A 114,712-nucleotide genomic window follows, 5' to 3' on the forward strand; every position below is an offset into this window, starting at 1 on the left:
CGTGTACGGCGTGAACGGGCGCGTCGTGATGCCCGGCCCCGTGGCCGCGTCGAGGTCGTCGGGGAGGTCCAGGAGGAGACCGGCGCGCAGGAAGCTGGCCTGGGATCAGTGATCGACGGTTGCACGGCCCCGGCAAGGAAGGGGTAGTGGGGACTGCTGCAGGCAGGGCTGATCTGCCAATCGGCGTGAAACTAGCGTTCGGGCTATGCATTTCGACGACAACGAACCGGTGTTCAAGCGCAGTAAGTGGGGCACCAGTCGGTACGAGTACAACCCGCGTAACCCCGTCGGCCTGGTCCTGATCATCATCAGCGCCGTGGTCGCCGGCGTCATGATGCTCCTCATGGCCAACCACGCCGGACCGTTTGCTCACCCGCCCCGGCCCACCCCCTCGTCCCCGGCACCCACCGAGGACTTCTCCCGCTTCTGGCCACAGACCGACACAGCCGAGGAGATGCCCGCGCCGACATCCGCCACGCCGTAGCGGCCTACACACCTGGTGTTCGCGCCGGTGTCGAGACCGCGGGCGTCCGCGGCTGCCAAACGTGCGCACCGCAGGCCAAAGCCCGCAAACGTCGGCCGCGGTGGTTTGTGCGTCGGCCGCGTTGTCGCATCACGCTGCCGCCTCCTTCGGCCGCTCGACCAGGTGGCCGCGTTCGAAGCGGGCCCCGGCCCGGAGGAGGGCGACAAGATGCGGTGCGTTCACCGCTCGCCAGCGGGCCTGGGCGGACTCGACAAGCTTGAAGACCATCGCCAGCGCGGCGGCCCCGGGATCCCGCCCCCTTCGTGACCTTGGTCCGCGGTCGCACGGTCGCGAAGGTCGACTCGAAGGAGTTCGTGGCCCGCAGGTGGATCCAGTGCGCGGCGGGGAAGTCGCAGAACGCCAGCAGCTCGACCTCGTCATCGACGATCTTCTTCACGGCCTTGGGGAACTTCGCTCCATACCGCTTGGCGAACGCCGGCGCTGAGCGTCGGTGGCCGCATCTGCCAGGTGGGCCAAGCAGGCGCGCAGTCGCCTCCTCCCGGCAGGCACCCTAAAAAGTTACAGGTTCCCTCCCGGATCCACCCCCGCCACTATGGACTGCCGCATCCGTTGCAGACAGGAAGGCCTGTGCCATGAAGAAGTCCCTCTCGCCGCGTATCAAGGCGGCTCTGTCCACTGGAGTCCTCCTTTTGGCGGGCCTCGGACTCAACCTCTCGACCGCCTCACCCGCTGCGGCCGGTGGATGTGACTACATCCTGTGGCAGGAACTGTGTGGTCGGGTCAACAACTCCACTGCCTCGGACAAGTGGTTGGTCGTAGCTGACGACTGGAACTGTGGTGGAAGTGGCACAGCCTGCGGTAACAAGGTCCGCTTGTACCCCGGGGATCGGTCCGTGGATGGCGCGAACGGCATGACCGACGCCGACGGCGTCTACGTCCCGAACGGCTGTACCGGCCGATACAGTGGCACTGGCCCGGGCTGGGGATCCGGGTGGCACAAGATCCCCAACAGCATCGGCTACTACACCGTGAGAATCTACTGCTAAAGGCTCGTGGAATCTCGCGCTTCGTGATTGACCGGGCGTTCGGAGGTCAGCCGTCCCGTGCTTCTCTCTCGTACTCGATCTCGATCATGGGATCGCTCGGCACGGCGTGCTCAGGGTCTTGGAAGGTGAGCTCACTGGGCCAACTGGTTCCCGCGTACACGCCAACAACGGGCGTCTCCATACGTGCGTCGGCTCGATAGCCGTTCGACCCGGTTACCGTGACCGTGACATGGTAGAAGGCGCGAGTGGAACCGCAATTGATGATCTCGATTGGCACCACGAGGCCGGAGCGGTTCTCTGATTTCCTCGGCGTGAAGGCACGCACGTGCCCTTTCGTGGCAACCGACTCGCCCCACTCGGGAGTCCCTCCGTACAGGGGTCCTGAGGGTGCATTGGTTCCCCCGGGGTCGAGCGACTCGGCCAGTTCGCGACGTTTCCGGTCCTCCTCGTCCAGGGCCTCCTCATCCACCTCGTAGGTCTTCGAGGGTCGCGTCTCGGGCAGCCGAGTGGGCGACGCGGAGGGGCAGGGGCGATCATCGGTTGCGGTGGACACCGATGGCTCCGGCGAGCTCTCGTGAGCGGTGCGCGGCTGAACTCCTGCCGAAGGGGTCTCCGCCTGTCCGCAGGCGACTGTCGTCAACCCGACGGACAGGGCGACGGCAGCAAGTTGACGCCTTACCGACACGGTCGTACCTCATTCCCAATTCATTCATACGCACAAGGCCGAGTGCAGCCACGGAGTCGACTGCGACCATCCGATCACAGAATCTCCATGGGGGCGGTGGAACTTCCTGGCCCTGCAGGATCCTGAGGGGGATGACATCGGACACAGGTGAACACACGTCATGTAACGAGCCATGACAAGGGTCATGACGAGTGGGTGACGGAGAATTCCCGGGCACGGCCGGCGGCTCCGGATGCCTGCCGGATCGCGGCGAGTTCGTCCTCGTCGAGGGTGAGGTCGAAGGTTTCCTCGAGCAGCATGCTCAGATGTGACGGGTCGATCTCCTTCTCGACGGTCACGCCGTCGGGGGTGGTGGTGCGCCAGGTGGTGCCGTCGAGCTGGTGGTGCTGCGGGCCGGTGAAGCGCTGGGCGAACAGGCGTGTGACGAAGGGTGAGCGCGGGTGGGTGCCGACGTAGTGGCTGCCGACCCGGAAGTCGATCGGGTGCTGCTGGACCAGTACGAAGTTGTTGCGCTCGAACCAGCCGGCGGCTCCGTGCTGCTGCAGCGACCAGGTGTCGACCAGCGGCCCCGGGCGCCGCTCCAGACGGTAGCGCCAGCCGTCGGCCTCGAGCACGGCGCCGTCGGTGAGTTCGATCGGTGCGGTCGGTCCGCTGCCGAAACCCATGTCACACAGCCAGAGCCGCGCATCGCCGGGGAGACGGACGACGAGCATGGCATGCGTGGCCGGAGTCACCTTGCCGGCGACACCGAGTGTGACACGGCCGGTGACCGCGGTGACGTCGAAGCCGAGCCGCTCCAGTGCCGCGGCGAACAGGGCGACGTGCTCGAAGCAGTATCCGCCGCGCCGACGGCGCACCAACCGCTCCTGCACGGAAGCCAGATCGACGGGCAGGGGGCGGCCGAGCACGGCGTGCACGTTCTCGAAGGGGATCGAGGTCGTGTGGGCGCGCTGCAGCCGTCCCAGGGCTTGCCGGGTGACATCTCGCGGGCCGTCGAACGCGATGCGCTCCAGGTATGCGTCGAGGTCCAACTCGTCGCCCTGCCAGGGTGATTGCGTATGGTTCCCGCTCATGTTCTCCCGCCCTTCTGTGCTGTCCTTCATGCCTGTGGCATCGGAACCCTGCGGGTGCCGTGGCCGCGCTGATCGAAAGTATGCGAAGCGCTGCTCCTGGCGCCTCACCGAAAGGTCGCGGGCCGGGCTCGTCCATTGGTCCTCGGTCCACGGACGGAGGTGCCCAAGGAGCGCACGGGCCCGACGAGACGAAGTGACCGTGCCCGGTGTCAGCCGGTGGTGTTCGGTGGTTCCCAGACCGAGCTGTCGTGGGCGAACAGCACACGGCGGGGGTCGAAGTCGGCGAGCCGTTCCATCCAGGGCTGGTAAGGAGGAAGCGGCTGCGCCGCGCCGTCCTGTGCGGCCCGGTGAGCCAGGTGGTCCGATGTGAATCGGGACGCGAAATCGTGTGCCTGACCGGCAAGGATCACCGTGCCATCGTCCCGGCGCAGGACGAGCGACTGGTGTCCTGCAGTGTGTCCCGGGGTCGGGACGACCCGGACGCCTGGCCAGATCTGCGTTTCCCCGGCAAGTTCCTCGTAGACGACGCCGGGGAAATCGAGCAGTTCATCGACGGTGTAGCCGCCCCGGCGGGCCGTGGCCAGCTCCACGGCCTGGACCAGAACAGGCCTGCCGGACAGCAGTTGATTTCCGCCGCAGTGGTCGAAGTGCAGGTGGCAGTTCACCACCAGGGAGACATCGGCGAGGGTGACCGAGGCCGCCGAAAGGGCGGTCTGCAAGGCGCGGCGCCGCGGGCGGTAATGCGCTTCGGTTTCGGGACCCGCGTCGCCGATCCCGGTATCGAAAAGGATCAGACCCTGGTCATGTTTCACCAGATACGCGAACACGGGCTCCACCCGCGGATGCGGGCCCCCCGTCTCCGATACGGGCCGGATGATATACCCGAGGTCGAGCCGGCGCACCATCATGTTCGTCCCCATGCCGCCACTGTGACAGCTCCTGATGGGCTGCCGGGGCGGGTCTGCCCACAGCAGAACCGTCACCGACCCCGAGGAGCCGAGCGTGCGTTCGGGATTCTGTTGTCGAGCTGTCTGTTGTCGGGCTGTGCGTGCACGCGGTCACGCGTGTCGGCGTGTGCCCCGGAGCAGGAGCGAGCCGCGTTGACGGTGCCGAACTCCGCGATGACCCCGGCAGCGAACCGGCCGGAAGAGCTGGTAGAACCAGAGTGCCGAGAGGGCCTGGGTCAGGCACCCCGCGGGTGCCGGTACCGGCACCCGCGGTACCGGCACCGGTGGTGTCGGAATCCTTGCCGGAGGCCGTGGTGGTGGTACCCGCCTCGTCGAGGCCGTGGTCACCGAGGTCCAGGCCGAGATCGCGTCAACCGATGCCGTACAGGACGGAAGCACGCAGGCCGGGAGCGACGACGGTGGCTGGCGGCCGGTGCTGCGCGGCCGGTGCCTGGCCGCACGCCGGGTGATGCTCCGCCGAACTGCCCGTGGAGCGCGGGGCCGCTGCTTGATCCCCCGCTCCTCGTAGAAGTTGCTGCGTGATCCGCGTCCACGCAGAAAGGGAGCCTGCCCGTCCGATCACCGCACCGCTGTTCTGCTACTGCACATGGCGGTACCAGCGCCTGTGCACCAAGGGTTCGACGCACAGCACGGCGGACCCGGCGATCGTGCCGACCAGCAGGGCCGGTCCACCGCCGCCGTTCAGGAGCGAGCCGAGGCAGGCGGCGGCGACGGTGAGTGGGCGCAGCAGGGTCAAGGGGCCGAGGCCGACCACCATGGCGAGAGTGCTGCCGCGGAAGGGGAGCGTGAAGTAGGCGGCGAGCGACAGCAGTACGGCGGCGGCGTAGACGGCGAGCGGGACCAGGTAGCCGAGGGCGCCGGCGTTCAGGGTGTCGTAGGTCCGCGCCGGGTCCCGTGCGGTCAGGAGCAGAAGGACGGCGGTCAGTGTCGGGGCGAGGAGCAGGACGGCTCCGACGGCCAGCCCTCGCAGAGCGGCTCGGACGGCGGCCCGTTGTTTGCGGATGCGGGCGTCGGTGCCGGCGTACGCCCGGAAGCCGCTGAACGCCGCGTCGGTCAGGCCGAGGAGCATCAGCGGGATGGCGAGAGTCATCGGGTCGTCCCGGTGAGGTGTTCCGGGCCGACCATGCGGCGTGCTTCCCTGCCGAGGGCTCGGCGAAGCGGTGCCTCCAGATGAGGGCGGACCCCGATGATCGGACGCAGTGTGGTGCAGAACGGGTTCACCGTTCCGCGTGGCTCGTAGAGCAGCGCGCGGATGCCGGGGGCGGTGGCGGCGTGCAGCAGGGTCTCATCGCTGTGCGCGCGCCGTGCCGAGACGACTCCGTCGTGGCGGCCTAGCCGGCTGCGCATCCGGGCACGGTGGAAGACCCAGGCGCCGATGGGCGCGAGGCGTGTTCCGACGATGTCGAAGTGGCAGAAGGCGGAGGCCGGTGAGGCGGCCTGGGCCTGGAAGAACTCTGCCAGGGCGGGGCCTCGGAAATGGTGCAGTACGCCGGTGGAGACGTAGACGGTCGCGGCCTCCGGCAGTTCGAAGGCGTTCCCGTGGACGAAACGGCAGTCGAGTCCCTCCGCCTGGGCAAGGCGGTCTGCCTCGCCGACCAGTGCGGCGTTGAGGTCGACCCCGACCAGTTCGACGTCTGCGCCGAGTACGCGGGTGGTCGCCAACTGGCGGATCAGATATCCCAGGCCGCATCCGACGTCGACCAGGCGGTAGGGCCCGGACTGCCGGGTGGTCTCACCGATCGCGGTGAAGAGCGGGCCAAGCAGGTGGGCCAGCCGTTCACCGATCCGCAGTTCCTCGCTCAGGCGCTGGAGCTCGGTGTGCACGTCGATGAGCAGGCGGTCCACGGCGTGCGGGTCGAGGACACCGTTCGGGTCGACGGGCAGACCTGCGACGATGCGGGCCGCGCGCTCGTCTTCGCTCTCGCGTAGCTGCCGGATCACCTCGGCGCGCCGGACCGGGAGCCGGTGACCGCTGCGTGGGTCGAAGACCGTGATCAGGTCGGAAATCTCTAGCTGGTGCACGAGGCAGAACCCTACGGTCCAGTCCTGCCCTCCGGTCGGGCGCCGGGTGCCCCCAGTCGTGGACTGTCCGCCCCCGCCCGCACTCCTTCGGCCTTCCCAGCAGGGGGCCATCGGCAGCCCGTCCTCGCCGTGGCCCAGGTCTCGGCGAGGACAGGAGGTCGTGGCGCTTCGGGGCGCGGCCCTGTCGCCACGGCCGTAAACGCCGTGGCGACAGCGCCGGCCGGTGCGCGGCGGAACCGCGCACCGGTGTGATGTGTGTCATGTCAGTCCGGAAAGGGGCGCCGGGTACTCAGTCCCTGCGGTACTGCGCCGGGGAGCTCTTCGTCGCCGCATCCTCGTACGAGCCCACCGTGCCCCGGTCCACGTGGAACGTGGTCAGCGTCGAGACGGGGGACGCCGGGTCGCGGCGGTCCTCGATCACGCGCATATGGGTGGAGAAGCGCTCCGGGGTCACCTCGTACACGTCGTAGCCGTAGCGGTTGCCCTCGAAGTACTTGAGGTGCGGGTTGGCCCGGCCCATCCTTGGGCCGTTGGTCCGGTTCCAGTCCGCGGAGTACGCGCCCGAGGTCACCGAGTGCGCCGTGAATTCCGTACCGACGACGGGCGAGGAGGTGTCGTCGAAGTCGGTGCGGAGGTCGTCGACGAAGGCGGAGTGCCAGTCGCCGGTGATGACGACGAGGTCCTCCAGGCCGCTGCTGTGCACATGCCCCAGGACCTCCTTGCGCTCGGCGAGGAAGCCGTCCCACTGGTCGGTGAACATGTAGGAGCCGCCGGGCGAGCCGCGCAGCTGGCTGAGCATGATCGAGTTGGCCCAGACGTGCCAGGTGTCCGGGGCGTTGTCGATGCCGTGCTTGAGCCAGGACTTCTGCTCGGCACCGAGGATGGTGCCGTCGGAGAGGTTCTGCGCCGAGCGGTACGAGCGCAGGTCGAGGACGGTGAGTTCGAGCAGGTTGCCCCAGCGGCGGACGCGGTGGATCTCGGGGTCGGGCAGCGCGGCCTCGCCGAAGCTGTCGCGGTGCGGCATGTGTTCGAACCAGGCCTGGAACGCGGCCGCCTTGCGCTGCATGAAGGGGGCGCCGCCGCCCGTGCCGCTGAAGTCGTTGGCCACCTCGTGGTCGTCCCAGGTGAGGAACCAGGGGTGGGCGGCGTGCGCCTCGCGCAGCGAGGCGTCGCCCTTGTAGAGAGCGTGCCGCTTGCGGTAGTCGGCGAGGGTGAAGGTCGCGCCGCCCTCGTGGTCGCGTACGTGGCTCTCGGGGACGCCGCCGACCTGGCCGTGCTCGTAGATGTAGTCGCCGAGGTGGACGACGAAGTCGACGTTCTCGCGGGCGATGCCGCGGTGCGCCGCGTAGAAGCCGTCGTGGAAGGCCTGGCAGTTGGCGGCGGCGAAGCGGACCGAGTCGACGCTTCCGGTGGGGGCGGTCTTCGTGCGGCCCACTCGGCTGGTCTTGCCCAGGGCCCTGAACGCGTACCAGTAGTGGCGGCCCGCGCTCAGGCCGCCGACCGGGACGTGCACGCTGTGTCCGAGTGTCACGGAGGCCGGTGCCTTGCCGCGGGCGACGACAGTGCGCAGCTCGGGGTCCTCGGCGACGACCCAGTCGACCTCGACGACGTCGGGCAGGTTCTGTTCGACGGCGAGGGGTTCGGGGGCCAGGCGGGTCCACAGGACGACGGAGGACGGTTGAGGGTCGCCGGAGGCGACGCCGAGGGTGAAGGGGGCCGGGTCGTAGTCGGCGCCCAGCGCCTCCGCGGCCTCGCGGGCCTGCGCGGGCGAGAGTCCGGCGGCCAGCGGCCAGACGACGCCCAGTGCGCCCGACGCGGCGGCGGCCTTCAGCAGATCACGTCGGTTGAGGTTCACGACCGGCCTCCAGCGAGGTTGCGGGCGCCGGCAGCGCCGAGGGTGAGAGAAATCGCGTCCGCGTAGCCGTCGTTGGACGTGCCGCTCCCCGAACGCGTGAAGACGAGCAGGACGCGGGCGCTGCGGGCCCCTGGCGGCACCGTGGACGTCGCCTCACGCTCCAGCAAGGCGGTACGCCTCCTGCGCTCTCCCGCAGTCACCGGCCCGAGCACGTTCAGTGCGACCGGGGTACCCTCGGCGTCCCGGAACTCCACGGACAGCCGTACGCCGTCCTCCTGTCCCGCGTATCCACCGAGCCAGGCGCTGACGGTGTACCGCACGCGCCCCGTGTCAACGGCCTCGTGCCCGGTCGCCCCGCTCGTGGGCAGGTCGATGTCCTGGACCAGGGCCGTACGGGGTGAGTTGCCTCCGGAGAAGAACCGGCTGCCGCGCTGCGCGGGCCCTGGGTCGGACGGGCCCGGATACCCACCGCCGAAGCTGTAGTCGATCAGCGCGGGTGCCCCCTGCGCGATCCTCCAGCCAGTGACCGAGCCGACTGGCTCCGCGCTGCCTCCCGGTCCGCTCTCCGCGTCGCCGTTCACGACGAGATTCATCCACGTCTCCCCTGGTGGTGGTCTGTTGTGTTGTCGCGCCACGCGCCACGCATCACACCAGCCCCAGGTGAACCACGGGAAGCCCTTCACCGAACTTTCTCGACAACCTGTCCGGACAAGTGCCCGTACCAGGCGCCAAAAGCACCAGCGAGAGAACAGTCAAGGGCGATCCCCAGCGCACACCCGGCGGCCTCCCCCTCCCCCGGTCCACTCCCCCTCACTCCGCTCGCATGCGTGCGCGTCTGCCTGAAGGCGTGCGTGCGTTGGGCCGACCCGAGGGCCTTTCCTGTGTTCTCCGCGCATGCGTGGCACCGGTGGGGCCGCGTGGGACTCCCGTGGCGCCACCACCCGTGACGGCAAGTGCCGCGCCAGGTTCCACGGGGGCCGCAGAAGCACAGCCCTCGTCCGCACCGGCACCGAGGTCGGCGCCGGGAGGTCGGCGCCGGTGCGAGATTTCACATCCCCGCGGGTGCGCGCGGCGAGGGCGGCCCGCTCGGGGCGAGGGCGGCGGGCGAGTTTCGGCGCGGACTCTCGTGCACGGCACGCGCGTCCCTCCGCCGGCGAGGGAAGGAGGCCAGATAGCAGCCGATACTGAAGGCCAGGATGGACAGGCTGATACCCAGGAACACGAGCCCGGCGGGCCCCAGTTCGGACAGGGTACGCATCACGCCCATGTCGCCGTCCCGGAGGTGTAGGAGCGCCACAGCGAGGTCCCCATCCAGTAGGTGCGGATGAGCTGGAACACCAGCTCGGGCAGGAGCAGGGCGCAGACGAGCATCGCCTTCCAGCCCAGCGGCGCCACTCTGAGCGCGGAGAACAGCGACCAGACCAGCAGGATGACCAGCCAGAGCGGATCGCCCGCCGGGCTGCCCTGCTCGACCGACTGCCCCGCCCACACCACGATCCAGCCCAGGCTGTAGCTGAAGCCCAGCAGCCCGAGGACGTACTGGACGATGGACAGCCGGGTGTGCCGCGTCCAGCCGCGCTGCCGCATGATGTCCAGGGTGCCGCGGACCCAGCGCTCCCGCTGTCGGATCAGGTCCCGGAGCCGGGGCATCAGGTCGGTGTACGCCACGCAGTACTGGTTGGCGGTCACCCGCCAGCCCGACTCCTTCAGTGCGAGTGTGGTCTCGTAGTCCTCCACGAGGTTGCCGCTGTGCTGCCAGAACACTTCGCCGCGGGCGTCGATCAGCTGCTGGAGCGCCGCGGTGCGGTAGAACGAGCCCGCCCCGGCCATGGTGTGCACAGCGGTGCGGGAGCGGGTATGGGCGTACCGCCCGTACTCGATGATCTGCATCCCGGTCAGGTAGCGCTGCCATGTCGACCGCCACAGTCCGCCCCTGCCGTAGCAGGTCGCGCTGACGCCGCCGAGCCGGGTATCGGACTCCATGACCAGTCGGGCACGGGCGACGAACTCGGGGTGGAGGCTGGTGTCGGCGTCCATCACCAGAACGAATCGGGCGGCTTGCATCAGGGAGCCGGCCGGTTCGGCGAGCCGGGCCAGACCGTGGTTGAGCGCTCCGGCCTTCTTGTGCGGGTTGCGTGGCAGGCACAGCACGCGGGTGGGCGGTACACCAGGGCGGGCGGCGAACTCCCGGGCCACCCGCTCGGTGCCGTCGGTCGAGTTGTTGACGACGACCAGGATCAGGTCGGGGCGGTGGGTCTGCGCGGCGAGCGACTCCAGGGAGTCGAGGACTTCGGCCTCCTCGTCGCGGGCGGGAATCACGACTACGGTGTCGTGCTGGGGTTGACGATGTGCGTTCGGCAACATCCCCGGCTCCGTGGATGCGGCGACGGAGCAGGCGTATCCGGGCGGACTGATCTCGCCGGCGGATCCGGTGGTGGTGACAAGGGGGACGGGGCGAACACTTTCGGGACCGAACGGAGCAATCCCTGTCTCGGCCATGTGGCTCTCCAGTCGAGCGTGGATCGAAATGTCCAGCACACGACGCTGTGTACCTGGTTCACTTGGCGTCACCCATGATCACACAGGTGCGGTGATGGTCTGGACCAGTCCGGGTGTACGGTCCGGTAAGCGCGGAAGAACTTTGGCCCCGCCAAGTCCCCTCGTTGCTAAGGCACATGATCGTCACTCAACTTCCAGTCAACCTGGACGACGCTCCTCATCCCACCCAGGACCCGTGCCGCCACCGATGTGTGCATGGAGGTTGCCGGACCCGGCCCGGGTGACCGAGGCGGCTTCCGCCTGGCCCTCAGGAGACGTTGGCCAGCCGAAGCGAAATGGTCACATTCGGCCACTGGGAGACCAGTTGAGGAAATCTGGCGTCAGAATGGGTGCTGGTGCGCTGTGATGGGCCGGTCTGCCAGAGATCACAGTGTGGGGACCGATATGGATGACGCGGTCGGAGCAGTGCCGGCGGGACGGCCGCGGTCCTGCCACTGCGGCGCCGCTCTCCCGGGGAGCGGGACCGGAACGGAGGAGGAGCGGTTTCGGGGGTTGCTGGAGGCGGCTCCCGACGCGATGGTGATCGTGGACGGCGCGGGCTGTATCCGGCTGGTCAACGCACAGACGGAGAAGCTGTTCGGGTATCAGCGCGTGGAGTTGCTCGGCCAGCCCGTGGAGTTGCTGATTCCCGGCCGGTTTCGTACTCAGCATGCCGGACATCGCGAGGCGTATGCCTCCACGCGGCAGGTGCGGCCGATGGCAGCGGGACTCGAACTGCACGGGTTGCGCAAGGACGGCACCGAGTTCCCCGTGGAGATCAGCCTCAGCCCTCTGGAAACCAGTGACGGACTCCTCGTCTCGGCCGCCGTCCGCGACGTCAGCGACCGCAAGGCCGCCGAGGAGCACACCCACCAGCTCGCCGCGCTCGTCGAGTCCTCCCAGGACGCGATCCTCTCCAAGACCCTCGACGGCCACATCACCTACTGGAACGCCGCCGCCCAGCGCCTGTACGGCTACAGCGCCGAAGAGGCGATCGGTCGCCATGTGGCGATGCTCTCCCCACCCGACCACGCGCACGAGGTCACCGCGTTCCTGGAACAGTTGAACCGTGGCGACAAGGTCGAGCACTTCGAGACCCTCCACGTCACCCGCAGTGGACAGCTGCTGGATGTCGATGTGACCGTTTGGCCCACGCGCGCCGCCGACGCGACGGTCAAGGGCGCGTGCGCCATCGTGCGCGACATCGGCGACCGCAAGCGGGCCGAGGCCGAGCTCCAAGCCCTGTACGAGCAGCAGCGTCACATCGCCCTCACCCTCCAGCGCAGCCTGATGGGTACCCCGCCCGCGATCGAGGGCCTGGCCACCGCCAGCCGCTATCTGCCCGCCACGCAGGGCGCTGGGGTTGGCGGCGACTGGTTCGACCTCATCCCGCTGGGCGCAGGGCGGACCGGCATCCTCATCGGCGACGTGATGGGGCGTGGCCTGGACGCCGCCGCCGCCATGGGCCAGCTGCGGGCCGCCGCCCACGCGCTGGCCAAGACCGGCATGGAGCCCCGTCAGCTGATGCATGCCCTCGACTCGATCGTCACCGACCTCGACCAGCCTGAACAACTCGTCACCTGCTGCTATCTCACGCTCGCCCCGGACACCGGTGAGCTGACCGTCTGCTCGGCCGGCCACCTGCCTCCCCTGCTGGCCGACCGGAGTGGCCGGGTGCGGGCGCTGGACGCCCCGGTCAGCGCTCCGCTCGGGGTCGGGGGCATCCCACACCAGCAGACCCGCACCGCAGTGCAGCCCGGCGCCACGCTCGTCCTCTACACCGACGGCCTGATCGAAACGCCCGGGAGCGACATCGAACACCGCATTGCCGAGCTCACCCGCACACTTGACACGGCCTTCGTCACCGCCGACGGGCTGGAAGCCGTCGCCGACCGTGTCCTCGCCGCACTACGGCCGGACCCCGAAGGCCACGACGACGATGTCACCCTGCTCCTGGCCCGGCTTCCCGCCGCCCCGCTGGGCACCGCCACGCTCGACCTGCCCGCAAGCCCCTGTGCCGTCGGCGACGGGCGCAGCTTCCTCACCAAGACCCTCATGGCCTGGGACTGTGCGCACCTCACCGACGACGCCCGGCTCCTGGTCTCCGAAGTCCTCACCAACGCCGTCCTGCACGCAAAGGGCCCGCTCAGGCTGCATCTGCGGCACAGCGATACCGAACTCACCGTTGAAATCACCGACCGCAGTCCCCACCTGCCCCGGCCCCGGCTGGCTGCCCTCGAAGACCAGTCCGGTCGCGGTCTCCTCCTCGTCGACACCCTCGCCCACAGCTGGGGCGTACGCCCTACCGATGACGGCAAAAGCACCTGGTTCACGCTCCCTACAGCAAACGGAGCCGGGTGACATCCGAGCATGAGAGGCAAGACCTGTCTTGTCTTCCTCCGGGCAGGCGCTGCCCTTGCCGTGCCGCCGCCCGGACGGCTCCCGGCTTGCCCTGCGGGACCTGGTCAGCGTGGTCCCGGTCCTGCGCGAGCAAGGTGCCGGATGCGCCTCATCCCCGAACGCCTCTCCCCCAGTGCCTCCGGCGGGCACCCGGTCTTCACGTCTTCGCCGCTCCGTCGGAGTTCACGAGAGAGCTGATCGTGCAGCGCCCGCACGAGAGCCTGGCCGCGGCCCGGGGCGGTGGATGCCCCACCGTGGTCGGCACCCGCTGATCCGCAAGGCCCGCGGACTCCTCGCCGCCCCGGTCAACGGCGTGGAGTCGATCGCAACCGGCCGGCTGTAGCCGAGCCCCCGGCCCTCAGAAGCCGGTTCATCAGCAGGACGATCGTGGAAGTCGGCGGGGCGGCACGGCAACTGTCAAAGCTCTGTGGGACGCATGGGGACAACGGTGCACACATGGGCTCTTTACAAGCCCTGCGCATGATGACATGGTCATGCCTGCTTGGCGTCCGTGGGGGGTGCGGTCGCCCGTGGCTTCGGGGGTGGAGCGTGAGGAAACCGTCCGGCAAGGGCCCGTCAGTCCCGTTCCGATCGCTGCACAGACGTCTGAGGCCGCGCTGGGAACTGCACGGGCTGATCCTCACCGCGCTGGTCGCGGTGGTGGCCGCGCTGTTGCCGCTGGCCACCGGCGAGTCCTCGCCGGCCCGTGCCGACGCCGGTTCCGCAGCGCGCACGAAGGCGCCGGAGCCGCCCACGGCTCCGCATCACGCAGACGCGCCCGCTTCGGCGATGGTTCCGGCCGCGCCCGAACTGCCGCGTGACGGGTGGACGGCGACCGCGAGCGACGAGGAGACGGCCGCCGAGAACGGACGGGCCGCCAACGTCCTCGACGGGAACAACACCACCATCTGGCACAGCAAGTGGTCGGGCACGGCCGCGCCGCTGCCCCACACGATCACGCTCGACATGCACCGTACGGTCGTGGTGTCCGCCCTCGTCTACCAGCCGCGCAGTGGCAGCCCGAACGGCAGGGTCGGCGCGTACGAGGTGCATCTGAGCACCGACGGCACGACCTGGGGACCGGCGGTCGCGACCGGTACCCTCGCCGACGACGCGACGCTCAAGACCATCAGCTTCGCCCCGAAGGGCACTCGCTACGTCCGGCTCACCGCCCGCACCGAGGCCGGCAACCGCGGCCCGTGGTCGTCGGCCGCGGAGCTGAATCTCCTGGGCGATCCGGGCACGCCCGCGCAGACGGTGGACCTGCCACGTGACGGCTGGACGGCGACCGCGAGCGACGAGGAGACCGCCGCCGAGGACGGTCGCGCCGGCAACGTCCTGGACAACGATGACTCGACGATCTGGCACAGCAAGTGGTCGGGTACGGCCGCACCGCTGCCGCACCACCTCACCATAGACATGCAGACGGCCAGGGCGGTGTCCGCGCTGAGCTACCAGCCGCGCCGCCCGGGCGTGAACGGCAGGATCGGCGGGTACACCGTCACGACCAGCACCGACGGTGTCAGCTTCGGGCCTCCCGTGGCCTCGGGCACCTGGCGTGACGACGACACGGTCAAGGGCGCCACATTCACTCACACCGTCACCGCCCGCTACGTCCGCCTGACGGCGACCGGCGAGGCGGGCGGCCGGGGTCCGTGGTCCTCCGCCGCCGAGATACGGATCGCGGGTCCGGCCGACCCGGCCACGCACGGAAGTTGGGGCAAGGTCACCGGATTCCCGCTGGTGCCGGTGGCTTCCACGGTGCTGCCCGGCAACAAGCTCCTCGCCTGGTCGGCCTACGGCACCGACCGCTTCGGCGGCAGCAACGGCTACACCCAGACCGCCCTGCTGGACCTGGAAACCGGCCAGGTCACCCAGCGCAGGATCGAGAACACCAAGCACGACATGTTCTGTCCCGGCACCGCCGTCCTGGAGGACGGCCGGATCCTGGTCACCGGCGGAAGCAACGCGGAACGCGCGAGTATCTACGACCCGGCGACCGACACGTGGACATCCACCACCGACATGAACATCCCCCGCGGCTATCAGGCCATGACACTCCTGTCGACCGGTGAGGCGTTCGTCCTCGGCGGTTCCTGGAACGGAGGGAACGGCGGGAAGGGCGGCGAGGTCTGGTCCCCGGCCGACGGCACATGGCGCACCCTGCCGGGCGTGCCCGTCACCACCACCATGACCGACGACCCCGCCGACGCCTACCGGGCCGACAACCACCAGTGGCTGTACGCCGCTTCCGGCGGGCGGGTCCTGCACCTGGGGCCCAGCAAGCAGATGAACTGGATCACCACCGGCGGCTCGGGCGGCATCAGCTCCGCGGGCAGCCGGGGCGACAGCGCGGACGCGATGAACGGCAACGCCGTCGCGTACGACATCGGCAAGCTGCTGACGCTGGGCGGTGCCACCGCGTACGAGAACGCGCCGGCCACGCGCCGCGCCTACACCGTCGATGCAAACGGCGCCGGCGCGCCGGCCGTCACGCGGACCGGTGACATGGACTACGCGCGGGCCTTCGCCAACAGCGTGGTGATGCCGGACGGCAAGATCGCCGTGTTCGGCGGCCAGGCGTTCCCCGTACCATTCAGCGACGCCACGTCCGCGATGACACCGGAGATCTGGGATCCGGCCACCGGCAGGTTCACGAGGATGGCGACCATGGCCGTGCCGCGGAACTACCACAGCGTCGCCAATCTGCTGCCCGACGGCCGTATATTCACCGGTGGCGGGGGTCTGTGCGGCGATTGCGCCACCAACCACCCGGACGGCTCGATCTTCACACCGCCATACCTGCTCAACGCGGACGGCACTCACAAGCCACGCCCCGCCATCACCGGAACGGTGCCCGCCGAAATGACGAACGGAGCGAAGGTCACGGTGACCACCCACAAGCCGGTGGCCTCGTTCGTCCTGGTCCGCAACAACGTCGCCACACACTCGACGAACAACGACCAGCGCCGCGTACCGCTCCACAGCAGCCAAACAGCCGCGAACACCTACGAGTTGAGCATTCCGTCCGATCCGGGGGTGGCCCTGCCCGGCAGCTACCTGCTGTTCGCCATGGACAGCGCGGGGGTACCGAGCATCGCACGCAGCGTCCTGATCGGATGATCACGTCCGGGCCCCGCGCAGCGAGCAACTTCTTTGCGGGGCAAGGTCATTGACACCGCGAATTGGTCTGGACCATCTTGTGTGCATGTCGAGAATCCGCACGGCGGCGCTCGCCGCCTTCGCCGCACTGTCGATCCCGCTGGCCGCTTCCGTCCCTGCGCACGCGGAGCCTTCGGACTCCTGGGCGGAGCCGGCGCCTGTGATCAGCCAAGTCGACACGGACGAGCCCGTCGCCTTCATCACCATCGACGACGGCTGGGGCCACGATCCGTCGGTCCAGCGGATGCTCCTGGACCGGCACGTCCCGGCGTCGCTGTTCATCAACCCGGTGAACTACTCCTGGGACCGGGACTACTTCCAGCAGCTACTCAACCACGGACCCTCCCGGATGGAGAACCACGCGGTCGACCACCTCGATCTCACCGAGCTGGATTTCGCGGCGCAGAAGGAGCAGATCTGCGGGGCCAGGGACGCGCAGCTCGCCGCGTTCGGCGACAGTCCGCGGCTGTTCCGGCCCCCCGCCGGCGCCTACAACGAGGACACCAGGATCGCCGCGGCGGAGTGCGGCGCCGCAGCAGTCGTCACCTGGACCCACGACCTCACCGACTGGCCCTGGATACCCGGCGAGCCCGAGATCCCGGAGCTGAACGCCGGGGACATCCTGCTCGTCCACCTCGGCCCCGACACCGCCGCGGCGGACCTGGAGCGGGTGCTGGACGCCGTCGACGCCGCCGGGCTGCGCCCCGCGCCACTGCGCGACCATCTCCCGGGCTGAGATCGGTGCGAGCCTCGGCAGCAGCAGCGGCTGCCGGGGCCGGACCCGGCCACGCCCAGGAAAGCCCGGGAAAGCCCGGGAAAGCCCGGGAAGCAGCCGGGCCGGAGAGCTCTGCCCTCTGGCCCGGCCATGCACAAGGGAGCGGCCGTGACGGCGGTGAGCAAGCACCCGCTAAGCTGCGAGCACCCCGTGGGGGAAGTCCGGTCGAAGTCCGGCGCTGACCCGCAACGGTAGGCGGAGCCCTCCCGAGGCTCCGTAAGCCCGATTACCCGCGGTGGTGAAGCTCCTGTCAATCGCCGTGGACTGCGAGAGGTGCTGCGCGGGGCGCCTTGCGCCCGGGGCCGCTTCTTCGAACAAGCAGGTGCACGGCCCGAGGCGAAAGCGATCCGCCTGTGGCCACGCTCCGTGATCCCCTGCCCGCCGCACCGCACGTGCCCGCCCGCAGCGGGCCCCCACCCCCTCCCCGCGTCTCGCTGCCCCTGCTCGTGACCGTGCTGTGCCTGGCGCTCCCGGTGTCCCTGGTCTGCGCGGCGGGCATCGGGGCGTCGGGGCTGGCCTGGAGCGAGGTACTGCGCTACCTGGGGGCGGGGCTGACCGGTGGGTCCATCGCCGCGGACGAAGTGCCCTCCTACACCATCGTGTGGGAACTGCGCCTCCCGCGTGCGGTGCTGGCCGCGGTGGTCGGCGCCGGTCTGGCGGCGGTGGGCGTGGCCGTGCAGGCCATGGTCCGCAACGCGCTCGCCGACCCGTTCGTCCTCGGCATCTCCTCCGGCGCGGCCGTCGGCGCCAACGCCGTTCTCATCTTCGGCGCGTTCGGTGCCCTCGGGATCTGGGCGCTGTCGGCGGCCGCGTTCCTGTCCGCTCTCGTGGCCATGTTCCTGGTGTACGCGATCGCCATGACCCCGCGCGGGCTGACGCCGCTCCGGCTCGTACTGACCGGCACGGCGATGTACTACGGCTTCTCGGCGGTGACCACGTTCATGGTGTTCGCCGCCGAGCACGGCGAGGCCGCCAGATCGGCGATGATGTGGCTGCTCGGCAGCCTGGGCGGGGCGAGCTGGTCCTCCGTACCGATCGCCGCCGGGGCCGTGCTCGCCGGGCTCGCCCACCTGAGCTGGTCGGCCCGGCGTCTGAACGCCCTGGCGATGGGCGACGAGACCGCAGCCGCCCTCGGGGTGGACCCCGGGCGGCTGCGCAAGGAGCTCTTCGTCACCGCCGCGGCCGTCACCGGGACGGTGGTCGCCGTCAGCGGGGCGATCGGCTTCGTGGGTCTGATGGTTCCGCACGCCGCCCGGATGCTGGTCGGAGCCGATCACCGCCGCCTGCTCGTCGTCGCCCCGCCGGCCGGCGCCCTGCTGCTGATCTGGGTGGACATCCTGTCGCGCGTGGTGCTGGCCCCCGCGGAACTGCCGCTGGGCGTACTGACGGCCGCGATCGGTGTGCCGTGCTTCGTGCTGCTCATGCGCCGCCGCGCCTACAACTTCGGGGGTGCCTGATGCGGGTCGACATCGAGGAACTGACCGTCGAGCTCTCCGGAGCGCGGCTGGTCGAGGACGTCAGCCTGCGAGCGGGGAGCGGCTCGTTCGTGGGGCTGGTCGGCCCCAACGGCAGCGGGAAATCCACCCTGTTGCGCTGCGTGTACCGGGCACTGCGTCCCACGGCCGGTACGGTCCGCCTCGACGGCGACGACCTGTCGGCGCTGGACGTCCGCGCGTCCGCGCGCCGGCTGGCCGCCCTGCCGCAGGAGTCCGCCCCGGAGTTCGACTTCACCGTGGCCGAGGTGGTGGCCATGGGGAGGCTGCCGCACCAGGGCCCGGTGGCCCGGACCACCGGGGAAGACCGCCGCACGTGTGCGGCCGCACTGGAGGGAGTGGGGGCGGGGCACCTGGCCGGCCGTGGTTTCCTCACGCTGTCCGGCGGCGAGAAGCAGCGGGTCCTCATCGCCCGGGCGCTCGCCCAGGAGCCACATGTCCTCGTGCTGGACGAGCCCACCAACCACCTCGACATCGCCCAGCAGCTGGAGACCCTGGCGCTGGTCCGGGCCAGCGGTCTGACCGTGCTCACCGCCTTGCATGACCTCAACCTCGCCGCGCGCCACTGCGACCTCCTGTACGTCATCGAAGCCGGGCGGATCGTCGCCTCCGGCGCACCGGACGACGTCCTCACGCCGGGGCTGCTCGCCGACGTCTTCGGTGTGCGGGCCCATCGCGTCGAACACCCCGACACCGGTGTGGTCCAGCTGCTCTTCGACCGCCTTCCCCTCCAGTGATCCGTCCCCCGGGGCCCAGCGATGCGCCCTCACGTCCGAGTGATACATCCGCACGTCCGTCCGCAAGGAGTCACCGCCGCCATGCCGAATCTCGCACGTCCCGCCGCCCTCGCACTGACCTTGGCCCTCGCGCTCACCGGCTGCGGTGCGCAGGTCATACCGGAGGACAAGAAGGCGGACGGCGCCGGAGCATCCGACAGCCACTACCCCGTCACCGTCGAGAACTGCGGTGAGAAGAAGACGTATGCGAAGGCCCCGCGGCGCGTGGTCACCAACGACGTCGGCATCACCGAGATCATGTTCGCCCTCGGCCTCGAGGACCACATGGCGGGATACGTCATGCCCGACAACAAGGGCGATCTGACGGCCGTGCCGTGGAAGGACGGCTACCGGAAGACGAAGTGGCTTTCCAAGAAGCAGATCAACAAGGAGCTGGTCCTCGACGCCCGCGCCGATCTGGTCTTCGCGGGCTGGAACTACGGTTTCAACGAGGGTGACGGCTTCACGCCCGAGGCGCTGCAACGCGTCGGCATCGACTCGTATCTGCTCACGGAGTCCTGCCGCAACGGGCGCGGCACGGCCCGCGGGGTGATGTCGCCCCTCGACGCGCTGTACACGGACCTGCGGAACCTGGGCAAGGTGTTCGACGTCGAGGACCGGGCCGAAGCCCTCATCACCTCGTTCCGCGAGGAGGTGGCCGCGGCGCGGGCAAAGGCCCCCTCGGGCGGCGACCGGCCGAGGGTGTTCCTCTATGACAGCGGCCAGGACAAGCCGTTCACCTCCGGGCTGCACGCCGGACCCCACGACATCATCACCAAGGCCGGCGGCGACCACATCATGAAGGACCTCAAGGACAGCTGGACCACTGTGGGCTGGGAGACGGTCGTGGAACGCGACCCCGAGGTCATCGTGGTCAACGACTACGGGGACACGACCGCCGAGCAGAAGGTGAAGTTCCTCAAGTCGTACAAGCCGCTGGCCCATGTCTCCGCGATCAGGAACGACCGCATCGTCGTCCTCGACTATGTCGACCTCGTGGAGAGCCCCCGCAACCCCGCGGCAATCACCTCGCTCGCCGCGGACCTTCGGGAGCTGACTTCCTGACCGCGCGGCCTCCAGCCGTCTCATGGGGTGGCTGGAGGCCGGGCCGGGGATCGCCCGGTGCCCTCTCAGCGGCCCGGACTCAGCCAAAGCGTGGCCAGGGGTGGCAGTGTGACGTGGATGGTGCCCGCGTCGGGGCCGGTCCGGTGGGGGGTGCTGATTCCGCTGCCGCCGTAGGCGCGATGGTCGGTGTTCAGCACTTCGTGCCAGGACCCGGTGCCGGCGGGGACATGCAGGCGGTAGTCATGGCGGACCACCGGGGAGAAGTTCGTCACCGCCAGGAGTGGTGCGCCGTCCGCGGGGTGGCGGAGGAAGGCCAGGACGTTGTCGTCGGCCGCGTCGGCGGTGATCCAGGTGAAGCCGTGCGGGGTGGTGTCCTGTTCCCACAGGGCCGGCTGCTCGCGGTAGGCGTGATTGAGGTCGCGGACCAGGGCGCGGATGCCTGCGTGGTCGCGTTCGGCCGGATGGGCGGGATCCAGGAGCCACCAGTGCGGGCCCTCGTCCTCCGACCACTCGGCGCCCTGAGCGAACTCCTGGCCCATGAACAGGAGTTGTTTGCCCGGATGGGCCCACATGTACGCGAGGTAGGCGCGGTGGTTGGCGCGTTGCTGCCACCAGTCACCGGGCATTTTCGCCACCAGGGCGCGTTTGCCGTGGACGACCTCGTCGTGGGAGATGGGCAGGACGTAGTTCTCGCTGTAGGCGTAGACCATCGAGAAGGTCAGCTCGTCGTGGTGGTAGGAGCGATGGACGGGATCGCGGGCCATGTACAGCAGCGAGTCGTGCATCCAGCCCATGTTCCACTTGAGGCTGAAGCCCAGGCCGCCCGCGTGCGTCGGTCTCGTCACGCCTTCCCAGGCCGTCGACTCCTCGGCGATGGTCACGACGCCGGGGCATCGGCGGTGGAGCGTGGCGTTCACCTCCTGAAGGAAGGCGACGGCGTCGAGGTCCTCCCGGCCGCCGAACACGTTCGGTTCCCATCCGCCGCTGTCGCGGGAGTAGTCGAGGTAGAGCATCGAGGCGACCGCGTCCACGCGCAGGCCGTCGATGTGGAACTCCTCGCACCAGTAGACGGCGTTGGCCACCAGGAAGTTGCGTACCTCTGTGCGGCCGTGGTCGAACTCCAGCGTGCCCCAGTCGGGGTGCTCCGCGCGCCGTGCGTCGCCGGGCTCGTACAACGCCTCGCCGTCGAAGCGTGCCAGTGCCCAGTCGTCCTTGGGGAAGTGCGCCGGAACCCAGTCCATGATCACCCCGATTCCGGCCCGGTGCAGCGCGTCCACCAGGAGCCTGAAGTCGTCCGGGGTGCCCAGACGAGGGGTCGGGGCGTAGTAGGACGTCACCTGGTAGCCCCAGGAACCGCCGAACGGATGTCCCGCCACCGGCATCAGCTCCACATGCGTGAAGCCCATCTCATGGACATAGTCCGGGAGTTCCTTCGCAAGGTCGCGGTAGGTCGAACCCGGCTTCCAGGACGGGAGATGGACCTCGTACACGGAGAACGGAGCAGCGTGGGGGTGCCTTCCGCTGTCTTGGTCCGCCGCTCTGCGCGCCATCCACTCCTGGTCGGTCCACTCGTAGTCCGACGTCGTCACCACCGACGCCGTCGCCGGTGGCACCTCCGTGGCGCGGGCCATCGGGTCGGCCTTCTGGAGGCGGGTGCCGTGGCGGGAGGTGATCTCGTACTTGTAGCGGGCGCCCTCGCCCACGTCCGGCAGGAACAATTCCCAGACACCTGACGCGCCGAGCGAGCGCATCGGATACTGCGTGCCGTCCCAGAAGGTGAAGTCGCCCGTGAGGCGCACGCCTTGTGCGTTCGGGGCCCAGACCGCGAAGCGGGTTCCCGTGACGCCCTGATGGGTCAGCGGGTGGGCGCCCAACGCCCGCCACAGCTCCTCGTGACGCCCCTCACCGATCAGGTGCAGGTCCAGTTCTCCCAGGGCGGGCAGGAAGGAGTACGGATCGCGGGTCGTGTGCGCGGGACCGGACTCGTACGTGATCTCCAGGTGGTATTCGGGGATGTCCGGCAGTTGTGGCGGAAGGCTCTGGACGGGCTCGCGGGCCCCCTTGGGCACGCGGGCTCCGGTGTACGGGAGGATTCCGGTGAAGAAGCCGTCGCCCTCGTCGTGCAGTTCGGTACGGTGGCCGTGCTCCGTGGTTGCCGTCACCTTCCGTGCGTTCGGGCGCAGGGTCCGCACGGCGATGCCGTCCGGAACCGCGTGTGCGCCCAGCACGGCGTGCGGGTCGTGGTGCGTGCCGTCCAGGAGGCGGGCACGGTCGGACTGTTCGATCAGTTCAGGCATGGCGGGTGCCTTCGCGTTCCGGTACGGCGGCCAGGCGCCGGATCGCCGCCATCGGTACGTGCAGCCAGTCCGGGCGGTGCCGTGCCTCGTACACGGCCTCGTACACCGCTCGGTCCGTCTCGTACGCGCGCAGCAGCTCCGGTTCGGAGCGGGGATCCCAGCCCGCGTGGTCCGCGTAGCCGGTGCAGTAGGCGTCCCGGCAGGCCTCGGCCCAGCCGGGACGGCCCGGCCGGTGGGCGCCGGACGCGTAGTCGAAGGAGCGCAGCATGCCCGCCACGTCCCGGACCGGTGAACGCGCGCCGCGCCGTTCGGCGAGCGGGGCGGAAGGCTCGCCCTCGAAGTCGATGAGGTACCAGTCGCGCCCGGTCCGCAGCACCTGGCCGAGGTGCAGGTCGCCGTGGATCCGGTGCGGGAGCGGGGCCGTGCCGCGCCCGCCGCGTGCCGCGAGCGCGTCGAAGGTGGTGCGCAGGGCCGGGGCGTACGGGCGGAGCGCCGGCAGGCAGTGCGTCGCCGCGTCCAGGCGAGCGCACATGGCGGCCGCCGTGCGGGAGGCGTCGTCGGTGCTGCCATCGGCGGGTCCGGCGGGCGTGGCCGTCCTCGTGCTCCGCAGGGGCGGGGGCGTGGGGAACGCCTTGGCCAGTGCCCTGTGCACGTCCGCCGTGGCCTGGCCGACATGGCGGGCCTCGGCTGTGAAGTCCCAGCCGCCGTCGAGTGCGTGCAGCGCCAGGGTCCAGCCGTCGGCTGCCTCCGGCAGGTAGGGCTGGAGCACGGCGAGGGTGGCGTGCTGCGGCCGGGTGGTACGGATCCACGCCACTGGCGCCGGAACACGGGGGCAGCCCGCGCGGGCCAGCACCCACGGCACCTCCAGGTCCGGGTTGATGCCGGGCTGGATGCGGCGGAACACCTTCAAAATGAACGCGTCGCCGTAGACGATCGAGGTGTTGGACTGCTCGGCCTCCAGGAGGCGTGCGGGCAAGCCGGCGGGCAGGAGCGTGGCCGCGTCGTTGGTGAAGCGCAACGGACCCGCGTGCCCGGGCTGCCTCAGCCGTTCCAGGAGCAGAGCCGCCGTACGGGGGTCCTGAAGCGCGTCGTACACCGCCAGGCCCGACGGTGTCCTGCCGACCAGGGCTCCCGTGAGGTGGGACGGAAGGTAACGGTCCAGTCCGATGAGCAGCTGGTAGCAGTCGGCGGCCAGTGCGCGGCCGCTCCATCGCTCGTGTCCGTGCCCGTGTCTGTTCGCCGCGCCGTGTTCCACCCTGACCAGTAGGTGCAGGCAGCCGGGATACAGCTCGGTCACCGACAGCAGGCTCACGTCGGCGATGGGCTGTTCTCCGCGCGCGAACCAGCGCTGCCGTGGCAGCCAGCTGCGCAGCAGTTCGGTGAGCAGGCCGGGGCGCAGCACCCCTTCCGCCGCTCGTGCTGTCTCGGTCTTTGCCATGGCGACGCGTCCTTCTCCTCGACTGGCTGTCCGGTTCGTCAGGCTGTCCGGTTCGTCAGGCTCTCTTGTTCCGTTACGCCGGTCTGTCCGGCTCCGGGCGCAGGCGGAACCAGTAGAAGCCGTGGCCCGCGAGCGTGAGCAGGTAGGGCAGTTGGCCGATGGCGGGAAAACGCACCCCGCCGATCAGTTCGACCGGGCTGCGGCCCGCGTACACGCGCAGGTCCAGTTCGGTGGGCTGCGCGAAGCGCGAGAAGTTGTGCACGCACAGCACCAGGTCGTCCCGGTCTCCCTCGCGTTCTTCTCGCAGGAAGGCCAGCACCGCCGGGTTCGAGGAGGACAGTTCCTCGTACGAGCCGGTCCCGAACGCCGGATTCTGCTTGCGGATCTCAATCATCCGGCGCGTCCAGTGCAGCAGCGAGGACGGCGAGGACATCGCCGCCTCCACGTTCGTCACCTGGTACCCGTAGACCGGGTCCATGATCGTGGGCAGCGACAGACGGCCCGGGTCGCACGAGGAGAATCCCGCGTTGCGGTCGGGGGTCCACTGCATCGGGGTGCGCACCGCGTCCCGGTCACCGAGCCAGATGTTGTCGCCCATGCCGATCTCGTCGCCGTAGTAGAGGATCGGCGTCCCGGGCAGGGAGAGCAGCAGGGCCGTGAACAGCTCGATCTGGTTGCGGTCGTTGTCCAGCAGGGGCGCCAGCCTGCGCCGGATGCCGATGTTGGCGCGCATCCTTGGGTCCTTGGCGTACTCCGCGTACATGTAGTCGCGTTCCTCGTCGGTGACCATCTCGAGCGTCAGCTCGTCGTGGTTGCGCAGGAAGATGCCCCACTGGCAGCCCGACGGGATCTCCGGTGTCTTGGCCAGGATCTCCGAGACCGGGTACCGCGACTCCCTGCGCACGGCCATGAAGATGCGCGGCATGACGGGGAAGTGGAACGCCATGTGGCACTCGTCGCCGCCGGTGGCCGGGTCGCCGAAGTAGTCGACCACGTCCTCGGGCCACTGGTTCGCCTCGGCCAGCAGCACCGTTTCGGGGTAGTGGGCGTCCACCTCCCGGCGGACCCGCTTCAGGAACGCGTGACTGGCCGGCAGATTCTCGCAGTTCGTGCCCTCCTCGGCGTACAGGTACGGCACCGCGTCCAGCCGGAAGCCGTCGATCCCCAGGTCCAGCCAGAAACGCAGCGCCGCGAGAATCTCCTCCTGCACGGCATGGTTCTCGTAGTTGAGGTCCGGCTGGTGGGAGAAGAAACGGTGGAAGTAGTACTGCCCCCGCACCGGGTCGAAGGTCCAGTTCGATGCTTCGGTGTCGACGAAGATGATGCGCGCGCCGGCGTGCTGTGTGTCGTCGTCCGCCCAGACGTAGTAGTCGCCGTACGGGCCGTCGGGGTCCGAACGGGACTGCTGGAACCACTCGTGCTGGTCGCTGGTGTGGTTCATGACGAAGTCGATGATCACCCGGATACCCCGCTGGTGCGCCTCGTCCACGAACGCCACGAAGTCGCCGAGGTCCCCGAACTCCGGGAGTACGGCGATGTAGTTGGCCACGTCGTAGCCGCCGTCGCGCAGCGGTGACTTGAAGAACGGCGGCAGCCAGAGGCAGTCCACGCCCAGCCATTGCAGGTAGTCGAGCTTCGAGGTGAGGCCCTTGAGGTCGCCGACCCCGTCCCCGTTGCTGTCGCGGAAGGAGCGGACCAGCACTTCGTAGAAGACTGCTCGCTTGAACCAGCCCGGATCGCGCTTCCTGGCAGGGGCGTCCTCGAAGATGTCCTGCACGGGGTCGTTCGTGAACATCGATGCGTCACCTCCGTCGTACGTCGGTTGACTCCGTCGTCGGTACGCGGCGTGGTCAGTACGCCGCGTGGTCAGTACGCCGCGTGGTCAGTACGCCGCGTCGTCAGTACGCCGCGTCGTCAGTACGCCGCGTCGTCAGTGCCTGGTGTCGTCGTCACGCTCCACGGTCAGCACGTGCGCGGGTGCGGGGACACGTTCCGCTTCCAGGCGTACGTAGTTGTGGCGGCCCCAGTGGTAGGTCTCGCCGGACAGTTCGTCGTGCACCCGCAACGGGCCCTCGCTCCACGCCCCGTCCCGGTCCAGGAACAGCGTCCCCTCCTGGGCGTGGTGCGGGTCGAGGTTCACGACCACGAGGACCGTGTCCGCGCCGGTGGGCGTCCTCGTGTGCTTGCTGTACGCGATCAGGGCGTCGTTGTCGGTGGGGTGGAAGCGCACGTTCCTGAGCTCGTGCAGGGCTGGGTGGCGGCGGCGGATGCGGTTGAGGCGGGTGATCAGAGGAGCGATGCTGCGGCCCTCCCGCTCGGCGGCCGCCCAGTCGCGTGGGCGCAGCTCGTACTTCTCGGAGTGCAGGTACTCCTCGCCGCCCGGCCGCAGCGGCGTGTTCTCGCACACCTCGTAGCCGCTGTACATGCCCCACGACGGGGACAGGGTCGCGGCGAGCACGGCCCGCGTCTCGAACGCCGGGCGCCCGCCGTCCTGGAGGCAGGCGTGCAGGATGTCCGGGGTGTTCACAAAGAAGTTCGGCCGCAGGAAATGACCGGTTTCCGCCGCCAGCTCCTCCACATACTCCGTCAGCTCCGACTTCGTGGTGCGCCAGGTGAAATACGTGTACGACTGCTGGAACCCCACTCTGGCCAGGGTGTGCATCATCGCGGGGCGGGTGAACGCCTCCGCCAGGAAGATCACGTCCGGGTCCTCCCCGTTGATCTCGGCGATGACCTGTTCCCAGAACATCACCGGCTTGGTGTGCGGGTTGTCCACGCGGAAGACCCGCACCCCGCGCACCATCCAGAACCGGAGCACTCGCACCGTCTCGGCGACCAGGCCCGGCATGTCCCGGTCGAAGTCGAGCGGGTAGATGTCCTGGTACTTCTTCGGCGGGTTCTCCGCGTACGCGATCGAGCCGTCCGGGCGGCGGCGGAACCACTCCGGATGCTTGTCCACCCAGGGATGATCCGGCGAACACTGCAACGCGAAGTCCAGCGCCACCTCGAGCCCCAGGCCTCGGGCCCGGCGGACGAACGCCTCGAAGTCCGCCACCGTCCCCAGCTGCGGGTGGACCGCGTCGTGCCCGCCCTCCGCCGAACCGACCGCCCACGGCACCCCCACGTCCTGCGGACCCGCGCGCAGGGCGTTGTCCCGGCCCTTGCGGAACGTGCTCCCGATGGGGTGCACCGGCGGCAGGTACACGACGTCGAACCCCATCGCCGCCACCCGCTCCAACGCCTCCGCAGCCGTACGCAACGTCCCGTGCACCGGACTGCCCCGCGCGTCCCGGCCACCCGTCGACCGCGGGAACAGTTCGTACCACGCCCCGTACAACGCCCGCTCACGTTCCACCGACAGGGGCAGCGGAGCCGAAGCGGTGACCAGGCGGCGGAGCGGGTGGCGTGCCAGCACCGCGTCGAGCTCGGGCGTCAGCGCGGCCGCACAGCGGCCTCGCACCGGACGCGAGTCGTCCCGCAGCGCCGCGACGGCGTCGAGCACCCGCTGCCGGTCACAGCCCTCCGGCACGCCGGCCGCGGCCTGCTCGTAGAGGTCGGCGCCTTCCTCCAGGACCAGGCCCGTGTCGATGCCCGCCGGAATCTTGATGCCCGCGGTGCGGCGCCAAGTGGCGATCGGGTCGGTCCACGCCTCCACGCAGTACGTCCACCGGCCGGGCGCGTGCGGCGTCACCTCGGCGCTCCAGCGGTCTGTGCCGGGGGCCGTCTCCCACATCGAGGCCGAAAGGGGTGATGTGGCGGCCCCGTCGGGCGCCCCTGGCTCCCTCAGCAGGACCCGTGCGGCCAACACCGCGTCCCCCTCGCAGAAGACAGTCGCCGAGACCTCGAAGGTCTCGCCCGTCACGGCCTTCGCGGGGCGTACGCCGCACTCGACGACGGGGCGTACGTCGAGGATCTGGATCCGGCCCGACATCGGCTGTGTTCCGTCCGGCATCCCCGTTCCCTCCGACACGCCCGCGCCCTCCGCCATCCCCGCACCCTCCGAAAGCCTCGTACCGTCCGACACCCCGGCCATCAGTGCGACCGCCCGTCGGCGAGCGGCTGAGGGCGGCGCACATAGCGTTCGGCGGCGTCGGCGGCGTCCCGTGCCGAGCGCTCGCCCATGAGGATGCAGAGCGTGTAGCCGCAGTCCTCGAAATTCCTCCTGGCCACACGGTCCGCCGGGGCCGCGCGTACCGTGCGCTCCCAAATCCGGAACCGCGCCAGTTGGCGGGCGACCTCCGTCTTGTCCGGCAGCAGCATGACGGCCACCCTTCGCGCACAACTTCCACGCGCCTTCGGCCAAGGAGCACTCTTGCCCCTGAATGCGCCGTGCCGTCCCGAGTCCTCACTCATGATGCATGCGCGAACACGCACCGTCCTGTTCGGAGTTCAACCAGCGGATCCGCATGCGGCGGCCACACCTGCGCTCCTGTTGCGCAGATGGCGTAATCCCCGCAGGCTTGAGTCACCCAGAAGCGATCACCACTCACGCTCCGTGATCGCAGCGCGATCCGGCCATACGGCCGCCGCCATGCCGGCGGGCAGGGCACGAGCCTCGCGGATGAGGAGCACCGAGATGGAAACCGCAGTGTCCCGCTATTACCACCTCGACGTGGAGGTCACGCCGGAACGGGCCGGTCAGGTCAGCCGGATCCTCGCCGCACACCTGCGGGTGTGGAACCTCGAGAAGCTCATCCGGCCCGTTTGCCGGGGCTCCGAGCTACTGCTCCGGGCCATCGACGAGCACGCCACGGGCACGAAGGCGGCCGTCGAGATGTGGTGGACGGGCAGGCACCACATCACCGCCATCGGGCACCAGGACCGGAGCCACTTCCTGGATCAGGGGTGGCAGGACTGCCTGGCCGGCATCGCCGCGCTGAGCCACGGCTGGGGGCGCTGCACACAGGACGCCGCAGACGGCGGTGGCAGCCAGGTCATCTGGTTCTCGCGCCGGGTCGGCACCGACGTGGCCGCTCACCTGGCCCCTGTGGTGCCCGGCCTTCCCGCCCGCGAGGCCCTCCGACTCCCGCACACGCCGCCACTCACGACCCTCGCCGCGCCGGTGGGTACGGCCGATCCCGACCGGTTCTCCGGCACGGCGTCCGCCGCGCTCGCCGACGAGCCGCGGTGACCGCGCCGCAGCACCGACGGGCACAGCGGCCGGCCTCGGGTGAGCAGTATGCCCGGGGCGACCGCCCCGTTTTCTGCGGCCGGCCGTATCCGCTCGGCGCGACCTTCGACGGCCGGGGCACCAACTTCGCGCTGTTCAGCGAGGCCGCCGAGCGCGTGGACCTCGTCCTGATCGACGAAGACGGAGACGGAGACGCAGACAGGGCCGAAAAGGGCGGCGGAGGCGGGAACGGCGGTGGAAATCCGGGCGTGGGCCGCGCCCTGACCATCCCCCTGCCCGAAGTGGACGGCTTCGTCCACCACGGCTACCTACCGGGCGTGGGCCCGGGCCACCGCTACGGCTACCGCGTGCACGGCCCCTGGCACCCGGCCACCGGTCACCGCTGCAACGCGGCCAAGCTCCTGCTCGACCCGTACGCCACGGCCGTGGACGGCCAGACCGACAACCACCCCTCCCTGTACGAGCGCGGCTCCGGCGGGCCCGATCCCACCGACAGCGCCGGGCACACCATGCTCGGGGTGATCACCGACCCTGCGTTCGACTGGGGCGACGACGCCCCGCCCCGGCGCCCGTACAAGGACACGGTCATCTACGAGGCGCATGTGCGCGGCCTGACCCGCACCCACCCCGACGTACCGCCGCACCTGCGCGGAACATTCTCGGGTCTGGCCCACCCGGCCGTCATCGAACACCTCACCACCCTCGGGGTGACGGCGATCGAGCTGATGCCGGTCCACCAGTACGCGCAGGACGGCTTCCTGCTCGACCGGGGCCTGTCCAACTACTGGGGCTACAACACCATCGGCTACTTCGCCCCGCACAACGGCTACGCCGCCCACGGCACCCGCGGCGAGCAGGTCGGCGAGTTCAAGGAGATGGTCAAGGCTCTGCACGCGGCCGGACTCGAGGTGATCCTCGACGTCGTCTACAACCACACCGCCGAGGGCAACGAGACGGGCCCCACCCTCTGCTTCCGCGGCATCGACAACGCCTCGTACTACCGTCTCGCCGACGGCGACTTCGCGCACTACTACGACACCACGGGCACCGGGAACAGCCTCCTCATGCGCCACCCGTACGTGCTTCAGCTCATCATGGACTCGCTGCGCCATTGGGTGACCGAGATGCACGTCGACGGCTTCCGCTTCGACCTTGCGGCCACGCTCGCCCGGCAGTTCCACGAGGTCGACCGGCTGTCGGCGTTCTTCGACCTGATCCAGCAGGACCCGGTGATCAGCCGGGTCAAACTGATCGCCGAGCCGTGGGACGTAGGCGAGGGCGGCTACCAGGTCGGCAACTTCCCGCCGCTGTGGTCGGAGTGGAACGGCAAGTACCGGGATTCCGTACGGGACTTCTGGCGGTCCGAGCCGAACACGCTCGCCGAGTTCGCCTCCCGACTGACCGGCTCGTCCGACCTGTACGAGCGCAGCGGGCGGCGGCCCCGTGCCGGCATCAACTTCGTCACCGCACACGACGGGTTCACACTGCGCGACCTCGTCTCGTACAACGGCAAACACAACGAGGCCAACGGCGAGCAGAACCGCGACGGCGAAAACGCCAACCGCTCCTGGAACTGCGGGGCGGAGGGCCCGTCCGACGACCCGGACGTCCGCACCCTGCGCGCCCGCCAGCAGCGCAACTTCCTGGCCACGCTCTTCCTCTCCCAGGGCATCCCGATGCTCAGCCACGGCGACGAGCTGGGCCGCTCACAGGGAGGCAACAACAACGCGTACTGCCAGGACAACGAGGTCTCCTGGCTCGACTGGCGGCATCTGACGGACGAGCAGTGTGACCTGTTCGCCTTCACCCGCCGCCTCATCGCCCTGCGTGCCGCCCACCCGGCCCTGCGCCGCCGCCGCTTCTTCACCGGCAGGCAGGGGGCCGGCCACGGCCGGGTGGGGCTCGCCGACGGACTGGCCCACGGACCGGCCACCGCGGACGCCCTGCCCGACCTGGTGTGGCTGCGACCGGACGGCACCGAAATGCATCCAGGGGACTGGCAGCACCCCGACACCCACACAGTCACGGTCTTCCTCAACGGCGACGCCCTCGCGGAGCACGACGAGCTCGGGCGCCCGGTCGTGGACGACTCCTTCCTGCTCCTGCTCAACGCCCACTGGCAACCGGCCACCCTCCGCCTGCCGGCCGCGGTGTACGGCGAGCGCTGGACGGTCCTCGTGGATACGACGACCGCACACCCGCCGGAGGGCTCCGAGTACGAGTCCGAGTACAAGGCTGACTCGGAGCTCACGGTGGAAGCGCGCAGCCTGCTTCTGCTGTCCAGCCTCCCGTCACGGTCTTCGCAGTAGCAGAGGAGTCCCACCGGACGATCGTCCCCACCCCGCGCGCACACGCCGGACACCCTTCGGTGTCCGCGAGGGCAGGCCGGTGAAATCAGCCACGCCCGCCTCGCCGGGCGTGGCTCAGCGGGCGGCCAGTACCAGTGCCAGGCCGATCAGCGCCGGAACGGTCTGCACGAAGAGGATCTTCCGGCTCGCCGTCGCGGCACCGTAGGCACCGGCCACGGCCACGCACACCAGGAAGAACACCTTCGCCTGGAAGCCCACCGGGTCGGACGCCACCGCGCCCCACACCAGCCCGGCGGCGAGGAAGCCGTTGTACAGCCCTTGATTGGCCGCGAGCGCCTTGGTCTCGGCGGCGAATTCGACGCTGGTACCGAAGGCCGCCCGGGCCCGCGGGCCGGTCCACAGGAACATCTCCAGGACCAGGATGTAGACGTGTAGCGCGGCGATGAGCAGCACCACGACGGTTGCGATGATCGACATGGCCCCAGAATCACATACGACGCCCGATCTCCGGCAAGCCACCAGCACGGCGACGAACGCTCCCTCCACACATGACCCGAAGGCCGTAAGCCGAAGGGGGACGGTCGGCGTCGGCCATGCGGTCGTCGCGAGGGTTCGCGACGGTCGTCAGCGCGACGGCGGCGCCCACGCCGCCGAGCGCGCCCGGCGGGCGAAGCGGCCCTGATGCGGGCTCCGGGTCCACACCCCCAGCACGTCCGATCGTATTCCGTGATCGGGCCCCGGCTGCCAGGATGCCAGCACGCTTTCGTTCTCGGCGTGGTGTCGGGCCTCGGTGCGCGCCCGTGGAGTCGGAGGTCTGTTCGCCGGTTTGGGGAGGATGGGCTGTGTTCGTTGGGCGCGAGAGGGAACTGGCCGAGCTGCAGTACGCGTTGAAGGCTCACCGGCTGGTGACCCTGACGGGCGTTGCGGGCGTCGGCAAGTCGCGGCTGGCCAGGCAGCTGGTGGACCTCGGTCTGGTGGCCGATGCGGAGCAGTGCTGCTGGGCGGACCTGTGGCAGTTACGGGACGAGGGGCTGCTCGCGCCGCTCGTGGCCGATGCGTGTGGTCTGTCCGATCACACGCCGCGGATGCCGGTGGATGTGATCTGTGACTGGATCGGCGAGCGTGATCTGCTGTTGGTGCTCGATTCCTGTGAGCATGTGCCGGCGGCGTGCCGGAGCATGGTGCGGGTGCTGCTGGACAGTTGCCCGCGGCTGAGAATCGTGGCCACGAGCCGTGAACTGTTGCAGCTGGACGAGGAGTTCGTGACCGAGATCCGGCCGTTGCCGAGTGCCACGGATGCCGCGGAGTTGTTTCTGCAGCGTGCCACGGAGTCGGGGCATCTGCCGGAGCCGGGGGATCTGAACCAGGTCACCGAGTTGTGCAGCTACCTCGACGGGCTTCCGCTGGCGTTGGAGCTGGCTGCGGGGGCGCTGCGGCACAGCAGCATCGAGGATCTTCTGCAGCGTCCGCGGCACGAGTTGAGCCGGGCCGAGGACGAGGTGCGTCCCATCGCGCCGCGCCGGCATGACGTATTGCGGACGGCTCTGGGCTGGAGCCATGAACTGTGCACACCTGCGGAGCGGTTGCTGTGGGCCCGGTTGTCCGTGGTGCACGGTCATTTCGATGAGCCGGTGGCGGCGGCGTTGTGTTCCGGCGGGCCGCTGGCGCCGGACGATGTGGGTCGGGCGCTGGCCGCTCTGGTGGACAAGTCCGTTGTGACGCGCCGCCGGGGACGGTATGTGCTGCTCGACACGGTGCGTGAGTACGGGCGGCTGTGGCTCGGTGAGCTCGGTGAGCTGGAGTCGATGGAGGGTGCGCACGCCTCGTACTTCCTCACGCAGGCGCAGCTGGCGGACGCCACCTGGACGAGTGCCGAGCAGACCGGCTGGTATCGCACGATCAAGGAGGCGCACCCCGATCTGTGCGCGGCCCTTGACCATCTGCTCGCCCAGGATGTCGATGCGGCGCTCGAACTTGCCACGTTGACGGGCTTCTACTGGACGTGCTGCGGGCATGCGCACACCGCGCAGCTGTATCTCTCGCGCACTCTGAAGGCCTGTGACAGTCAGGGGCCGGTGCGGCAGCGGGCCGTTTGGGCGCTCGGGCTGACGCATCTGCTGCAGGGCAATCACGCCACGGGTACGCATCTGGCCCGTCAGTGCCTGGAGAACGCCCGTGTCACCGAGGACGCGACCGCGTTGTTGCGGGCCGCCTATCTGCAGGCCATGAGCGATCTGCTGCAGGGCCGTCCGCAACCGAGCCTCGATCTGCTCGAGCACGCGCTGGAGAACGCGGAGGCTCACAGGTCGGATGCGGTCGAGCCCGCGCCTCAGGCCGTGATGATGTGCCGGATGCTGCGTCTGTTCGCCCTCACCGGGCTGGGTCGGCTGGAGCAGAGTCTGGAGGCGGCCACGGATCTGCGCGCGGAGTGCGTCGCGATGGGCGAGCACTGGATCCGCTCGTATGCCGACTATCAGATGTGTGTGATCGCGTTGCGTGAGCGGGAGGGTGAACTGGCCCTGGAGTACGCCCGTTCGATGCTGAACGCGAAGCAGCAGATCGGCGACACCTTCGGTATCGCGTTGGGGCTCGACATGCTCGCCGCGGCCTTCTCTGCCAATGGGGACGGCCATTCCGCGGCGCTGGCGTCCGGCGCGGGCCAGCGGCTGTGGGATGCGGTCGGTCATCCGCAGCGCGGGGCGCCGGACGTGGCGCCGCTGCGTGAGGCGGGCGAGGATGTCGCGCGGCAGCTGGTGGGAGCCGGTGCGTACGAGACGTATCGCAGCGAGGCAGCTCATGCCGACCCCGGCGAGATGCTCGCCTGGGCGACAGGTGGCAAGCCGCCGCTGTAGGGCGCGCGGCGCGACGCGATCGTATGGGATGTCTTTTCCGGGGCGTCACCCGTTTGCCGCTCCGGTATGACCTTCGCCAGAGCAGCTGCGCGATGGCGTGAAGACCCGATTGAACTGCGAAAACTTGCCTCTGCGAGGGCGCGGGAACAGGGGGGCGCGCGACAGGGACTCCCCCGCGCACGAATTCGACCGCGCGCTCCCCGCTGCGCTGAGGGATTCGGCGATCGCGCGCTGGTAGCTTCCCGGCTCGTGATCAATTCGTTTCGCGAAGGTCCGGCTGATCCGGCTGATCCTGCTGCCCCGCAGCGCCTGCTGCCGCTGCCGCCGGGGCATCAGGTCCCCGTACGCCCCACGCTGCTGTGCCCCGCCGAGGAGGACGACCGTGCCGTACTCGACACGCTGCTCGACTCCGGCCGCGTGCGCGAGCGGCATGACCGCATCGACGAGCAGCTGGGCGAGCTGGCGCGCTGTCTTCGCCCGCACGAAGCCCTCGCCGGACGCCGGCTGGAGGCGGCCGTGGAGGAGTCGACCGGTGGGACCGAGCCCGGCCGCTACGGAGTCTGGGCGTGGTATCCGTGGTCGGGGCGCCTCGTGCATGTGCTGCCCCGTGCGGAGTTCCGGCGGGTGCGCACGGACCGCAACCGGGACAAGATCACCGCGGTGGAGCAGCAGCGTCTGCTGACGTGCTGCATCGGCGTGATCGGCCTGTCCGTGGGGAACAGCGCGGCGCTCACCTGCGCCATGGAGGGTGTAGCCGGATCGTTCCGCCTGGCCGATTTCGACCGCCTCGGGCTCAGCAACCTCAACCGGCTGCGGGCCGGCGTACACGACCTGGGGCTGCCCAAGACGGTGCTGTGCGCGCGACAGATGTACGAGATCGACCCCTACCTCGACATCGAACTGTGGCACGAGGGCCTCACCGAGGACACCATCGACGCCTTCTTCACCACCGGGGGCCGTCCGCTCGACCTGGTGATCGAGGAGTGCGACACCCCGTGGGTGAAGACCGCCGCCCGCGAGCAGGCGCGGCGCCATGGCGTCCCGGTGCTGATGGACGCCAACGACCGGGGGCTGCTGGACGTCGAGCGGTTCGACCTCGAGCCGGACCGTCCGCTGTTCCACGGCCGGGGCGGCGATCTGACGGCAGCGGACGTACGGGACCTGGCTCCGGCGGACGCCCTGGCCTATCTGCTGCGCATCTGCGACGAGCAGCGGCTGAGCCCCGCGATGAAGGATGCCCTCGGCCGGATCGGGCACACCCTGTCCAGCTGGCCGCAGCTTGCGAGCGGCGTGATGCTCGGCGGAGCCCTGGTCACCGACACGGCACGCCGCATCCTGCTCGGCGAGGCCGTGGCATCCGGCCGTTACTACGTCGATTTCGAAGAACTCATCGGCACCCTCGATGCCGAGCTCGTCCCCGCGGGAGCAACCCGGTGAACCATCTGCCCGAACTCCACGGAGAGCACCTGTGGCTGCGCGAGCTGCGCGCCACCGATCTGGCGCCCTTCGAGCGCATCCACACCCACCCTGTCCTCACGCGCTACCTCGGTGTCGACCGGATGGACGCGCGGCAGGCCCAGGACGCGTTCGCGCAGCATCTCGCGCAGCCCTACACCCACCCGCGGCGCAAGCACACCCTCGCCGTATGCCCGCCCGGTCAGGACGTCATGGTCGGCACCATGGGCCTGCTCGTCGAGGAGTACGGGCGCAACGCGATGCTCACCGGCCTGGTCCTGCTGCCCGACGCGCCCGTACGCGGCCACGGGCACGAGGCAGGGCGTCTCCTGATGGCATACGGGTTCGGGCGCCTGGGGCTGCACCGTATCTGGGCCGGGCACCGGGCGGATCACACGCGGATGCGCCAGGTGATGCTGGCGGCCGGGCTGCATCCCGAGGCCACGCTGCGGGAGCTGTTCCACACCCAGGGCCACTGGCACGATGTCACCACGTACGCGGCTCTCGCACCCGAGTGGATCCGGCAGGCCTCGCCGACCGAGCAGGCCGTGCTGCGCGGCGCTGTGCTCCCCGCTCCGGCGGGTGCCTCGGCCTGAGTTCCGGCTCGCGCCGGTGCGCGCCGGTGCAGGCGCGCGCCGGTGCGGACCGGTCAGCCGGCCTGTGGGCCGGGCTCCCCCGCCAGGAGCAGCTTCTTCTGCGGCTTGCCCATGGCATTGCGCGGCACGGCGGGGACGAAGCGCACCTCACGCGGCCGTTTGTGCGCGGACAGCTGTGCGGCGACGAAGTCCGTGAGCTCGGTGCCCGTCACTCCTTCGGCGACCACGAAGGCCACGATCCGCTGCCCGAGGTCCGTGTCCGGGACCCCGACCACCGCCGCTTCGCTCACCCGCGGATGATCCAGGAGTGCGTTCTCGATCTCTCCCGCGCCGATCCGGTAGCCGCCGGACTTGATGAGGTCGATCGAGGCGCGGCCCACGATCCGGTGGACCCCGTCCGTCTGGTCGACGGCCGCGATGTCGCCCGTACGGAACCATCCGTCCTCGGTGTACGCGGCCGCCGTGGCCTCGGGACGGCCCACATAGCCGGTGAACAGTGTCGGCCCGGTCACCTGGAGTTCGCCGATCTCGGCGCCGGGCTCGGCCGCGATGCGCGTACGGATGCCGGGCAGCGGGGTTCCGACCGTGCCGGGCCTGACCTCGCCGTCGGCGCGGCCGCTGAGGGTGATCAGGGTCTCGGTCATCCCGTAGCGCTCCACCGGCCGCAGCCCCGTCAGCCGCTCCAGGTCCCGGAAGACGGGCGCGGGCAGGGCGGCGCTGCCCGAGACGAGCAGCCGGGCCCCGGTGAGCTCGGCTGCGGCCAGCGGGGAGCGTGCGATGCGGGACCACACCGTCGGCACCCCGAAGTAGAGGCTGCCGCCCGCGGCCGCGTACGCCTCGGGCGTCGGCCGCCCCGTGTGCACGAGGCGGCTTCCGGTGCGCAGGGCCCCGAGGACGCCGAGGACGAGCCCGTGTACGTGGAACAGCGGCAGTCCGTGCACGAGGGTGTCCTCGGCGGTCCACTGCCAGGCTTCGGCGAGGGCGTCCAGGTCGGCGGCGAGTGCAGCGCCGGTGAGGGCGACGCCCTTGGGGGCGCCCGTGGTGCCGGAGGTGTACAGGATCAGCGCCGGGCGCTCGGGGCCCGGCGCGTCGTCGGCTCGCGCTGCGTCCGGTGACGGAGATCCGGCCGATCGACGGGCGAAGTCGACGTCGACGAGCACGGCCCCCGAGTCCCGGAGAATGTGCTCGCGCTCGGCGGACCCGGCATCGGGGGGCAGCGGCACGAACGGCACCCCGGCGAGCAGTCCGCCGACCGCGGCGGCGACGGTCTCCAGGGAGGACGTCGCGGTCACGGCGAACGCCTTCGCGCCGGCGACGTCGGCGGCCACGGCGCGTGCCGCGCCCAGCAGTTCCTCGTACGAGGCCGTCCGGCCCGCGACCCGGATCGCGTCCTCTCGGTCGCCGTACACCCCGTCCAATGCGGTCAGCACGTCAGTCCCCTTGTACTTGTGTGTGTGCCTGTCCCGGCCCGCTCGGCCGGACTTCTCGGCCACGCTACGTTGCACCGTGGCGGTGAGGCGGTGAGGCGGTGAGGCGGGTGTGGCCTCAGCCGTACTGCGGGGCCGGGGGCTCGGCCGGGCCCAGCCAGGGTTTCAGCCAGCGGTCGTAGCTCTGCTGCCAGGCGGTCTCGCTTGTCTTCTCCAGGGTGGCGTTGACCACCCGCAGCAGGTCGTCCGAGCCCTTCCTGACCGCGACGCCGTAGGAGACCTCTCCGACCTCGGGTCCGACCAGGCGGGTGCCGTCCTCCTGGGCGGCGAGGCCCGCGGCGAGTCCGCTGTCGGTGAGGACCGCGTCGACGCGGGAGAGCTGGAGCAGCATCAGACAGTCCAAGGCATTGGGCCGTCCGCGCATCCAGGCGCCGTACTCCTGTCCCTGACCGCTCAGCAGCCCGTAGCCGCTGGAGCCGTAGGCGGTGCACACCGTCTTGCCCTTCAGGCTGCCGTTGAAGCCGGTGATATCGGAGTTCTCGGGTACCAGGACACGCTGTCCGGTCTCGAAGTAGGGGCTGGAGAAGTCCACCGCCGGATCTTCCGGCGTGCCCTCGAGTGCCCGGCAGGTGATCGGCATGGCCTGGACGAGCACGTCCACCTCGCCGTCCGCAAGGGCCTGCTGGCGGCGGTCGATGGGGACGGTGCGGAACTCCACCGCCTCGCTGTCGCCGAGCAGGGCTTCGGCGAGCTGCTCGGCCAGGTCGATGTCGAAGCCCGCAAGATTGCCGTCGGCGTCCCGGTGGGTCCACAGATAGCGGTTCTGCGCCACTCCGGCGATGAGTTTGCCCCGGCTCCTGATCTTCTTCACGGCCGGTCCGTTGCGGCTGCCGCGGCTCGGGTCCGGGCTCACCGTGGTGTCGCAGTCCTCCTCGGCGAACGTCCGCTGCCGTGGCGCCGATTCGGGCGCCCCCGCGCCCTGTGGTGCCGAGCGGGCTCCCGCCTGCGTCGTGGACCGAGGCTGCGAGGTCGGCGGCTGCTCAGGCGCGGCGCAGCCGGCCGTCAGAACGGCCGCCAGCGACGCGGCGGTCAACCACACCGCGGCCCGTCGGGCGGCCGCGCGGCACGGTGGCGCGGAACACCATGCCGTACGAGCAGACCGCCATGCCGTACGAGCGGATGCTGCGCCTGCGTTCCCCACTGCCGTCCCCTTTCGCATCCCGCCGCGGCCCGGGGCGGTCACCGGTACTCCGCCAGCCGCTTGCCGACTCCCAGGACCGCGCCCGCGGCGCCCAGCAGGCAGAGCAGCGCGCCGCCGACGGGCAGGCCCGTGAGCGCACCGCGTCCGCTCTCGGCCCGGTCCTCGAACTGCTGCTGCTCGTGGTCCACCGCAGCGGCCAGCTTCCGGTCCATGGCTGCGAAGCTGCGCTCGGTCGTGTCCTTGATGTCGACGCCGTCGACCTCCCCGCCGATGGTGCGGGCCAGGGCGGCCTCGTAGTCACCTCGGTCGTCCTGCCTGCGGGCCTGATCGTGGAGCTTCTTCCAGCCCTTCAGCTCCGTCCAGGCATCGGCAACGAGCATTTGCCCCGCCTGGTCCTCGGCCTGTCGCTCGGAGCGCTGCATCAGCCGCTGCCCCTTGTCCTTGCCGTCCATGGCGCCCGCCCAGTAGTCGAACTCCCGGGAGTACGCGGCACCTTCTCCGCGTGCCACCAGCGCCATGTTCTCGTTCCCGCGCGCCTTCAGGCCGGCGATACGGGACTGGGTCAGCAACTGCACCGAGGCCGAGCCGTGGGTGTCGGATTCCTCCAGCGAGGAGCGGGCCACGGTATGACCGGCCGTCAGCCAGATCAGGGAGACGAGGACCGTCCCGGCCGCCGCCACAAGCCCCAGGTTGAAGACGCGGTTGGTGGCCAGGTACAGCCGGTAGGAGAAGAATCCGATCACCGCCAGGACGAGCAGACCGGCACCGTAGGCGGTCCAGGGCGGCTCGGTGGCATCGGCGCGGATCGCGGCCATCCGCCGGATCTCCGCGTGGTACATGTCCTCTGCCGCCGGAAGCATGGTGGAGCGCATCTGCTCCGAGGCGTAGCGCAGATACGAGTTGCCGACCGGCTTGTTCTCCCGGTTGGCGGAGCGTGCCGCCTCCACCAGGCTTGCGTAGCCGGGCAGTTCCCGGTTGAGAATGGTGATCTGGCGCTGGGCGGCGAAGGAGTCACCGGTACGGGCCGCCGCCTTGGCGAGCAGCCGGGAGGCGGTGCGGATGTTCGCCTCGTAGGCGACGCGGTCCGCATGGGTCTCCTCGCTGCCCCGCAGGAAGCCCGCTGCCGCGGTGGCGTCCGCGTCCGCGAGCGAGCGGTAGATCTCCGCCGCGTCGGCGCTGAGCGGCGCGGACTGCTCCGCCAGCTCCCGGGCCGCCGTCTGCCGTTCGTGGACCGAGCTGAACAGGAGTGCTCCGAAGAGCACCGTCACGAGCGCCATGACCAGCCCCGCGAGCCGCAGCCGGGCGGGCGGGGAACCTGTCCCCACCCTCCGCAGCACCGCTGATGCGCCCACCCGCAGCCTTCGCTGCCACCGCTGCGGAGCGGCCTGCGGGACCGTCGGCACGGGTGCGGCACCGTTCGCGGATGCACCTGGTCCGGACGCGCGCCCCGCCCTCGTCGGCGTCACCAAACCGGCCTCCCCCTTTGCTGTCCGACAGACCCCGCCGAACTCCCCTTGCCGCAATCGATGTTGGGAACACTAGTGTGTCCACCCCGAAGGGCACTAGGCTGACGGAATGTCCAGCGGGGGAGACAGTGCACAGGCGTTTGACCGACGTAGGTTCCTGGGAGCCGTGGCTGCGGGGGCGTTGGCATCCGCCGCTCTGACCGCCTGCGGTGCCGGTGCGGAGCCCGGCCGGGTCCAGCCCGCGGCGAAGAAGGACCGGGGCACCATCACCATCGGCTATGTGGCCTGGGACGAGGACATCGCGGTCACCGAGCTGTGGAAGCAGCTGCTCGAATCGCAGGGGCACCGGGTCGAGGCCGTACGCAGGGACGCCGTTCCCGATCTGTTCCACGGGGTGGCCGAGGGGCAGTTCGATGTCTTCATGGATGCCTGGCTGCCGAGCGTCCACACCGAGCAGTGGGCGCGTTACGGGGGCTCCGTGGTGGACCTCGGGCCCTGGTACGAGCCCGGCGATCTGGGCCTTGCCGTGCCCGACTATGTGAGCGAGGTCGCTTCGCTGGTCGATCTGCCGGAACACGCCGCCCTCTTCGGCGGGACGATCGTCGGCATCGAGCCGACCGCGGGCCTGACCCGAACCATCGACAGGTCGGTGATCCCGGAGTACGGCCTGGCCGGCGCGTACCGCCAGAAGGCCGAGGACACCGGCACCATGCTGAAGGCCCTCGACTCCGCCTACGCCGCGAAGCGGCCCGTCCTGGTGAGCATGTGGCGGCCCCACTGGGCGTTCTCCAAGTACGACATCCGCTACCTCGACGACCCCGCCGACGCGTTCGGCGATCCCGACAAGCTGCACACGATCGTCTCGCGGGAGTTCCACGGCCGAAGCGACAACGAGGCGCTGGAGTGGCTGCGGAACTTCCGGATGACGCCCGATCAACTACAGGGCCTTGAGGCCGCGATCCAGGACGCAGGCGGCGCGCAGCACAAGTCCGAAGCGGTGGAGAGCTGGATCGGCGACCACCAGCCTCTCGTCAGACAGTGGCTCCCGATCTGACCCGATTCGACAAAAGAGGGCATGGTGACGGTATCGCCGCGATCCGCCGGACGTCGTGCTGCTCAGCGAGTCCGATCCGCAGCGGGTGAGCGATCTGCTCGCCGCCCTCGCCGAGCGCGGGCCGAGCTTTCACGACAACGCCGATCCGACCGACCCCGCGGTGAGCACCGGCCAGTTGGCCCGGGCCGCGAAGGCCGACGAACGGGTGGCGGAGAGCGGGCGTGATCCGTACCGGGCGCGCTCACCGGTCCGCCCCTGCACAAGCTGACGGGTCTGCCCATACCCATGTGGTGCGGCGCATGCCACCCTTTGACGCGCACACGACAGCCTTGGCGTTCAGAGACTCCGGAGGACTCCATGAAGCGCAGCAGACTGCTCGGCCGCACAGGACTCGTCACAGGCGCCGCCCTCACCGCGGTGATCACCTTCGCGGGCACCGCGCTCGCCGCGCCGCCGCCCCCGCTCCCCCGGAACGCCGACGCACTCGACCAGACGTACCAGCCCGCGTACGACTACGACACCGACGGCTGCTATCCGACCGCGGCCATCGGCCCGGACGGCACCGTCAACGGCGGCCTCAAGCCCTCCGGCGCGCTCAACGGGCAGTGCCGTGACGCGAGCGATCTCGAGCAGGTCAACGGCTACTCGCGCGCCAAGTGCAACAACGGCTGGTGCGTCATCCTGTACGCCCTGTACTTCGAGAAGGACCAGGCGCTGCCCGGCATCGGACTCGGCGGGCACCGGCACGACTGGGAGCACGTCGCCGTCTGGGTCAAGGACGGCCGGGCCGAGTACGTCTCCACGTCCGCGCACGGGCAGTTCGACATCCACACCCGCGAGCAGATCCGCTGGGACGGCACCCACCCCAAGATCGTTTACCACAAGGACGGCATCGGTACCCACTGCTTCCGCCCGGCGAACGGCAACGACGAGCCGCCCGAGAACCACTACGGCACCTGGCAGTTCCCCGACCTCGTCGGCTGGAACGGCTATCCGCCGGGCGTGCGCGAGAAGCTGGCCTCCTACGACTTCGGCAGCGCCCACTTCGGGCTCAAGGACTCCAGCTTCGCCAGTCACCTCGCCGCCGCGCTGCCGCCGGGCGTACCTCTGGATGTGAATGCCTGACGCGGCGCGGCCCGTGGCGGTCTGACGCGTTGTCGGGCGCGTCAGGCCGCCACGGGCCGCAGCGAGACCGGCGGGCTCGGGAAGCTCAGGGGGCTCGGCGGGCCCAGGGGCTCAGCAGGCCCAGCGGGCTCAGCGGGCTCAGCGGGCTCAGCGGGCTCAGCGGGCGAACCAGCGTTGCGGTTCCGGTGCTGTGTTCTCGTAGATGTGCTTGGCCTGGCGGTATTCGGCCAGGCCGTCGTGGCCGAGTTCGCGGCCGATGCCGGAGCGTTTGAAGCCGCCCCATTCGGCCTGCGGCAGGTACGGTCCGAAGTCGTTGATCCAGACCGTGCCGTGCCGCAGCCGCCGCGCGACCCGTTCGGCCCGTGCGGCATCGGTGGTCCAGACGGCGCCGGCGAGACCGTAGTCGGTGTCGTTGCCGAGCTCGACGGCCTGTTCCTCGTCGCTGAAGCGCTCCACGGTGAGGATGGGGCCGAAAGTCTCCTCCTGGACGATGCGCATCTCGCGCGTGCAGTCGTCGAAGACGGTCGGCCGGTAGAAGAAGCCGTCCCGCAGCGCGGGGTCGTCCGGGCGGCTGCCGCCCGCGACGAGCCGTGCGCCCTCCCCCAGCCCGAGCTCCACGTAGGACTCGACTTTGGCGCGGTGTGCGGCCGAGACCAGAGGGCCGCTCTCGGTGTGCTCGTCCAGGCCGTTGCCGAGCCGGATCCGCTCCGCGCGCTCCACCAGATGGGCGACGAACTCCTGGTGCAGTGAGTCCTCCACGATCAGCCGGGTGCCGGCCGAGCAGACCTGTCCGGCGTGGAAGAAGACGGCCATCAGGGCGTAGTCGATCGCCGCGTCGAAGTCGGCATCGGCGAAGACGATATTGGGGTTCTTGCCGCCGAGTTCGAGGGCGATGTCCTTTACGGTGTCCGCCGCCGTCCGCATGATGCGGCGGCCGGTGTCCAGGCCTCCGGTGAAGGACACCAGGTCCACGCCGGGGTGCTCGACCAGGGGCGCGCCGGTGGCCGCACCGTCGCCGAGGATCAGGTTGACGACACCGGGTGGTGCGCCCGCCTCCGCGAGGAGTTCGACCATCTTGATGGTGGTCAGCGGTGTGATCTCACTGGGCTTGAGGACCAGCGTGTTGCCCGCGGCGAGGGCCGGGGCGACCTTCCAGGAAGCCTGGAGGAGCGGATAGTTCCACGGACAGATCAGGGCACAGACGCCGACCGGCTCGTAGACGACGCGGCTGCGGACGCGCGGATCGCCCGCGTCGATCACGCGGCCGTTCTCCGATTCGGCGAGCCCGGCGTAATACGCGAAGACGTTGGAGACGTCGTCCACGTCGATTCCGCTTTCCACCAGCGTCTTGCCGGTGTCCAGGGTTTCGAGGCGGGCGATCTCCGCCCGGTCCCGCTGCAGGTATTCAGCCATCCGGCGCAGCAGCTCGGAGCGCTGACGGGCCGTCCAGGACGGCCACGCCCCGCCGTCGAACGCGGCGCGCGCCGCGGCCACGGCGGCCTCGGCATCCGCTCGTCCGCCCTCGTCCACGGTGCGGACGACGGACTGGTCGAAGGGGTTGATGACCTCGCGCGTCGTGCCTTCGGACGCCGCGCGCCACTCTCCGTCGATATACAGACTGGACGTGGGAATTCCTCTCCCGATTGCGCCGCATTGCGGCCGCACCGTTGTGCGCGTGGAATTGAGTAAGCATTACGTTAGGCACCAGGTACGGCGAAGTGCAACGAGAGCCGAGGAGCACCATGACACGCAGCGAGTATGACTACATCATCGTCGGCGGCGGCTCTGCGGGCTGCGCGCTGGCGAATCGGATCAGCGCCGACCCGGGCAACCGGGTTCTCGTTCTCGAGGCGGGACGGCCGGACTACAAGTGGGATGTCCTCACCCATATGCCCGCCGCCCTGACAATGATCATCGGAAATCCGCTCTACGACTGGTGCTACGAGTCCGAGCCGGAGCCGTACATGAACGGGCGTCGCGTCAGCCACGGCAGGGGAAAGCTGCTCGGCGGCTCGAGTTCCATCAACGGAATGATCTTCCAGCGCGGAAATCCCATGGACCTGGAACGCTGGGCTGCCGACCCCGGAATGGAGACCTGGGACTACGCGCACTGTCTTCCGTATTTCAAGCGAATGGAGCACTGCGAGGCCGGGGCGGACGAATGGCGCGGCCAGGGCGGCCCCCTGTGGCTGGAGCGGGGCAAGGCGGAGAACCCGCTGTTCTCGGCGTTCCTGGAGGCCGCGCAGCAAGCCGGCTATCCGCTGACCTCGGACGTCAACGGGTACAAGCAGGAGGGCTTCGCCCGCTTCGACCGCAATATCAAGAACGGCCGCAGGTGGTCCGCCTCGCAGGCCTATCTGCATCCCGCGATGAAGCGCCCGAATCTCACGGTGCAGTGCTTCTCGCAGGCGGACCGGGTGCTGTTCGACGGAAAACGGGCGGTCGGTGTCGAGTACCGGCGGTACGGAAAGCAGCGCCGGCAGGTGTTCGGCGGCGAGGTGATTCTCTGCGGCGGAGCGATCAACACGCCTCAACTGCTTCAGCTCTCCGGTGTCGGAAACCCCGATGAACTGACGCGCGTGGGCGTCAAACCGGTGCACGAACTGCCCGGGGTCGGGGAGAATCTCCAGGATCACCTGGAGGTGTACGTACAGCACGCGTCCAAGCAGCCGATCTCGTTCAATCCGCTCGTGAAATGGCGCAACCGGCCTGCTGTGGGCCTGCGTTGGATGACTTCGCACACCGGCCCGGCCGCCACGAACCATTTCGAGGCCGGTGGTTTCGTCCGCGGGAACGACAAGGTCGACTACCCCAATCTGATGTTCCACTTCCTGCCGATCGCGGTGCGCTACGACGGCACTCCCGTTGAGGCCGACCACGGATACCAGGTCCACATCGGACCGATGTACTCCGATGTCCGCGGCTCGGTGAAGATCAAGTCGGGGCATCCCGACGAGCATCCGGCGCTGCGGTTCAACTACCTCTCCACAGAGAACGACCGCAAGGAGTGGGTGGAGGCCATCCAGGTCGCGCGGGACATCCTGAAGCAGCCCGCCTTCGCCGAGTACGACGCCGGCGAGATCTCGCCGGGGCCCGAGGTCGACGGCGACGAGGCGGTCCTCGAGTGGGTCGCGCGCGATGCGGAGACCGCGTACCACCCCTCCTGCACCGCCCGGATGGGCATCGACGACATGTCCGTGGTGGACCCGACCTCGATGCGGGTCCACGGGCTCGAGGGGCTGCGGGTCGTCGACGCCTCGGCGATGCCGTATCTGACCAACGGCAACATCTACGCCCCCGTGATGATGCTCGCCGAAAAGGCCTCGGACCTGATCCTCGGCAACACACCGCTGCCGCCGTCCACGGCCGACTTCTACCGATACCGCAAGCAGGAGGGCTGAGGGCCCGTGACCGAACCCAGTAGTGGCGCCACGGCGGCCTCCCAGCCGGAACACCAGGTGAAGAACCTCGTGTTCGGCGGGTCCGCCGTACTCATCCTCGCCCTCTCGATCTGGGCGATGATCAGCCCGGAGGGTGCCGAGGACACCATCGGCGTGGTGGTCGGCTGGATCACCGACGGATTCGGCTGGTACTACTTCGTCGCCGCCACCCTCTATCTCCTCTTCGTGGTCTTCCTCGCCGTGTCCCGGTACGGGCGCATCAAACTGGGCCCACAGCACTCCCGGCCCGACTACGGCATGTTCGCCTGGGCGGCCATGCTGTTCGCGGCGGGCATCGGCATCGACCTGATGTTCTTCTCCGTCTCGGGGCCGGTCTCGCACTATCTCGCGCCGCCCGAAGGCTCACCGGAGACCGTCGAGGCGGCCCGGCAGGCCGTGGTGTGGACGCTGTTCCACTACGGCATCACCGGCTGGGCGATGTACGCGCTGATGGGGATGGCGCTCGCCTACTTCTCCTTCCGCTACCACCTGCCGCTGGCGATCCGGTCCGCGCTGTATCCGATCATCGGCAAGCGCATCCACGGCAAGATCGGTGACAGTGTCGACCTCGCGGCCGTCCTCGGCACGGTCTTCGGTATCTCGGTGTCGCTCGGCATCGGCGTCGTCCAGCTGAACTACGGGCTGAACTTCCTGTTCGGGGTGCCCGAGGGGCTCGCCGCGCAGATCTCGCTGATCGCGGTCGCCGTGCTCCTCACCACGGTGTCCGCCGTGGCCGGTGTGGACCGGGGCATCCGGCGCCTGTCCGAGCTCAATGTGGTGCTCGCGGTCGTCCTGATGCTCTACGTGTTGATCGCCGAGAGCCCGACGCGGCTGCTGAACGCGCTCGTCCTGAACATCGGCGACTACGTCAGCCGCTTCCCCGAGATGACCCTGAACACCTTCGCCTACGACCAGCCCACCGAGTGGCTCAACGCGTGGACCCTGTTCTTCTGGGCGTGGTGGGTGGCCTGGGCGCCCTTCGTCGGGCTGTTCCTCGCGCGGATCTCGCGCGGGCGCACCATCCGGCAGTTCGTCTCGGCGACCCTGGTGATCCCGTTCTTCTTCACGCTGCTGTTCCTGTCGGTCTTCGGCAACAGCGCGCTGTTCGTCGTGCGTTCCGGGAACTCCGAATTCGGCGAGACCGCCATGAACCTTCCCGAACAGGGCTTCTACGCGCTGCTCGACCAGTACCCGGGCGTGGGCTTTAGCGCGGGCCTCGCCACCGTCGTCGGACTGCTGCTCTACGTCACCTCCGCCGACTCCGGGTCCCTCGTCCTCGGCAACCTCAGCTCCCATCTGCGTACCCCGCTCACCGACTCCCCTCCGTGGCTGCGGATCTTCTGGGCGGGCACCATCGGGCTGCTCACCCTCGCGATGCTGATCGTCGGCGGGGTGGCGGCGCTGACCAACGCCACCATCATCATGGGTCTGCCGTTCTCGCTGGTGATGTTCCTGGTCATGGCCGGCTTGTACAAAGCCCTGCGTGTCGAGCGGATGCGGGAGGACGCCCTCACGGCCACTCTGCCCTCGTCCCTCTCGGGACGGACGGCGAGCGCCGGGCCGACGGCGGAACGGAACTGGCGGCACAGACTCGCACGGGCCATGGCCTTCCCCACCAGACGCACGGCCCGGAGGTTCATCGACGAGATCGGGCTTCCCGCGTTCGAAGAGGTCGCGCAGGAGCTGCGGCAGCAGGGCGCGGAGGCCACGGTCATCGAGCTCGCGCAGGAGGAAGCCGGTGTGCCGCCTCTGGAGCTGCGGGCGCCGATGGGGCGCACCGAGGAGTTCGTCTACCGGATCTGGCCGATCGAGACCCCCACGCCGTCCTTCGCGACCCGTGCGGTCAGCGAGCACGACACGTACGTACGTTTCGAGGTGCACCTGGCCGACGGCAGCCAGGGGTACGACGTGATGGGCTACAGCAAGCAGCAGCTCATCGGCGACATCCTCGACCAGTACGAACGCCACCTGGAGTTCCTGCGCCTGCACCGCGAGGCGACGGCCCACGCCACCCTGCCCGACCATCGGCCGGACACGGCGGACGTGCAGCTGCCGGAGGAGTAGCTGCCGAAGAGGTAGAAGGAGCAGCAGGAGGTGTCCGGCGGATCATGCCGCCGGACACCTCTCTCGTGCTGCCGGCCAGCAAACCCGGCCGTGGTCGGTGATCAGCCGGTCGGGCCCGTCCAGTCGGCGGGGATGTGGGCGAGGCGTACGCGCTGGGGGTGGTCGCCGACCTTGACGGTGGCCGTCCTGCGGCCGGTGGCGAAGTCGATGGCGGTGACCGCGTCCGCGCCGCTCTCGGAGATGATGCACTGCTTGCCGTCACCGCTGACCGTCGCCCAGTACGGCTTCGCCGCGGGCACGAGCGGGCCCGGTTCGAGGGTGGTGCGGTCCACGACGGTGGCGTAGTCGTCCATGGTTCCGGCGACGCACAGTTTGCTGCCGTCCGGGCTCATCGCCATGCCGTGGTGGCGTGAGTCGTTCACCCAGGTCGTGCGGTCCTCGCTGGTGTCCGGATTCTTGGGGAGTTCCTTGACGCGGGTGACCTGGTCGGTGGCCACGTCGTACTCCACGAAGCCGTTGAAGAAGGACACCTGGAAGTACATCTTCGACTCGTCCGGGCTGAAGGCGACCGGCCGGATCGCGTCGGAGAGGTCCCCCCGGCCGAAGGCGTCGAGGCGTTCGCGCATATCGATCACCTTGACCGTGCGGAAGGTGGCCGCGTCGACCACCGTGATCTTCCGGTCGCCCTTCGTCCAGTCCAGCCAGGGGGCGTCCAGGGCGGTGTTGACCTCGCCGATGGACATGTTCCACAGGTAGCGGCCTTCGTCGGTGAACACGTTCTCGTGCGGTTTGTCGCCGGTGCGGAAGGATCCGAGCTCGTCGCCGGTGTCGATGTCCAGGACGTGCACGGTGTTGGAGAGGGATGCGGAGACGGCCACACGGGTGCCGTCCGGCGAGACGGCCATGTGGTCGGAGCGGTATCCGGAGACGGGGAAGCGCCAGTTAATCCTCCCGGTCGTCAGGTCGAGGGAGACCACGTCGGCGAAGCTGGGGCGGGAGACCACCATGGCCGAGCCGTCGGGGGTGGCGTACATGTCGTCGACGAACTGGTCGTGCCCCTCCCCCGGGCCCTGGCGGATACCGAGGAAGAAGGCGAGCCTGACGGGGTTGAGGTAGATCTCGCGCAGCCGCTCCTTCTTGTCCGGGATGACGTTGATCCGGCCGATCCCTGCCAGGTCGCCGCCGGGTTCGATGACGTCGGCGGTGCCGTCCCAGTTGTTGCCGACGAACATCACCTCGCGCAGTTCGTCCTCGGCCTCGGCGTGGGAGGTGCCGCCCGCGGCGGCGGTGAGCAGCAGTGCGCCCGCCGCGAGCAGTGCGACCCGCCGTCCGCGTACCGCTGCGCGCGGCCGGGCTTGCGTTCCGGACAGGTTTTTCTGACGGTTCCCACGGCTCGGCATCGGTCCTCCAGCGGCCTCGTATGACGTCATGCGCATGCCACCCCCGATGGCGTACGGGACGGTAACAACCGCCGGTAACATCCACAATGGCTTGGGGGCGGGAAGATGCCGGGGGCGGTACATGGCCGGATGACAGCTGGGTTCATGGCCGATTCATGGTCGGTGAGGACGCGTCGCGGGCGATCAGCGCGGGGTGCCCGAGCCGTCCGCGGGCGAGGACCAGAGGTCCGTGGAGCCGCCGCTGCGGCTCGGCAGGGCGTAGGCGAGCGTGTGGTCGTCGAGCCAGGCCGCCTGGTCGTCCACGCTGCGGGTTTCGGCGAGCGGGGTGTCCCGCATCGTGTCCAGGTCGAGGACATGCAGGCGCCAGGGGTCCGAAGTGCCTTCACGCACGCGCTTCTTGTAGGCGACGCGGGTGCCGTCGGGGGAAAGCGAGGGGCATTCGACGATCTCGCGCAGGGTGCGGGCCGTCCAGGTCTTCATCTCGCCCTTGACCAGATAAGTCTTGCCGCGGGTCGAGACGGTGGCGTCGAAGCGGTTGTCGTCGTGGGCGAACGTGATGCCCCAGTAGTTCACATCGGCCGCGCTGTGGCGCCTGCCGTCAAGGGTGAGCTGCAGGGTTTCCACGTTCTTGATCAGGTAGCCGGTCCGTGTGTCGAGGATGCCGCTGCGGGTGGAGAAGGAGTTGCCCGCGTACGAGTCGCCGCTGACGAACACCGTCCAGGCAGGTGGCGGCCCTCGCCGTGCAGGCCGGTCCACTCGTCGGTGTCTCCGTCGCCCGCGGTCTCGGTGGCGAGGCGGGTCCAGTTGCTGCGGTCGGTGGATATCTCGACCCGTCCCCGTCCCCGTCCCCGTCACCCGGATCACCCGGTGAGGGGTCCGGGTCGGACGGGGTGGGGTCCTCGGTGATCTCGAAGGGGTCGCCGTACACGTGCCAGGACAGCGGGGTGTCCAGGCCGAGGTTGCCGTCGTCCAGGAACACACGCTGTGCGGTGTCGACACGGCTGGTGTCCTCGTGGGCGGCCTCCTTCTTCATCTCCTCGACCCGGGCGTCGAGGAACGCGTGCAGGTATTCGGTCTCGTCGCCGGCTTCGGCGGGTGTGTCGGCGTCCGCGCGGGCCGCGGCGCGGATCGAGTCGAAGCCGGACTCACCGTGCATGACCATGGCGTCGTAGTAGACGAACTGGCCGAGTTCCCGGAGGTCGTCGCTCTTGGCGCGGGCGACGGACGGGTCGAAGTAGACGCGGTCGCGTTCGTGCTCCTGTGCGGCCTGGAAGGCGCGGGTCCGCGCCGCCTGCTTCCAGGCCTCGGTGAAGCCGGGGTCGAGGCCCTCGTGCGAATCGGAGCCGTCGACCTCGCGCAGGGCGGGCAGATACTCGGCGAGCGGGTTGTCCGGCACCTGGTCGGTGTAGTACTCGACGAGTTCGAGTATGTCGTGGGTGCCCGAGCAGAAGCCGACGATGCCGGCGGTGTAGCCGCGGCCGTCGCCGATGTCCTCGATGTAGTCGTACTGCTCCTGCCATTCGAGGGAGGAGTTCTCGGCACTGGAGACCAGCTGCATGGCGATCTCCTTCTTGACCGGGTCGTCGAGCCCGGAAGGTGCCGCCGCCTGGCCGGAGTTCAGGAATATCACCGCGGGGACGGCGGCGAGCAGCAGGGCGAGGGCGGTCCTGATGCCGGTCCTGCTGCGGCGCCGGTGGCCGGTGGGGCGGCGTCGGCGGGTCCTGGTGCTGAGGTGCCGCGATCCGGACGGCGAGGGGGGCCGTCCCGGAGTGGGGAGTGGCATGTGCTTCTCCGGTTTCCCGTCTGGTCGGGCATGCGAAGACGCAGCACCCGGCAGGGAGTTCGGGGGCTGCATGGCTGTGCGGAACCGTGGGTGGTGAGGTGCGGAACCCCGGTTGTCCCTACCGCCCTTGATTGATAGGAACGTTTCCTTTCCATTGGCGGCATCGGCTGCTCCGCAAGACGTGTGAAGCCAGGGGAATCTATTGGGGTGTCGGGGCGCGGCACGGACACGTTCGCCGAACGAGGGTGGTGAATCGCCCGATTGGCGGGCACGAACAGCCTCCGACCAGGTGAATTTCACCAGTCGGCCGGCTTCGGCGAACGCGGGGGAGGCGCCGCCCGCGACGAGGCAGGGCGGCGGCTTCAGGGATGGTTGTCCGCCGCGGCCGGTGCCATCACCGCGAGGGCGGTCATGACGGCGGCGAGGAACGTGATGAGCAATCGGCGCGCCACGGTCGGCCGCCCCGAAGCTCGCTGATCGGTTTCGGCTGGGCGCAGTGGATTGGGCGCACAGGCCGGTGCGGGATCTTGGAATGCGGGGCAGGCGAAGCGGGGGTGCGTGCTGCGGGATGCCCCGGCACCCCTCGCGGCCGCGCTCACTTCCTCGCGTACGTGAGGAATGCGGTGCCGCTCGGCAGGATCGTGCTGTCTGTGAGGGCGAAGTGGGTGGGGGCGAACGGCCTTCGGGTGCCGAACAGGGGGGTGCCCGAGCCGACGGCGAGCGGCGCGAGTTTGAGGATCAGCTGGTCGATCTCCTCGTAGAGCGCGCCGGCCAATTCACCGCCGCCGAGCAGCCAGATGTCCTTGCCCTCCTGCTCCTTCAGCTTGCGCACGGTGTCCACGGGGTCGGTGGCGACGAGTTCGACGCCGGGGTCGGGGCTCTCGGTGAGGGTGCGGGAGAAGACGAAGTGCCGCAGGTGGGGGTAGGCGTTGGCGAGGCCCGCATCGAGGCCGTTCCGGTACGTGCGGCGGCCTTCGAGTGCGGTGTCGAAACGGGTACCTGCTGCGGTGATGCCGAGGGCTTCTCTGGCGGGGGCGGGCAGGGTTTCGGGGAACTCGGCCACCAGGTGTTCCAGGTAGTCCTCGCCGACGGGCCAGAACGCGTCGGGGCCACTGGTGGGGTCGGAGCCGTCGGGCCCGGCGATCTGACCGTCGAGGGTGGAGGCGATGAAGTAGACGAGCTTGCGCATACGAACTCCTCGGATCCGGAACGGTGTCTGCCAGTGCCGGAGTAAGTGATGTACTCTGGTTGCAGTGGTTAGAACGTAGTACTGCATGTGCAGTGGTGTCAATGTTCTTCGGAAAGGAACCTTCGATGCGCCAGAACACGGCCCGCCGTACCGCCCTCCTCGACGGCGCCATCGAGGTCCTCGCCCGGGACGGCTCACGCGGTCTGACGCTGCGCGCGGTGGACACCGAGGCCGGGGTGCCCAAGGGGACGACCACCAACTACTTCACGAACCGGGCCGATCTGCTGGCCCAGGCGATGACGCGGATCCAGGAGCGGCTGACCCCGGATCCGTCCGAGGTGGCCGTCACGATGAGCGAGCAGCCCTCCCCCGAGCTGGTCGCCACGCTCCTCAAGCAGCTGCTCGGCCGGATGCGGGCCGATCGCAGCAGCTGGCTCGCGCTGATGGAACTGCGCCTCGAGGCCACCCGCCGCCCCGAACTGCACACAGAGCTGACCCGGTTCTTCGCCGCCCAACTCGACGGCAACATCAGCTTCCATCTGGATGCGGGCCTGCCCGGCGACCGGATCAGCGTCGTACTGCTCTATCTCGCCATGCTCGGCCTCATCGTCGACGACCTGACCGTGCCCGAACTTCTCTCGCGGTACGAGGCGGAGAACCTGATCGAGTCGATGGTCGAGCGGATGCTCCCGCACGGGTCATGACCCCGACCTGCGCCATGCGCGGCCATGGGCCGGTCGACGGCCGCTCATCAAGGCAGCGCGCCGGCCTGCCCGCCCTGCGTCCGCTCGGCCACCCGCCCGTCGTGCACCTCGACGATCTCGTCGGCGGTGTTCAGGTGCGTACGGTCGTGGGTGACCAGGAGGGTGGCCGTGCCGCGGCTGCGGGTCAGGCCGGTGATCAGGTCGATGACCGAGGCGCCGCGTTCGTGGTCGAGGGCGCTGGTGGGCTCGTCGACCAGGAGGACGGTGGGGTCGTTCATGAGGGCGCGCGCGATGTTGACGCGCTGGCGCTGGCCGCCGGAGAGCTGGTGCGGTCGACGGCCGGCCTCGGCCGCAAGGCCGACGGAGTCGAGGAGTTCGAGGGCCCGGGCGCGGGCGGCGGCGGGACGGCGGCCGTCGAGGTGGGCCATGACCTGGAGCTGTTCGGCGGCGGTGAGCGACGGCAGCAGGTTGGGCTGCTGGAAGACGATGCCGGTCTTCCTACGGCGCAGTTCGGTGAGTTCGCGGCGCCTCAGGCCCGATGTGCTGGTGCCGTCGATGGTGACGGTGCCGTGGTCGGGCGTGATCAGGGTGGCGGCGACGGCGAGCAGGCTCGACTTGCCGGAGCCGGAGGGGCCCACGACCGCGACGAGGCGTCCCCCTGGGACGGTCAGGCTGACGTGGTCGAGGGCGGTCAGCCGGGAATCGCCGTCGGGGTAGGTGAGGGTGATGTCGGTCAGGGCGATGCTCATCGGGCGCTCCCCAGGGCGGTCAGCGGGTCGACGGAGGTGATGCGGCGGATGGACAGGGCTGCCCCGAGCGCACCCAGGGCGATCATCACGGCGGCGGGGAGCAGCACCGTGGCCGGGTCGAGGACGAAGGGCACGTCCGTCCCGGCGAGCAGGGCGCCCGCGGCAGCCGCGAGGGCGGTGCCGACGGCCGTGCCGACGGTGAGCAGGACGAGGGCCTGGCCGAGTGCGTCCTTGAGGAGGTTCGCGGTGGAGGCGCCGAGCGCCTTGAGGACCGCGACATCGCCGCTGCGCTGGATGGTCCAGACGGTGAAGAAGGCGCCGATGACGAGGGCCGAGATGGCGAACAGGAATCCGCGCATCAGCTGCAGCGAGCCGTTCTCGGAGGTGTAGGAGCCGATCGCGGACAGCGAGTCGTCCTTGGTGACGGTGCGGGTGCCCGCCCTCCGGTCGGTGGCTGCGAGGTCGGTGTCCGGTCCGGTGTTCAGGACGATGACCGTCGCGATGGGGGGCTCACCGCCTGCCCGCGCGCCCGTGCCCGTGCCGGTGGTGGGTGGTGCGATGCGCTGCCAGGTGTCCAGGGCGGTCCAGATCACGGGGGTGTGGCTGAAGAACGCCTCGCCCTGCACAGCGGCAACCTTCAGTTCCGCTCCTGCGAGCAGGAAGGTGTCGCCCGGCCGCAGGTCCAGTTCCTCTGCGGCGGCGGTGGAGAGGACGGCCCTGCGGTCGTCGATCCTGTCGCCGGCGGGGGCCAGGAAGGAGCCGGGGCGGACGCCGAACGCGGAGACTCCGGTGCTCCTGCCTTCGGCACTCGCCTTGGTGGTGGTGATGCCGAGCGGCTCGGCGTTCGTGACGCCCGGGGCCGCGGACCACTGCCTCAGCTGTGCGGCGGTGATGGCGGAGTCGGAGTACGACAGGTCCTGGCCGCCGGGCGCGCCGAAGGCGATACGGTCGGCGGGAAGTCCGGTGACGGCGGAGATGTTCTGCCGCCCGAGGCCCGCGGTCAGACCGGAGAGCAGCCCGACGAGCAGGGTGATCAGCACGATGACCGCGCCCATCAGGGCGAAACGCCCCTTGGCGAACTTCAGGTCTCTCCAGGCGACGAACACGCTCTTGCCTGCCCCTTCCGGCGGTGGAATCCGTGGTGGTTCCGGCGGTGGAACCGTTGTGCTTCCAGCCTTGTCGCTGCCGGGTGCGCGGACATCTGGCGAGGGGCGTGACTTCACGGTCCGGAAGGTGCAGGCGAGCTTGTAACTTTCGATGGAGGCCGGACCGCGTACGTCCTCTTAGGCTGGAAGGACTGTGAACGCCGCCGCTCTTCCCCTCACTCCCACCTCCCGGGCCCTGACCTGGTGTCTGCATCTGCTGTTCGTCGGCCTTCTCGCACTCGCCGCGCTGCGGGCCGTGGCCGACGGCCGCACGTACGCCGGGCCGACCCTCGCCGTGGCCGCGCTGTGCGCGCTGGTGTACGCGGCGGGGACACTGGCGCCGCGGGTGCGGCGCTCCCGTACGGCTGCCGCGTGGTGGCTGGTGTGCGTGGGCCTCGTATGGCTCGTACTGCTTGCGCTGACGCCGGACGGGGTGTGGGTGGCGTTCCCGCTGTACTTCCTGCAGCTGCATCTGCTGCCGCGGCGGGCCGGGCTCACCTCCGTGTGCGTCACCGCGCTCGTGGCGATCGGGGGGTTCGCCGCACACCGCGGGTCGTTCGATGTGGCGATGGCGATCGGTCCGGCGCTGGGTGCGGCAGTCGCGGTGGCCGTGGTGTGGGGCTATCAGGCGCTGTACCGGGAGAGCGAGGAGCGCCGCAGGTTGATCGAGGAGCTGACCGCCGCCCGCGCCGGGCTGGCCGCCGCGCAGCACGCCGAAGGTGTCGCGGCGGAGCGGGAGCGGCTCGCGCGCGAGATCCACGACACGCTCGCGCAGGGTCTGTCCAGTATTCAGCTACTGCTGAGGGCCGCCGAGCGTTCGCTGCCGCAGGCGCCTCAGAACGCGGCCCGCCATGTCGGCCAGGCGCGGCTGGCGGCCGTCGACAATCTGGCGGAGGCCCGGCGTTTCGTCGCCGCGCTCGCCCCGCCCGCGCTCGACGGCACGAATCTGGCAGGGGCGCTGGAGCGGCTGTGCGCCACGACGACCGCCCGCGAGAATCTCACGGCGCGTTTCCGCCTCAGCGGCGATGCGCCGCCCGCGCCGCTGCCGACGGCGCACGAGGTGGCGCTGCTGCGGGTCGCCCAGTCGGCGGTCGCCAACACGGTGCGGCATGCCGGGGCCTCGTACCTCGACATGACGCTGAGCTGCGTGGACGGCGCGGCAGTGCTCGAGATCGTGGACGACGGGTGCGGCTTCTCCCCCGATGATCTGCCCGTTCCTGATCCGGAGACGGGAGGTTTCGGGCTCGCGGCGATGCGGGCCCGGATGCATGCGCTCGGCGGCACGCTCACCATCACCTCCGCGCCCGGTCGCGGGACCACGCTGGCGGCGCGGCTGCCCTGCGTACCGCCCGAGCCTCACGGATCGGCCGAGCATGGCCATGAGGTGAGCCCGTGAGCGACTGCCGGATGCGCCCGTGACCGACCCGCAAGGTGTGTTCGTGACCGATCGTGAGGTGTGCCCGTGACCGGCCTGCCCATCCGTCTGCTGCTCGCCGACGACCATCCGGTCGTACGGGCGGGGCTGCGTGCCGTGCTGGAGACCGAGCCGGGGCTCGCCGTCGTCGCGGAGGCGGCGACGGCCGAGGACGCCGTCGAGCGGGCGGCGGCGGGCGACGTCGACGTGGTCCTGATGGATCTGCAGTTCGGCAGGGGCATGGGCGGTGCCGAGGCCACCGCACTGATCACGGCGCGGCCCGGCGCGCCCCGGGTTCTGGTCGTCACGACCTATGACTCCGATGCGGACACCCTGCCCGCCATCGAGGCCGGTGCCACCGGCTATCTCCTCAAGGACGCCCCGCCGGAGGACTTGGCGGCCGCGGTGCGGACCGCGGCCGCCGGGCGGACCATCCTGGCGCCCGCGGTCGCCGACCGGCTGATGAACCGGCTGCGCACCCCGGCGACGCAGCTCACGCGACGCGAGACGGAGGTGCTCGGTCTGGTCGCCGAAGGGCTGTCGAATCTGGCGATCGGGCGGCGGCTCCACCTCACCGAAGGGACCGTGAAGTCCCATCTGGCGCGGGTGTACGCGAAGCTCGGCGTCGATTCGCGTACCGCCGCGGTCGCGGCCGCCACCGAGCTGGGGCTCATCCGCCGCTGAGCGTGGAGGACGGGCGGTGCCCCTGACGCGGGACTACGGTGAGGAAAGGGTCGGCCGCGACCCCAGGGGGTACTCCACGACCTCAGGAGCGTTCCATGAGTTCCCGCCTCAACCCGTATCTCGGCTTCGACGGCGACTGCCGTGCGGCCATGGAGTTCTACCAGCAGGCCTTCGGCGGCACGCTGGCGCTGCACACCTACGGGGAAGCCGGCATGGTGGGCACCCCGGTGGCCGACAAGATCATGCACGGGATGCTGGAGACCCCGAGCGGTTACACGCTCATGGGGGCCGACCAGCATCCCGATATGCCGAAGCAGTCCGGTGCGAACTACTCGGTGAGCCTCAGCGGCGACGACTCCGACGAACTGCGGGGCTACTGGGAGAAGTTGTCCGCCGATGGCACGGTCACCGTGCCCCTGGAGAAGCAGGTGTGGGGCGATGTCTTCGGCATGTGCACCGACCGGTTCGGGGTTCCGTGGATGGTGAACATCAGCGAATGAGCGCGTCCACGGTCGGCGCCACCGTCCCGAACAGGTCGGTGATCGTGGTGAGTGCGGCGGCCTGCAGCTCGGCGGCCGCGACGACCGTGCCGTCGGGCGCCATGAGAGTGCGGGTGGCGGTGGCCTCCGCGACGACCGTGGGCCGGTAGCCGAGGTTGAAGGCGCCCTGGGCCGTGTAGTTGACGCACATGTACGTCATGAAACCGGCGAGGACCAGGTTCTTTCCGCTGTCCGGCGCGGCGCCCAGCTTCGTGAGGACCTCGGTGAGTTCCGTCCGGTGGAAGGAGTTCGGGAAGCCCTTGACGACGACGGCCTTGCCTTCGGCGGGGGCCACCTCGTCGCTGATGGCGCCGATCTGCGCGCGTATGTCGTACGGGGTGCCCTCGCCGCCGTCGTTCATCACATGCACCACGGGTGTTCCGGCGGCGCGGGCGTGTCCGAGGAGGCGGCCGCCTGCCGCGAGAGTCTCCTCGGCGCCTTCGAGCTCCATGACGCCGGAGCGGTAGGTGTTCTGGAAGTCGATGAGCACGAGGATCGAGTCGCCGAGCGCGGGGTCCGGGTCGACGGTGACCTGGGGGTGTTCGGCGGCGAGCTGGGCCGCGGTGGACCAGTGGGTGGTGGCCGTCCTGCCGTCCAGGAGGCCTGCGGCCGCGAGGAGATGCGCGCCCACGCATACCGAGGCGACCCGCCGGGTCCGGGGTGCGATCCGTTCGATCCATTCGATCCAGGCCACGATGTCCGGATCGACGAGTGCCACCGCGCCGCCGTCGGCGGTCATCCCCACCGCGCCCGGTACGAGCAGGGTGTCGAGTGGTCCGGTGACCTCGTCGAAGGCGAGGTCGGCGTGGATCCGTACGCCTGCGGAGGTACGCACCTGACCGGCGGCCGGTCCGGCGAGGGCGACCTCGTATCCGGCACGGCCGCCGGTCTCGTTGTTCGCGAGCGCGAAGACCTCGGCCGGGCCCGTGACATCGAGGAGGTCGACATCGGGGAAGACCGCGATGACGACTCGGTGCTTGAGGGGCATGGCCCGATCCTCGCCCGGTGATCGGATGGCGGCAATGACGACCGACTGTCACCTTCGGACATGGCCGTCCGCGCCGGGGCCGCAAGCCTGCGGCCCCGGCGCGTGCCGGGGAGCCGGGCTCGTGGCGGTTGGGTCGGCTATTCGAACCGGGACGTGTCGCCGGCCCCGCGCCGTACGATCTCGGCCTCGCCGCCGGAGAAGTCGATCACCGTGGTGGGTTCGGTGCCGCAGTCGCCCGAGTCGAGGACCGCGTCGACGACGTGGTCGAGTCGCTCCTTGATCTCCCAGCCCTGGGTGAGCGGTTCGTCCTCGTCGGGCAGCAGCAGGGTGCTGGAGAGGAGGGGCTCGCCGAGCTCTTCGAGGAGGGCCTGGGTGGTGACGTGGTCGGGGATGCGGACGCCGACGGTCTTCTTCTTCGGGTGCATCAGCTGCCGCGGCACCTCGCGGGTGGCGGGCAGGATGAAGGTGTAACTGCCAGGTGTGGCCGCCTTGATGGCGCGGAACACGTCGTTGTCGATGTGCACGAACTGGCCGAGCTGGGCGAAGTCCTGGCAGACGAGCGTGAAGTGGTGCCGGTCGTCGAGCCGGCGGATGCTGCGGATCCGGGCGATGCCGTCACGGTTGCCGAGCTGGCAGCCGAGGGCGTAGCAGGAGTCGGTCGGATACGCGATGAGCGCGCCCTCGCGGATACGGTCGGCCACCGTGGTGATGGTGCGCCGCTGCGGGTTCTCCGGATGGACGTCGAAGTACGTTGCCATCCGGCGAGTCTAGAAGGCGACGGCTTCCCGGGGCGCGCTCACGCGTCGGCCGGGTCAGTGCGTGACCTTCGTCAGGAAGGCTTCGACATTGGCGGCCGTGCGGGCGATCTTCTCCTGAACGGTCAGCGTCTCGTGCATCCGCATCGTGGCGCTGGCCTGCTTGAGGCCGCGGGTGTAGAGGGAGCAGTCGAGGTCGGTGCACACGTAGACGCCGACCGAGTTCCCCTCCTTGCCCGCCTTGCCGGCCTTCGGGGCCACCATCAGCGAGACTCCGCCGTCCTTGGTGGTGAGGCAGATCGAGCACATACTGACGCGCGCGTGTCCGGGACGGCGGGGGTTGGCGCGCAGGGCGACGCCCTGCGGCCGGCCGTCCACCTCGGTCACGAGGTAGGCGCGGTCGGGGGCCTGCGGGTCGCGCCAGCCCACGTAGTCGAGGTCGGCCCAGGGGCGCTCGGCCAGGTCGCGGGGGACGTGCATGCGTTTGGCCTCACCTTTCGTGCAGTTCACGAAGGCGGCGCGGATCTCTTGTTCGGTCAGGGGGTTCATGTCGGCGACGGTAATTTGCCTAAAAGCTTTAGGCAAATGATTATTGATTGTAGGGCAGCGAGTGAGCAGGGCCGATCGAGGAGGCGCAGGGATGGCACGTGCGGGACTGACACCGCAGCGGCTGACACAGGCCGGGGCCGAGCTCGCCGACGAGGTCGGCTTCGAGCACGTGACCGTGTCCGCGCTCGCGCGGCGCTTCGGCGTGAAGGTCGCGAGCCTCTATTCGCATGTGAGGAACTCGCAGGACCTCAAGACCCGGATCGCGCTGCTCGCCCTGGAGGAGATGGCCGACCGCGCCGCGGAAGCGCTCGCGGGCCGCTCGGGCCGGGACGCGCTCGCGGCCTTCGCGGAGGTATACCGCGACTACGCGCGCGAACACCCCGGCCGCTATGCCGCCGCCCAGCTGCGCCTGAGTCCCGAGGACGCCGCGGCCAGTGCGGGCATGCGGCACGCGCAGATGATGCGGGCGCTGCTGCGGGGCTATGAGCTGGCCGAGCCGGAGCAGACCCATGCCGTACGGCTCCTCGGCTCGGTCTTCCACGGCTACGTGAGCCTGGAACTGAGCGGCGGCTTCAGCCACAGCTCCCCGGATGCCTCGGTGTCCTGGCTGCGCATCGTCGACGCCCTGGACACGATGCTGCGCGCCTGGTCCGTCGAGAGCCTGCCCCGGGACGGGAGTGCACCCGGGAACCACGAGAGCGCAGTCGAGAACGAAGAGGTCTGACCCATGAACGGCACAGGCGGCTGGATCACCACCCCGCTCACCCCCGCACTCGTACGCGGCGCGGCGGAACTCGGGACCACCGACCGCGGTGTGCTGCCGCACCGGCTGCCCGCCCGGGCGCCGGCGCAGGTCACCGACGGACAGCTCGCGATGGCCGAGTCCCAGCCTTCGGGCGTACGGATCGCCGTACGGACCCGTGCCACCGCGCTCGAACTCGACACGCTGCCGACGAAACGCGTGTACATGGGCGGCCCGCCGCGTCCCGACGGGCGCTACGACCTGCTCGTCGACGGCGAACCGGCCGGGCAGGCGAGCGTGCAGGGCGGCAGCAGGCTGAACATCGACATGGCGAGCGGGGCCGCCGAGCACACTCCGATCCGTTCACCGCGCGGACGATGCGGGACATGCCGGCCGATCTAGCACCGGCGGATGGGTGAAAGGTTCGCGAAGCTCGCCTTCGGCGGGGTGTTCGCGGACCGCTAGGGCGTGCTGTCCGGAGCGGTTGGTGCCGCGGCCGGCGGGTGTATGGCCGCCGGTGCCGGTGGGGGGCCGGTCGGCGGCGGGTTCAGGCGTCGGCAGGGAGGTCGTGCGGCTCGTCGCCGAGGGTGTAGACGTCCTTCACCTTCACCTCGGTGACCGCGCGGCCCTCGGTGAAGAGTTGCCGCCAGTCGCCGGCCACGTGGAGTTCGTCGGTGCCCATCGCACGGACCACGACGAGGCCTTCGTCGAAACAGCGGTACGCCTTCATCCAGAGATTGGCGAAGGCCTGCGAGCGGATGAGGTGCATCCAGTCGCTGCGGTACAGGTCCCGGTTGTAGTTGGACTCGCCCATCGTCGAGACGAACTTCGAGTACATCGCCTTGACGTATTCGAGAGTGACCGTGTCGTCCTCGGCGATCGCGCGGTCCCGGGCGTCCTTGAGCGCGATACGGAACTTCTCCAGGAGTCCTTCCGTGGCGCCCGACGTCCAGGACTCGTGGATCACGGGTGGCGCGCACAGTCCGTACGGGTCGGCGGAGAGCCGGAGCAGCAGGCGCAGCGTCGGCTCGGTCACCCACAGTTCGCCGGACTCCTCGCGGTTGCCGATGGGGTTGGGCAGCAGGTGTTCGAGTTCCCAGGTGGGCGGGGTGATGAGGTGCACGCCGGCGCGGCGGCGGTCGTGGACGTCGCCCGTCGAGTGTTCGAGCGCGCCGATCGGCAGGTGGGTCTTCAGGGCGGAGAGATAGGCGCCGTTGATGTCGAGGGCGGTCACCTCGTGGCGGCCCGCCGGGAGTTCGGGGCGGGTCCAGTTGGGGCGCGCCTCCCAGATGTCGTCCGGGCCCCTGGCACTCTTGCGGCGCAGCACGTCCGGCAGCGGCGGGTGGGCGATGACCTGGTAACGGGCGCCCTTGCGGGTCTCGGCGAGGAGCGCCATGGCGTCGGGGATGGCGCGCCTGACGAGGGCGGCGGTCGCAGCGTCGAGGTCGCCGCCGTGGGTGTCGAGGGCGGACTCGACGGCGCGGGCGATCAGGTCGGGGGTGTCGGCCTCCCTGGCGCGGCGGCCGGCGGGGACGATCTTCGTGGGGGTGGGTCCGGTGGGAGGCGCCGTCGCACCGGCGCCTTCCTCGGGGGCGCGCCGTGTGCTTCGGCAGTCCGCCGCGTCCAGGTGCTGGGGGAAGCCTTCGACCTGGTGGCGGGCCGGGCCGCCGCACAGGACACACGGAGCCGGGTCCGCGAGGGCCGCTCCCCCGTCCGTGGTCGGCTCGGCGACGGATGGTGCGCTCGTACTGCCGGGGGCAACCGGTGCGGACGTGTCCCCCGAGGTCTCGGGGTCCGGGGACTCCCCCGCGAGTTTCGTCCGGACGCGCTCCAGGAGGTACGCGTACTTGGTACGGATCTCCCCGCTCGGATCGCGCCCGGACTCCCACCCGCCGACCGTCGACGCCGATACGCCGAGCACCTCCGCCACCTGTGGACGGGACAGGCCCAGGGCCTCGCGCAGCCGCCTGCGTTCTGCGGCCGGGGGCAGGGCGGCCTCTTCCTGTACCGATGCCAGGAGTGCGTCGATCGCGTCGAAGTCCGTCACGGCGCCTCCTTCGCTGGGCGGGTCTGCTGCGGCGTGCACCTGGCAACTATAGGTCGGGTCCCTCGGCAGCTTCCGTGCGCACAACGCCCAGGTCACGGGCGCGTGTCAGGAGCAGCTCGCGTTCGCGGGCGTTGCGGGTCAGGGACGCGGCACACTCGAACTCCGTGCGTGCCTCGTCGGTGCGGCCGAGGCGCTCGAGAAGGTCGCCTCGTACGCTCGGCAGCAGGTGGTAGCCGTTGAGGGCTTCCTCGTCGGCCAGCGCGTCGACCAGTTTCAGGGCCTGGGCGGGGCCCTCGGCCATCGAGACGGCCACCGCGCGGTTGAGCTCCACCACCGCCGACGAGGTCAGTGCGGCGAGCCGGCCGTAGAGCGCGGCGATCGACTGCCAGTCGGTGTCCTCGTAGCGCAGGGCCTGTGCGTGGCACATGGCGATCGCGGCCTGCACGGAGTAGGGGCCGGTCCCGGCGCGCTGCATGGCCTCGACGCCGCGGCGGATCAGCAGCCGGTTCCATCGGGTGCGGTTCTGGTCGGCGAGGAGCACCGGCGCGCCGTCGGGGCCGGTGCGGGCGGGGAGCCGGGAGGCCTGGAACTCGAGAAGGGCCGCGAGCCCGTGCGCCTCGGGTTCGGCGGGCATCAGGGCGGCGAGGACGCGGGCGATGCGCAGCCCGTCCTCGCAGAGCGCGGGCCGCAGCAGGTCCTCGCCCGCCGTGGCGCTGTAGCCCTCGTTGAAAATCAGGTAGATGACTTCGAGGACGGAGGCGAGGCGGGCCGGGCGTTCCTCCGCCGCTGGTACCTCGTAGGGCACGTCGGCCTTGGCCAGGGTGCGTTTGGCGCGCACGATGCGCTGGGCGACCGTGGCCTCGGTGGTGAGCAGGGCGCGCGCGATCTCCTCGGTGGTGAGGCCGCCGATCAGGCGCAGGGTCAGGGCGATCCGGGCCTTCGCGGAGAGCACGGGGTGGCAGGCGGTGAAGATCAGGCGCAGCAGGTCGTCGTCGATGTCATCGGGGTCGGCGGGCTCCGGCGGCGGTACGTCCTCGAGGCTGCGGCCGACCTCGGCGAGTTTGCGGGCGTAGGTCTCCTTGCGGCGCACGAGATCGATGGCCTTGCGGCGGGCGGCCGTCATCAGCCAGCCGGCCGGATTGTCGGGAACGCCTTCGCGCGGCCACTGTTCGAGGGCGCTGATCAGCGCGTCCTGCGCGAGTTCCTCCGCCATGCCGACATCGCGTACCACCCGGGTGACGGTGGCGATGATGCGTGCGGACTCCATCCGGAACACGGCCTCGACGGCGGCGGCCGTCTCGTTCTTCTGCGCTGTCACGCGCCCATCCCAACACCCGTGTCCGGGCGGGGCAAGCATGATCCGCGCAGTGCGCAGGGTACGCAGCAAAGCGGCGGACGCGAACGGTTCAGTGGCCGCTCGGGCCGGCATCCGGAGCCGGTCCCGTATCCGCGGCCCTCGGTGCGGTACCGGAAATCCCGCTCCTGATGGAGACTGCGCCGGGGGCCCGGTCGATCAGGCGCTGGTCGTGCGCGGCGCCCCGGTCGTCATCGGATACGGAGTGGGGAGCAAGGCATGAGTACGCGGGATGTCTACATCGTGGACGCCGTCCGGACGCCGGTGGGGCGCTACAACGGGGCGCTCGCCGGCGTCCGGCCCGATGATCTGGCCGCGCACGCGGTACGGGAACTCCTGGACCGCTCCCCCGAGTTGGATCCCGCGCGGATCGACGATGTGTACTTCGGCAATGCCAACGGCGCCGGTGAGGAGAACCGGAACGTGGCCCGGATGGCCGCGCTGCTCGCCGGCCTGCCGACTTCGGTGCCCGGGGTCACGGTCAATCGGCTGTGTGCCTCCGGTCTGGAGGCGGTGATCCAGGCCGCCCGGGCGATCGCGCTCGGCGATGCCTCCATCGCGCTCGCGGGAGGCGTCGAATCGATGACGCGTGCGCCTTATGTCCTGCCGAAGAGCGACCGGGCCTTCCCGGCCGGGCACACGGAGATGTTCTCGACGACGCTCGGCTGGCGGATGGTGAATCCACGGATGGCTCCGGAGTGGACGATTCCGCTCGGCGAGTCCGCGGAGCTGATCGCGGACAAGCACCGGATCACCCGCGAGCAGCAGGACGCTTTCGCGCTGGCCTCGCACGAGAAGGCTTCGGCCGCGTGGAAGAACGGTCTGTTCGAGGCCGAGGTGGTGCCCGTGCCGGTGCCGCAGCGCAAGGGCGAGCCGGTCGCGTACGTCAAGGATGAATGCGTACGGGAGAACGCCTCGGCTCAGGCGCTGGCGGGGCTGAAGCCGTCCTTCCGCAAGGAGGGCGGGACGGTCACGGCCGGGAACGCCTCGCCGCTCAACGATGGCGCGGCGGCGCTGCTGCTGTGTGACGAGGAGGGGTTGCGGGCCACGGGGCGTGAGCCGCTGGCGCGGATCTCGGCGACCGGTGTGACGGCGGTCGATCCGCAGTACTTCGGGCTCGCACCGGTCCCGGCGGTGGAGCGGGCGCTCGCCAGGGCCGGGCGTACGTTCGCGGACCTTGACACGCTGGAGCTGAACGAGGCCTTCGCCGCGCAGGTGCTCGGCTGTGTCGCCGAGTGGCCGGAGTTCGACCCGGCCGTGCTCAACCCGCAGGGCGGCGCGATCGCGCTCGGCCATCCTCTCGGGGCCTCCGGTGCGCGGCTCGCCGGAACCGTGGCCCATCAGCTGGCGCGGCGCGGCTCGGGCGTCGGGGTGGCGACCCTGTGCATCGGGGTGGGGCAGGGGCTGGCTCTGGTACTCGAACGCTGAGGCCTGGGTGCTCTGCCGTCGGCTCCGCACCGGGCGGTACCCGGCAGGCAGTCAGGGCCGGTCGCCGAGGCGGTGCAGTTGCAGGGCGAGCTGGAACTCCAGGGCGCGGGCCGGGGTGTTCCAGTCCTCGCCGACGAGGCGGCCGATGCGTTCGAGGCGCTGCACCACCGTGTTCACATGGACGTGCAGGGCGTCCTTGGTACGGGTGAGGCTGGCGCCCTGGGTGAAGTAGGCGTCGAGGGTGGCGACGAGCGCGGTGCCGCGCTTGTCGTCGTACGCGAGCAGCGGGCCGAGCGTCCGCTCGACGTATCCCGGCAGATCGGCCTGGTCGCCGAGGAGTACGCCCAGGAAGCCGAGCTCGGCGAGCGCGGACCCCCGGCCGGTGTGGCCGAGGGCGCGCAGCGCGGACAGACAGCGGGCCGCCTCCGTGTGCGCGGCCGCGAGCGCGGCCGGGCCCGGGGCGGGGCCCGCGGCGCCGACGGTCACCGGAGTGCCGAGACTCCGGCCGAGGAGTTCGGCCAGGGTGCGGGCGCGTGGTCCCGGCCGGTCGCCGGGCAGGACCAGAACCACCTGCTCGTGGTGGATGCCGGCGAGTCCGCCCTGTGCGAGGCGCGCGCCCGCGGCGAGCAGGCGGTGGCGGGGTGCGGACTCGGCGTGCAGCACGAACACGGAGTGCGGCCGGGCCAGCAGGACGCCGAGGCGGCGGGCGCGGGCGGTCAGTGCGGAGGGATCGCCGGTGGCGGAGAGCAGATCGCTGAGGAGTTCCCCGCGTACGCGTTCCTCCGCCTGGGCGACCGAGCGGCGCAGCAACAGCAGCAGGGCCGTGACGACGGCGGCGCGTTCGAACAGGAGCCGGTCGGCATCGGAGAGATCGGCGCGGCCGGTGAGGGCGAGGGAGCCGAGGAGTTCGGGCCCCGCGAGCACCGCACAGACCCAGACGCCGTCGTGCTGCACGGCGCGTCCGCGGGTACGGGATGCGGTGACATCGGGCGGCGGCAGGCTGCCGGACCGGTCCGTGGTGGCGGCGAGTTCGGCGCCGTCGGCATCGTGCAGAACGATGTGGCCGTCGAGGAGAGCGGCCAGCGCCGCGGCGACCTCGTCGGCGCCGCCGCCGCGCAGCACGAGGTCGGTGAGCTGGTCGTGTGCCTCCTCGGCGCGGCGCATCGCGGCGCTGTGGGCGCGGATCGTCGCGGACGCGGCGTTCAGGTCGTCGAGCGCGGCGCGGGTCTCCTCGAGGAGGCGGGCGCTGTCGATGGCGATGGCAGCGTGGTCGGCAAGCGAGGACAGGAGGTTGACCTCCTGCGGGGTGAAGGTACGGGGCGAGCGGTCGGAGGCGTACAGCACTCCGAGGACCGTCGACCCCAGCATCAACGGCACGCCGAGGATCGCGTGCAGGCCCTCCTCGCGTACCGCGCCGTCGATGGTGCGGGTGTGCTTGAAGCGCGGGTCGTCGTGGTAGTCCCCGGTCGCGTAGGGGCGTGCCGTGTGGGCGACGAGCCCGCCGAGCCCTTCGCCCATGCCGAGCCGCACCTGCTGGAAAGCGGCGGACACCGAGCCGTCGGTGACGCGCATGTACGTATCGCCTGCGGCCTCGTCGTTGAGCGACAGATAGGCGACATCCGTGCCGAGGAGCAGGCGTGCGCGGTGCACGATGGCGCGCAGGACGGCGTCGAGATTGCGCAGCGCCGCGAGGTCGCCCGCGGTGTCGAACAGCGCGGTCAGCTCGGCTTCGCGGCGGCGGTGCTGAACCAGCGTGCGGTGGATGCGCAGGGCGACCTCGGTGGCCTCGGTGAGCTCGGCCAGTTCGACGGCGCTCGCGCCGCCCCGGCGGGCCTGGGCGGCGGGCCGGGCGAACTCCTCGGCGCCGGCGCCCTCGGCGAGCAGGTCGAGGAGGCGGCGCGTGGCTGCCCCGCAGCTCAGGGGGGTGTCGCCGGGGGCGTTCATGGTGGGGAGCATACGGTTTCCGTACGAGTGGACGGGAGGTCCCGCCGTGAGGGCACGGCGGGACCGGTCAGGCCGACTGTGGGGTGCGGTCGGGTGCGGGTGCGGTCCGGCGCGGGCGGTCAGCCGCCCACCGGCGCGGTCACCTTCGGGGCGCTCGGCTCGGGTTCGCTGTCCTGGGCCAGGTCACGGCCGCGGGTCTCCTTGGCGATCCACACCGTGACGGCCGTGACCAGTGCCGCGAACGCCAGGTACAGGGCCACGGGTGTGGACGAGCCGTAGTCCTTCAGCAGCTCCACGGCGATGATGGGGGCGAGGGCGCCGCCGATGATGGAGGCGAGCTGCGAGCCCATGGACGCGCCGGAGTAGCGGACCTCGGTGTCGAACATCTCGGAGATGAACGCGGCCTGCGGCCCGTACATCGCGCCGTGCAGCAACAGCCCCACGGTCACCGCGAGGGTGATCACCGCGAAGGACTCGGTGTCGATCAGTGCGAAGAAGGCGAAGGCCCACACCGCCATACCGACGGCGCCGATCAGGCTCACGGGGCGGCGGCCGATGCGGTCGGAGAGCGCGCCCCACAGCGGGATGGTCACGAAGTGCACGGCCGAGGCGATCAGGACAGCGTTCAGGGCGGTGCTCTTCGGCAGCTCCAGGTGGACGGTGATGTAGACGAGCAGGAAGGCCGTCAGGACGTAGTACGAGATGTTCTCGCCGAAGCGGGTGCCGATCGCGGCGAGCACCTCGCGCCAGTTGCGCCGGAACACCTGGACGACCGGCATCTCCTCCTTGGCAACCTTGCCGGTGCGGGCTGCGGCCTCGGTACGGGCGGCTGCCTTCGCCTGCGCGGCGAGGAAGACCGGCGACTCGGAGACGGAGACCCGGATCCACAGGCCGATGACGACGAGGACGCCGGAGAGCAGGAACGGGATGCGCCAGCCCCAGGCCTGGAAGGCGGCCTCCGACTGCACGGCGGCGAGCAGCGCGAGTACACCGGTGGCGAGCAGATTGCCGCCAGGGGCGCCTGCCTGCGGCCAGGAGGCCCAGAATCCGCGCCGTTTCGCCCCGCCGTGCTCGGAGACGATGAGGACCGCGCCACCCCATTCGCCGCCGAGCGCGAAGCCCTGGATCAGCCGCAGCAGGGTGAGCAGGATCGGGGCGCCGACCCCGATGGTTGCGTGCGTGGGCAGCAGGCCCATGGCGAAGGTGGCGCCGCCCATCATCAGGAGGCTGATCACCAGAAGCTTCTTGCGGCCGATCCGGTCGCCGAAGTGCCCGAACACGATGCCGCCGAGCGGGCGGGCGGCGAATCCGACCGCGTAGGTGAGGAAGGAGAGCAGGGTGCCCACGAGCGGGTCGCTGTCGGGGAAGAACAGGGTGTTGAACACCAGGGCCGCGGCGGATCCGTAGAGGAAGAAGTCGTACCACTCGATGGTGGTGCCGACGAGGCTCGCGGCGACGATCCGCCGGATCGAACCGGGCGTGGGCGGGGCTGAGCTGGCTCTGGTCATGGTGAGGCCACCGTTTCGGTCGGCTGTGCGGGGACGGGGACGGGGACGGGACGGGACGGGGGTGCATGACTATGGCGGGCGTGCGGCGGATCGCGGGGGACGCGGGGTGGCTCGCGGAGTGCCGAGGTGTGCCCGGAGGGCTGGGGGTGTGCCCGGAGGGCTGGGGGTGTCCGGCCGGTCAGGCCGCCGGACCCGCTAGGGCGTGCCGGGCGTCGCGGGGCAGAAGCGACATTCGCAACACGCCCTAGTTGGCGCTCCAGCCGCCGTCCACGGGCAGCGAGGTGCCGGTGACGAAGCCGGTGTGCGGGCCGCAGAGCCAGAGCACCGCGGCGGCCACCTCCCCGGGTTCGATCAGGCGCTTGATCGCCGAGCGTTCGAGCAGGACCTGCCCGAGGACGGCCTCGGGGTCGATGCCGTGGGCCTCGGCCTGCGCCGTGATCTGGCCCTCCACGAGCGGGGTACGGACATAGCCGGGGTTGACGCAGTTGCTGGTGACGCCGTGGGCGGCGCCTTCGAGTGCGGCCACCTTGCTGAGGCCTTCAAGGCCGTGTTTGGCGCTGACGTAAGCGGATTTGAACGCGCTCGCCCGCAGGCCGTGCAGGCTCGAAATGTGCACGAGCCGGCCCCAGCCCTGTGCGTACATATGGGGAAGGCAGTGCTGGATCAGCCGGAACGGTGCAGTGACCATGATCTTCTGCAGCAGTTCGAAGCGTTCCGGGGCGAGTTCTTCGATGGGGGCGACGTGCTGGAGTCCTGCGCAGTTGACCAGGATGTCGATCGCGCCGGGCAGCGCGTTGAATGAAGTGCTGTCGGTGAGGTCGAGGGCGTGGGCGGTCCCGCCGGTCGCGCCGGCGGTCTCCTTGGCCGATTCGGCATCGCGGTCCACGACATGGACCAGGGCTCCGGCCTCGGCGAGGGCCAGTGCGCAGGCCCGCCCGATGCCGCTGCCGCCGCCGGTCACCAGGGCGCTGCGGCCCGTGAGGTGCACGGCGGCGGTTGCTGCGGCCGGACCCGGAAGTTGGCTTGTCATGGCCGGAACGGTAGAGAAACACCGTCGTCCGGCCCATGTGTCATGCGGCCACAGATGAGGGAAGGATTATGTGGCTGGGCCCCAACGCCTGGCCGGTCGGTGGTTCTCCGGTGCGTTCAGACCTCGCGGCGCACGCTCACCGCGTCGAGGCGGATCGCGAACGGGGCCGTGTCCTGCGGGGTCAGGGCGAGCACCTGCTCCCTGGGCAGGGCCACCTCGATGTGGACGCAGAAGGAGACCGCGTACAGGGCGCCTTCGGTCTCCTCGTCCTGCAGGGCGAACAGGAGTGCGCAGGTGTACGCGGTGGAGTCGGGCCCGCCGTCGAGGAACCGCAGATGGGCGGCGTCCTCCTGGCCGCGAAGGCCGGTGACGAGGTCCGTCAGGGCGGATTCGACATCCGCCCAGAAGCCGTCGTGGGTGAAGGTGTCGACGAGAGCCTGCCGGACGCCTTCCTTGAGGGTGAGGACCACGACGTGGGCGGGCGCGTTCTCCCGCAGCCCGAAGCCCGGTATCACCCGGACGACCCGGCTGCCGGGCAGGGCGCGCGCCGCCCGCTGCACGCGCCCGAACACCTCGGCGCGCGGTGCGGCCAGCGCCTCGGCGAAGGCGGCCTCGATCTCCTTGAGGGGGACGGCGCCGGAGGCTTCGGTCCGGTGGACGACCCGGTATCCGGACGGGGCAGGGGTGCTGCTGTGCTCGCTCATGGCTGGCTCCTTGTCACTTGTGCCTGAGATCCACTTGTGCCTGAGGTCCGTCGCGCCCACCCGAGTGACCTTCGGGAGCGCTCAGTATGGCGGTCCGGCGCCGTCGGCCCATCGGCCGCCCGGGTGCTGGACAACGGGGCGAGTGCGCAGGTCGCGGGGCGTTGTCAGTGGCGTACGCAAGACTGGTCGGTCCGAGACCAGCTGATCGTTGGTCCGAGACCTTGTGCGAAAGGGCAGTTGAGATGACCGAGCTGGAACTCGTCGCGGCGCAGGCCTACATCCGTCTTCTCCAGACCGCGCGCGCCGCGCTTGAGGAGTCGCGAAGCGGGCCCCTGGCGATCACGGTGCTCGCGCCGCCGATGGCGGAGGCGGACCAGGCGCTCGCCGCGGCCGGACTCGCGGGCAATGAGCGCCGGTTGTTCGAGCTGGTGCACCAGGTGTGTCCGCGGCTTCCGGTGGATTCGCCTGCCTGAGTGCGCGGGCGGCGCGGCGGCTCGCGGGTGCCGCGTACGCCGTGACCTGACCCGGTGACTGGCCGATACTGGGCGCAGACCGGACGCGGAGGCGATCACCCGACCTACGGAGGCGTGCCGAGGTATGAAGATGCTCATCAATGTGCCGGAGACGGTGGTCGCGGACGGGCTGCGTGGCATGGCCGCGGCCCATCCGGAGCTGACGGTCGACGTCGAGCGGCGGGTGATCGTACGCCGGGACGCGCCGGTCGCCGGGAAGGTCGGCCTGGTCTCGGGCGGTGGCAGCGGTCATGAGCCGTTGCACGGCGGGTTCGTGGGGCCGGGCATGCTCTCGGCGGCATGTCCCGGCGAGGTGTTCACGTCCCCGGTGCCGGACCAGATGGTACGGGCGGCGGCCGCGGTGGACAGCGGACAGGGGGTGCTGTTCATCGTCAAGAACTACACGGGCGATGTCATGAACTTCGACATGGCCGCCGAACTCGCCGAGGACGAGGGCATCCAGGTCGCCAAGGTCCTCGTCAACGACGATGTGGCGGTCACCGACAGCCTGTACACGGCGGGGCGCCGCGGCACGGGGGCGACGCTGTTCGTGGAGAAGCTCGCGGGCGCGGCCGCCGAGGGAGGCATGCCACTGGAGCGGGTGGAGGCGATCGCCCGGCGGGTGAACGAGAACTCGCGCAGTTTCGGGGTCGCGCTCAGCGCCTGTTCCACACCGGCCAAGGGCAGCCCGACCTTCGAGCTGCCCGCCGGAGAGCTGGAACTGGGGATCGGCATCCACGGCGAGCCGGGCCGTGAGCGGCGTCCCATGATGACCTCCGGGGAGATCGCGGAGTTCGCCGTGGACGCGATCCTCGACGACCTGCACCCGCGCGACCCTGTGCTGCTCCTGGTCAACGGCATGGGGGCCACACCGCTGCTCGAACTGTACGGCTTCCACGCCGAGGTCAGCCGCGTGCTCGCGGCACGTGATGTCGCCGTGGCACGGGTGCTCGTGGGCAACTATGTGACCTCGCTCGACATGGCCGGCGCCTCGGTGACGCTCTGCCAAATCGACGAGGAGCTCCTCGGGCTGTGGGACGCGCCCGTGCGTACACCGGCCCTGCGCTGGGGCATCTGAACCGCACCGATCCGACTGGAGGCCCTGTGCTCGACGCCGAGTTCTTCCGCCGCTGGATGACGACGACCGCCGCTGCCGTCGACCGCGAGGCGGCGCGGCTGACCGATCTCGACTCGCCCATCGGCGATGCCGACCACGGCACCAACCTGCGCCGCGGTTTCACCGCGGTCGCCTCCGTGCTGGGGAGCGAGACGCCTGAAACCCCGGGAGCGGTGCTTGTGCTGGCGGGGCGGCAGTTGATCTCCACCGTGGGCGGAGCCTCCGGACCGCTGTACGGGACGCTGCTGCGCCGTACCGGCAAGGAACTGGGCGAGGCGGCGGAGGTCTCGGCCGGACAGTTCGCCGATGCGCTGCGCGCGGGCGTCGAGGCGGTGGAGAAACTGGGCGGGGCCGCGCCCGGGGACAAGACGATGGTGGACGCCCTCGATCCGGCGGTCGCCGAGCTGGCGGCCTCGTCCGGCTCCGGTGCCGAACTGCCCGCTGCCTGCGCGGCCGCCGCCGAGGCGGGCGCGCGCGGGGCCGAGGCGACGATTCCGCTGATCGCCCGCAAAGGCAGGGCAAGTTATCTGGGCGAGCGCAGCATCGGGCACCAGGACCCGGGGGCGACGTCCTCGGCTCTGTTGTTCGCCGCGCTCGCCGAGACCGCTGCGGGCGGGGAAGGCGGCGCGCGGTGAGTGACGAGGGACCGGTCGGTATCGTCCTCGTCTCGCACAGCGGGCCGGTCGCCACCGCCGTCGCGGATCTCGCCCGCGGCCTCGCGGGCCCCGATGCCTGCGCGCCGGTCGCGGCGGCGGGCGGCACGCCGGACGGCGGCCTCGGCACGAGTGCCGATCTGATCGCTGCGGCGGCCCGTTCGGTGGACCGGGGCGCCGGGGTCGCCCTGCTTGTCGACCTGGGCAGTGCGGTCCTCACGGTGAAGACACTGCTCGCCGACGAGGACGAACTCCCGCCCGGCTCACGGCTGGTCGACGCCCCGCTCGTGGAGGGCGCGGTGGCCGCGGTGGTGACGGCCTCGGCCGGTGCGGATCTCGATGCGGTCCAGGCCGCGGCGCGGGAGGCCTATGCGTATCGCAAGGAGTGACGGTGAGCCGGACGGCTGCGGGCGGGTGCGCGGAGGCCGGAGCCGTACGCGCTGAGCCGTATCCGCGACTCCGTATCCGCGAGACACCATCCGCGAGGCCGCGTCCGCGAGGCCGCGTCCGCGAGGCCGTACGCGCGAGCAGGTCAGTCGGCCGCCGCGGCGGGCGTTCGCGCGCCCACGAACCGCGTGTACCCGCGCCGGCTGAAGCCCAGCGCTTCGTAGAGCCGGATCGCGCTCTCGTTCTCCGCGGCCGCGTGCAGGAAGGGTGTCTCGCCGCGTGCGCGGATGGCCGCCGCCATGGCCCGTACGAGCCGGGTGCCCAGGCCCTGGCCGCGGAATGCCTCGTCGGTGCAGACGGCGCTGATCTCGGACCAGCCGGGCGGGCGCATCCGCTCCCCCGCCATCGCCACGAGCCGGCCCTCGCGGCGGATGCCGAGGTAGGTGCCGAGTTCCACGGTCCGCGGCAGGAACGGTCCCGGTTGTGTACGGCCCACAAGGTCGAGCATGTCCACAACATCGTCGGCGCCGAGCCGTACGGCCTCGGGGTCCGGGCGGGCGTCGACCGATGCGTCGACGAGCTGTACGCCGAGGCCCTCCCAGTCGATCTCCCAGCCGGCGGGCGGCATGGAGCGCAGGCCGGGCAGCGCGACCTCGGCGCCCGGGCCGGCGAGAGCCGCGAGATCGGCCCAGTCCCGGGCCTCGGGTTCGTCCGGCAGGGCGGCCCACGGCGCCATGTCCACGGGGTAGCGGCGGGCACGGCCACACTGCTCGGCGAGGTGGGCGTGCGGGCCGAGGAGTGCGTCGTAGGCGGGGTTGTCCAGGACGTGCCGGGTCGCCGTCCCTGCGGCGGTCATGGTGCGGTGCCTCGCTTCTGCCGTGAATCGTGTGCGGCGGGGCGTGCGCTCCGCGATGATGCACCGGGTGCAAGCCCGGGCACGGCGGAATTATTCCGTGCGTGCCATCTCGTCCTGAGACCGCCGCGTCGAAGCCTGAGACCTCCGCGTCGGATCCTCGGGCCGCCGTGTCGAATCCTCAGACCGCCGTGTCGAACCAGGTCGGCTCGTCCAGCAGCGCCTGCTTGATGCGGAAGGCCCCGAACTCGTGCAGCTGCGGCAAGGCGTCGACGGAGAACCAGCCCACTTCGAGGGACTCCTCGTCATTGACCCGCGCCTCGCCGCCGACCGCGCGGCAGCGCAGGGTGATGTCCATGAACTGGCACCGGTCGCCGTTCGGGTACGTGATCGGGTCGAGGGTCTGCACCAGGACCACCCGCTCCGGTACGCAGTGCACGCCGGTCTCCTCGTAGACCTCGCGCACGGCGCAGGCGGCAGGCTGCTCACCGGGCTCCACGATCCCTCCGATCACGGACCACTTGCCGGTGTCGGCGCGCCGGCCGAGCAGCACTCTGCCCTCGTCGTCGAAGACGAGGGCGGTAACGCCCGGCAGGAACAGGAGCTCGTGGCCCACGCTGGTCCGGATCTCGCGGATGAAGTCGGGGGTACCCATGGGCTCGACCCTAGCCGTTCGCCGATCTCCGTCCGGGCCGGGCTGTCCGGATCACCGAGCGGCAGAGCCCGTCGTACGCCGGTCGCGAATCCGGCGCGCGACGGACCAGCCGATTCCGCCCGCGGCAAGCACGATCAGAGCGGTCTCCGGGGCGCTGCCGAGCCGCGTGGCCGGGGTCTGCGAGCTGCGCAGCGGCACCTCGGCGACGAGGGTGTCGGCGGTGAACCAGGTGGTGCGCTGCACGATCTCGCCGTCCGGCCCGATGACGGCGCTCACCCCGCTGGTCACGGGGACGGTGACGGTGCGGCTGTGCTCGACGGCGCGGATCCGTGACATGGCGAGCTGCTGGTAGGTCATCTCGCTGCGGTCGAAGGTGGCGTTGTTGCTGGGTACGGAGAGCAGCTGGGCGCCGTGCGTGACGGTGTCGCGCACGGCCCAGTCGAAGGCCGCCTCGTAGCAGGTCGCGAGGCCCACCTTCGTGCCGGCCATGGTGAAAACACCGGGTTCGGTGCCGCGGCTGAAGTCCTGGCGGACCATCGATCCCCATGCGGGGTTGATCGCGTTGACCACGGAGCGCAGCGGCAGGTACTCGCCGAAGGGCTGGATCTGGCGTTTGTCGTACGTGTCGGTGGGGCCGTCGACGGGGTCCCACAGGATCTGTTCGTTGAGCAGCCGCCCGTCCTCCGCCAGGACGACCCCGCCCACCGAGACAGGCGCCCCGACGGCCTTGACGGCGGCGTCGATGTCCGCGTACGCGTCGGGGTTGCGGAATGGGTCGATGTCGGAGGAGTTCTCCGGCCAGAGCACGACATCGGGCTGCTCCACCTCGCCCGCACGGATCCGCTCGGCCAGGCGCAGCGTCTCCTTGACGTGGTGGTCGAGGACCGCCTTGCGCTGGGCGTTGAAGTCGAGTCCCGCCCGCGGCACGTTGCCCTGGATGACGGCTACAGTGGCGGTGCCGTCCTCCGCCGCGTCGGAGACCAGCGGCAGCGAGGCGAGGGCCGCGGCCGTCGGCACGGTGACCGCGCCGACGGCCACCGCGGCGGCGGCACGGTGCAGGGTGCGGGTACGGCGGTGGTCAAGGCCGACGCGGACGGCTTCGAAGAGACCGTAGCCGCAGAGCACCACGGCGAAGCCGAGCACGGGAGTCCCGCCGAGCGCGGCAAGCGGCAGGAACACCCCGTCGGCCTGGCCGAAGGCGAGCTTGCCCCAGGGGAAGCCGCCGAACGGTGCCCGCGCGCGGACCGCCTCGCCGAGCGTCCACACGGCCGCCGCCCACAGCGGCGCTCCGGGCAGCCTGGACACGGCGGCCATGCCGACCGCGGTGACGGCCACGAGCAGCGCTTCGATGGCGGCCAGGGCCAGCCACGGCCCGGGACCGACCTCGACGCCGGTCCAGACGAGCAGCGGCAGCAGGAAGCCGAGGCCGAAGAGGTAGCCGCGGCCGAGCGCGCTCCTCACGCCGCGGCCGCGCAGACACCAGGCGAGCCCGGCGAAAGCGGGCAGCGCGAGCCACCACAGGGTGCGGGGCGGGAAGCTCACGTACAGGAGCACACCGCTGAGCGCCGCGGCCGCGAGCGGAACGAGCCGGCGCAGCAGCCTGCGGCCGCGCGGCTCGGGTGCGGGCGGGGTCTGCTCGCCGGTCGGCGTGATGGTGGCTGTCACGCCGCGGAGTCTACGGCGCGTGGCTGTGACCTGGGCAGGGGCGTCCGGCCTGCACGTGGCTCAGAGGCCGTTCGCGGAGCCCGTGGCGGGCAGCCGGAGGCGTTCGCGGATGAAGCGGACGGCGCCCTCGGCATCGTCGACGGTGACGGTGAAGGTGCGCCCGTCGCCCAGTTCGAGGATGATGCCCTCACCGCGCCGTACGACGACCGCGGTGCCCTTCTCGGGGCGCCAGCGGTAGCCCCAGCCACCCCAGTGGCGGGGGGTGACCCGGGGGAGGAACTCGGCGCCGACGATCTGGCTCAGCGGGATACGACGGCGTGGCAGGCCCATGTGGCCGCAGCGCACTTCGATGGCTTCGGTGTCCACGCGTACCGCCACGTGTACGAAGGCGAGGGTGCCGAAGAGCATCAACAGGCCCGCGGCGAGGCAGCCGATCACCGCCATCAGCAGGGGCGCGAGCCCGGAGGTCCACGGTGCGTCGACGGCCAGCTCGATGCCGAGCGCCATGCAGGCCGCACCGGCACAGGCGAGCAGCCACTGCATACGGTTGGTGGCGCGACCGGTCCAGACGTCGGGATGGGGCTCGGTGCCCCGCTCCTTGTGGGGGTGGTGCCTCATGCCGTGAAGGCTACTCGCGTTCCGTTGCGAAGGCACCAGGTTGCGGAGGGTGACCCACGGATGCTCCGGCCACGTACCTCCGCGGCGTGACGCCGGTGACGCCTGGGGCGATGCCGTCGCTCAGCGCGCCGCGCTGGTGGCGCTCAGCTGGCGGCCTTCGGCATACGTGAGGGCCTCGGCCGGAAGCTCGCCCTCGCGGCCGGTGAGCAGGACGGTCAGGGTCCCGGTGGCCGGGGCCTCGGGGGCGGGCTGCGCGTGGATGCGGCGCAGAGCCTGGGCGGCCACGGCGCCCGCGCTGCCGTGCAGGATCAGCGGCGGCTCACCGGGCTGCTGCACGGCGGCGCGGATACGCTCCGAGACCAGTTCGTAGTGGGTGCAGCCGAGGACCACCGCGCGGACGTCGCCCGGCGTGAGCGCCGCGGCGGCCGCAACGGCGCGGTCGATCGCGGCCTCGTCGGCCTGCTCCACGGCGTCGGCCAGCCCCGGGCAGGGCACTTCGGTGACGTCGACGCCCGCGGCGAAGTCGGCGATCAGGCCACGCTGGTAGGGGCTGCCGGTGGTGGCCGGTGTGGCCCAGATCGCGACGGGTCCGCCGCCCGCGGCGGCCGGCTTGATCGCCGGGACGGTGCCGATGACGGGCAGCGAGGGCTCCAGGTGCGCGCGCAGGGTGGGCAGCGCGTGCACGGAGGCGGTGTTGCAGCCGACGATCAGCGCGTCCGGCCGCAGCGCTGCGGCCGCCTGCGCGCAGGCGAGGGCGCGGCCGGTGAGGTCCTCGGCGGTGCGCGGGCCCCAGGGCATGCCCTCGGGGTCGTTGGACAGGACGAGATCGGCGTCGGGCCGCAGGCGCCGCATGGCGGTCGCGGCGGGCAGGAGGCCGATTCCGGAGTCCAGAAGCGCGATCTTCACCCGGTCACCATAGTCGATCGGCCCCCTCGCAGCCGGGTCGTGGGGCATCATCGCGGGGATGAGCGCACTCGCCTGGACCGCCGCCGCTTCGCTCGCCGCCTGGCTGTGGCTGCTGCTCGCGCAGGGCTTCTTCTGGCGTACGGACATCAGGCTGCCCGGCCGCTCGGCTCCCTCGAAGTGGCCGTCGGTGGCGCTGGTCGTGCCGGCCCGGGACGAGGCCGAGGTGCTTCCGCTCAGCCTGCCGTCGCTGCTCGCGCAGGAGTATCCGGGCGAGGCCCGGGTCTTCCTCGTCGACGATGCGAGTACGGACGGCACCGGTGAGCTGGCCCGTGTGCTGTCCGAACAGCACGGCGGGCTGCCGCTGGCCGTGACCTCTCCCGGTGAGCCGCCGGCCGGCTGGACGGGGAAGCTGTGGGCGGTACGGCACGGGATCGCCGAGGCGCGGGCCGCGCAGGCGCCCGACTATCTGCTCCTGACGGACGCGGACATCGCCCATGCCCCGGACAGCCTGCGGGATCTGGTCGCGGCGGCGCACGGCTCAGGCTTCGATCTGGTCTCGCAGATGGCGCGGCTGCGGGTGGCGACCGGGTGGGAGCGAATGATCGTTCCTGCCTTCGTCTACTTCTTCGCGCAGCTCTACCCGTTCCGCCGGATCGCGGTGGACGGCTCGCGGACGGCTGCCGCGGCCGGGGGCTGTGTGCTGCTTCGAAACGAGGCGGCGGCCCGCGCGCGGGTGCCGGATGCCATCCGCCATGCGGTGATCGACGATGTGGCGCTCGCGCGGGCCGTGAAGGACTCCGGCGGCCGGGTATGGCTGGGGCTGGCCGAGAAGGTGGCCAGCATCCGGCCCTACCCTCGCCTCGGCGACCTGTGGCGGATGGTCTCGCGCAGTGCGTACGCGCAGCTTTGCCACCATCCGTTGCTGCTGCTCGGGACGGTGGCGGGGCTGCTGCTGGTCTATGTGGTGCCGCCGGCGGTTCTCGTGGCGGGGCTTGCGGCCGGCGACGGGGCGGCCGCCTCGGTGGCAGGCCTCGCGTGGCTGGTGATGGCCGCCACGTACACCCCGATGCTCCGCTACTACGGGCAGCCGCTGTGGCTCGCGCCGCTGCTGCCCGCCACGGCGGTGCTGTACCTGCTCATGACCGTCGACTCGGCGGTGCAGCACCATCGCGGGCGCGGGGCGGCCTGGAAGGGCCGCACGTATGCGCGGCCCGACCGGGCGGCTTGATCCGGCGGTCCGGCCGATGTCCGCATCGAGGCCGCGCATCGAGGCCTGACCGGTGCCGGTCGGTGGTTCAGGCGGGTGTCACTTGCGGCCCGGTGTCCAGTCCAGGCCCCAGCCGTAGGCGTAGTCGACGGTGCGCTGCGGGCTGACACCGCGTTCGGGGACCAGGAAGCGGGATTCGCGGCGGACCACCAGGTCGCCGTTCTCGTTGGTGATCAGGGCCAGGGCGCATACGTTCGAGGGGACGGTGCACTCGTCGAGTGAGAAGTCGACCGAGGCGCCGTGCTGCGGGGTCAGGGTGACCGTCGCGTGCAGATCGGCGAAGCTGCGGGCGCCCTCGTAGATCGTGACGAAAACGAGGATCCGCCGGAAGGCGTTCTTCTGGTCGAGGTTGATCGACATGTTCTCGCCCGATGCGTTGGCACCCGTGCGGTCATCGCCGTCGAGGTGGATGAACGGGGGCCGGTCGTAGGCGCCGAAGGCGTTGCCGAGGGCCTGGATCACGCCCTTGCGGCCGTCGGTGAGCTCGTAGAGCGCGCACAGGTCGAGGTCGAGGTCCGAGTGCATGGCGACGGCACGGCCGAGCTTGGCGGCCCAGCCCTTGAACTGCTTGCGCACCTCCCAGTTGAGGTTGATGCGCATCCCGCCCGAGGTGCCGCCCTGCTTGGTGAGCGAGACGGTGGGCGCGGCCTTGGTGAGCGTCACCTTGGTGAGCCGGACGGGGGCAGCAGGGGCCACTGGGGTGGCCGGGGCGACCGGGGTGGCCGGGGTGGCCGGGACCGCGGGCGGGGCGGGCGGAGTCTGCGGGGCGTAAACGGGCGGTGCGGCCACAGGCGGAGCGGGAGCCGGGACGGGTGCGGGAGCCGGGGCGGGTGCCGCCTGCTGGGGTTCGTCGACCGTGATCCCGAAGTCCGTGGCGAGGCCTTCGAGCCCGCTGCTGTAGCCCTGGCCGACCGCGCGAAACTTCCACGCGCCCTGGCGCCGGTACAGCTCGCCCAGGACGAAGGCCGTCTCGACGGTGGCGTCCGCACTCTCGTAGCGGGCGATCTCGGCGCCGCCCGCCGCGTCCATCACCCGGATGTGCAGCCCGGGCACCTGGCCGAACGTTCCGCCGTCGGACGAGGCGGCGAGCACCACCCGTTCGACGTCCGGCTCGATGCGCCCGAGGTCGATGCTCACGCAGTCCAGGGTCTCCGCGCCCGCGGTCCGCTTGCCCTCGTGGCGTACCGCGCCCGAGCTGTGCGAGGGCTGGTTGTAGAAGACGAAGTCCGCATCGCTGCGCACCTTGCCGGAGGCGAGCAGCAGCGCCGAGGCATCGGCATCGGGCACGCCGGGGCCGGGCCGCCAGCCGATCTCGATCCGGACAGCGGATGCGGGCACCGCGAGATTGGAGCCCTTCGACATGGACTGCATGGACATTCGTGCCCCCACTGATGCGTCGTCTTCTTCGGAAAGGACCCCCTGTGCGGCCCACGGACAACTTAGCCCGCCGCTCCCCCGGGACGCGCGGTGTCCGCACCGCAAAGCCCGGCGCGGCATCCTCGCAGGGTTTACCTTCCTCCCCGGCAAGCCGGAAGTCCCCGGTGAGTTCGAGGACTTCACCCGGAAATCGGATCACTGTCCCGGGTGAACTTCGCCGCGGGTTCGCAACGGCATCCGGCAAACGCCGCGCGTCCCGCCCGGCACGGCGCCCGGGGCCCGCGGCGGCGGCCGTGTCGAACATGTCGACGTCCGCGGCATCCAGCCGGTCCGGGTAAACCGCGCTGGACAATTGAGCGACATTTCGGCCGTTCGTATAGGCCCCCCGGGCACGGTGAGTTGGCCGGATGGCGCCCCAAGGAGAAACGGGTGCGTCAAGTCCAGATGTATTCACACAAGCCCCACCGATGTCAGGGCTATCCAACCAGCACATCGTGGGCTTAACTTATGTGCCATGACCTCCCCCCGCTCCGCCTACGGCGGCGGTTACTACGCCTCGCCGTCCTTCCCGGACACCCCGATCTACGACTCCCTCGTCGCCGAGCGGGGTACGCCGCAGATCGCCCCGATCCGGGTGCCCTCCGGCTATGACGCGCCGGGCAGCCAGCTGTCCGCGCTCCCGGCGGCGCTTCCCGCGCTGCCCTCGGCTCCTTCGCCGCAGCCCGCCGCCCAGGCTTACGGGTACGGGCAGCAGGCACAGCTGCAGCATGCTCCTGCTCCGTACATTCCGCAGCAGCAGTCGATGCAGCGCGGCGGACATCCCGGCGGCGGACATCCCGGCGCCCAGCCGATGCCACAGCCCCAGCGCCCGATGGGCGGTGCCGGGTACGAGGCGATGCGGCCGGCCGCTCCACGCCCCGCGCCAGCGCCCATGCCGTACGAGGACCCGTACCAGCGCAGGCATCCCGGCGGCTACTGATCGCCCTGCCGTCGATCGCCCCCGCTGATGGACCTGGCACGGGTGCGCAGACCGCTCCGGGGCGCCGGAAGCGGGCCGGCAGGATGACCGGTTGCCGACCGTGAAGCTGCAGTCGATCCATGTGCATCCGCTGAAGTCAGGGCGCGGCTTCGCGCCCTTGCAGGCCGGCGTGGAGCCCTGGGGACTCGCCGGTGACCGGCGCTGGTTGCTCGTGGACGCCGGCAAGCGCGTCATGACACAGCGGGAGCATGTCCGACTGGCCCTGGCCGAGCCGGAGTCGCCGGCGGACGGCATCCGGGTGAGCGCGCCGGCCGTGCGCAGCTCACGGTTGCCGTGCCCGGGCCGGGTGCGTCGGTGACGGTGGAGGTCAGGCGGGACAAGGTCGAGGTGGTGCCTGCCGCGGAGGCCGCGCACGCGTGGTTCGGCGAGTACCTCGGCGCGGAGGTACGGCTCGTCCATCTCGACGCGCCCGCCACGCGCCGACCATCGACCCGCGCTTCGCCCGGCCCGGTGGGACGGTGCCGTTCGCGGACGGATATCCGCTTCTGCTCACCACGCGCTCCTCCCTCGACGCGCTCAATTCACTGATCGCCCAGGGCGACCGTCCGGACGAGGCTCCGGTGTCGATGAACCGTTTCCGCCCCCATGTGGTCATCGAGGGCACGGTTCCCTGGGCCGAGGGCGACTTCCGGCGACTCGCGATCGGCGAGGCGGTGTTCCGGGTGGCGAAGCCGTGCGGCAGGTGTGTCGTGACGACCACCGACCAGGTCACCGCCGTGCGTGGCAAGGAACCGCTGCCCACCCTGGCGCGCCACCGCCGTCTCGGCCACCAGCTGGTCTTCGGCCGGCATCTCGTCCCCCGAAGCCCTGGGCACGATCCACGTCGGCGACACGGTCCGGGTGCTGGACCAGAAGGTTGCTCGACCAGGAAGCGCTGCACCGCAGGGAGCGCCGGCCCAGGCGACCTGCGAGTGCCGGCCCAGGGGGCCCGCGAGTACTGGCCCGGGGGACCTGCGAGTGCCCGACCAGGAGCGGTCCTGCGCCTGCTCCACGGAACGTCGGCCCGGACGCCTGGGCATTCCCCGCGAAGAGGGGAAGAATCGGACACGGGACGGCACCCCGTCACCGCGGCGGATGTGGCACGCTCGAAGGGAGCGTCATCGAGGTGACGGATGACGCCCGTTGTGGGTACCTGTTGTGCCGAACCGTGCCGCGACCGCGGACACGGAGGGGGTGCTCAGCCATGCGGACGATCACAGGGCTCTGGCGCTGGCGGAGCAATCCGCTGCGCCGCGCGACCGACCTCCTCGAGGCCTGGGTGGCACTCCTCGCCCTGCTGGCCATGCTGCTCGTGGCCCCGCTCGTGGGAGCCGCGGTCGGTGCCACCAGCAGTGCCGCGCTCGACCGGGCCGTACAAGCGCAGCACGAGTCGCGGCATCGTGTACAGGCGACGGTGGACAAGATCTCCGCACCGCCCCGTGTCAGCCCCGCCGCCGAGACCTCCGCGGAGCGGGAGAAGAGCGCCCGGGTGGTCGCGGACTGGCAGGCCCCGAACGGGAAGCCGCGCCATGGCACCGTGCCGAGCACGATGACGGATCCGCGTCCGGGCGACCGGTTCCTGCTGTGGGTCGACGGGGAGGGCTCCCCGGTCGCCGAGCCCATGGCCGCGGGCACCGCCGCCGTCCATGCCGGCTTCGCCGGATTCACGGCCGCCGCGACCGCAGTGGCGCTGATCGAGGCGCTGCGGCGGCTCGCCGTATGGGCGATGCTGCGTCGGCGCTATGCCGCCTTGGAGGCCGAGTGGGCGCACATCGGCCCCGACTGGGGGCGCACCGGCACCGGGAGTTGAGGCCTTGCCCAAGACTTCTCGCGGCTGCGGGCGGCCGGTTCCAGTGGTCCGTGCTTCCTGAGGGTCATACCTGGCCGACCGGTCAATACGGCCCGCCCGCGCACGCTACGGTGGGGCGTCGGACGCGAGAAGTCGGTGCGACCGACGCGATACACCCGGCATCAAACGCGACACACGCAGCAGAGGTGGGGGCTAAGCAGCGCCATGGCTCAGGGCACGGTCCAGGTGACGCACACCGGCACATCGCGGTGGCGGCGCCGCACCGGCGAGTACGCCTCGATCGCCGCCGCACTCGATGCGGCGGGCGACGGCGATGTGCTGACCGTCTCGCCGGGCACGTACCGCGAGAACCTGGTGGTGCTGCGCGCGGTGACCCTGCGCGGCCCCGAGGGCTCCCCCGGAGCGGTGCGCATCGCGCCCGCGGACGGGGTGCCGCTGACCGTGCGGGCCTCCGCCGTCGTACAGGACCTGCAGTTCGAGGGGCAGGACGCGGCGGCGCCCGCACTGCTCGTCGAGGACGGCGCCCCGCAGTTCGCGGATCTGCGGATCGTGACGCGCTCGGCCAGCGGCCTGGAGGTCCGCGGAGGCGCACGGCCCAGTGTGCGGCGGTGCACCGTGGACAATCCGGCCGGGATCGGGATCGCCGTGCTCGACGGCGCCGGCGGAGTGTTCGAGGAGTGCGAGGTCGTCGCGGCCGGGCAGATGGGCGTCGCGGTGCGCGATGGCGCGCATCCGCGGCTCGAACGCTGCCGGGTGCACCACGCGGCGAGTGCGGGCCTGAGCGTCACCGGGGAGAACTCGGCGCTGGAGGCGCTGGGTTGCGAGGTGTACGAGATCAAGGGCGCCGGTGTGCAGGTCACTTCGCGCGCCTGTGCGCACCTGACGGACTGCGAGGTGCACCGCACCACCGCCGACGGGGTCACGCTCGACACGGACGCAGTGCTCACCCTCGCCGACTGCCGGCTGCACGACATCCCGGAGAACGCGGTGGATCTGCGTTCTCGTTCGGTGCTCACGCTGACCCGCTCGACGGTGAGCCGCTTCGGCCGCAACGGTCTGTCCGTATGGGATCCGGGCACCCGGGTGGACGCCAACCAGTGCGAGATCCACGAGAGCACGGGCGACTATCCGGCCGTGTGGGTCAGCGACGGCGCCTGTGCGGTCCTCGACTCCTGCCGGGTGCACGAGGTGCCGGACGCCCTGTTCGTGCTCGACCGCGGCTCGCGCGCCGATGTCGTCGACTCGGACCTCTCCCAGGTCCGCAACACCGCCGTCTCGGTCAGTGACGGGGCCACGGCCCAGCTCGACGACTGCCGGATCCGCGCGGCGGCCACCGGCGCCTGGTTCCGTGACCACGGCAGCGGGGGCACGTTGAGCGGCTGCACCATCGACGATGTGCAGACGGGCGTGATCGTCACGAAGGGCGCGGATCCGTCGATCGAGCGCTGCACGGTGACCTCGCCCGCCGAGGCCGGTTTCTACGTCTCGGCCGGGGGTCGCGGAACCTTCCAAAGCTGCCGGGTGACGGGCAGTGGCGGCTACGGCTTCCACGTGCTCGACGGCTGCCGTACGACGCTGCGCAGATGCCGTACCGAGCGGTGTGCGCGCGGCGGGTACGAGTTCTCCGAGGACGGGCCGCTGGTCGAGGACTGCGGCAGCGACGAGAGCGCCGGGGTGCGGCCCGTTGCGCAGGAGACAGCCGTACAGACCGCGCCCCGGACGACGGGGCTGCTCGGTGCCGTGCCCGGTCAGCAGCAGAGCACCGGGCACGAGGCGGCGCAGCCGGAGGTGGCGCAGGCCACGGTACGCAGCTCGAAGACGGTGCTCGGCGAGCTGGACAAGCTCGTCGGCCTGCAGAACGTCAAGCGCGAGGTGCGGGCGCTCACCGACATGATCGAGGTGGGCCGCAAGCGCCGGGAGGCCGGTCTGAAGGCGGCCTCCGCGCGCCGGCACCTGGTGTTCACGGGCTCTCCGGGCACCGGAAAGACCACGGTGGCACGGCTGTACGGCGAGATCCTGGCCGCGCTCGGTGTCCTGGACCAGGGGCATCTGGTCGAGGTCTCGCGGGTCGATCTGGTCGGCGAGCACATCGGCTCCACCGCGATCCGTACGCAGGAGGCCTTCGAGAAGGCCCGTGGCGGTGTGCTGTTCATCGACGAGGCCTACGCCCTGTCCCCCGAGGACTCGGGGCGGGACTTCGGGCGGGAGGCGATCGACACGCTCGTGAAGCTGATGGAGGACCACCGCGAGTCCGTCGTGGTGATCGTCGCGGGCTATACGGCGGAGATGGAACGCTTCCTGTCGGTCAACCCCGGTGTGGCCTCCCGTTTCTCCCGCACCATCACCTTCGGCGACTACGCGCCCGAAGAGCTGCTCAGCATCGTGGAGCAGCAGGCCGACGAGCACGAGTACCGGCTCGCCTCCGGTACGGGTGATGCGCTGCTCAAGTACTTCACGGTCCTGCCGAAGGGGCCGGGCTTCGGTAACGGGCGCAGCGCGCGGCAGACCTTCGAGGCGATGCTGGAGCGGCACGCGGGCCGGGTCGCCCAGCTCGACGAGGTGGACACGGACGATCTGACGCTGCTGCACCCCGAGGATCTGCCCGAACTGCCCTGACTCACTGCTGCGGTGGCCTGCCCGGGCCCGGACTCTCCTCCGTGTCAGGGCCCGGCTGGGTGGGTACGGCCCCCAGAGCGTGGACGGCGCCGGACCCGTCGACGGCGCCCGGCCGCAGGCGCCGCAGCAGCGCTTCGCGTTCGGCGGCGAAGACCGGGTCGGCCTGGTAGTCGGAGTGGCCGAGGATCGGCGCGGGCAGCGGATGCTCGCGGGTGCGGCCGTAGGCGAGGGGGTCCTTGAGCGGCGGATGGTCGACGGCCGGTCCGCAGGCGCCGTCGAGGCCGATGGGCCCGCCGATGGGGTCGGTGATCCGGTACAGGTTCCGCCAGCAGTCGACCTCGCGGTGCAGGGAGGTGAGTGCCGCGGCCCCGAAGTGCGCGGGGAACCAGCGTCCGTAGAGCCGGGCGAGCGGTGAGCCGTAGGTGAGCAGTCCGATCCTGCCCCGTACGTCCGGGCTCAGCTGCCAGGCGGCCGCGGCCGCGAGGACGCTGCCCTGGGAGTGGCCGGAGATGACCAGGCGGCCGCCGGTCCGGTTCGTCCAGGTGGCCATCCGCCAGGTCAGGTCGGGGACCGCGCGCTCTGCGTAACAGGGAGGTGCGAAGGGGTGCGCGGCGCGCGGCCAGAACGTACCGACGTCCCAGAGGATGCCGATGGTGCGGCGCGCGGAGGCGTCGCTGTAGGCGCGCCGGCCCCAGGTGACGAAGAGGATGAAGCCGAGGCCGATCAGCCAGGAACCCAGCGCCTGAGCGGTCTCGGCGGCGGCGCCGATGAAGCCGGGCGCCCCGGCCGCGGCCACCCCGGGCACCTCGCCGCTCCCCCACGCCCCGAAGAGCGCACCGGCGCCGAGCAGCAGCGTCACTGCGGCGACCAGGCCGACGAGGACCGGTGCGCGGTCGGTGAGCGCCGCGGTCACCCGGGCCCAGGCGATCTTCCGGCTACGGGGCTCGTGGGGCCGCTCCACCGCGTAGTCGCGTTCCACCCGGGCCTGCTCGCGGACTCGGCGCCGCAGGGCCCGCACGGCCAGGACCAGGGCGAGGAGGAACACCACGACAAGCAGGAGCGGGATCACCGCGGCCTGCCAGGACAGCACGACAGGAGGTCCCGGCAGCACCCCCGTGGCGTCCCCGGGCGTGGCGCCGCGGTCGAGCCAGTCGCCGACGCGCTGGGCGACGCCCCCGGACATCACCCCGCCGAGGGCGCAGGCGAGCATCGCGACACAGGGGCCGCCGAGCCCGCGCAGCGCGGTGCTCGCGAGGGGGTCGCTGCGGTGCAGCACGTACGCCACGACCGCGAGCGCCACCACGAGCACCCCCTGGACGAGGGCGATGCCGCCGAAGGTCTGGTCGCCGGGCAGCCGGCCCTCGGAGACCCAGCCGGGCCGGTCCCATCCGGCGTACAGGATGCTGAGGACGAGGACGGCCAGGGCGGCGAGCGGCAGGGCCGTGACGAGGAAGCGGTCGGAGTGGGTGTCGACGGTGTGGTCCTTGCGTCCGCGGCGGCACAGCACGTAGACGATGACCAGCCCGCCGGCGATCAGGAAGCCGTCCAGGACCCGGCCGAGGACATCGAGCAGGGCGGGCCCGCCGGCCTCCCGGTCGTAGCGGGCCGCGGAGGTGCCGACGGCCGCGGCGACCGTGAGGAGTCCGGCGGCGGTGTGCGCGGCGCGCAGGCGGGCCACGAAGCGGCGGCCGTACCAGAATCCGGGGTGGCTCAGGGCGCTGCGACGCGGGTCGTCGTCCTGCTCGGGGTCCTGTCGGCGGTCCGGGTTCCGGTCCGACTTCCGGTCCGCTGCCCCGTCCGGTTCCGGGACCGACTCCCCGTCCGGTTCCGGGACCGACTCCCCGTCCGGTTCCGGGACCGGCTCCCCGTCCGGCTGCCGGTCCGCCCGGCGTTCCGGCAACCGGCTCGGATACGGCTCCACGGACTCGTAGGCGCTCCAGGTTCGGTGCGAGAGATACCAGAGCAGAGCGGTGAGCGCGACCGGGACGAGCGCGGCCAGGGCGAGGCGGCGACCGGGCTGGCTCCACCAGCCCCCGCCCGCTCCCGCCGTCCCGTGAGCGCCGGAGGTCCCGGGGGCCAGGAAGCCGAGCCAGGAGCGGTCCTCGGTGCAGGACTCGGTGCCCGCGCACTGCCAGGCGGCGAGGTCCAGGGCGACCTCGCAGGCCGCGGCGACCAGAAGCACGGTCAGGGTCAGGCCGAGCAGGCGGACCAGGGCTCCGTACAGACGGACCATGCGGCGGTGGCCGCGGGCGCTCGGGCGCATCCAGTGCGCGAGGTTGGCCACCATGAACGGCAGGAGCAGCAGCCAGAGGGCGCGGGAGCCGTTGCCTGAGGTCAGACCCGACCAGACATAGGCCTCCTGGACGGGCTCGTCCCGGAACTTCCCGGGGTGCCGTTCCGCCTCGGCGTCCTCGGCGCGGCGGTGTACGGCCGCCGTCGAGTCACCGGTGATCCGTACGGTCCGCGGGTCGCCGAGCATCTTCTCGGGTGTGGCACCGCCGACGCCGTGGACGAGCAGTTCGAGAGCGGTCTTGTCCGCCGTGGCACGCTGCACCGTCAGCAGCTCCCCCGTGTGTCACCTGATCCCTGGCCGATCAGAATCCTGTACGGATCAGAATCCCGCTCCGGACACCGCGTGTGCACCCCTCGTCACGGAATCTCCCCGCGGTGTACGGTTTCGGCTCCCCCGCCGCGTACGGCGGGCGGGGCGGTCCGTGCGGAACCGGGCGAAGCGGACCCTTGTCGCCCGCACTGCGGACCACCGGGGCCCGTGCCGGGCCCCGCGTGCAAGGATGAGGGCCTTGCGCAGGGCCTGGGGCCGAGCGGCCCCGTCACCGCAGACGACGTCGACCGGGAGCGGGCGTGAGCGAGAACCAGAACCTCCTCGCGGAGCAGCGTCGCTCCCTGATCCTCGACGAGGTCAGGCGCCGCGGCGGCGTGCGGGTGAACGAACTGACCCGCAAGCTCGGTGTCTCCGACATGACGGTGCGCCGCGATCTCGACGCCCTGGCCCGCCAGGGCGTCCTGGAGAAGGTGCACGGCGGCGCGGTGCCGGTGGCCGAGGCCTCCACGCACGAGCCGGGTTTCGAGGCCAAGTCGGCACTCGAGCTCGGCGCCAAGGAGGACATCGCCCGGGCGGCGGCCGAGCTGGTCGCGCCGGGCAGCGCGATCGCCCTGTCCGGCGGCACGACCACATACGCACTGGCGCAGCGGCTGCTCGACGTGCCCGATCTGACCGTGGTCACCAACTCGGTGCGGGTGGCCGACGTCTTCCACACGGCGCAGCGCAGCGGCGGTGTCGGGCAGGGCTCGGCGACGGTGGTACTCACCGGCGGTGTGCGCACGCCCTCGGACTCGCTGGTCGGCCCGGTGGCGGACCAGGCGATCGCCACGCTCCACTTCGATCTGCTTCTCCTCGGAGTGCACGGCATATCGGTGGAAGGCGGCCTGTCCACGCCGAACCTCGCCGAGGCCGAGACGAACCGGCGGCTCGTGCAGTCAGCCCGCCGGGTCGTGGTCGTCGCCGACCACACCAAGTGGGGGACGGTGGGGCTGAGTTCCTTCGCGCGCCTCGAAGAGGTCGACACCTGGGTGACGGACGCGGGGGTGTCCGAGAAGGTGCGCGAGGAGATCGCGGACCGGGTGCGGCGGGTTGTGGTGGCGGGTGCGGGAGGTGAGGGCGTTCGGCCCGGCGCTCAGGCGGAACGGGCCCGAGCCGGTGGACGGTCCGCCTGCGGAGACCCTCCTTCCGGAGCTGACATGGCCTCAGCTATGGTGACCGGACCCCGCTCACCAGGCGGTGAGCGGCCATGACGAGGTGGGGGATGCCATGGCACGCCGACTCAGTCCGGTCGGACTCGACTTCCTCCGGGCGGCACCCGTACGTCTGGTGTTCACGCGCGAGCTCGGGGCGAGTCCGGCCGAGACCTACCGTGCGATCGCCGTGGAGGTGGAGACGCTCCCCCGTTGGTTCCGCTCGGTGAAGCGGGCCACCCCGCACGACGGCGGTGCGCGCCGCACGGTCGCCCTGTACGGCGGGATCCGTTTCGAGGAGACCATTCTGGCCTCGCAGCCGGATGAGGTGTACGCGTACCGCGTCGACGAGACCAATGCGCCCGGAGTGCGCCATCTCGTCGAGGAGTGGCGGATCACGCCCAGCGGCGCCGGCTGCCGGCTCCAGTGGACCTTCGCGGTCGAGGCCTCGGCGCCGCTGCGGCTGTTCTTCAAGGCGGCGGCACCGGGCCTCTCACTGGCCTTCCGCAATGCTGCAGGCGCGCTCGACAAACGGCTCACCAGGGCACGCTCGGGGCACTGACGGTCAGCCCGGCCAGACTCCCGTGGTCAGGAAGGAGTCGATGGCCGCGCTGTACGGGCCGATGTCCAGGCCCTGTTCGGCCAGCCACGCGTCCGAGTAGTACTTGTCGAGATAGCGGTCGCCCGGGTCGCAGAGCAGTGTGACGACGCTGCCCCGCTCCCCCGCGGCGACCATCTCCGCGATGATCTTCAGGGCGCTCCACAGGCCGGTGCCCGTGGAACCGCCCGCCTTGCGTCCGATGGCCGACTCCAGGGCCCGTACGGCGGCGATGCTCGCCGCGTCCGGGACCTTCATCATGCGGTCGATCGCGCCCGGGACGAAGCTCGGTTCCATCCGGGGCCGTCCGATGCCCTCGATGCGTGAGCCGCAGTCGCTGGTGCAACCCGGGTCGCCGTCGACCCAGCCGTCGAAGAAGCAGGAGTTCTCCGGGTCGGGCACGCAGATGCGGGTGTCGTGCTGCATGTAGTGCACATAGCGCGCGATCGTCGCGGAGGTGCCGCCGGTGCCGGCCGTCGCCACGATCCACGTCGGCTCGGGGTAACGCTCCAGCCTCAGCTGCTGGTAGATCGATTCGGCGATGTTGTTGTTGCCGCGCCAGTCGGTGGCCCGCTCGGCATAGGTGAACTGGTCCATGTAGTGGCCGCCGGTGCGCTGCGCGAGCGCGGCGGACTCCTCGTACATGGCGCGGGGGTCGTCCACGAAGTGGCACTGACCGCCGTGGAATTCGATGAGCCGGCACTTCTCGGTGCTGGTCGTGCGCGGCATCACCGCGATGAACGGCACGCCGATCAGCTTCGCGAAGTACGCCTCCGAGACGGCGGTCGAGCCGCTGGACGCCTCGATCACGGGTGCGCCGGGGCGGATCCAGCCGTTGCACAGGCCGTACAGGAAGAGCGAACGGGCCAGACGGTGCTTGAGACTTCCCGTCGGATGGGTCGACTCGTCCTTGAGGTAGAGGTCGATCCCCCACTCCTCGGGCAGCGGGAAACGCAGGAGGTGGGTGTCGGCGGAACGGTTGGCATCGGCCTGCACCCTGCGAACGGCCTCTTTCAGCCACTGCCGGTATGCGAGGTCGCTGCGGTCCACGTCGATCGTGGACATCACCGCCGAGGTCCGAGGCTTCTGTGCCGTGCTCACCGCGCCGCTCCCTTGCCTGGTGCACGCACCGATCCGGTGCGTCCGTCGTGGTGCATACCGTCGCGCCTGCCAGGTGGTGCGGGGGCGTCGGTGCGTGTCCAGCATAGACATGCCACACACGCTTCTCACCTGCAGAAACATCGCTTTGGGCTGCTCAAAGTGAGGCTTGGGGAGGCTTGTTCTCAGTCCAGTGCTCGGGTGCACCGGTCCGGGCCCTGGTTTCCCGCGCGCATCGTGGGCAGACTGCCATTGCGGACAGGTTGGGGGCTCTTCATGGCCGAGACGGAGTTCAGGGCCACCGGTGTGCGGATCGGCAGGCGGCTGCGCTCGCTCACCCGGGCGGGACAGATCCGGATCAGAGCCGGCCGGCTCGAACTGCTGACCAGCTACGGGCGGGAGATCGACAGCGCACCCCTGGCGCGGGTGCATGCGGGGCGGCCCTGGTTCGCGCCGGTCGGCAAGGCGCTCGCAACGGTGAACGGCACCTGGTACCTGCTCACGCTCGGTGAACTCGACCCGGCGCCCGGGGAGTCCGGGCCGCCGCCCGCGAGCCGGTTCATCGAGGCCGTACGGCAGGCCGGCGGTGGTCTCCACACCACGTGACGTGGCGGATCCGCGCCGTGGCACAGGCTCGCCGTACGTCACGCAAGTTGCATGGCCGAACCCCCTGGGTCACGCTGGAGGTACCTCGCTACTCAGGGTTCAACGGCGGTCACACTGAGACCCAGCACCGCCGAGCAGGCAGTCATCATGGACACATCCGGAGAGCGCTCCGGATCCGTTTGCCGTCTTCTTCCCTCTCCTGAAACCGGGGAGTCGCAGCCGTGATCAGCCAGCAAAGCAGGCACTGCGCGGTGGAGCTGCAGGCCCTGCCGTCGCGGATCGGACAGGTCCGCGGAATCGTCTCTGCGCAATTGCGCCACTGGCACCTCGATCCACTGATCGACCGTGCGGCGCTCTGCGTCACCGAACTGCTCACGAATGTCCACCGGCATGCCCGGCCGGACAAGATGTGCACCGTCGAGATCGAGCTGCTGCTCGACCGTCTCCGGGTATCCGTGCACGATCACGATCCCCGGATACCCGAGGTGCACAACGCGGATCCGCTGGACACGTGCGGGCGGGGGCTCGCGATGGTGGCGGCCGTGAGTGAGAGCTGGGGGGTGTGGCCGGAAGGGGCCGCGGGCAAGGCGGTGTGGTTCACGCTGGAGGCACCGCCGGCGGCCGGAGCGTTGTCGCTGCGCGCCGCGGTGCCGTTCACCGAGGTCCAGGGCGGCGTGGCGAGGTCCGCGGACGCCGCGGGGGATTCCATGGCTCCCGCCCGGTCGGCCGTGGGCTGACCGGGCGGTGATGTGCTTCTTGTGTGTACGGGTTGGGGGCTCCGCGTTGTGTGTACGGGTTGGGGGCTCCGCGGCGGCGCTGCTCTTCCGGGGCTGACATGCGGCGACGGTCAGGAGCGGCAGCAGATCGTAGGCCTGGAGGACGAAGCCGACACGGTCGCGGTGCTCATGCCATCCTGCCCTTGCGGCCGCGGTCGGCGCGCCCGAACTGCTCCTCGAGCACGGTCAGCCGCCGCCAGTACTCGTCCTCGTCGATCTCGCCCGAGGCGAACCGGTTGCCGAGGACGGTGAAGGGGCTCGACGCGTCCGGACCCGCCCGCCAGGAGCCACGGCGTCCGCCCCGCCACCCACTGCGCCGCAGCAGGGTGAGCACGCCGATCACGACGGCCGCCCAGACGAGCGGGAACAACAGGGCCCACGGGCCGGGTCCGCCGTCGCCGAAGTGTGCCAGGGTCTGCATCTCCACCATCTCCAAGTCCGCTCCCGAAGTGCTGTGATGCATCGAGGCTCGCCCCGGGAGGGGGTCCGGGTCGTCGTACGGCCGGCGGAAGTCGGACTGCTCCGTGGGGAGTAGGGGCGGGGGCCGCGTCAGTACGGCGGCGGCGCGTCAGTACAGCGGCGGCGCGTCAGTACGGGCGGGGGCCGCGTCAGTACGGCGGCGGCGGGTGCGTACGGGCGAGGTGTTCCAGGTGCTGCATGCGTCCGAGCCGGAGCGGGAGTTGCTCACCCGAGGTCCGGTCTGGTGAGCGCGGCGGCCTCCTGGCCGGTGCCGTGCGGCTCCACGCGGTAGCCGGGGACCGAGGGCCAGCGGACGGTGAGGACGACCGCGTCCTCCTCCGCGTACCAGGAGTGGTCGACTCCCTTGCCCCACATGACGTAGTCGCCCTGCTCCTCGAGGACGATGTCCCGGCCGGGGAATTCGAGGCGGAAGCGGCCGCTGATGAGGACCAGCAGGGCCGTGCGGACCTCGCCGACGGCCCAGGCGGCCCGGCCTTCGCCCTTGGGGTGCACGCCCCATTTGATCTCGAGGTCGGCGCAGTGGCGCGGGTCGCCGGGTTCCTTGAAGTGGCCGAGGAGCCAGCCGCGGTCGAGGGCCGCGTCCCGGTCCGCCCTGCCCGCGTACACACCGTCCGTGACCTGGTGGAAGGCTTCGCCGTCTGCCTGCTCGCACCTGTTCGGCTTGTCGTACATGGTCGGCTTGCTGCTCCTGGTCCTTGGTCGGGCCGTGCTCAGGCGGGCACGCGCAGGGGGTCGTCGAGTACGGGCTGCCAGGCCAGTTCGGCAGCGCCGACGAGCGAATTGTGGTCGAGGGTGCAGGACAGGATCGGCACTCCCCCGCTGCGCCCCCACAGGCTGCGGTCGGCGACCACGGCCCGCAGCCGCTCCGGATCCGCGTCGAGGAGGGCGCGGTGCAGGCCGCCGAGGATGATGCGGTCGGGGTTGAGGATGTTCACGAGGCCGGCGAGGCCGAGGCCGAGGCGGTCGATCAGCTCCTCGGCCGCCATACGGACCCCCGGGTCCGCATACGCCTCCCGCAGCAGGTCCCTGGCCTGGTCAAGGAGGGAGACCTCGGGGCCCGGCTCGCGGCCGGCCGCGGTGAGGAAGGCGAGCGGGTCGGCCTCGACGTCGAGGCAGCCGCGGCTGCCGCAGTGGCAGGGGCGGCCCTCGGGGTTGACGGTGAGGTGCCCGACTTCGAGGGCGAGGCCCGAACTGCCGGTGTGCAGACGGCCGTCGAGCACCAGCGCGCCGCCGACGCCACGGTGCCCGGTCGCGACGCACAGCAGGTGCGCGGCGCCGCGGCCCGCGCCGTGGCGGTGTTCGGCGAGGGCGGCGAGGTTGACGTCGTTGCCGGTGAAGGCGGGCACGTCGAGTCCGGCGGCCGCGATGCGTTCGGCGAAGACCCGCTGTACGGGCGCGCCCGCGGGCCAGGCGAGGTGCAGCGGGTTGAGGGCGCGGCCCTCCGGGTCCTCGACGGCGGAGGGGACGGCGAGCCCGGCCCCCGCACAGCTGCGCCCGGAGGCCGCGAGCAGGGCCGCGCCCGCGTCGACCACGGCGCTGATGACCTGCGCGGGGTCGGCGTCGACGCTTTCGCATCCGGGCGTCGTGGCGACGATCCGCCCGCCGAGCCCGACGAGCGCGGCGCGGTAGCCGTCGGCGTGCACCTGGGCGGCCAGCACGACGGGGCCGTCCTCGGCGAGGGTGAGGCGGTGGGACGGGCGGCCCTGGGCGCCGCCCGCCGCGCCCGGCTCCACGGTGATCAGACCGAGTGCTTCGAGCTCGGCCGCGACGACACCGGCGGTGGCCCGGGTGACGCCGAGTTCGGCGGTCAGCACGGACCGGGTCGGTGCCCGTCCCGTGTGCACCAACTCCAGCGCGGGGCCGAGCGCTCCGCGCCCTCGGTCAAGCCGGGAACGCACGGTTCCGTTCCGCTCTTCGCCTGGGGCCGCCTTGCCGTTCATGGGCCCGAGTCTCCCATGATCCGCCGAGAGCCTGCTCAGGAGTCGTCCGGCCGGTGGCCCCCGGGCCGGGGCACTATCCGGCCAGGCCGCTGACCCGCAGGGTGATGTTGACACGGCCGACGAGCCCCAGCTCCGGGGGCGCCGTGCCCGGGCGCACCTTCGGCACGCCGTGATGGGCGAGCCGTGCCGGACCGCCGAAGACGAACGCGTCGCCGCTGCGCAGCTCCACATCCTCGTACGGTTTCGTGCGGGTCTCGGTGTTGCCGAAGCGGAAGACGCAGGTGTCGCCGAGGCTGAGGGAGACGACCGGGGCAAGGGACTTCTCGTCCTGGTCGCGGTGCATGCCCATCCGGGCCGCGGCATCGTAGAAGTTGATCAGGGCGATGTCGTACGGGGCCCGGGAGAAGTCCTCGCCGAGGGCGGCTGTCGCGGTGCGCCGGGCGAGGTCGACGAGCAGCGGCGGCATCGGCTTCACGGGGGCGCCGTCGCCGTCCACGGCGGTGCGGGCGTAGCCGTACGGGAACCAGTGCCAGCCGAGTCCGAACTGGCGAACCGACATGCGCCCGCCGCCAGGCGTGGTGACCTCGCGCAGGCCCGCGGGCGGGCGTGCCCAGTCGCGGCAGCGGGCGAGCAGGGTGTGCTGCTCCGCAGGGCCGAGCCAGTCGGGCAGGTGTACGGCGCCGGGGGTGAGAGTGCGGCGGGGGCGCGCGAACAGCTCGTCCATACATCGAGGTTACGGTCTTCGGCCATGCACCGAGGTCACGGCCTTCGGCCGCGTATCGAGGTTACGGACGCGGCCGCGCCGCCCGGTCGGTCGATGCCCGCGCTGCGCCGGCGCTCCGCGATGTTCGCCGTGCTCGTCGCGAGGTGCCTCATCGAGCACGCCTGGGCCGTGGCCAGCCGTGGTGGCCACTCGATCCTCGACCCCGCGCTGCCGCGCCTCGCCTCGACGGCCGACCGGCCGGGCGTGGAGGCGGGCGATGCCGCCGATCTGGTGCTCGTCGCGGGCGACACCGTCGCCTCCGCCGTGATGGACCGGCCCTCTGACCGCACAGTGCTGCGCGCGGGCAGGGTGGTGGCGGACCGGTTGCGGCTCGTCCGAGGCCCGTCGGCCGCCCGTCGGCCGCCCGTCGGCCTTCGGCCCCTTCGGATGCGACCGCGTCCGCCGTCCTGACCGTCGGCCACAATGGCGGACGTGGCCGATGAACCGATGAACACACCAGCGGCGGAGCCGGCGTCGGAGGCAGCACAGGAAGCGACACGGGTTGCGGCGGAAGGGGCAGCTGCAGTGGCGGCTCGGGAAGCCGAGGCCGTGGGCGAGTTCCGGCGCGGTCTCGGGGTGCCGGGGCTGATCGACGTGCATACGCACTTCATGCCCAAGCAGGTGCTCGACAAGGTCTGGGCGTACTTCGACGCGGTCGGCCCGATGACCGGTGTCGACTGGCCGATCACCTATCGCAGCGCGGAGGAGGAGCGGCTGCGGCGGCTGCGGAGCTTCGGGGTGCGGGCGTTCACCGCCATGCTGTATCCGCACAAGCCCGGCATGGCCGCGTGGCTGAACGGATGGGCCGCCGACTTCGCCGCGCGCACCCCGGACTGTCTGCACACGGCCACCTTCTTCCCCGAGCCCGGCGCCGCGGACCAGGTCCGCGAGGCGCTGGAGGCGGGCGCGCAGGTCTTCAAGGCACATCTGCAGGTCGGGGCCTACGATCCGGCGGATCCGCTCCTGGACGAGGTCTGGGGGATGCTGGCGGACTCCGGCACCCCCGTCGTGACGCACTGCGGATCCGGCCCCGTACCCGGCAAGCACACCGGGCCCGGCCCCATCTCCTCGGTGCTCGCCCGCCATCCGCGGCTGCCGCTGATCGTCGCGCATCTGGGCACACCGGAGTACGCCGAGTTCCTGGACCTCGCCGACCGCTTCGAGCACGTCCACCTCGACACGACCATGGTGTTCACCGACTTCACCGAACTCCTCGCGCCCTTCCCGCCCGCGCTCCTTCCCCGGCTGGCCGACCACGGGGACCGCATCCTGCTCGGCACGGACTTCCCGAACATCCCGTACCCGTATCCGCACGCCCTGGAGGCTCTCGCGGCGCTCGGGCTCGGGGACGAGTGGCTGCGCGCGGTCTGCTTCGACAACGCCGCGCGGCTGTTCGCCGACTCGCCCGCCGTGCGCCGGATCGCGTCGGCGGACCGTCCCTGAGCCTGCCCGGGCGGCCGCACGAGGCACATCCCACACCTCTGAACCCTTGTACCCCCGCGCCTGCTCGCGCGAAAGTTGCGCGATTCCTGTTATCCGCCGGCGTCCTCCCGGTCTCCCCTGTGCCGGCCCGGTGAGGCGGCGAGCGAGAGGGAGAGTGGACACACGTGGGGATGAGCCGAGACGGCGGCGCGCTGGTACGCGCGGCGCAGCACGGTGACGAGCGGGCGCGGGGCGAGCTGGTCACCGCGTATCTGCCGTTGGTGTACAGCATCGTGGGCCGGGCCCTGAACGGCCATGCCGATGTGGACGACGTCGTGCAGGACACGATGCTGCGTGCGCTGCGCGGGATCGGAGGGCTGCAGGATCCGCAGCGTTTCCGCTCCTGGCTCGTGGCGATCGCGATGAACCAGATCCGCGGTCACCACCAGGCACGCCGGTCGGCGCCCAAAGGGCTCGGGGCACACGAGGACTCCGATCTGCCCGACCCCTCCGGCGATTTCGTGAATCTCACGATTGTCCGTCTGGGCCTGGAAGGTCAGCGCCGTGAGGTGGCGGAGGCGACGCGCTGGCTGGAGGAGGACGACCGTGAGCTGCTCGCGCTGTGGTGGCTGGAGGCGGCGGGCGAGTTGACCCGCGCCGAGCTGGCGGCCGCCCTGGAGGTCACCGAGCAGCATGCGGCGGTGCGGGTGCAGCGGATGAAGGGGCAGCTGGAGACCGCGCGGACCATCGTGCGCGTGCTCGCCGCCCCCCGCTGCCCCGGGCTCGGGGCCGTGCTGGGGATCTGGGACGGGGTGCCGTCCGGGCTGTGGCGCAAGCGCATAGCCCGGCACATACGCCAGTGCGGGAACTGCGCGCCGCATACGGCCGATCTGTGGCCGGCCGAGGGCCTGCTGGTCGGTTTCGGTCTGGTGCCGCTGCTCGCCGGCTCGACGGCCGGCGTACTCGCCGCGCTCGGCCTGTACGGGGAGCCGGCCGCGCAGACGGTGGCCTTCGCCGCGGCGCCGCCCGGGGCGCACGACCTGCCCGACAGGGACATCCTGCGTACCGACGCCGCGCCGAGCGGCCCCAGCCGTGTCGAGGGACGGCGACAGCGGCTGCGGAAACGACGTCGTACGACCGCCACCGCGGCCGCGGTCGTCCTGCTCCTGACCGGGGTGACCGCCGTGGGCATCGATCTGCTCACACCCGATGCCGAGAGCGACCGTGTGCAGGCTTCCACGGCGAGCGAAGCCGAGCGCCCGAGCGCGGCGGAGAGCACCTCCTCCGCCCCTGTCGCCTCGGCCGACGCGTCCGCCTCCGCATCCGAATCCCCGAAGCCCTCCGCGAGCAGGAAGCCCTCCCGTACGGCGGATCCGGAACCGAGCACGTCCGAGCCGCGGCCCACCCGGACGAAGCCGGAGACCACCCCGCCCGCTCCCCCGAAGCCGCCCGCCGATCCGGGCGGCACCCACGCCGAGCAGGTGCTCGCGCTCGTCAACTCCGAGCGGGCGAAGACGGGTTGTTCCCCGGTGACGCTGGACGGCCGTCTTTCGAAGGCCGCGCTGCTGCACAGCGAGGACATGTCGGCGAACGACTACTTCAGCCACACGAGCCAGGACGGCCGCACGTTCACCGAGCGTGCCGCGGCGCAGGGCGTCGACAACGCGGGTGCCGAGAACATCGCCCGCGGGCAGCGCTCGGCACAGAGTGTGATGAACGCGTGGATGAACTCCGAGGGGCATCGCAAGAACATCCTCAACTGCGGCCTGAAGACCATGGGGTTGGGCGTGGTGACGAGCGACTGGACGTGGACGCAGATGTTCGGCTGGTGACCGGCCGACGATCGGCCCATATGATCCCGGACCATGGACATCGACACGCACATCGCAGCCCTGCGCGGGGACGGCCTGCTGCTTGCGGCCAACGCCGAGGCCGCGGGCACCGACGCGGCCGTTTCCACCTGTCCCGGCTGGCAGGTGCGTGATCTCGTACGGCACACCGGGACGGTGCACCGGTGGGCCACCGCGTTCGTGGCCGAGGGGCGCGGGGAATTCCGGCAGGCCGCCGGGGAGCCCGAGCTTGACGGGAAGGAGCTGATCGACTGGTTCCGTGAAGGGCACGGTCTGCTCGTTGCGGCCCTGGAACAGGCGCCGGATGATCTGGCGTGCTGGTCCTTCCTGCCCGCCCCCTCGGCGCGGGCGTTCTGGGCGCGGCGCCAGGCGCATGAGACGGCGATGCACCGGATCGACTCCGAGTCGGCGCTCCGGTCCATCGAGCCTGCCGCCCTCGCTCCCGATTTCGCGGTCGACGGCATCGACGAACTGCTCTGCGCCTTCCACGCCCGGGAGAAGAGCCGGGTGCGCAGCGAGGAGCCGAAGGTGCTGCGTGTTCGGGCGAGCGATGTGGACGCGGTGTGGACCGTACGGATCTCCGAGCAGCCGCCGGTGACCACGCGCGGGAGGAGCGAGGGCGAGGCGGACTGCGAGATCAGCGGAACCGCAGCCGCCCTGTACGCGGCCCTGTGGAACCGGGCGCCCGTCCCGCACCTGACCGGGGATCCGTCGGTGGCCCGCCTGTGGCGGGAGACCTCCGCGATCGTCTGGCGCTGACCGGGGGCGTGCCGGTCGGGGCACTGGTCGGCACTGGTCGGGGCGCCGGTCCGCGAGGCCCCCGCACAGGGCCCACAGGGATCCTCAGCCCAGCCAGCCGGGTCGCACCAGGCCCGACTCGTAGGCGAGTACGACGAGTTGGGCGCGGTCACGGGCGTGGAGTTTGACCATCGTGCGGCTGACGTGGGTCTTCGCGGTGAGCGGGGAGACGACGAGGCGGCGGGCGATCTCCTCGTTGGAGAGACCGATGCCGACCAGGGCCATCACCTCGCGTTCACGCTCGGTGAGTTCGGCGAGGCTCTGCTCGCTCGCGGGCTGCTTGGAGCGGGCCGCGAACTCGGCGATGAGGCGCCGTGTCACACCCGGTGACAGGAGCGCGTCGCCGTCCACGACCGCCCGTACCGCACGCAGCAGCTCCTCCGGTTCGGTGTCCTTGACCAGGAATCCCGAAGCGCCCGAGCGGATCGCCTCGAAGACGTACTCGTCGAGTTCGAACGTCGTCAGCATGATGACCTTCACCGCGGCGAGTTCCTCGTCCCCGGTGATGCGGCGGGTGGCGGCGAGGCCGTCGAGCAGCGGCATCCGGATGTCCATCAGGACCACGTCCGGGCGCAGTTCACGCACCTGCCGCAGCGCCTGTTCGCCGTCGGCGGCCTCGCCCGCCACCTCGATGTCGCTCTGGGCGTCGAGCAGGGCCTTGAAGCCGGCCCGGACGAGGGACTGGTCGTCGGCGAGCAGCACCCGGATCATCGCGAGGTCTCCTTGGAACGCAGCGGAATCAGCGCCCGCACCCCAAAACCGCCGTCCGGGCACGGACCAGCATCGATCGTGCCACCGAGGGCGGCCGCGCGCTCTCGCATTCCGGCAAGACCGTTGCCGCTGCCGCCCGCGTCGGCGTGGCTCGCGGGCCCCTCGTCGTCGATACGCAGTTCCAGCTCCCGCGGCCCGTACGCGATCGTGACGCGGGCCCGGCGCGAGCCGGAGTGCCGTACGACGTTGGTCAGGGCTTCCTGGACGATGCGGAAGGCCGCGAGGTCCGCGCTCGGTGCGAGCGGGGCCGCCTCGCCCATGCGGGTCACCTCGACGGTGAGCCCCGCGCTCGCCGCCTGCTGGACGAGTTCGGACAGCCGGTCGAGGCCCGGGGCGGGCGCGCGGGGCGCGTCTCCGGGCGCCCGCAGGGATTCGAGGACCTGGCGCACCTCGCCGAGTGCTTCCTTGCTGGCGGATTTGATGGTGGTCAGCGCGGTACGGGCCTGCTCGGGGTCGGAGTCGAGCAGGGCGAGTCCGACACCCGCCTGGACGTTGATCACCGAGATGGAGTGGGCCAGTACGTCGTGCAGTTCGCGGGCGATCCGCAGCCTCTCCTCGTCCGCTCTGCGCCGGGCCGCCTCGGCCCGTTCCGCGCGCTCCCGAGCCCACTGCTCGCGGCGGATCCGGGCGAGTTCGGCCACGGCGAGGATCGCCACCACCCAGGCGGCGACGACCAGTTCACCGCTCCAGTCGGCCGCCGAATCGTCGGAGGGCGGCAGCCATCGGTACAGCCAGTGGGCAACCAGCAGATGCCCGAGCCACAGGAGCCCGATCGCCGCCCACGCGGCCCGCCGGTGGCCCGCCACGACGGCGGCGAAGAGCGCGAGGGCGACGGGGAGGAAGACAGGCCCGTACGGATAGCCGGCGCCGAGGTAGACCATGGTGCTCGCGGCGGCCCCGAAGACCACCGCCACCGGGTGACTGTTGCGCAGGAGCAGCAGCGAGGTGCCGGCCAGGAGCAGAAGGCGGGCGAAAACGTCGAGGTCGGCCCGGTAGTCGGTCTGTTCCTGGGCGGCGAAGCTGCTGCCGAACTGCACGAACACCGTGACCAGAAGCGTGGACACCCAGGGCAGCCCGCCGCGCGCCGCCCACTTCCACGGCCCGGGCGGGCCGTGCCGCCACGGCGGTCCGCTCCGGGTACGCGTCGGGCGGCCGGTGCGCTGCTGCTCGTCCATGCCGCCACGCTAGACGCCGCGGACGTGCGCCGACGTCAGCCGTGGGAGGTGCGTGGGACTGCTCCCGGTGCAGTACACGCTTCACGGGCGTCGATGACGTCGGGCACGGCTGATGGCGTCAAGGCCGGTGCATGGAGTCGAGGACGGTCGATGGGCTCAAGGACGACCAGTGGGCTCAAGGACGGTCGACGGCACTGACCGCCCGCCGCGCCATGGGATGCGTCCGCACGATCTCGGCCAGTGAGGTGGAGCCCTGCACGATCCGGACGAAGGCGTTCCAGGCGGGCCGGAAGCCGGTGAGCGCCGCGTGCAGCACACCCGGGCGGCGCTCGAAGAACGTGAGCACCCGGCGGCCCATGTTCATCTCGATGCCGAGCCCCGCCTTGACGGCGAAGGCATAGTTGAGGGCCTGCCGGCGGGCGTCCACCGCGTCCTGCGCCTCGGCGATCCGCACCGCCCACTCCCCCGCAAGCCGCCCCGACCGCAGCGCGTACGAGATGCCCTCGCGGGTCCACGGTTCGAGCAGCCCCGCCGCGTCACCACAGACCAGGACGCGGCCGCGCGAGAGCGGCGAGTCCTCGGTGCGGCAGCGGGTGAGATGGCCCGAGGAGACGGCGGGCTCGAAACCGGCGAGGCCGAGACGGCCGATGAAGTCGTCGAGGTAGCGCTTGGTCGCCGCGCCCTCGCCGCGGGCCGCGATCACCCCGACGGTGAGGGTGTCGCCCTTGGGGAAGACCCATCCGTAGCTTCCGGGCAGCGGACCCCAGTCGATGAGGACGCGGCCCTTCCAATCCTCGGCGACGCTCGGCGGCACCGGGATCTCGGCCTCCAGGCCGAGGTCGACCTGGTCGAGCCGAACGCCCACGTGGGCCCCTATGCGGCTCGCGCTGCCGTCCGCGCCGACGACCGCGCGTGCCAGGACCCGCTCGCCGCCCGCGAGGACCACCGCGACCGTGCGCCGGTCGGGCACCTCGGGGCCGTGCTGCTCGACGCGGGAGACGGTGACGCCCGTGCGCAGCTCGGCGCCCGCCTTCTGTGCGGACTCGACCAGTCGCTGATCGAACTCGGGGCGGTTGATCAGTCCGAACAGCATCCGTTGCGAGCGGCGGGTGCGCGCCAGCCTTCCGTCGAGGGAGAAGGTCACCGCGTACACCCGGTCCCTGAGCGGCAGTTCGAACCCGGGCGGCAGGGCATCGCGCGAGGGGCCGATGATGCCGCCGCCGCAGGTCTTGTAGCGCGGCAGATCGGCCTTCTCCAGAAGCAGCACACTCCGTCCTGCGACGGCTGCCGCATGGGCGGCCGAGGCTCCGGCGGGTCCCGCGCCCACCACGACGACGTCCCATACCGCGGGGGTGTCCTCCGAGACGTTTCGCTCCGCGTTCTCGCTGCTCACGATGGACTGCTGCTCCGATCCGGCTGTCTGTGACTGCTCTTCGGCTGCTCTTCGGCTGCTCTTCGGTGGCATCCTACGGCCGTGCGACGGGGCCCCTGTCGCACGGTCGCAACCCACGGGGCGCCCCGAAAGTCCCGTCTGCCGCCTGTGCGAAAATCGGCTCGCGGTCCGCGCGCGATCTTCTGCACTGCGCAGCCCTGCGCACACCGCCCGCACACGTGTATCACCGCGCGTCCGGACCACCGCGGGTTGGGACGACCGTGACCACCGCACACCCGAACAACGTCGCAGCCTTCAGGAGGGTGCTCATGTCGCCGAACACGCCGCAGGACCGGATCGCCGAATCCGTCGCCGAACTGATGCCGCGGGCGCGGCAGGAGCTGGCCGAGCTGGTGGCGTACCGGTCGGTGGCGGATTTCGAGCAGTTCCCGAAGAGCGAGAGCGAGGGCGCGGCGAACTGGGTCGCCGAGGCTCTGCGTGCCGAGGGGTTCACGGATGTGGCGCTGCTCGACACCCCCGACGGCACCCAGTCCGTGTACGGCCTGCTGCCCGGCCCCGAGGGCGCGCCGACCGTCCTGCTGTACGCGCACTACGACGTACAGCCGCCGCTGGACGAACAGGCCTGGGTCACCCCGCCGTTCGAGCTCACCGAGCGCGACGGCCGCTGGTACGGGCGCGGCGCCGCGGACTGCAAGGGCGGTGTGATCATGCACCTGCTCGCGCTGCGGGCGCTCAAGGAGAACGGCGGCATCCCGGTCTCGGTGAAGTTCATCGCCGAGGGCTCCGAGGAGCAGGGCACGGGCGGTCTGGAGCGCTATGCCGAGGCCCACCCCGAGCTGCTCGCCTCGGACGCCGTCATCATCGGCGACAGCGGCAACTTCCGCGTCGGCCTGCCGACCGTGACCTCCACGCTGCGCGGCATGACCCTGGTGCGCGTCGAGGTCGACACGCTGGCCGGGAACCTGCACTCGGGCCAGTTCGGCGGCGCCGCCCCCGATGCGCTGGGTGCGCTGATCCGCATCCTCGACTCGCTGCGCGCCGAGGACGGCTCGACCACCGTCGACGGCCTGGACGGCGCACAGACCTGGGAAGGCCTGCAGTACCCGGAGGACGACTTCCGCGCCGATGCCAAGGTCATCGACGGGGTGGAGCTGACCGGCTCCGGCACGGTCGCCGACCGTATCTGGGCCCGTCCCGCCCTGACCGTCCTCGGCATCGACTGCCCGCCGATCATGGGCGCCACCCCGTCCGTGCAGGCCGGCGCCCGCGCTCTGGTCAGCCTGCGGGTGCCGCCGGGCACGGATGCCGCCGAGGCCACCAAGCTGCTGCGCGCGCACATCGAGGGGCACGCGCCGTGGGGTGCGCGGGTGCGCACGGAGCAGATCGGGCAGGGCCAGCCGTTCCGCGCCGATGTCGCCTCGCCCGCGTACCAGGCGATGGCCGAGGCGATGGCCGTCGCGTACCCGGGTCAGGAGATGCAGTACGCGGGGCAGGGCGGCTCGATCCCGCTGTGCAACACTCTGGACGCGCTGTACCCGCAGGCCGAGATCCTGCTGATCGGGCTGAGCGAGCCGGAGGCGCAGATCCATGCGCCGAACGAGTCGGTCTCGCCGGACGAGCTGCGGCAGCTGTCGGTCACGGAAGCGCTGTTCCTGCAGAACTACGCGGCTTCGAAGGCCTGACCTCCCGGTCTCGCGGCCCTGGGCCCGGTCTCGCCTGCACGGTCCCGCTCCCTTGCCGGGGAGTGGGACCATCCGCGTTCGGCGGCCCGGGTTTGATCCCGGGGGCCGGCCGGAGCACAGTGGATGCAGGCGAGGGAGACGTTCCATGGAGCAGAGCCTCGGCACCGAAACGACGCCGGACACCCCCTATCCGACAGGCGTTCCGGCCTCCAGGTACAGCGGCGCCCCGCGCTCGCGCGCCCGCAGGGCCCACCGGAGCCGCTCGTAGCGCACCGGGGGCAGCAGCAAGGCGGCCTCCGTCTCCGTCACGAACCGGCAGGCGCGCAGCTCGGGGCCGGGCAGCAGGGCGTGCTCGGCGGAGTCGGCGGGGATCCTGCCGCCGTCGAACAGCAGCCGCATCCCGCCGTAGCCGGGCGGCCGCGGCGGCTCCCAGTCGATCACAAGGAGGCGTGGCGTACCGGTCAGCCGCATCCCGGTCTCCTCCTCGACCTCACGGATCCCGCCGGCCACCGGCGACTCGCCCGGCTCCACGACGCCGCCCGGGAACTCCCAGCCCGCCTTGTACGTGGGGTCGACGAGCAGGACCCGGTCCTCCTCGTCGAAGAGCAGGACACCGGCGGCGAGGGTCTCCGCGGAGGGCTCGGGTGTCTGCACGATCTCGCTCACTCCGGCCTCCCCCGTGCGTACCGCCTCCGCGATCCGTTCGGCTGCCTCGCGCGGTGTCAGGGCGCTCGTGTCGACGAGGTGGGCGTCGGCGGTGAGCCAGGTGCCGAGTGCGGTGCGGTAGGGGGCGATGTGCTCCGACGACCATTGCCGCAGGCGTGGTTCGCCGTCGGGGGTGTCGGAGACCTCGCCTCCGGCGATCCGCGCGCGCAGGATCGTTTCCGCCGGGGCGAGCAGCACATGGCGCACGGGGATGCGCCGGGAGGCGAGGCCGCCGAAGATCTCGTCGCGGTACTCCTGGCGCAGCAGCGTCATCGGGACGATCAGGACACCGCCCACCTCGGCGAGCAGCGCGGCGGCGGTGTCCACGACGAGGCGGCGCCACAGGGCGAGGTCCTGGTAGTCGTCCACCTCGGCCAGATGCTTGGGCGGCAGCAGCCTGGGCAGCGCGCCGCCGATGACCTCGGGGTCGAAGAGCGTGCTGTTCGGGATCAGGTCCAGCAGTTCACGGGAGGTGGTGGTCTTTCCCGCACCGAACGCGCCGTTGACCCAGACGATCACGGTTCCCCCTCTTCTGTTGGCCCCCTGAGGCTTGCCCGCTCCACCCTGCCACGTAACCCCGCCGGCTCACCGGCGCCCGGCGCCCGGCTCAGTCCGCGGGCGGCGGGAACGAGGCGCGCAGGGAGAAGGCCCGCTGGGTCGGGCCGTGTTCCCGCAGGTGCAGGAGGCGTTCCCCGGCCTCGTCGACGGACGGGCGGTGGCCGACCGGCACCCACCACAGGGCGGTCACGATCTCGTCGAGCCGGTGGAAGAACTCCCGGCGCCGCCGCAGCAGTTCGCGGTGCCGGCCGGAGTAGATGTAGGCGGTCAGGGTGTCGATATCGCGCCATACCGACAGATTGACCAGGAGGTCGGGCTCGTCGAGGATGCGGAATCCGGTCGCGTCACCGTAGTCGTCCTGCAGCCGCCAGACGAAGCCCTCGGCCTTGTCGGCATCGGCGTTGACGGGTTCGAGCCCTTCGGCGAAATCCTTCAACTGCGCTGAGTCCAGCGGGGCTCGGAGACGTCCTATGTTCACCTGGGCGAGTTCGTACGCGGCGGAGTCGGTCATGCCCGGCACCCTAAGCACCGTCGGGGCGATGTCTCACCGGGTTTCCGAGAAGTGAGATCGCCGCAGGTGCGCGTAAGGGACGCGCGTCCGCCTCACGCGGGTGCCCCCTCCTCCACCCGTGCCCCGCCGGCGAGCGCCGCGGCCGCCGCGCCGATGAGGCCCGCGTCGGTGCCGGTCATCGCGGGTGCGACGGTCAGGTTCTGCACGAAGGAGAGCGTGGCGTAGTCGCGCAGGGCCCGGCGCAGCGGCGTGAACAGCACGTCTCCGGCCTTCGCCACTCCCCCGCCGAGCACGGCGATCTCCACCTCGACCAGCCCGGCCGTCGCCGCGATCGCGGCGGCGAGCGCCTGCGCCGCCCGCGTGAAGGAGGCCTGTGCGACCGGGTCCCCGGCCCGGGCCGCCGCGGCCACGGCCGCCGCCGAGGTGTCGCCGTCAGCGCCCGGCACCCAGCCGCCGTCCAGGGCGCGGCGGGCGATGCCGGGGCCGCCGGCGATCCGTTCGACGCAGCCGCGCGAACCGCACGGGCAGGGATCGCCGTCCAGGTCCACGCTCATGTGCCCGATGTGGCCGGCGTTGCCGGTCGGTCCCGGGTGCAGTCTGCCGCCGAGGACGAGGCCGCCGCCCACTCCGGTGGAGACAACCATGCACAGCGCGTTGTCGTGGCCCCGTGCCGCGCCCTGCCAGTGTTCGGCCGCCGTGATGGCGACACCGTCGCCGATCAGCTCGACGGGCAGGCCGCCGGTGATCCCGCGCACCCGCTCGACCAGTGGATAGGCGCGCCAGCCGGGGATGTTGACGGGGCTGACCGTGCCCCGCGCGGCGTCCACCGGTCCCGCGCTGCCGATCCCCACGGCCCGCACCCGTGCCCAGCGGGGCGCGGCGGCGAGCTCGGCGAGCACCTGCCCGACGGCGCCAAGGACCGTCTCGCCGTCCTCCCGGGCGGGCGTCGGGCGCTGCGCGCGCACGAGGATCCGGCCGTCACCGTCCACGAGGGCACCGGCGATCTTGGTGCCGCCGATGTCGAGCGCGGTGACGAGGTCTTTCTGCATGGGGTCGGCTCCCGGTCGGTGAGTGGGGTGTCCGGCGGAGGTCGCTCCGACCGGCATCCCCTGGGGCTCGGCGAGGCCCGGGAGGCAGATTCTCCGGGTCGCGGAGTCAGGTCGACAGTCTCTCCCGGGATGACAACGTTGTCTAGGCTCTATGCTCGACGCCACACCCTGAGAACAGGACGGCATACGTGGCGCAGACAGCCAGGGGGACCGAGAGCCGCTACGGCAACCGGCCCACGATGAAGGACGTGGCGGCACGGGCGGGAGTCGGGCTCAAGACGGTCTCCCGGGTCGTCAACGGCGAGCCGGGCGTGACCCCCGACACCGAGCGGCGGGTCCAGGAGGCCATCGAGGCGCTGGGCTTCAGGCGCAACGACAGTGCGCGGGTGCTGCGCAAGGGCCGCACCGCGAGCATCGGCCTCGTACTGGAGGATCTCGCCGACCCGTTCTACGGGCCGCTCAGCCGCGCCGTCGAGGAGGTCGCGCGGGCGCACGGGGCCCTGCTCATCAACGGTTCGAGCGCCGAGGACCCGGAGCGCGAGCGGGAGTTGGTGCTTGCTCTGTGCGCACGCCGGGTCGACGGACTCGTGGTGATTCCCGCCGGCGGGGACCACCGCTATCTGGAACCGGAGATCAAGGCCGGGGTGGCCACGGTGTTCGTGGACCGGCCCGCGGGGCGGATCGAAGCGGACACCGTACTTTCCGACAGTTTCGGCGGGGCGCGGGCGGGCGTCGCACACCTGATCGCACACGGCCACCGGCGGATCGGCTTCATCGGTGACCAGCCGCGCATCCACACCGCCGGCGAGCGCCTGCGCGGCTACCGCGCGGCGATGGAGGAGGCCGGTCTGCCCGTGGACGAGGGATGGCTCGCGCTGGGCACGACCGATGCGGAGCGGGTCCGCGGCGCGGCCGAGGCGATGCTGTCCGGGCCCGAGCCGGTGACGGCCGTCTTCGCGGGCAACAACCGTGTGACCGTCACGGTCGTACGGGTCCTCGCGGGCCTATCCCGCCCGGTCGCCCTCGTCGGCTTCGACGACTTCGAGCTTGCGGATCTGCTGGATCCGGGGGTGACCGTGATCGCCCAGGACGCGGCGGCGCTCGGGCGGACCGCGGCAAAGTGCCTGTTCCGGCGGCTCGACGGCGATCAGGACGTGCCTCCCGAGCGCTTCGAACTCGCCACGCGCCTGATCGCGCGCGGCTCCGGCGAGCTGCCGCCCGCCGGGTAGGCCCGTTTCGGAGGTGGATCGATGTCCTGGCCGGGTGTCACGGTGGTGGATGCGTGTGTACGGCGCGACGGCCGGGGCGGCAGTCCCACGGCCGTCGCCGACGACGACCCCGCGGCGACGGATGCGCACCGGCGTGCGCTCGCCGCCGCGGCCGGTACCTCGCATGCTGCGTTCCTCGGTGCGGAGCGGACGCCGGACGGTGGCCGGCCGGTCCGGTTCTTCACCGCCGCCGCCGAACTGCCGGGCTGCGGCCACGGCACCGTGGCCGCGCAGGCCGTGCGGCTGGCCTGTGCCGCCCGTGGCGAGCTGAACGACCGCCAGCACACCGGCGGGCGCACCTTCGACACCTTCGCGATCCGCCGCGCGGCCGGCATCGAGGTGTGGTTCGACCAGGGGCTCGTCGCGCTGCGTCACCCGGCGGCCGGGGAGCGCGCGGCGGTCGTCGCCGCGCTCGGGCTCACCGCCGACGATGCGCATCCGGCGGGCGCGCCACGGATCGCCTCGCCCGGCGCACCCCGCATGCTGGTGCCGGTCCGCGACCGGTCGGCGCTGCTCCGGGTCCGCCCCCATCTCGGCAGGCTGACTGCGGCCTCCCGGCGGTTCGGGCTCCTCGGCTGTTTCGTGTACGTACCGCCGGTGGCCGGCCGGCCGGGCGCGGCGCGGATGTTCGCGCCGGCGATCGGTGTCGACGAGGACGTCGCCAACGCCAACAGCACCGGCTGTCTGGCCGCCCACCTGCTCGACGCGTCAGGGGCGCGGACGCTCGCGATCGAGGTGGAGCAGGGTGACAGCCTCGGCCGGCCCGCCTCCGTACTCGCTTCGGCCCGCAGCACACCGGCGGGCATCACGACCCGGGTCGGCGGGCTTGCGGTGATCCGTGACGGACACCGCCACCGGGGCCCCGGGGCGTGACGGCAGACTTCAGCAGACGGGCAGCCCCGGTACGGGCGAGTCGTTGTCGCCGCCCTCGATGTACACGACGCTGACCCAGACGTTGGTGTTCCTGCTGTCGTCGTCGGTCTTCGCCCACCAGACGTTCGTCCACTCGCCGTAGGTCTCGCGGCGGCCCAGGTTGGACTGGCAGTAGAAGTAGTTGGTGCCCGCGTAGAGGGTTCCGGCCTCCGCGCCGGAGGGCTTGTAGGACTTGGCCGTACGCCAGACCTGGCAGTTGTACCTGCCGCCGCCGATCGAGTCGCAGACGGGCGCCGGCTCCCCGCCGCCGCTCGTGCCTCCCTCGTTCGTACTTCCGCCGCTCGTGCCGCCGCTGGTGGTGCTGCCGCCGTCGGAACCGCCCGAGGACGAACCGCCGGAGCCGGAGCCCTCGGTGGTCGAACCGCCGCTCGAACCGCCCGTGGAGCCGCCGCTGTCCGAGCCGCCCGAGCCGCCCGAGGACGAGCCCGAGGTGGTGCCGCCGTCGGAACCGCCCGCCGGGACCGAGGCCTTCGGTGCGGATGTGCCGCCGTCCTCGGACTTGCCGGGTGAGGGGGACTTGCTGTTGCCGGGCGAGGCGGCGTCCGTGGTGGGCGCCTTGTCCTCGGACGACTCCGTGGTGGAATCCGCGGCGTTCCGGTCCGAGGCCGAGCTCCCCTTCGTACCGAAGCCGTCGAGGAGGACGAAACCGCCGCCCGCGGCCGCGATCACGGCGACGACCGCGGCCGCCACCAAGGCCGCGCGGCCTCTGCTGCGCTGCTGCGGCGCGGGCCCGGTGCCCACCGGAGCAGTGGCGGCCACGACGGGCTCGTACTGCTGTGGTGGCTGAGGCTGCTGTGCTGGGTGAGGCTGCTGTGGCGGCTGCTGCGGTTGCCAGGCCGCCGGGCCGAAGCCCGGCGGCACCGGGCCGGGACGGCTCAGCTCGGTCGGTACGGAGCCCTCGGCGGGCGTGGGCGGCGCGGGAGCCGCATCCGGCGCGGAACCTTCCGCGGGCACCTGCCCCTCAGGCATGCCGCCGGACCCCTGCCCCTCAGGCATGCCGCCCGTTCCCGCCGCCGGTGCGCCCCCGGGCGCCGCGTCCGCGACCGCCCGCAGCAGCCGCTCCGCGCTCTCCGCGTCCGGACGCCCCTGGGGGTCCTTCGCCATCAGCTGCAGCAGGACGGGGGTGAGCGGACCGGCCCGTACCGGCTCCGGCAGCGGCTCGACCACGATCGCGGTCAGCGTCGACCAGGTGGACGTACGGCGGAACGGCACCGAGCCCTCGACCGCTCCGTACAGCGTCGCGCCGAGCGCCCAGATGTCGGAGGCGGGCCCCGGGTCGTTGCCCTGGGCGCGTTCGGGCGCCAAGTAGTCGAGCGAGCCGACGAGTTCGCCGCTGCGGGTCAGATGGGTGGCGGAGCCGTCGCCGGGGTCCTCCATGGTCGCGATGCCGAAGTCGGTGAGCAGCACCCGGCCGTCCGCGGCGAGCAGGATGTTGCCCGGCTTCACGTCGCGGTGCAGCACGCCGACGCGGTGCGCGGCGGCCAGCGCCCCCATCACCTTGGCGCCGATCGCGGCCGCCTCGCGCGGCTCGAGCGTGCCGCGTTCACGCAGCACCGTGTCGAGCGAGGGGCCGTCGATCAGTTCCATGACGATCAGCGGGCGGCCCTCGGCCTCCACCACATCGTGCACGGCGACCACTCCGGGATGACGCACCCGGGCCGCCGCCCTCGCCTCCCGCTGCATCCGCAGCCGCAGCGAGGAGAGTTCCGGTGCCGCGGCGTCCGCATAGGTACGCAGTTCCTTGACCGCCACCTCACGCCCGAGCACCTCGTCGTACGCGCGCCACACGACGCCCATGCCGCCGCGGCCGAGCCGCGCGAGTATCCGGTACCGCCCCGCGAGCACCCGCCCCTCGCCGGAGTTCTCCCCCGTTATTTCCCCCGAAGACACCACTGCCCCGTCCGTCGTCGCTCTTCAATTGGCGTACAGAGTACGGGGCAGCGGGGTGCTCCTCGCGTGGCGGTCCCGGTCCTGCGCAGCCGGAGGTTCCTCGTCTTTTTGTCACCTCCTGCGTCGGCTATGCTCGCGCCGCGTACGAGGTCTGCTCTCTGCCGGGTTCGGTTGCTCTACGGGGGATTCAGTGGAACCGAGGACCGCACACGCGACGGAACCGGCCGCGGCGGAACCGGCAGCGACGGAACCGGCCGCGGCGCAGGTGCGCTTCAACGTCCTCGGACCGCTGGAGGGGTGGTACGGCGAGGAGCGTCTGCGGCTCGGCGGAGCGATTCAGGAGCGTGTGCTGGTCGCCCTGCTCCTCGAGGCCGGCCGCGTCATACCCGTCTCCCGCCTGGTCGCCGCCGCCTGGGACGAGGAGCCGCCCGCGACCGCCTTCCACCAGATCCGTAAGGCCGTCGCCGATTTGCGGAAACGTATCCCCGCAGGCAGTCGGACGCTGATGACGGACGGGCCCGGCTACCGGGCGGTGGTGGGACCCGCACAACTCGACCTGAGCGAGTTCGACGCACGGACGAAGGCGGCCAAGGAAGCGGCCCGCCAGGACCGCTCGGTCGAGGCGGTCGGGCTGCTCGGCTCGGCCCTGGCGCTGTGGCGGGGCCCGGTGCTCTCCGGCCAGGGCGGACAGGTCATCGAGGCGGCGACGGTGGCCCTGGAGGAACGGAGACTGGCGGCATACGAGCAGTCCTTCGAACTGCGGCTCTCGCTCGGTGAGGGCAGCGACCTCGTCTCCTCGCTTCGCGAACTGGTGGAACTGCACCCGATGCGGGAGACCCTCCGGGGCCAGCTGATGCGGGCCCTGTACCGGACGGGACGACAGGCCGACGCGCTCGAGGAGTACCGCACGGTCCGTACCCTGCTCGCGGATGAACTCGGCGTCGATCCGGGCCCGCAGCTCAGCAAGGTCTACGAGGACATCCTGCGGGAGAGCCCGGAACTCCTCCCGCCGGGTCCCCAGACGAGCCCGCAGGGAGCCCGGCCGGAACCGCCCCCCGCCGCGAAGCCCCGCGACCTGCCTTGTGACCTGCCGGACTTCACCGGAAGGGAGGGCGAACTGCGCCAGCTGACCGGCTGGGTCCGCGCGGCCGACGACGGGGCCTGCCCACGGGCCACCACCATCGTGGCGATCGACGGAATGGGGGGCAGCGGCAAGACCGCCCTGGCGGTGCGGGCAGCGCACCTGCTCGCGGCGGGCTTTCCCGATGGCCAGGTCCATGTCGACCTGCGCGGCTACACACCGGGGGAACAGCCCGTCCCGGCGATGACCGCGCTCGGCAGGTTGCTGCGGGCCATGGGCGTCCCCGGCGAACGGCTCCCGGACGACCTGCCGGGGCGCACCGCCCTGTGGCGGGCCACGCTGGAGGGCAGACGCGTGCTTCTGCTGCTGGACAACGCGGTGGACGTGAAGGACGTCGTGCCGCTGCTGCCCGACTCTCCGGGGTGTCTGACCCTGGTGACCAGCCGGGTGCGCCTGGTCGATCTGGACGGAGCGGCCTGGCTGTCCCTCGGGATGATGGCGCGGCAGGACAGCGCCGCACTGGTGGCGAACACCGTGGGCGCCGAACGGGTGGCTGCCGAGCCGGAGGCCGCCGAGGAGCTGGCGCGGCTGTGCGGTTACCTGCCGCTCGCGCTGCGTATCGCCACCGCCAAGTTCCGTAAGCGCCCGCGGTGGACGGTGCGCTATCTCGTCGACCGGCTCCGCGACGAGACGCGCCGGATGGAGGAGCTCTCCCTGGGAGAGCGCAGCGTCGCGGCCACGCTGCGGCTGTCGTACCAGGTGCTCGACGAGCGGTGCCGGATCGCGTTCCGCCGTCTGGCGCTGCACCCCGGCGAGGAGATCGACACCTATTCCGCAGGGGCGCTGCTCGGCACCGAGGCGCAGGAAGCCGAGGACATACTGGAGACCCTCCTGGACGCTCATCTGCTCCAGCAGCCGGACATCGGGGTGTACTCCCTGCACGATCTGGTGCGCAGCTTCGCCCGGGGCCTGAACGAAGCGGCGGAGGGTCAGGACGAAGCCGCCGTCGTCCATCTTCTCGACTACTACCTCGGCAGTACGGAACTGGCCTGCGGCTTACGCTTTCCGGGTTGGCGGTACCGCTCCACCGGTCTCGACCGGCCCGTGGCCGAACTGCCCCCGATGGCCTGTGCCGAGGAGGCCGAGGACTGGTTCCGGCGCGAGCACAACACACTGTTCGCAGCCATCTCGCTCGCGTTGGCACGCGGTCACGACCGGCATGCCGTCTGGCTGGTCCGCAATCTCAGTTTCCGGCTCAACGCCCACGGCTACCTGGAGGAGTTCGCGGAACTCGGCCGGCTCTCG

The 114,712-nt window shown here is 71.1% G+C and carries 95 protein-coding genes, 4 pseudogenes and 1 riboswitch (1 of these 100 cut by a window edge); of the genes and pseudogenes, 46 read left to right on the forward strand and 53 right to left on the reverse strand.

All coding sequences use genetic code 11. The annotated features are described in order from the left end of the window. Positions 1-205 precede the first annotated feature (205 nt). Positions 206-484: a hypothetical protein gene (locus ACLF6P_RS23955; RefSeq protein WP_415952801.1), complete on the forward strand. Its 279-nt coding sequence runs from the start codon at positions 206-208 to the stop codon at positions 482-484. Between the two features lie 129 nt (positions 485-613). Here ACLF6P_RS23955 and ACLF6P_RS23960 read toward each other — a convergent pair. Then, a pseudogene (locus tag ACLF6P_RS23960) lies at positions 614-959 on the reverse strand (transposase); the annotation flags it as partial. A 157-nt stretch (positions 960-1,116) separates the two neighbouring features. On the opposite strand from ACLF6P_RS23960, the gene ACLF6P_RS23965 reads away from it, so the two are divergent. Then, positions 1,117-1,530 (forward strand): hypothetical protein, encoded by a 414-nt coding sequence (locus ACLF6P_RS23965; RefSeq protein WP_415952803.1) that lies wholly within the window; start codon positions 1,117-1,119, stop codon positions 1,528-1,530. Positions 1,531-1,576: 46 nt separating this feature from the next. Here ACLF6P_RS23965 and ACLF6P_RS23970 read toward each other — a convergent pair whose 3' ends face one another. The 8 genes from ACLF6P_RS23970 to ACLF6P_RS24005 form a co-directional block, all read right to left on the reverse strand. Further along, positions 1,577-2,083 carry a hypothetical protein gene (locus tag ACLF6P_RS23970; protein WP_415952805.1) on the reverse strand — a complete coding sequence of 169 codons (507 nt, stop codon included), beginning with the start codon at positions 2,081-2,083 and terminating at the stop codon, positions 1,577-1,579. 314 nt (positions 2,084-2,397) lie between these two features. Next, positions 2,398-3,318, reverse strand: a complete 921-nt coding sequence (locus ACLF6P_RS23975; RefSeq protein WP_415952807.1) for an arylamine N-acetyltransferase family protein — start codon at positions 3,316-3,318, stop codon at positions 2,398-2,400. A gap of 179 nt (positions 3,319-3,497) precedes the next feature. Next, positions 3,498-4,208 (reverse strand): N-acyl homoserine lactonase family protein, encoded by a 711-nt coding sequence (locus ACLF6P_RS23980; protein WP_415952808.1) that lies wholly within the window; start codon positions 4,206-4,208, stop codon positions 3,498-3,500. Positions 4,209-4,833: 625 nt separating this feature from the next. After that, positions 4,834-5,346, reverse strand: a complete 513-nt coding sequence (locus ACLF6P_RS23985) for a hypothetical protein (RefSeq protein WP_415952810.1) — start codon at positions 5,344-5,346, stop codon at positions 4,834-4,836. Then, positions 5,343-6,278, reverse strand: coding sequence for a class I SAM-dependent methyltransferase (locus ACLF6P_RS23990; protein WP_415952811.1), 936 nt, complete (start codon positions 6,276-6,278; stop codon positions 5,343-5,345). The genes ACLF6P_RS23985 and ACLF6P_RS23990 overlap by 4 nt, the downstream gene beginning before the upstream one ends. A gap of 289 nt (positions 6,279-6,567) precedes the next feature. Then, a complete protein-coding gene (locus ACLF6P_RS23995; RefSeq protein WP_415952813.1) occupies positions 6,568-8,133 on the reverse strand; it encodes an alkaline phosphatase D family protein in 1,566 nt (521 codons plus the stop codon). Continuing rightward, entirely contained in the window at positions 8,130-8,726 is a 597-nt protein-coding gene (locus ACLF6P_RS24000) for a phosphoesterase (RefSeq protein ID WP_415952814.1), read from the reverse strand. Before ACLF6P_RS24000 ends, ACLF6P_RS23995 begins: the two co-directional genes overlap by 4 nt. A gap of 664 nt (positions 8,727-9,390) precedes the next feature. Continuing rightward, complete coding sequence (locus ACLF6P_RS24005) at positions 9,391-10,452, reverse strand: glycosyltransferase family 2 protein (protein ID WP_415952816.1); 1,062 nt, start codon at positions 10,450-10,452, stop codon at positions 9,391-9,393. Positions 10,453-11,076: 624 nt separating this feature from the next. Here ACLF6P_RS24005 and ACLF6P_RS24010 point away from each other — a divergent pair. From ACLF6P_RS24010 to ACLF6P_RS24035, 6 genes are all read left to right on the forward strand, one after another. After that, positions 11,077-13,032 (forward strand): PAS domain S-box protein, encoded by a 1,956-nt coding sequence (locus ACLF6P_RS24010; protein WP_415952818.1) that lies wholly within the window; start codon positions 11,077-11,079, stop codon positions 13,030-13,032. A 588-nt stretch (positions 13,033-13,620) separates the two neighbouring features. Beyond that, positions 13,621-16,194, forward strand: a complete 2,574-nt coding sequence (locus ACLF6P_RS24015; protein WP_415952820.1) for a discoidin domain-containing protein — start codon at positions 13,621-13,623, stop codon at positions 16,192-16,194. 85 nt (positions 16,195-16,279) lie between these two features. Beyond that, positions 16,280-16,969, forward strand: a complete 690-nt coding sequence (locus ACLF6P_RS24020; protein ID WP_415952821.1) for a polysaccharide deacetylase family protein — start codon at positions 16,280-16,282, stop codon at positions 16,967-16,969. A 170-nt stretch (positions 16,970-17,139) separates the two neighbouring features. Then, positions 17,140-17,260: riboswitch (cobalamin riboswitch) on the forward strand. Positions 17,261-17,361: 101 nt separating this feature from the next. Beyond that, complete coding sequence (locus tag ACLF6P_RS24025) at positions 17,362-18,465, forward strand: FecCD family ABC transporter permease (RefSeq protein WP_415952822.1); 1,104 nt, start codon at positions 17,362-17,364, stop codon at positions 18,463-18,465. After that, on the forward strand, positions 18,465-19,238 hold the full coding sequence (locus ACLF6P_RS24030; protein WP_415952823.1) for an ABC transporter ATP-binding protein: 774 nt from the start codon (positions 18,465-18,467) through the stop codon (positions 19,236-19,238). The genes ACLF6P_RS24025 and ACLF6P_RS24030 overlap by 1 nt, the downstream gene beginning before the upstream one ends. Before the next feature lie 81 nt (positions 19,239-19,319). Continuing rightward, the gene (locus ACLF6P_RS24035; RefSeq protein WP_415952825.1) at positions 19,320-20,342 is read left to right on the forward strand and encodes an ABC transporter substrate-binding protein; all 1,023 of its coding nucleotides are present in this window, start codon (positions 19,320-19,322) and stop codon (positions 20,340-20,342) included. A gap of 65 nt (positions 20,343-20,407) precedes the next feature. Here ACLF6P_RS24035 and glgB read toward each other — a convergent pair whose 3' ends face one another. The 5 genes from glgB to ACLF6P_RS24060 all read right to left on the reverse strand — a co-directional run bounded on the left by glgB (position 20,408) and on the right by ACLF6P_RS24060 (position 28,337). Further along, entirely contained in the window at positions 20,408-22,639 is a 2,232-nt protein-coding gene (glgB, locus tag ACLF6P_RS24040) for a 1,4-alpha-glucan branching protein GlgB (protein ID WP_415952826.1), read from the reverse strand. Then, a complete protein-coding gene (locus ACLF6P_RS24045) occupies positions 22,632-24,077 on the reverse strand; it encodes a maltokinase N-terminal cap-like domain-containing protein (RefSeq protein WP_415952827.1) in 1,446 nt (481 codons plus the stop codon). The genes glgB and ACLF6P_RS24045 overlap by 8 nt, the downstream gene beginning before the upstream one ends. Positions 24,078-24,150: 73 nt before the next feature. Beyond that, on the reverse strand, positions 24,151-25,872 hold the full coding sequence (gene treS / locus ACLF6P_RS24050) for a maltose alpha-D-glucosyltransferase (RefSeq protein WP_415952829.1): 1,722 nt from the start codon (positions 25,870-25,872) through the stop codon (positions 24,151-24,153). Between the two features lie 135 nt (positions 25,873-26,007). Continuing rightward, on the reverse strand, positions 26,008-28,029 hold the full coding sequence (locus tag ACLF6P_RS24055; RefSeq protein ID WP_415952831.1) for an alpha-1,4-glucan--maltose-1-phosphate maltosyltransferase: 2,022 nt from the start codon (positions 28,027-28,029) through the stop codon (positions 26,008-26,010). An 80-nt stretch (positions 28,030-28,109) separates the two neighbouring features. Beyond that, complete coding sequence (locus ACLF6P_RS24060; protein WP_415952833.1) at positions 28,110-28,337, reverse strand: DUF5133 domain-containing protein; 228 nt, start codon at positions 28,335-28,337, stop codon at positions 28,110-28,112. 316 nt (positions 28,338-28,653) lie between these two features. On the opposite strand from ACLF6P_RS24060, the gene ACLF6P_RS24065 reads away from it, so the two are divergent. Then, positions 28,654-29,208 (forward strand): pep a2, encoded by a 555-nt coding sequence (locus ACLF6P_RS24065; RefSeq protein ID WP_415952834.1) that lies wholly within the window; start codon positions 28,654-28,656, stop codon positions 29,206-29,208. After that, positions 29,205-31,517 carry a glycogen debranching protein GlgX gene (gene glgX, locus ACLF6P_RS24070; protein WP_415952836.1) on the forward strand — a complete coding sequence of 771 codons (2,313 nt, stop codon included), beginning with the start codon at positions 29,205-29,207 and terminating at the stop codon, positions 31,515-31,517. Before ACLF6P_RS24065 ends, glgX begins: the two co-directional genes overlap by 4 nt. 114 nt (positions 31,518-31,631) lie before the next feature. Here glgX and ACLF6P_RS24075 read toward each other — a convergent pair whose 3' ends face one another. Next, complete coding sequence (locus tag ACLF6P_RS24075; RefSeq protein ID WP_415952837.1) at positions 31,632-31,994, reverse strand: DUF1304 domain-containing protein; 363 nt, start codon at positions 31,992-31,994, stop codon at positions 31,632-31,634. A gap of 323 nt (positions 31,995-32,317) precedes the next feature. Here ACLF6P_RS24075 and ACLF6P_RS24080 point away from each other — a divergent pair, with 323 nt between their 5' ends. The 3 genes from ACLF6P_RS24080 (at position 32,318) to ACLF6P_RS24090 (ending at position 36,420) form a co-directional block, all read left to right on the forward strand. Further along, complete coding sequence (locus ACLF6P_RS24080) at positions 32,318-34,369, forward strand: ATP-binding protein (protein ID WP_415952839.1); 2,052 nt, start codon at positions 32,318-32,320, stop codon at positions 34,367-34,369. A 249-nt stretch (positions 34,370-34,618) separates the two neighbouring features. Beyond that, positions 34,619-35,806, forward strand: coding sequence for a ThiF family adenylyltransferase (locus ACLF6P_RS24085; RefSeq protein ID WP_415952841.1), 1,188 nt, complete (start codon positions 34,619-34,621; stop codon positions 35,804-35,806). Then, positions 35,803-36,420 carry a GNAT family N-acetyltransferase gene (locus tag ACLF6P_RS24090; protein ID WP_415952843.1) on the forward strand — a complete coding sequence of 206 codons (618 nt, stop codon included), beginning with the start codon at positions 35,803-35,805 and terminating at the stop codon, positions 36,418-36,420. Before ACLF6P_RS24085 ends, ACLF6P_RS24090 begins: the two co-directional genes overlap by 4 nt. Positions 36,421-36,473: 53 nt before the next feature. On the opposite strand, the gene ACLF6P_RS24095 is transcribed toward ACLF6P_RS24090, so the two are convergent. From ACLF6P_RS24095 to ACLF6P_RS24105, 3 genes are all read right to left on the reverse strand, one after another. After that, entirely contained in the window at positions 36,474-37,850 is a 1,377-nt protein-coding gene (locus tag ACLF6P_RS24095) for an AMP-binding protein (protein ID WP_415952844.1), read from the reverse strand. 115 nt (positions 37,851-37,965) lie between these two features. Beyond that, the gene (locus tag ACLF6P_RS24100) at positions 37,966-38,940 is read right to left on the reverse strand and encodes a transporter substrate-binding domain-containing protein (protein WP_415952846.1); all 975 of its coding nucleotides are present in this window, start codon (positions 38,938-38,940) and stop codon (positions 37,966-37,968) included. 146 nt (positions 38,941-39,086) lie between these two features. Beyond that, positions 39,087-40,373, reverse strand: coding sequence for a hypothetical protein (locus ACLF6P_RS24105; protein WP_415952848.1), 1,287 nt, complete (start codon positions 40,371-40,373; stop codon positions 39,087-39,089). Positions 40,374-40,695: 322 nt separating this feature from the next. Here ACLF6P_RS24105 and ACLF6P_RS24110 point away from each other — a divergent pair, with 322 nt between their 5' ends. From ACLF6P_RS24110 to ACLF6P_RS24120, 3 genes are all read left to right on the forward strand, one after another. Then, the gene (locus tag ACLF6P_RS24110; protein ID WP_415952849.1) at positions 40,696-41,568 is read left to right on the forward strand and encodes a glycine betaine ABC transporter substrate-binding protein; all 873 of its coding nucleotides are present in this window, start codon (positions 40,696-40,698) and stop codon (positions 41,566-41,568) included. 55 nt (positions 41,569-41,623) lie between these two features. Then, a complete protein-coding gene (locus ACLF6P_RS24115; protein ID WP_415952851.1) occupies positions 41,624-41,836 on the forward strand; it encodes a hypothetical protein in 213 nt (70 codons plus the stop codon). Positions 41,837-41,925: 89 nt separating this feature from the next. Further along, positions 41,926-42,693 (forward strand): NPP1 family protein, encoded by a 768-nt coding sequence (locus ACLF6P_RS24120; RefSeq protein WP_415952853.1) that lies wholly within the window; start codon positions 41,926-41,928, stop codon positions 42,691-42,693. A 156-nt stretch (positions 42,694-42,849) separates the two neighbouring features. On the opposite strand, the gene betB is transcribed toward ACLF6P_RS24120, so the two are convergent. Further along, positions 42,850-44,358: a betaine-aldehyde dehydrogenase gene (gene betB / locus ACLF6P_RS24125; RefSeq protein ID WP_415952855.1), complete on the reverse strand. Its 1,509-nt coding sequence runs from the start codon at positions 44,356-44,358 to the stop codon at positions 42,850-42,852. Positions 44,359-44,435: 77 nt separating this feature from the next. Between betB and betA the strand changes: the two genes are divergently transcribed. Continuing rightward, positions 44,436-46,094, forward strand: coding sequence for a choline dehydrogenase (gene betA / locus ACLF6P_RS24130; protein WP_415952856.1), 1,659 nt, complete (start codon positions 44,436-44,438; stop codon positions 46,092-46,094). Between the two features lie 6 nt (positions 46,095-46,100). Beyond that, positions 46,101-48,197, forward strand: a complete 2,097-nt coding sequence (betT, locus tag ACLF6P_RS24135) for a choline BCCT transporter BetT (RefSeq protein ID WP_415952858.1) — start codon at positions 46,101-46,103, stop codon at positions 48,195-48,197. A 101-nt stretch (positions 48,198-48,298) separates the two neighbouring features. On the opposite strand, the gene ACLF6P_RS24140 is transcribed toward betT, so the two are convergent. The 4 genes and pseudogenes from ACLF6P_RS24140 to ACLF6P_RS24155 form a co-directional block, all read right to left on the reverse strand. Next, positions 48,299-49,597: a YncE family protein gene (locus ACLF6P_RS24140; RefSeq protein WP_415952860.1), complete on the reverse strand. Its 1,299-nt coding sequence runs from the start codon at positions 49,595-49,597 to the stop codon at positions 48,299-48,301. A 183-nt stretch (positions 49,598-49,780) separates the two neighbouring features. Next, positions 49,781-50,221: a TolB-like translocation protein gene (locus tag ACLF6P_RS24145; protein ID WP_415952861.1), complete on the reverse strand. Its 441-nt coding sequence runs from the start codon at positions 50,219-50,221 to the stop codon at positions 49,781-49,783. Between the two features lie 277 nt (positions 50,222-50,498). Next, positions 50,499-51,380, reverse strand: a pseudogene (locus tag ACLF6P_RS24150) (chitosanase); the annotation flags it as partial. A gap of 595 nt (positions 51,381-51,975) precedes the next feature. Further along, a complete protein-coding gene (locus ACLF6P_RS24155; RefSeq protein WP_415952863.1) occupies positions 51,976-52,569 on the reverse strand; it encodes a dihydrofolate reductase family protein in 594 nt (197 codons plus the stop codon). A 125-nt stretch (positions 52,570-52,694) separates the two neighbouring features. Between ACLF6P_RS24155 and ACLF6P_RS24160 the strand changes: the two genes are divergently transcribed. Next, on the forward strand, positions 52,695-53,273 hold the full coding sequence (locus ACLF6P_RS24160; RefSeq protein WP_415952864.1) for a TetR/AcrR family transcriptional regulator: 579 nt from the start codon (positions 52,695-52,697) through the stop codon (positions 53,271-53,273). Between the two features lie 47 nt (positions 53,274-53,320). On the opposite strand, the gene ACLF6P_RS24165 is transcribed toward ACLF6P_RS24160, so the two are convergent. Further along, positions 53,321-54,022 (reverse strand): ABC transporter ATP-binding protein, encoded by a 702-nt coding sequence (locus ACLF6P_RS24165; RefSeq protein ID WP_415952866.1) that lies wholly within the window; start codon positions 54,020-54,022, stop codon positions 53,321-53,323. Continuing rightward, positions 54,019-55,128: an ABC transporter permease gene (locus ACLF6P_RS24170; RefSeq protein ID WP_415952867.1), complete on the reverse strand. Its 1,110-nt coding sequence runs from the start codon at positions 55,126-55,128 to the stop codon at positions 54,019-54,021. The genes ACLF6P_RS24165 and ACLF6P_RS24170 overlap by 4 nt, the downstream gene beginning before the upstream one ends. Positions 55,129-55,321: 193 nt before the next feature. On the opposite strand from ACLF6P_RS24170, the gene ACLF6P_RS24175 reads away from it, so the two are divergent. From ACLF6P_RS24175 to ACLF6P_RS24185, 3 genes are all read left to right on the forward strand, one after another. After that, positions 55,322-56,563: a sensor histidine kinase gene (locus ACLF6P_RS24175; protein WP_415952869.1), complete on the forward strand. Its 1,242-nt coding sequence runs from the start codon at positions 55,322-55,324 to the stop codon at positions 56,561-56,563. A 66-nt stretch (positions 56,564-56,629) separates the two neighbouring features. Next, positions 56,630-57,265 (forward strand): response regulator, encoded by a 636-nt coding sequence (locus ACLF6P_RS24180; protein ID WP_415952871.1) that lies wholly within the window; start codon positions 56,630-56,632, stop codon positions 57,263-57,265. A gap of 95 nt (positions 57,266-57,360) precedes the next feature. Next, the gene (locus ACLF6P_RS24185; RefSeq protein WP_415952873.1) at positions 57,361-57,765 is read left to right on the forward strand and encodes a VOC family protein; all 405 of its coding nucleotides are present in this window, start codon (positions 57,361-57,363) and stop codon (positions 57,763-57,765) included. Here ACLF6P_RS24185 and ACLF6P_RS24190 read toward each other — a convergent pair. The 3 genes from ACLF6P_RS24190 to ACLF6P_RS24200 form a co-directional block, all read right to left on the reverse strand. Further along, entirely contained in the window at positions 57,755-58,792 is a 1,038-nt protein-coding gene (locus ACLF6P_RS24190; protein WP_415952875.1) for an isochorismatase family protein, read from the reverse strand. The genes ACLF6P_RS24185 and ACLF6P_RS24190 overlap by 11 nt on opposite strands. Before the next feature lie 137 nt (positions 58,793-58,929). Beyond that, positions 58,930-59,550 carry an L-threonylcarbamoyladenylate synthase gene (locus ACLF6P_RS24195; RefSeq protein ID WP_415952877.1) on the reverse strand — a complete coding sequence of 207 codons (621 nt, stop codon included), beginning with the start codon at positions 59,548-59,550 and terminating at the stop codon, positions 58,930-58,932. A gap of 54 nt (positions 59,551-59,604) precedes the next feature. Then, the gene (locus tag ACLF6P_RS24200; RefSeq protein ID WP_415952879.1) at positions 59,605-60,096 is read right to left on the reverse strand and encodes an FBP domain-containing protein; all 492 of its coding nucleotides are present in this window, start codon (positions 60,094-60,096) and stop codon (positions 59,605-59,607) included. Positions 60,097-60,187: 91 nt separating this feature from the next. On the opposite strand from ACLF6P_RS24200, the gene ACLF6P_RS24205 reads away from it, so the two are divergent. Continuing rightward, positions 60,188-60,820 (forward strand): TetR/AcrR family transcriptional regulator, encoded by a 633-nt coding sequence (locus tag ACLF6P_RS24205; RefSeq protein WP_415952881.1) that lies wholly within the window; start codon positions 60,188-60,190, stop codon positions 60,818-60,820. A gap of 3 nt (positions 60,821-60,823) precedes the next feature. Beyond that, a pseudogene (locus ACLF6P_RS24210) lies at positions 60,824-61,231 on the forward strand (lipase); the annotation flags it as partial. 154 nt (positions 61,232-61,385) lie between these two features. On the opposite strand, the gene ACLF6P_RS24215 reads toward ACLF6P_RS24210, so the two are convergent. Continuing rightward, complete coding sequence (locus ACLF6P_RS24215; protein ID WP_415952962.1) at positions 61,386-62,885, reverse strand: helix-turn-helix domain-containing protein; 1,500 nt, start codon at positions 62,883-62,885, stop codon at positions 61,386-61,388. 46 nt (positions 62,886-62,931) lie between these two features. Next, a complete protein-coding gene (locus tag ACLF6P_RS24220; RefSeq protein WP_415952882.1) occupies positions 62,932-64,242 on the reverse strand; it encodes an RNA polymerase sigma factor in 1,311 nt (436 codons plus the stop codon). 216 nt (positions 64,243-64,458) lie between these two features. Here ACLF6P_RS24220 and ACLF6P_RS24225 point away from each other — a divergent pair, with 216 nt between their 5' ends. Continuing rightward, positions 64,459-65,667 (forward strand): thiolase family protein, encoded by a 1,209-nt coding sequence (locus ACLF6P_RS24225; protein WP_415952884.1) that lies wholly within the window; start codon positions 64,459-64,461, stop codon positions 65,665-65,667. Positions 65,668-65,718: 51 nt separating this feature from the next. On the opposite strand, the gene ACLF6P_RS24230 is transcribed toward ACLF6P_RS24225, so the two are convergent. The 4 genes from ACLF6P_RS24230 to ACLF6P_RS24245 form a co-directional block, all read right to left on the reverse strand. Then, positions 65,719-67,611 (reverse strand): helix-turn-helix domain-containing protein, encoded by a 1,893-nt coding sequence (locus ACLF6P_RS24230; RefSeq protein ID WP_415952886.1) that lies wholly within the window; start codon positions 67,609-67,611, stop codon positions 65,719-65,721. Between the two features lie 119 nt (positions 67,612-67,730). Beyond that, the gene (locus ACLF6P_RS24235) at positions 67,731-69,119 is read right to left on the reverse strand and encodes an MFS transporter (RefSeq protein WP_415952888.1); all 1,389 of its coding nucleotides are present in this window, start codon (positions 69,117-69,119) and stop codon (positions 67,731-67,733) included. Positions 69,120-69,363: 244 nt separating this feature from the next. Further along, positions 69,364-70,149 carry a 3-hydroxybutyrate dehydrogenase gene (locus ACLF6P_RS24240; protein WP_415952890.1) on the reverse strand — a complete coding sequence of 262 codons (786 nt, stop codon included), beginning with the start codon at positions 70,147-70,149 and terminating at the stop codon, positions 69,364-69,366. Positions 70,150-70,265: 116 nt separating this feature from the next. Continuing rightward, positions 70,266-70,853 (reverse strand): Type-2Aa cytolytic delta-endotoxin, encoded by a 588-nt coding sequence (locus ACLF6P_RS24245; RefSeq protein WP_415952892.1) that lies wholly within the window; start codon positions 70,851-70,853, stop codon positions 70,266-70,268. A gap of 242 nt (positions 70,854-71,095) precedes the next feature. Here ACLF6P_RS24245 and ACLF6P_RS24250 point away from each other — a divergent pair, with 242 nt between their 5' ends. The 4 genes from ACLF6P_RS24250 (at position 71,096) to ACLF6P_RS24265 (ending at position 73,524) form a co-directional block, all read left to right on the forward strand. Beyond that, entirely contained in the window at positions 71,096-71,326 is a 231-nt protein-coding gene (locus ACLF6P_RS24250; protein ID WP_415952894.1) for a hypothetical protein, read from the forward strand. Positions 71,327-71,450: 124 nt separating this feature from the next. After that, positions 71,451-72,443 (forward strand): dihydroxyacetone kinase subunit DhaK, encoded by a 993-nt coding sequence (dhaK, locus tag ACLF6P_RS24255; RefSeq protein ID WP_415952895.1) that lies wholly within the window; start codon positions 71,451-71,453, stop codon positions 72,441-72,443. Between the two features lie 26 nt (positions 72,444-72,469). Continuing rightward, the gene (gene dhaL / locus ACLF6P_RS24260; protein ID WP_415952963.1) at positions 72,470-73,117 is read left to right on the forward strand and encodes a dihydroxyacetone kinase subunit DhaL; all 648 of its coding nucleotides are present in this window, start codon (positions 72,470-72,472) and stop codon (positions 73,115-73,117) included. Further along, entirely contained in the window at positions 73,114-73,524 is a 411-nt protein-coding gene (locus ACLF6P_RS24265; RefSeq protein WP_415952897.1) for a PTS-dependent dihydroxyacetone kinase phosphotransferase subunit DhaM, read from the forward strand. Before dhaL ends, ACLF6P_RS24265 begins: the two co-directional genes overlap by 4 nt. 143 nt (positions 73,525-73,667) lie before the next feature. On the opposite strand, the gene ACLF6P_RS24270 is transcribed toward ACLF6P_RS24265, so the two are convergent. From ACLF6P_RS24270 to ACLF6P_RS24290, 5 genes are all read right to left on the reverse strand, one after another. Then, the gene (locus ACLF6P_RS24270; protein ID WP_415952898.1) at positions 73,668-74,378 is read right to left on the reverse strand and encodes a GNAT family N-acetyltransferase; all 711 of its coding nucleotides are present in this window, start codon (positions 74,376-74,378) and stop codon (positions 73,668-73,670) included. A 178-nt stretch (positions 74,379-74,556) separates the two neighbouring features. After that, positions 74,557-75,030: an NUDIX hydrolase gene (locus ACLF6P_RS24275; RefSeq protein ID WP_415952900.1), complete on the reverse strand. Its 474-nt coding sequence runs from the start codon at positions 75,028-75,030 to the stop codon at positions 74,557-74,559. Positions 75,031-75,081: 51 nt separating this feature from the next. Beyond that, positions 75,082-76,695 (reverse strand): apolipoprotein N-acyltransferase, encoded by a 1,614-nt coding sequence (gene lnt, locus ACLF6P_RS24280; protein WP_415952901.1) that lies wholly within the window; start codon positions 76,693-76,695, stop codon positions 75,082-75,084. 60 nt (positions 76,696-76,755) lie between these two features. Further along, on the reverse strand, positions 76,756-77,313 hold the full coding sequence (locus tag ACLF6P_RS24285; protein WP_415952903.1) for a hypothetical protein: 558 nt from the start codon (positions 77,311-77,313) through the stop codon (positions 76,756-76,758). Between the two features lie 120 nt (positions 77,314-77,433). Continuing rightward, positions 77,434-78,219: a glutamate racemase gene (locus tag ACLF6P_RS24290; RefSeq protein WP_415952904.1), complete on the reverse strand. Its 786-nt coding sequence runs from the start codon at positions 78,217-78,219 to the stop codon at positions 77,434-77,436. Between the two features lie 58 nt (positions 78,220-78,277). Here ACLF6P_RS24290 and ACLF6P_RS24295 point away from each other — a divergent pair, with 58 nt between their 5' ends. Continuing rightward, positions 78,278-79,447 carry a glycosyltransferase gene (locus ACLF6P_RS24295; protein WP_415952906.1) on the forward strand — a complete coding sequence of 390 codons (1,170 nt, stop codon included), beginning with the start codon at positions 78,278-78,280 and terminating at the stop codon, positions 79,445-79,447. 78 nt (positions 79,448-79,525) lie between these two features. On the opposite strand, the gene ACLF6P_RS24300 is transcribed toward ACLF6P_RS24295, so the two are convergent. After that, a complete protein-coding gene (locus tag ACLF6P_RS24300; protein ID WP_415952965.1) occupies positions 79,526-80,848 on the reverse strand; it encodes a TerD family protein in 1,323 nt (440 codons plus the stop codon). A gap of 529 nt (positions 80,849-81,377) precedes the next feature. Between ACLF6P_RS24300 and ACLF6P_RS24305 the strand changes: the two genes are divergently transcribed. The 4 genes and pseudogenes from ACLF6P_RS24305 to ACLF6P_RS24320 all read left to right on the forward strand — a co-directional run bounded on the left by ACLF6P_RS24305 (position 81,378) and on the right by ACLF6P_RS24320 (position 86,307). Beyond that, positions 81,378-81,842 (forward strand): DUF6643 family protein, encoded by a 465-nt coding sequence (locus tag ACLF6P_RS24305; RefSeq protein ID WP_415952907.1) that lies wholly within the window; start codon positions 81,378-81,380, stop codon positions 81,840-81,842. A 91-nt stretch (positions 81,843-81,933) separates the two neighbouring features. Next, positions 81,934-82,751 (forward strand): annotated as a pseudogene (locus tag ACLF6P_RS24310) (MOSC domain-containing protein); the annotation flags it as partial. Positions 82,752-83,085: 334 nt separating this feature from the next. Continuing rightward, complete coding sequence (locus ACLF6P_RS24315) at positions 83,086-83,691, forward strand: Rv1733c family protein (RefSeq protein ID WP_415952909.1); 606 nt, start codon at positions 83,086-83,088, stop codon at positions 83,689-83,691. A gap of 204 nt (positions 83,692-83,895) precedes the next feature. Continuing rightward, a complete protein-coding gene (locus tag ACLF6P_RS24320; protein ID WP_415952911.1) occupies positions 83,896-86,307 on the forward strand; it encodes a right-handed parallel beta-helix repeat-containing protein in 2,412 nt (803 codons plus the stop codon). 1 nt (position 86,308) lies between these two features. Here the strand turns inward: ACLF6P_RS24320 and ACLF6P_RS24325 are convergent, their stop codons facing one another. Further along, positions 86,309-88,861 (reverse strand): hypothetical protein, encoded by a 2,553-nt coding sequence (locus ACLF6P_RS24325; RefSeq protein ID WP_415952913.1) that lies wholly within the window; start codon positions 88,859-88,861, stop codon positions 86,309-86,311. 308 nt (positions 88,862-89,169) lie between these two features. On the opposite strand from ACLF6P_RS24325, the gene ACLF6P_RS24330 reads away from it, so the two are divergent. Further along, complete coding sequence (locus ACLF6P_RS24330) at positions 89,170-90,120, forward strand: DeoR/GlpR family DNA-binding transcription regulator (RefSeq protein WP_415952915.1); 951 nt, start codon at positions 89,170-89,172, stop codon at positions 90,118-90,120. A gap of 16 nt (positions 90,121-90,136) precedes the next feature. Beyond that, positions 90,137-90,622, forward strand: a complete 486-nt coding sequence (locus ACLF6P_RS24335) for an SRPBCC family protein (RefSeq protein WP_415952917.1) — start codon at positions 90,137-90,139, stop codon at positions 90,620-90,622. Between the two features lie 3 nt (positions 90,623-90,625). Here the strand turns inward: ACLF6P_RS24335 and cds1 are convergent, their stop codons facing one another. Continuing rightward, a complete protein-coding gene (gene cds1 / locus ACLF6P_RS24340; RefSeq protein ID WP_415952966.1) occupies positions 90,626-91,723 on the reverse strand; it encodes an L-cysteine desulfhydrase Cds1 in 1,098 nt (365 codons plus the stop codon). Positions 91,724-92,032: 309 nt separating this feature from the next. Here cds1 and ACLF6P_RS24345 point away from each other — a divergent pair, with 309 nt between their 5' ends. Together ACLF6P_RS24345 and ACLF6P_RS24350 are read left to right on the forward strand one after the other, a co-directional pair. Next, the gene (locus ACLF6P_RS24345) at positions 92,033-92,362 is read left to right on the forward strand and encodes a hypothetical protein (RefSeq protein WP_415952918.1); all 330 of its coding nucleotides are present in this window, start codon (positions 92,033-92,035) and stop codon (positions 92,360-92,362) included. A gap of 221 nt (positions 92,363-92,583) precedes the next feature. Further along, on the forward strand, positions 92,584-93,099 hold the full coding sequence (locus tag ACLF6P_RS24350) for an ATP-binding protein (protein WP_415952919.1): 516 nt from the start codon (positions 92,584-92,586) through the stop codon (positions 93,097-93,099). Positions 93,100-93,265: 166 nt separating this feature from the next. On the opposite strand, the gene ACLF6P_RS24355 is transcribed toward ACLF6P_RS24350, so the two are convergent. The 4 genes from ACLF6P_RS24355 to ACLF6P_RS24370 all read right to left on the reverse strand — a co-directional run bounded on the left by ACLF6P_RS24355 (position 93,266) and on the right by ACLF6P_RS24370 (position 96,282). Next, positions 93,266-93,559: an SHOCT domain-containing protein gene (locus tag ACLF6P_RS24355; protein ID WP_415952968.1), complete on the reverse strand. Its 294-nt coding sequence runs from the start codon at positions 93,557-93,559 to the stop codon at positions 93,266-93,268. A 263-nt stretch (positions 93,560-93,822) separates the two neighbouring features. After that, positions 93,823-94,290, reverse strand: coding sequence for a cupin domain-containing protein (locus ACLF6P_RS24360; protein WP_415952920.1), 468 nt, complete (start codon positions 94,288-94,290; stop codon positions 93,823-93,825). Positions 94,291-94,328: 38 nt separating this feature from the next. After that, complete coding sequence (locus tag ACLF6P_RS24365) at positions 94,329-95,558, reverse strand: ROK family transcriptional regulator (protein ID WP_415952922.1); 1,230 nt, start codon at positions 95,556-95,558, stop codon at positions 94,329-94,331. Between the two features lie 73 nt (positions 95,559-95,631). After that, positions 95,632-96,282: an alpha-ketoglutarate-dependent dioxygenase AlkB family protein gene (locus ACLF6P_RS24370; protein ID WP_415952923.1), complete on the reverse strand. Its 651-nt coding sequence runs from the start codon at positions 96,280-96,282 to the stop codon at positions 95,632-95,634. Positions 96,283-96,306: 24 nt separating this feature from the next. On the opposite strand from ACLF6P_RS24370, the gene ACLF6P_RS24375 reads away from it, so the two are divergent. From ACLF6P_RS24375 to ACLF6P_RS24390, 4 genes are all read left to right on the forward strand, one after another. After that, the gene (locus ACLF6P_RS24375) at positions 96,307-96,732 is read left to right on the forward strand and encodes a hypothetical protein (RefSeq protein ID WP_415952924.1); all 426 of its coding nucleotides are present in this window, start codon (positions 96,307-96,309) and stop codon (positions 96,730-96,732) included. A 114-nt stretch (positions 96,733-96,846) separates the two neighbouring features. Next, the gene (locus ACLF6P_RS24380; RefSeq protein WP_415952925.1) at positions 96,847-97,764 is read left to right on the forward strand and encodes an amidohydrolase family protein; all 918 of its coding nucleotides are present in this window, start codon (positions 96,847-96,849) and stop codon (positions 97,762-97,764) included. 170 nt (positions 97,765-97,934) lie between these two features. Next, positions 97,935-99,575 (forward strand): sigma-70 family RNA polymerase sigma factor, encoded by a 1,641-nt coding sequence (locus ACLF6P_RS24385; protein ID WP_415952969.1) that lies wholly within the window; start codon positions 97,935-97,937, stop codon positions 99,573-99,575. Positions 99,576-99,608: 33 nt separating this feature from the next. Next, complete coding sequence (locus ACLF6P_RS24390; protein WP_415952926.1) at positions 99,609-100,352, forward strand: maleylpyruvate isomerase family mycothiol-dependent enzyme; 744 nt, start codon at positions 99,609-99,611, stop codon at positions 100,350-100,352. An 84-nt stretch (positions 100,353-100,436) separates the two neighbouring features. Here the strand turns inward: ACLF6P_RS24390 and ACLF6P_RS24395 are convergent, their stop codons facing one another. The 3 genes from ACLF6P_RS24395 to ACLF6P_RS24405 form a co-directional block, all read right to left on the reverse strand. Continuing rightward, positions 100,437-101,102, reverse strand: coding sequence for a response regulator transcription factor (locus ACLF6P_RS24395; RefSeq protein WP_415952928.1), 666 nt, complete (start codon positions 101,100-101,102; stop codon positions 100,437-100,439). Then, positions 101,099-102,337, reverse strand: a complete 1,239-nt coding sequence (locus ACLF6P_RS24400) for a sensor histidine kinase (protein WP_415952929.1) — start codon at positions 102,335-102,337, stop codon at positions 101,099-101,101. Before ACLF6P_RS24400 ends, ACLF6P_RS24395 begins: the two co-directional genes overlap by 4 nt. A gap of 175 nt (positions 102,338-102,512) precedes the next feature. Further along, complete coding sequence (locus ACLF6P_RS24405; RefSeq protein WP_415952931.1) at positions 102,513-103,730, reverse strand: geranylgeranyl reductase family protein; 1,218 nt, start codon at positions 103,728-103,730, stop codon at positions 102,513-102,515. A gap of 308 nt (positions 103,731-104,038) precedes the next feature. On the opposite strand from ACLF6P_RS24405, the gene ACLF6P_RS24410 reads away from it, so the two are divergent. After that, positions 104,039-105,412 carry a dipeptidase gene (locus tag ACLF6P_RS24410; RefSeq protein WP_415952933.1) on the forward strand — a complete coding sequence of 458 codons (1,374 nt, stop codon included), beginning with the start codon at positions 104,039-104,041 and terminating at the stop codon, positions 105,410-105,412. A gap of 186 nt (positions 105,413-105,598) precedes the next feature. Here the strand turns inward: ACLF6P_RS24410 and ACLF6P_RS24415 are convergent, their stop codons facing one another. From ACLF6P_RS24415 to ACLF6P_RS24425, 3 genes are all read right to left on the reverse strand, one after another. Then, entirely contained in the window at positions 105,599-106,636 is a 1,038-nt protein-coding gene (locus ACLF6P_RS24415; protein WP_415952934.1) for an NUDIX hydrolase, read from the reverse strand. Between the two features lie 88 nt (positions 106,637-106,724). After that, complete coding sequence (locus tag ACLF6P_RS24420; protein ID WP_415952935.1) at positions 106,725-107,186, reverse strand: DUF3291 domain-containing protein; 462 nt, start codon at positions 107,184-107,186, stop codon at positions 106,725-106,727. A gap of 92 nt (positions 107,187-107,278) precedes the next feature. Next, positions 107,279-108,235 (reverse strand): ROK family protein, encoded by a 957-nt coding sequence (locus tag ACLF6P_RS24425; protein ID WP_415952936.1) that lies wholly within the window; start codon positions 108,233-108,235, stop codon positions 107,279-107,281. Positions 108,236-108,423: 188 nt separating this feature from the next. On the opposite strand from ACLF6P_RS24425, the gene ACLF6P_RS24430 reads away from it, so the two are divergent. Both ACLF6P_RS24430 and ACLF6P_RS24435 read left to right on the forward strand, forming a co-directional pair. Further along, positions 108,424-109,464, forward strand: a complete 1,041-nt coding sequence (locus ACLF6P_RS24430) for a LacI family DNA-binding transcriptional regulator (protein WP_415952938.1) — start codon at positions 108,424-108,426, stop codon at positions 109,462-109,464. A gap of 21 nt (positions 109,465-109,485) precedes the next feature. Continuing rightward, on the forward strand, positions 109,486-110,376 hold the full coding sequence (locus tag ACLF6P_RS24435) for a PhzF family phenazine biosynthesis protein (protein WP_415952940.1): 891 nt from the start codon (positions 109,486-109,488) through the stop codon (positions 110,374-110,376). A gap of 9 nt (positions 110,377-110,385) precedes the next feature. Here the strand turns inward: ACLF6P_RS24435 and ACLF6P_RS24440 are convergent, their stop codons facing one another. Beyond that, positions 110,386-112,326 (reverse strand): serine/threonine-protein kinase, encoded by a 1,941-nt coding sequence (locus ACLF6P_RS24440; protein WP_415952971.1) that lies wholly within the window; start codon positions 112,324-112,326, stop codon positions 110,386-110,388. A 190-nt stretch (positions 112,327-112,516) separates the two neighbouring features. On the opposite strand from ACLF6P_RS24440, the gene ACLF6P_RS24445 reads away from it, so the two are divergent. Beyond that, positions 112,517-114,712, forward strand: the 5' portion of a protein-coding gene (locus ACLF6P_RS24445; RefSeq protein ID WP_415952942.1) for an AfsR/SARP family transcriptional regulator. It continues 891 nt past the right edge of the window; the window shows 2,196 of its 3,087 coding nt (coding positions 1-2,196); the start codon lies at positions 112,517-112,519; the stop codon falls past the right edge of the window.

Source organism: Streptomyces lothianensis (assembly GCF_047779955.1).
Classification (GTDB): domain Bacteria; phylum Actinomycetota; class Actinomycetes; order Streptomycetales; family Streptomycetaceae; genus Streptomyces.

Excerpts from the sequence above, each read along its gene's own strand:
- ACLF6P_RS24160 (WP_415952864.1), top strand. The coding sequence starts at position 52,695 with ATGCGCCAGAACACGGCCCGCCGTACCGCCCTCCTCGACGGCGCCATC.
- ACLF6P_RS24240 (WP_415952890.1), bottom strand. The coding sequence starts at position 70,149 with ATGACAAGCCAACTTCCGGGTCCGGCCGCAGCAACCGCCGCCGTGCAC.
- ACLF6P_RS24335 (WP_415952917.1), top strand. The coding sequence starts at position 90,137 with ATGGCACGCCGACTCAGTCCGGTCGGACTCGACTTCCTCCGGGCGGCA.
- ACLF6P_RS24320 (WP_415952911.1), top strand. The coding sequence starts at position 83,896 with ATGGCTCAGGGCACGGTCCAGGTGACGCACACCGGCACATCGCGGTGG.
- ACLF6P_RS23980 (WP_415952808.1), bottom strand. The coding sequence starts at position 4,208 with ATGGGGACGAACATGATGGTGCGCCGGCTCGACCTCGGGTATATCATC.
- glgB (WP_415952826.1), bottom strand. The coding sequence starts at position 22,639 with ATGCCTGAACTGATCGAACAGTCCGACCGTGCCCGCCTCCTGGACGGC.
- betA (WP_415952856.1), top strand. The coding sequence starts at position 44,436 with ATGACACGCAGCGAGTATGACTACATCATCGTCGGCGGCGGCTCTGCG.
- treS (WP_415952829.1), bottom strand. The coding sequence starts at position 25,872 with ATGTTCACGAACGACCCCGTGCAGGACATCTTCGAGGACGCCCCTGCC.
- ACLF6P_RS24315 (WP_415952909.1), top strand. The coding sequence starts at position 83,086 with ATGCGGACGATCACAGGGCTCTGGCGCTGGCGGAGCAATCCGCTGCGC.
- ACLF6P_RS24120 (WP_415952853.1), top strand. The coding sequence starts at position 41,926 with ATGAAGCGCAGCAGACTGCTCGGCCGCACAGGACTCGTCACAGGCGCC.
- ACLF6P_RS24420 (WP_415952935.1), bottom strand. The coding sequence starts at position 107,186 with ATGACCGACTCCGCCGCGTACGAACTCGCCCAGGTGAACATAGGACGT.
- ACLF6P_RS24270 (WP_415952898.1), bottom strand. The coding sequence starts at position 74,378 with ATGACCGCCGCAGGGACGGCGACCCGGCACGTCCTGGACAACCCCGCC.
- ACLF6P_RS24035 (WP_415952825.1), top strand. The coding sequence starts at position 19,320 with ATGCCGAATCTCGCACGTCCCGCCGCCCTCGCACTGACCTTGGCCCTC.
- ACLF6P_RS24185 (WP_415952873.1), top strand. The coding sequence starts at position 57,361 with ATGAGTTCCCGCCTCAACCCGTATCTCGGCTTCGACGGCGACTGCCGT.
- ACLF6P_RS24425 (WP_415952936.1), bottom strand. The coding sequence starts at position 108,235 with ATGCAGAAAGACCTCGTCACCGCGCTCGACATCGGCGGCACCAAGATC.
- ACLF6P_RS24355 (WP_415952968.1), bottom strand. The coding sequence starts at position 93,559 with ATGCAGACCCTGGCACACTTCGGCGACGGCGGACCCGGCCCGTGGGCC.
- ACLF6P_RS24235 (WP_415952888.1), bottom strand. The coding sequence starts at position 69,119 with ATGACCAGAGCCAGCTCAGCCCCGCCCACGCCCGGTTCGATCCGGCGG.
- ACLF6P_RS24250 (WP_415952894.1), top strand. The coding sequence starts at position 71,096 with ATGACCGAGCTGGAACTCGTCGCGGCGCAGGCCTACATCCGTCTTCTC.
- ACLF6P_RS24000 (WP_415952814.1), bottom strand. The coding sequence starts at position 8,726 with ATGAATCTCGTCGTGAACGGCGACGCGGAGAGCGGACCGGGAGGCAGC.
- ACLF6P_RS24300 (WP_415952965.1), bottom strand. The coding sequence starts at position 80,848 with ATGTCGAAGGGCTCCAATCTCGCGGTGCCCGCATCCGCTGTCCGGATC.
- ACLF6P_RS24065 (WP_415952834.1), top strand. The coding sequence starts at position 28,654 with ATGGAAACCGCAGTGTCCCGCTATTACCACCTCGACGTGGAGGTCACG.
- ACLF6P_RS24360 (WP_415952920.1), bottom strand. The coding sequence starts at position 94,290 with ATGTACGACAAGCCGAACAGGTGCGAGCAGGCAGACGGCGAAGCCTTC.
- ACLF6P_RS24075 (WP_415952837.1), bottom strand. The coding sequence starts at position 31,994 with ATGTCGATCATCGCAACCGTCGTGGTGCTGCTCATCGCCGCGCTACAC.
- ACLF6P_RS24220 (WP_415952882.1), bottom strand. The coding sequence starts at position 64,242 with ATGCTTGCCCCGCCCGGACACGGGTGTTGGGATGGGCGCGTGACAGCG.
- ACLF6P_RS24345 (WP_415952918.1), top strand. The coding sequence starts at position 92,033 with ATGGCCGAGACGGAGTTCAGGGCCACCGGTGTGCGGATCGGCAGGCGG.
- ACLF6P_RS24045 (WP_415952827.1), bottom strand. The coding sequence starts at position 24,077 with ATGGCAAAGACCGAGACAGCACGAGCGGCGGAAGGGGTGCTGCGCCCC.
- ACLF6P_RS24225 (WP_415952884.1), top strand. The coding sequence starts at position 64,459 with ATGAGTACGCGGGATGTCTACATCGTGGACGCCGTCCGGACGCCGGTG.
- cds1 (WP_415952966.1), bottom strand. The coding sequence starts at position 91,723 with ATGTCCACGATCGACGTGGACCGCAGCGACCTCGCATACCGGCAGTGG.
- ACLF6P_RS24400 (WP_415952929.1), bottom strand. The coding sequence starts at position 102,337 with ATGGACGAGCAGCAGCGCACCGGCCGCCCGACGCGTACCCGGAGCGGA.
- ACLF6P_RS24190 (WP_415952875.1), bottom strand. The coding sequence starts at position 58,792 with ATGCCCCTCAAGCACCGAGTCGTCATCGCGGTCTTCCCCGATGTCGAC.
- ACLF6P_RS24395 (WP_415952928.1), bottom strand. The coding sequence starts at position 101,102 with ATGATCCGGGTGCTGCTCGCCGACGACCAGTCCCTCGTCCGGGCCGGC.
- ACLF6P_RS24165 (WP_415952866.1), bottom strand. The coding sequence starts at position 54,022 with ATGAGCATCGCCCTGACCGACATCACCCTCACCTACCCCGACGGCGAT.
- ACLF6P_RS24385 (WP_415952969.1), top strand. The coding sequence starts at position 97,935 with ATGAGCCGAGACGGCGGCGCGCTGGTACGCGCGGCGCAGCACGGTGAC.
- dhaK (WP_415952895.1), top strand. The coding sequence starts at position 71,451 with ATGAAGATGCTCATCAATGTGCCGGAGACGGTGGTCGCGGACGGGCTG.
- ACLF6P_RS23955 (WP_415952801.1), top strand. The coding sequence starts at position 206 with ATGCATTTCGACGACAACGAACCGGTGTTCAAGCGCAGTAAGTGGGGC.
- ACLF6P_RS24375 (WP_415952924.1), top strand. The coding sequence starts at position 96,307 with ATGCACCGAGGTCACGGCCTTCGGCCGCGTATCGAGGTTACGGACGCG.
- ACLF6P_RS24200 (WP_415952879.1), bottom strand. The coding sequence starts at position 60,096 with ATGAACCCCCTGACCGAACAAGAGATCCGCGCCGCCTTCGTGAACTGC.
- ACLF6P_RS23965 (WP_415952803.1), top strand. The coding sequence starts at position 1,117 with ATGAAGAAGTCCCTCTCGCCGCGTATCAAGGCGGCTCTGTCCACTGGA.
- ACLF6P_RS24155 (WP_415952863.1), bottom strand. The coding sequence starts at position 52,569 with ATGCGCAAGCTCGTCTACTTCATCGCCTCCACCCTCGACGGTCAGATC.
- ACLF6P_RS24195 (WP_415952877.1), bottom strand. The coding sequence starts at position 59,550 with ATGGCAACGTACTTCGACGTCCATCCGGAGAACCCGCAGCGGCGCACC.
- ACLF6P_RS24275 (WP_415952900.1), bottom strand. The coding sequence starts at position 75,030 with ATGGGTACCCCCGACTTCATCCGCGAGATCCGGACCAGCGTGGGCCAC.
- ACLF6P_RS24055 (WP_415952831.1), bottom strand. The coding sequence starts at position 28,029 with ATGCCGGACGGAACACAGCCGATGTCGGGCCGGATCCAGATCCTCGAC.
- ACLF6P_RS24230 (WP_415952886.1), bottom strand. The coding sequence starts at position 67,611 with ATGAACGCCCCCGGCGACACCCCCCTGAGCTGCGGGGCAGCCACGCGC.
- ACLF6P_RS24060 (WP_415952833.1), bottom strand. The coding sequence starts at position 28,337 with ATGCTGCTGCCGGACAAGACGGAGGTCGCCCGCCAACTGGCGCGGTTC.
- ACLF6P_RS24295 (WP_415952906.1), top strand. The coding sequence starts at position 78,278 with ATGAGCGCACTCGCCTGGACCGCCGCCGCTTCGCTCGCCGCCTGGCTG.
- ACLF6P_RS24010 (WP_415952818.1), top strand. The coding sequence starts at position 11,077 with ATGGATGACGCGGTCGGAGCAGTGCCGGCGGGACGGCCGCGGTCCTGC.
- ACLF6P_RS23985 (WP_415952810.1), bottom strand. The coding sequence starts at position 5,346 with ATGACTCTCGCCATCCCGCTGATGCTCCTCGGCCTGACCGACGCGGCG.
- ACLF6P_RS24140 (WP_415952860.1), bottom strand. The coding sequence starts at position 49,597 with ATGCCGAGCCGTGGGAACCGTCAGAAAAACCTGTCCGGAACGCAAGCC.
- ACLF6P_RS23975 (WP_415952807.1), bottom strand. The coding sequence starts at position 3,318 with ATGAAGGACAGCACAGAAGGGCGGGAGAACATGAGCGGGAACCATACG.
- ACLF6P_RS24365 (WP_415952922.1), bottom strand. The coding sequence starts at position 95,558 with ATGAACGGCAAGGCGGCCCCAGGCGAAGAGCGGAACGGAACCGTGCGT.
- ACLF6P_RS24410 (WP_415952933.1), top strand. The coding sequence starts at position 104,039 with ATGTCGCCGAACACGCCGCAGGACCGGATCGCCGAATCCGTCGCCGAA.
- ACLF6P_RS24205 (WP_415952881.1), top strand. The coding sequence starts at position 60,188 with ATGGCACGTGCGGGACTGACACCGCAGCGGCTGACACAGGCCGGGGCC.
- ACLF6P_RS24390 (WP_415952926.1), top strand. The coding sequence starts at position 99,609 with ATGGACATCGACACGCACATCGCAGCCCTGCGCGGGGACGGCCTGCTG.
- ACLF6P_RS24370 (WP_415952923.1), bottom strand. The coding sequence starts at position 96,282 with ATGGACGAGCTGTTCGCGCGCCCCCGCCGCACTCTCACCCCCGGCGCC.
- ACLF6P_RS24305 (WP_415952907.1), top strand. The coding sequence starts at position 81,378 with ATGACCTCCCCCCGCTCCGCCTACGGCGGCGGTTACTACGCCTCGCCG.
- ACLF6P_RS24245 (WP_415952892.1), bottom strand. The coding sequence starts at position 70,853 with ATGAGCGAGCACAGCAGCACCCCTGCCCCGTCCGGATACCGGGTCGTC.
- ACLF6P_RS24020 (WP_415952821.1), top strand. The coding sequence starts at position 16,280 with ATGTCGAGAATCCGCACGGCGGCGCTCGCCGCCTTCGCCGCACTGTCG.
- ACLF6P_RS24435 (WP_415952940.1), top strand. The coding sequence starts at position 109,486 with ATGTCCTGGCCGGGTGTCACGGTGGTGGATGCGTGTGTACGGCGCGAC.
- ACLF6P_RS24285 (WP_415952903.1), bottom strand. The coding sequence starts at position 77,313 with ATGAGGCACCACCCCCACAAGGAGCGGGGCACCGAGCCCCATCCCGAC.
- ACLF6P_RS24030 (WP_415952823.1), top strand. The coding sequence starts at position 18,465 with ATGCGGGTCGACATCGAGGAACTGACCGTCGAGCTCTCCGGAGCGCGG.